Annotated in this window: 104 protein-coding genes and 4 pseudogenes (1 of these 108 running past the window's edge); 51 read left to right on the top strand and 57 right to left on the bottom strand. The window is 39.8% G+C overall.

What is annotated here, in order from left to right; all coding sequences use genetic code 11:
- Both sucC and sucD read left to right on the top strand, forming a co-directional pair.
- A protein-coding gene (gene sucC, locus PNIG_RS09240) for an ADP-forming succinate--CoA ligase subunit beta (protein WP_011328323.1) crosses the window boundary here: on the top strand, positions 1-803 show its 3' portion. 364 nt of this gene lie to the left of the window's left edge; the window shows 803 of its 1,167 coding nt (coding positions 365-1,167); the start codon falls outside the window, past its left edge; it ends in the stop codon at positions 801-803.
- Entirely contained in the window at positions 803-1,675 is an 873-nt protein-coding gene (sucD, locus tag PNIG_RS09235) for a succinate--CoA ligase subunit alpha (protein WP_011328322.1), read from the top strand. Before sucC ends, sucD begins: the two co-directional genes overlap by 1 nt.
- A gap of 68 nt (positions 1,676-1,743) precedes the next feature.
- Here the strand turns inward: sucD and PNIG_RS09230 are convergent, their stop codons facing one another.
- Positions 1,744-2,814, bottom strand: coding sequence for a DUF3083 family protein (locus PNIG_RS09230; protein ID WP_011328321.1), 1,071 nt, complete (start codon positions 2,812-2,814; stop codon positions 1,744-1,746).
- A gap of 216 nt (positions 2,815-3,030) precedes the next feature.
- Here PNIG_RS09230 and glnS point away from each other — a divergent pair, with 216 nt between their 5' ends.
- A complete protein-coding gene (glnS, locus tag PNIG_RS09225; RefSeq protein ID WP_086994249.1) occupies positions 3,031-4,689 on the top strand; it encodes a glutamine--tRNA ligase in 1,659 nt (552 codons plus the stop codon).
- Between the two features lie 113 nt (positions 4,690-4,802).
- Here the strand turns inward: glnS and fur are convergent, their stop codons facing one another.
- The 5 genes from fur to PNIG_RS09200 all read right to left on the bottom strand — a co-directional run bounded on the left by fur (position 4,803) and on the right by PNIG_RS09200 (position 7,348).
- Positions 4,803-5,246 carry a ferric iron uptake transcriptional regulator gene (gene fur, locus PNIG_RS09220; RefSeq protein ID WP_011328319.1) on the bottom strand — a complete coding sequence of 148 codons (444 nt, stop codon included), beginning with the start codon at positions 5,244-5,246 and terminating at the stop codon, positions 4,803-4,805.
- 196 nt (positions 5,247-5,442) lie between these two features.
- Complete coding sequence (gene fldA / locus PNIG_RS09215; RefSeq protein WP_011328317.1) at positions 5,443-5,970, bottom strand: flavodoxin FldA; 528 nt, start codon at positions 5,968-5,970, stop codon at positions 5,443-5,445.
- A gap of 12 nt (positions 5,971-5,982) precedes the next feature.
- Positions 5,983-6,261 carry a LexA regulated protein gene (ybfE, locus tag PNIG_RS09210; protein ID WP_011328316.1) on the bottom strand — a complete coding sequence of 93 codons (279 nt, stop codon included), beginning with the start codon at positions 6,259-6,261 and terminating at the stop codon, positions 5,983-5,985.
- Between the two features lie 2 nt (positions 6,262-6,263).
- Entirely contained in the window at positions 6,264-6,485 is a 222-nt protein-coding gene (locus tag PNIG_RS09205; protein ID WP_011328315.1) for a DUF2788 domain-containing protein, read from the bottom strand.
- A 95-nt stretch (positions 6,486-6,580) separates the two neighbouring features.
- The gene (locus PNIG_RS09200) at positions 6,581-7,348 is read right to left on the bottom strand and encodes an alpha/beta fold hydrolase (RefSeq protein WP_086994251.1); all 768 of its coding nucleotides are present in this window, start codon (positions 7,346-7,348) and stop codon (positions 6,581-6,583) included.
- 263 nt (positions 7,349-7,611) lie between these two features.
- Between PNIG_RS09200 and seqA the strand changes: the two genes are divergently transcribed.
- The 6 genes from seqA (at position 7,612) to PNIG_RS09170 (ending at position 15,044) form a co-directional block, all read left to right on the top strand.
- Positions 7,612-8,205, top strand: a complete 594-nt coding sequence (seqA, locus tag PNIG_RS09195; protein ID WP_089368346.1) for a replication initiation negative regulator SeqA — start codon at positions 7,612-7,614, stop codon at positions 8,203-8,205.
- Positions 8,206-8,214: 9 nt separating this feature from the next.
- Entirely contained in the window at positions 8,215-9,852 is a 1,638-nt protein-coding gene (gene pgm / locus PNIG_RS09190) for a phosphoglucomutase (alpha-D-glucose-1,6-bisphosphate-dependent) (protein WP_089368345.1), read from the top strand.
- Between the two features lie 97 nt (positions 9,853-9,949).
- A complete protein-coding gene (astE, locus tag PNIG_RS09185; RefSeq protein WP_089368344.1) occupies positions 9,950-11,005 on the top strand; it encodes a succinylglutamate desuccinylase in 1,056 nt (351 codons plus the stop codon).
- A 264-nt stretch (positions 11,006-11,269) separates the two neighbouring features.
- Complete coding sequence (locus tag PNIG_RS09180; RefSeq protein WP_011328310.1) at positions 11,270-12,484, top strand: thiamine pyrophosphate-dependent dehydrogenase E1 component subunit alpha; 1,215 nt, start codon at positions 11,270-11,272, stop codon at positions 12,482-12,484.
- Positions 12,484-13,461, top strand: a complete 978-nt coding sequence (locus PNIG_RS09175; protein ID WP_011328309.1) for an alpha-ketoacid dehydrogenase subunit beta — start codon at positions 12,484-12,486, stop codon at positions 13,459-13,461. The genes PNIG_RS09180 and PNIG_RS09175 overlap by 1 nt, the downstream gene beginning before the upstream one ends.
- An 8-nt stretch (positions 13,462-13,469) precedes the next feature.
- Entirely contained in the window at positions 13,470-15,044 is a 1,575-nt protein-coding gene (locus PNIG_RS09170; RefSeq protein WP_011328308.1) for a dihydrolipoyllysine-residue acetyltransferase, read from the top strand.
- 76 nt (positions 15,045-15,120) lie between these two features.
- Here PNIG_RS09170 and PNIG_RS09165 read toward each other — a convergent pair whose 3' ends face one another.
- Entirely contained in the window at positions 15,121-16,293 is a 1,173-nt protein-coding gene (locus PNIG_RS09165; RefSeq protein ID WP_089368343.1) for a putative manganese transporter, read from the bottom strand.
- Between the two features lie 121 nt (positions 16,294-16,414).
- Positions 16,415-18,040 (bottom strand): M28 family metallopeptidase, encoded by a 1,626-nt coding sequence (locus PNIG_RS09160; RefSeq protein WP_089368342.1) that lies wholly within the window; start codon positions 18,038-18,040, stop codon positions 16,415-16,417.
- A 116-nt stretch (positions 18,041-18,156) separates the two neighbouring features.
- Here PNIG_RS09160 and PNIG_RS09155 point away from each other — a divergent pair, with 116 nt between their 5' ends.
- The 4 genes from PNIG_RS09155 (at position 18,157) to PNIG_RS09140 (ending at position 24,244) form a co-directional block, all read left to right on the top strand.
- The gene (locus PNIG_RS09155; RefSeq protein ID WP_011328305.1) at positions 18,157-18,969 is read left to right on the top strand and encodes a DUF3025 domain-containing protein; all 813 of its coding nucleotides are present in this window, start codon (positions 18,157-18,159) and stop codon (positions 18,967-18,969) included.
- On the top strand, positions 18,966-19,754 hold the full coding sequence (locus PNIG_RS09150) for an ABC transporter ATP-binding protein (RefSeq protein WP_011328304.1): 789 nt from the start codon (positions 18,966-18,968) through the stop codon (positions 19,752-19,754). The genes PNIG_RS09155 and PNIG_RS09150 overlap by 4 nt, the downstream gene beginning before the upstream one ends.
- Positions 19,747-20,955: an ABC transporter permease gene (locus tag PNIG_RS09145; RefSeq protein ID WP_011328303.1), complete on the top strand. Its 1,209-nt coding sequence runs from the start codon at positions 19,747-19,749 to the stop codon at positions 20,953-20,955. The genes PNIG_RS09150 and PNIG_RS09145 overlap by 8 nt, the downstream gene beginning before the upstream one ends.
- Before the next feature lie 229 nt (positions 20,956-21,184).
- Positions 21,185-24,244: an ATP-binding protein gene (locus PNIG_RS09140; RefSeq protein ID WP_089368341.1), complete on the top strand. Its 3,060-nt coding sequence runs from the start codon at positions 21,185-21,187 to the stop codon at positions 24,242-24,244.
- Between the two features lie 122 nt (positions 24,245-24,366).
- Here PNIG_RS09140 and PNIG_RS09135 read toward each other — a convergent pair whose 3' ends face one another.
- The 5 genes from PNIG_RS09135 to PNIG_RS09115 form a co-directional block, all read right to left on the bottom strand.
- A complete protein-coding gene (locus PNIG_RS09135) occupies positions 24,367-26,091 on the bottom strand; it encodes a proline--tRNA ligase (protein WP_089368340.1) in 1,725 nt (574 codons plus the stop codon).
- A 94-nt stretch (positions 26,092-26,185) separates the two neighbouring features.
- A complete protein-coding gene (tsaA, locus tag PNIG_RS09130; protein ID WP_089368339.1) occupies positions 26,186-26,890 on the bottom strand; it encodes a tRNA (N6-threonylcarbamoyladenosine(37)-N6)-methyltransferase TrmO in 705 nt (234 codons plus the stop codon).
- A 403-nt stretch (positions 26,891-27,293) separates the two neighbouring features.
- Positions 27,294-27,863 carry an outer membrane beta-barrel protein gene (locus tag PNIG_RS09125; RefSeq protein WP_011328299.1) on the bottom strand — a complete coding sequence of 190 codons (570 nt, stop codon included), beginning with the start codon at positions 27,861-27,863 and terminating at the stop codon, positions 27,294-27,296.
- 261 nt (positions 27,864-28,124) lie between these two features.
- Positions 28,125-28,589, bottom strand: a complete 465-nt coding sequence (locus PNIG_RS09120; RefSeq protein WP_011328298.1) for an acyl-CoA thioesterase — start codon at positions 28,587-28,589, stop codon at positions 28,125-28,127.
- Between the two features lie 121 nt (positions 28,590-28,710).
- Positions 28,711-30,357, bottom strand: a complete 1,647-nt coding sequence (locus PNIG_RS09115) for an electron transfer flavoprotein-ubiquinone oxidoreductase (RefSeq protein WP_089368338.1) — start codon at positions 30,355-30,357, stop codon at positions 28,711-28,713.
- A 219-nt stretch (positions 30,358-30,576) separates the two neighbouring features.
- Here PNIG_RS09115 and PNIG_RS09110 point away from each other — a divergent pair, with 219 nt between their 5' ends.
- Complete coding sequence (locus tag PNIG_RS09110) at positions 30,577-31,326, top strand: electron transfer flavoprotein subunit beta/FixA family protein (protein ID WP_011328296.1); 750 nt, start codon at positions 30,577-30,579, stop codon at positions 31,324-31,326.
- A complete protein-coding gene (locus PNIG_RS09105) occupies positions 31,327-32,253 on the top strand; it encodes an electron transfer flavoprotein subunit alpha/FixB family protein (protein WP_086993365.1) in 927 nt (308 codons plus the stop codon).
- 278 nt (positions 32,254-32,531) lie between these two features.
- On the opposite strand, the gene asnS is transcribed toward PNIG_RS09105, so the two are convergent.
- Positions 32,532-33,929 (bottom strand): asparagine--tRNA ligase, encoded by a 1,398-nt coding sequence (gene asnS, locus PNIG_RS09100; protein WP_011328294.1) that lies wholly within the window; start codon positions 33,927-33,929, stop codon positions 32,532-32,534.
- A gap of 304 nt (positions 33,930-34,233) precedes the next feature.
- Between asnS and PNIG_RS09095 the strand changes: the two genes are divergently transcribed.
- Positions 34,234-34,668 carry an ATP-binding protein gene (locus tag PNIG_RS09095; protein ID WP_011328293.1) on the top strand — a complete coding sequence of 145 codons (435 nt, stop codon included), beginning with the start codon at positions 34,234-34,236 and terminating at the stop codon, positions 34,666-34,668.
- 56 nt (positions 34,669-34,724) lie between these two features.
- Here PNIG_RS09095 and PNIG_RS09090 read toward each other — a convergent pair whose 3' ends face one another.
- From PNIG_RS09090 to bioA, 5 genes are all read right to left on the bottom strand, one after another.
- Positions 34,725-35,744: an ABC transporter ATP-binding protein gene (locus PNIG_RS09090; protein ID WP_089368337.1), complete on the bottom strand. Its 1,020-nt coding sequence runs from the start codon at positions 35,742-35,744 to the stop codon at positions 34,725-34,727.
- A 14-nt stretch (positions 35,745-35,758) separates the two neighbouring features.
- Complete coding sequence (locus PNIG_RS09085) at positions 35,759-37,258, bottom strand: ABC transporter permease (protein ID WP_011328291.1); 1,500 nt, start codon at positions 37,256-37,258, stop codon at positions 35,759-35,761.
- Positions 37,258-38,298 carry an extracellular solute-binding protein gene (locus PNIG_RS09080; protein ID WP_011328290.1) on the bottom strand — a complete coding sequence of 347 codons (1,041 nt, stop codon included), beginning with the start codon at positions 38,296-38,298 and terminating at the stop codon, positions 37,258-37,260. The genes PNIG_RS09085 and PNIG_RS09080 overlap by 1 nt, the downstream gene beginning before the upstream one ends.
- Complete coding sequence (locus PNIG_RS09075) at positions 38,299-39,111, bottom strand: hypothetical protein (protein WP_089368336.1); 813 nt, start codon at positions 39,109-39,111, stop codon at positions 38,299-38,301. It lies immediately after the preceding gene.
- A 156-nt stretch (positions 39,112-39,267) separates the two neighbouring features.
- Positions 39,268-40,569 (bottom strand): adenosylmethionine--8-amino-7-oxononanoate transaminase, encoded by a 1,302-nt coding sequence (gene bioA / locus PNIG_RS09070; RefSeq protein ID WP_089368335.1) that lies wholly within the window; start codon positions 40,567-40,569, stop codon positions 39,268-39,270.
- A 100-nt stretch (positions 40,570-40,669) separates the two neighbouring features.
- Between bioA and bioB the strand changes: the two genes are divergently transcribed.
- From bioB to PNIG_RS09035, 7 genes are all read left to right on the top strand, one after another.
- Positions 40,670-41,710 (top strand): biotin synthase BioB, encoded by a 1,041-nt coding sequence (gene bioB / locus PNIG_RS09065; protein ID WP_011328287.1) that lies wholly within the window; start codon positions 40,670-40,672, stop codon positions 41,708-41,710.
- Between the two features lie 58 nt (positions 41,711-41,768).
- Positions 41,769-42,920 (top strand): aminotransferase class I/II-fold pyridoxal phosphate-dependent enzyme, encoded by a 1,152-nt coding sequence (locus tag PNIG_RS09060; protein ID WP_089368334.1) that lies wholly within the window; start codon positions 41,769-41,771, stop codon positions 42,918-42,920.
- The gene (locus tag PNIG_RS09055; RefSeq protein WP_089368333.1) at positions 42,917-43,813 is read left to right on the top strand and encodes a methyltransferase domain-containing protein; all 897 of its coding nucleotides are present in this window, start codon (positions 42,917-42,919) and stop codon (positions 43,811-43,813) included. The genes PNIG_RS09060 and PNIG_RS09055 overlap by 4 nt, the downstream gene beginning before the upstream one ends.
- A gap of 37 nt (positions 43,814-43,850) precedes the next feature.
- Entirely contained in the window at positions 43,851-44,534 is a 684-nt protein-coding gene (gene bioD, locus PNIG_RS09050) for a dethiobiotin synthase (RefSeq protein WP_089368332.1), read from the top strand.
- A gap of 154 nt (positions 44,535-44,688) precedes the next feature.
- Positions 44,689-45,558, top strand: coding sequence for a protease HtpX (htpX, locus tag PNIG_RS09045; protein ID WP_089368331.1), 870 nt, complete (start codon positions 44,689-44,691; stop codon positions 45,556-45,558).
- A gap of 116 nt (positions 45,559-45,674) precedes the next feature.
- Complete coding sequence (locus tag PNIG_RS09040; protein ID WP_089368330.1) at positions 45,675-46,127, top strand: DUF302 domain-containing protein; 453 nt, start codon at positions 45,675-45,677, stop codon at positions 46,125-46,127.
- A 49-nt stretch (positions 46,128-46,176) separates the two neighbouring features.
- Positions 46,177-46,839 carry an NADPH-dependent FMN reductase gene (locus tag PNIG_RS09035; RefSeq protein ID WP_089368329.1) on the top strand — a complete coding sequence of 221 codons (663 nt, stop codon included), beginning with the start codon at positions 46,177-46,179 and terminating at the stop codon, positions 46,837-46,839.
- A gap of 86 nt (positions 46,840-46,925) precedes the next feature.
- On the opposite strand, the gene gloA is transcribed toward PNIG_RS09035, so the two are convergent.
- Positions 46,926-47,453 (bottom strand): lactoylglutathione lyase, encoded by a 528-nt coding sequence (gene gloA / locus PNIG_RS09030; protein ID WP_011328279.1) that lies wholly within the window; start codon positions 47,451-47,453, stop codon positions 46,926-46,928.
- Positions 47,454-47,737: 284 nt separating this feature from the next.
- Between gloA and PNIG_RS09025 the strand changes: the two genes are divergently transcribed.
- Together PNIG_RS09025 and PNIG_RS09020 are read left to right on the top strand one after the other, a co-directional pair.
- Positions 47,738-48,175 (top strand): cold shock domain-containing protein, encoded by a 438-nt coding sequence (locus PNIG_RS09025; RefSeq protein WP_089368328.1) that lies wholly within the window; start codon positions 47,738-47,740, stop codon positions 48,173-48,175.
- A 220-nt stretch (positions 48,176-48,395) separates the two neighbouring features.
- Entirely contained in the window at positions 48,396-50,189 is a 1,794-nt protein-coding gene (locus PNIG_RS09020; protein WP_089368327.1) for a GmrSD restriction endonuclease domain-containing protein, read from the top strand.
- A 263-nt stretch (positions 50,190-50,452) separates the two neighbouring features.
- On the opposite strand, the pseudogene PNIG_RS09015 reads toward PNIG_RS09020, so the two are convergent.
- A pseudogene (locus PNIG_RS09015) lies at positions 50,453-50,920 on the bottom strand (metal-dependent hydrolase); the annotation flags it as partial.
- A gap of 75 nt (positions 50,921-50,995) precedes the next feature.
- On the opposite strand from PNIG_RS09015, the gene tnpA reads away from it, so the two are divergent.
- Genes tnpA through tnpC form a run of 3 tightly spaced genes read left to right on the top strand, consistent with a single transcriptional unit; the run spans position 50,996 to position 53,235 of the window.
- The gene (gene tnpA, locus PNIG_RS09010) at positions 50,996-51,301 is read left to right on the top strand and encodes an IS66 family insertion sequence element accessory protein TnpA (RefSeq protein ID WP_010555472.1); all 306 of its coding nucleotides are present in this window, start codon (positions 50,996-50,998) and stop codon (positions 51,299-51,301) included.
- Positions 51,298-51,651 (top strand): IS66 family insertion sequence element accessory protein TnpB, encoded by a 354-nt coding sequence (tnpB, locus tag PNIG_RS09005; RefSeq protein ID WP_254910727.1) that lies wholly within the window; start codon positions 51,298-51,300, stop codon positions 51,649-51,651. The genes tnpA and tnpB overlap by 4 nt, the downstream gene beginning before the upstream one ends.
- A gap of 39 nt (positions 51,652-51,690) precedes the next feature.
- A complete protein-coding gene (tnpC, locus tag PNIG_RS09000; protein WP_089368326.1) occupies positions 51,691-53,235 on the top strand; it encodes an IS66 family transposase in 1,545 nt (514 codons plus the stop codon).
- Between the two features lie 26 nt (positions 53,236-53,261).
- On the opposite strand, the pseudogene PNIG_RS08995 reads toward tnpC, so the two are convergent.
- Positions 53,262-53,522, bottom strand: a pseudogene (locus PNIG_RS08995) (metal-dependent hydrolase); the annotation flags it as partial.
- 210 nt (positions 53,523-53,732) lie between these two features.
- Here PNIG_RS08995 and PNIG_RS08990 point away from each other — a divergent pair.
- Positions 53,733-54,275, top strand: coding sequence for a hypothetical protein (locus tag PNIG_RS08990; protein ID WP_011328271.1), 543 nt, complete (start codon positions 53,733-53,735; stop codon positions 54,273-54,275).
- Positions 54,276-54,303: 28 nt separating this feature from the next.
- Here PNIG_RS08990 and PNIG_RS08985 read toward each other — a convergent pair whose 3' ends face one another.
- The 4 genes from PNIG_RS08985 to PNIG_RS20070 all read right to left on the bottom strand — a co-directional run bounded on the left by PNIG_RS08985 (position 54,304) and on the right by PNIG_RS20070 (position 58,581).
- Positions 54,304-55,905: an MASE1 domain-containing protein gene (locus tag PNIG_RS08985; RefSeq protein WP_089368325.1), complete on the bottom strand. Its 1,602-nt coding sequence runs from the start codon at positions 55,903-55,905 to the stop codon at positions 54,304-54,306.
- On the bottom strand, positions 55,892-56,521 hold the full coding sequence (locus tag PNIG_RS08980) for a response regulator transcription factor (protein ID WP_089368324.1): 630 nt from the start codon (positions 56,519-56,521) through the stop codon (positions 55,892-55,894). Before PNIG_RS08980 ends, PNIG_RS08985 begins: the two co-directional genes overlap by 14 nt.
- A 373-nt stretch (positions 56,522-56,894) precedes the next feature.
- Entirely contained in the window at positions 56,895-58,274 is a 1,380-nt protein-coding gene (locus tag PNIG_RS08975) for an NAD-dependent succinate-semialdehyde dehydrogenase (RefSeq protein ID WP_011328268.1), read from the bottom strand.
- A 118-nt stretch (positions 58,275-58,392) separates the two neighbouring features.
- On the bottom strand, positions 58,393-58,581 hold the full coding sequence (locus PNIG_RS20070; protein WP_011328267.1) for a hypothetical protein: 189 nt from the start codon (positions 58,579-58,581) through the stop codon (positions 58,393-58,395).
- A gap of 268 nt (positions 58,582-58,849) precedes the next feature.
- On the opposite strand from PNIG_RS20070, the gene PNIG_RS08965 reads away from it, so the two are divergent.
- The gene (locus PNIG_RS08965; RefSeq protein ID WP_041454433.1) at positions 58,850-59,707 is read left to right on the top strand and encodes an AraC family transcriptional regulator; all 858 of its coding nucleotides are present in this window, start codon (positions 58,850-58,852) and stop codon (positions 59,705-59,707) included.
- 320 nt (positions 59,708-60,027) lie between these two features.
- Here PNIG_RS08965 and PNIG_RS08960 read toward each other — a convergent pair whose 3' ends face one another.
- Positions 60,028-61,221 carry an acetyl-CoA C-acyltransferase family protein gene (locus PNIG_RS08960; protein WP_089368323.1) on the bottom strand — a complete coding sequence of 398 codons (1,194 nt, stop codon included), beginning with the start codon at positions 61,219-61,221 and terminating at the stop codon, positions 60,028-60,030.
- Positions 61,222-61,592: 371 nt separating this feature from the next.
- Between PNIG_RS08960 and PNIG_RS08955 the strand changes: the two genes are divergently transcribed.
- Both PNIG_RS08955 and PNIG_RS08950 read left to right on the top strand, forming a co-directional pair.
- Positions 61,593-62,513 (top strand): transposase, encoded by a 921-nt coding sequence (locus tag PNIG_RS08955; protein ID WP_089368322.1) that lies wholly within the window; start codon positions 61,593-61,595, stop codon positions 62,511-62,513.
- Positions 62,514-63,311: 798 nt separating this feature from the next.
- A complete protein-coding gene (locus PNIG_RS08950; RefSeq protein ID WP_089368321.1) occupies positions 63,312-65,423 on the top strand; it encodes a TonB-dependent siderophore receptor in 2,112 nt (703 codons plus the stop codon).
- A gap of 97 nt (positions 65,424-65,520) precedes the next feature.
- Here PNIG_RS08950 and PNIG_RS08945 read toward each other — a convergent pair.
- The 3 genes and pseudogenes from PNIG_RS08945 to PNIG_RS08935 form a co-directional block, all read right to left on the bottom strand.
- Positions 65,521-65,925 (bottom strand): annotated as a pseudogene (locus PNIG_RS08945) (peptide-methionine (S)-S-oxide reductase); the annotation flags it as partial.
- A 229-nt stretch (positions 65,926-66,154) separates the two neighbouring features.
- Positions 66,155-66,676 carry a TetR/AcrR family transcriptional regulator gene (locus PNIG_RS08940; protein WP_086996965.1) on the bottom strand — a complete coding sequence of 174 codons (522 nt, stop codon included), beginning with the start codon at positions 66,674-66,676 and terminating at the stop codon, positions 66,155-66,157.
- Between the two features lie 619 nt (positions 66,677-67,295).
- Positions 67,296-67,499, bottom strand: a complete 204-nt coding sequence (locus tag PNIG_RS08935; protein ID WP_011328256.1) for a hypothetical protein — start codon at positions 67,497-67,499, stop codon at positions 67,296-67,298.
- 151 nt (positions 67,500-67,650) lie between these two features.
- Here PNIG_RS08935 and PNIG_RS08930 point away from each other — a divergent pair, with 151 nt between their 5' ends.
- On the top strand, positions 67,651-68,151 hold the full coding sequence (locus PNIG_RS08930) for a GNAT family N-acetyltransferase (RefSeq protein WP_089368320.1): 501 nt from the start codon (positions 67,651-67,653) through the stop codon (positions 68,149-68,151).
- Positions 68,152-68,448: 297 nt separating this feature from the next.
- Positions 68,449-68,619 (top strand): type 2 periplasmic-binding domain-containing protein, encoded by a 171-nt coding sequence (locus tag PNIG_RS19930; RefSeq protein WP_157696005.1) that lies wholly within the window; start codon positions 68,449-68,451, stop codon positions 68,617-68,619.
- Positions 68,620-68,953: 334 nt separating this feature from the next.
- Here PNIG_RS19930 and PNIG_RS08925 read toward each other — a convergent pair whose 3' ends face one another.
- On the bottom strand, positions 68,954-70,165 hold the full coding sequence (locus tag PNIG_RS08925) for a porin (RefSeq protein WP_089368319.1): 1,212 nt from the start codon (positions 70,163-70,165) through the stop codon (positions 68,954-68,956).
- Positions 70,166-70,889: 724 nt separating this feature from the next.
- Between PNIG_RS08925 and PNIG_RS08920 the strand changes: the two genes are divergently transcribed.
- The 7 genes and pseudogenes from PNIG_RS08920 (at position 70,890) to PNIG_RS08890 (ending at position 79,258) form a co-directional block, all read left to right on the top strand.
- Entirely contained in the window at positions 70,890-72,479 is a 1,590-nt protein-coding gene (locus PNIG_RS08920; protein ID WP_089368960.1) for an ABC-F family ATPase, read from the top strand.
- A 151-nt stretch (positions 72,480-72,630) separates the two neighbouring features.
- On the top strand, positions 72,631-73,113 hold the full coding sequence (gene purE, locus PNIG_RS08915; RefSeq protein ID WP_011328251.1) for a 5-(carboxyamino)imidazole ribonucleotide mutase: 483 nt from the start codon (positions 72,631-72,633) through the stop codon (positions 73,111-73,113).
- Between the two features lie 2 nt (positions 73,114-73,115).
- A complete protein-coding gene (locus PNIG_RS08910) occupies positions 73,116-74,264 on the top strand; it encodes a 5-(carboxyamino)imidazole ribonucleotide synthase (RefSeq protein WP_086996962.1) in 1,149 nt (382 codons plus the stop codon).
- A gap of 57 nt (positions 74,265-74,321) precedes the next feature.
- Positions 74,322-74,546, top strand: a complete 225-nt coding sequence (locus tag PNIG_RS08905) for a DUF2798 domain-containing protein (protein WP_011328249.1) — start codon at positions 74,322-74,324, stop codon at positions 74,544-74,546.
- A gap of 6 nt (positions 74,547-74,552) precedes the next feature.
- Entirely contained in the window at positions 74,553-75,479 is a 927-nt protein-coding gene (locus tag PNIG_RS08900) for a YeiH family protein (protein WP_096317092.1), read from the top strand.
- A complete protein-coding gene (locus PNIG_RS08895; protein ID WP_086996959.1) occupies positions 75,479-76,651 on the top strand; it encodes an endonuclease/exonuclease/phosphatase family protein in 1,173 nt (390 codons plus the stop codon). Before PNIG_RS08900 ends, PNIG_RS08895 begins: the two co-directional genes overlap by 1 nt.
- A 102-nt stretch (positions 76,652-76,753) precedes the next feature.
- Positions 76,754-79,258 (top strand): annotated as a pseudogene (locus tag PNIG_RS08890) (S9 family peptidase).
- A gap of 55 nt (positions 79,259-79,313) precedes the next feature.
- On the opposite strand, the gene rrtA reads toward PNIG_RS08890, so the two are convergent.
- A complete protein-coding gene (gene rrtA, locus PNIG_RS08885) occupies positions 79,314-79,898 on the bottom strand; it encodes a rhombosortase (protein ID WP_086996953.1) in 585 nt (194 codons plus the stop codon).
- A 94-nt stretch (positions 79,899-79,992) separates the two neighbouring features.
- Between rrtA and ggt the strand changes: the two genes are divergently transcribed.
- From ggt to PNIG_RS08870, 3 genes are all read left to right on the top strand, one after another.
- Positions 79,993-81,771: a gamma-glutamyltransferase gene (gene ggt, locus PNIG_RS08880; protein ID WP_089368318.1), complete on the top strand. Its 1,779-nt coding sequence runs from the start codon at positions 79,993-79,995 to the stop codon at positions 81,769-81,771.
- A 151-nt stretch (positions 81,772-81,922) separates the two neighbouring features.
- On the top strand, positions 81,923-83,617 hold the full coding sequence (locus PNIG_RS08875; RefSeq protein WP_086996947.1) for an NAD-dependent malic enzyme: 1,695 nt from the start codon (positions 81,923-81,925) through the stop codon (positions 83,615-83,617).
- Positions 83,618-83,834: 217 nt separating this feature from the next.
- Positions 83,835-84,545, top strand: a complete 711-nt coding sequence (locus tag PNIG_RS08870) for an SIMPL domain-containing protein (protein WP_011328242.1) — start codon at positions 83,835-83,837, stop codon at positions 84,543-84,545.
- Between the two features lie 9 nt (positions 84,546-84,554).
- Here the strand turns inward: PNIG_RS08870 and PNIG_RS08865 are convergent, their stop codons facing one another.
- Positions 84,555-85,901, bottom strand: coding sequence for a DUF2254 domain-containing protein (locus PNIG_RS08865; RefSeq protein WP_089368317.1), 1,347 nt, complete (start codon positions 85,899-85,901; stop codon positions 84,555-84,557).
- A gap of 121 nt (positions 85,902-86,022) precedes the next feature.
- On the opposite strand from PNIG_RS08865, the gene PNIG_RS08860 reads away from it, so the two are divergent.
- The 4 genes from PNIG_RS08860 (at position 86,023) to PNIG_RS08845 (ending at position 88,225) form a co-directional block, all read left to right on the top strand.
- Positions 86,023-86,397, top strand: coding sequence for an MAPEG family protein (locus PNIG_RS08860; protein ID WP_089368316.1), 375 nt, complete (start codon positions 86,023-86,025; stop codon positions 86,395-86,397).
- A gap of 8 nt (positions 86,398-86,405) precedes the next feature.
- A complete protein-coding gene (locus PNIG_RS08855; protein WP_089368315.1) occupies positions 86,406-87,038 on the top strand; it encodes a sulfotransferase in 633 nt (210 codons plus the stop codon).
- Between the two features lie 87 nt (positions 87,039-87,125).
- A complete protein-coding gene (locus tag PNIG_RS08850) occupies positions 87,126-87,698 on the top strand; it encodes a MiaE family protein (protein WP_011328238.1) in 573 nt (190 codons plus the stop codon).
- Positions 87,699-87,805: 107 nt separating this feature from the next.
- Positions 87,806-88,225, top strand: coding sequence for a DUF1090 domain-containing protein (locus PNIG_RS08845; RefSeq protein WP_244181027.1), 420 nt, complete (start codon positions 87,806-87,808; stop codon positions 88,223-88,225).
- A gap of 1,471 nt (positions 88,226-89,696) precedes the next feature.
- Here the strand turns inward: PNIG_RS08845 and PNIG_RS08840 are convergent.
- The 19 genes from PNIG_RS08840 to PNIG_RS08750 form a co-directional block, all read right to left on the bottom strand.
- Complete coding sequence (locus PNIG_RS08840; RefSeq protein WP_089368314.1) at positions 89,697-90,335, bottom strand: hypothetical protein; 639 nt, start codon at positions 90,333-90,335, stop codon at positions 89,697-89,699.
- Positions 90,325-93,207, bottom strand: coding sequence for a hypothetical protein (locus PNIG_RS08835; RefSeq protein WP_089368313.1), 2,883 nt, complete (start codon positions 93,205-93,207; stop codon positions 90,325-90,327). The genes PNIG_RS08840 and PNIG_RS08835 overlap by 11 nt, the downstream gene beginning before the upstream one ends.
- A gap of 28 nt (positions 93,208-93,235) precedes the next feature.
- A complete protein-coding gene (locus PNIG_RS08830; protein ID WP_089368312.1) occupies positions 93,236-98,902 on the bottom strand; it encodes a phage tail protein in 5,667 nt (1,888 codons plus the stop codon).
- Positions 98,895-99,305 carry a DUF6950 family protein gene (locus PNIG_RS08825; RefSeq protein ID WP_089368311.1) on the bottom strand — a complete coding sequence of 137 codons (411 nt, stop codon included), beginning with the start codon at positions 99,303-99,305 and terminating at the stop codon, positions 98,895-98,897. Before PNIG_RS08825 ends, PNIG_RS08830 begins: the two co-directional genes overlap by 8 nt.
- On the bottom strand, positions 99,289-99,879 hold the full coding sequence (locus PNIG_RS08820; protein ID WP_011328232.1) for a hypothetical protein: 591 nt from the start codon (positions 99,877-99,879) through the stop codon (positions 99,289-99,291). The genes PNIG_RS08825 and PNIG_RS08820 overlap by 17 nt, the downstream gene beginning before the upstream one ends.
- On the bottom strand, positions 99,879-100,484 hold the full coding sequence (locus PNIG_RS08815; protein WP_089368310.1) for a hypothetical protein: 606 nt from the start codon (positions 100,482-100,484) through the stop codon (positions 99,879-99,881). Before PNIG_RS08815 ends, PNIG_RS08820 begins: the two co-directional genes overlap by 1 nt.
- Before the next feature lie 93 nt (positions 100,485-100,577).
- Positions 100,578-101,471 (bottom strand): hypothetical protein, encoded by an 894-nt coding sequence (locus PNIG_RS08810; RefSeq protein WP_147207657.1) that lies wholly within the window; start codon positions 101,469-101,471, stop codon positions 100,578-100,580.
- A gap of 54 nt (positions 101,472-101,525) precedes the next feature.
- Positions 101,526-104,402, bottom strand: coding sequence for a tape measure protein (locus tag PNIG_RS08805; RefSeq protein ID WP_089368308.1), 2,877 nt, complete (start codon positions 104,400-104,402; stop codon positions 101,526-101,528).
- On the bottom strand, positions 104,362-104,703 hold the full coding sequence (locus PNIG_RS08800) for a hypothetical protein (RefSeq protein ID WP_089368307.1): 342 nt from the start codon (positions 104,701-104,703) through the stop codon (positions 104,362-104,364). The genes PNIG_RS08805 and PNIG_RS08800 overlap by 41 nt, the downstream gene beginning before the upstream one ends.
- 20 nt (positions 104,704-104,723) lie before the next feature.
- Positions 104,724-105,050, bottom strand: coding sequence for a hypothetical protein (locus tag PNIG_RS08795; RefSeq protein WP_089368306.1), 327 nt, complete (start codon positions 105,048-105,050; stop codon positions 104,724-104,726).
- 7 nt (positions 105,051-105,057) lie between these two features.
- Positions 105,058-105,219 carry a hypothetical protein gene (locus PNIG_RS08790; protein WP_244181026.1) on the bottom strand — a complete coding sequence of 54 codons (162 nt, stop codon included), beginning with the start codon at positions 105,217-105,219 and terminating at the stop codon, positions 105,058-105,060.
- A 26-nt stretch (positions 105,220-105,245) separates the two neighbouring features.
- Positions 105,246-106,145, bottom strand: coding sequence for a hypothetical protein (locus tag PNIG_RS08785; RefSeq protein ID WP_089368305.1), 900 nt, complete (start codon positions 106,143-106,145; stop codon positions 105,246-105,248).
- A complete protein-coding gene (locus PNIG_RS08780; protein ID WP_011328224.1) occupies positions 106,142-106,345 on the bottom strand; it encodes a hypothetical protein in 204 nt (67 codons plus the stop codon). Before PNIG_RS08780 ends, PNIG_RS08785 begins: the two co-directional genes overlap by 4 nt.
- Positions 106,342-106,785, bottom strand: a complete 444-nt coding sequence (locus PNIG_RS08775) for a phage tail terminator protein (protein WP_011328223.1) — start codon at positions 106,783-106,785, stop codon at positions 106,342-106,344. Before PNIG_RS08775 ends, PNIG_RS08780 begins: the two co-directional genes overlap by 4 nt.
- Before the next feature lie 44 nt (positions 106,786-106,829).
- Entirely contained in the window at positions 106,830-107,252 is a 423-nt protein-coding gene (locus PNIG_RS08770; protein ID WP_089368304.1) for a phage virion morphogenesis protein, read from the bottom strand.
- Position 107,253: 1 nt separating this feature from the next.
- Positions 107,254-107,721 carry a hypothetical protein gene (locus tag PNIG_RS08765; protein ID WP_089368303.1) on the bottom strand — a complete coding sequence of 156 codons (468 nt, stop codon included), beginning with the start codon at positions 107,719-107,721 and terminating at the stop codon, positions 107,254-107,256.
- Positions 107,722-107,807: 86 nt separating this feature from the next.
- A complete protein-coding gene (locus tag PNIG_RS08760; RefSeq protein ID WP_089368302.1) occupies positions 107,808-108,743 on the bottom strand; it encodes a capsid protein in 936 nt (311 codons plus the stop codon).
- Positions 108,744-108,784: 41 nt separating this feature from the next.
- Positions 108,785-109,180 (bottom strand): DUF2190 family protein, encoded by a 396-nt coding sequence (locus tag PNIG_RS08755; protein ID WP_089368301.1) that lies wholly within the window; start codon positions 109,178-109,180, stop codon positions 108,785-108,787.
- Between the two features lie 4 nt (positions 109,181-109,184).
- Positions 109,185-110,351 carry a hypothetical protein gene (locus PNIG_RS08750; RefSeq protein WP_089368300.1) on the bottom strand — a complete coding sequence of 389 codons (1,167 nt, stop codon included), beginning with the start codon at positions 110,349-110,351 and terminating at the stop codon, positions 109,185-109,187.
- Between the two features lie 237 nt (positions 110,352-110,588).
- On the opposite strand from PNIG_RS08750, the gene PNIG_RS08745 reads away from it, so the two are divergent.
- The 3 genes from PNIG_RS08745 to PNIG_RS08735 all read left to right on the top strand — a co-directional run bounded on the left by PNIG_RS08745 (position 110,589) and on the right by PNIG_RS08735 (position 112,221).
- Complete coding sequence (locus PNIG_RS08745) at positions 110,589-110,951, top strand: helix-turn-helix domain-containing protein (RefSeq protein WP_089368299.1); 363 nt, start codon at positions 110,589-110,591, stop codon at positions 110,949-110,951.
- A 2-nt stretch (positions 110,952-110,953) separates the two neighbouring features.
- Positions 110,954-111,421 (top strand): ImmA/IrrE family metallo-endopeptidase, encoded by a 468-nt coding sequence (locus PNIG_RS08740; protein ID WP_089368298.1) that lies wholly within the window; start codon positions 110,954-110,956, stop codon positions 111,419-111,421.
- 434 nt (positions 111,422-111,855) lie between these two features.
- A complete protein-coding gene (locus tag PNIG_RS08735) occupies positions 111,856-112,221 on the top strand; it encodes a hypothetical protein (protein WP_089368297.1) in 366 nt (121 codons plus the stop codon).
- 211 nt (positions 112,222-112,432) lie between these two features.
- Here PNIG_RS08735 and PNIG_RS08730 read toward each other — a convergent pair whose 3' ends face one another.
- From PNIG_RS08730 to PNIG_RS08715, 5 genes are all read right to left on the bottom strand, one after another.
- The gene (locus PNIG_RS08730) at positions 112,433-113,200 is read right to left on the bottom strand and encodes a reverse transcriptase domain-containing protein (RefSeq protein ID WP_089368296.1); all 768 of its coding nucleotides are present in this window, start codon (positions 113,198-113,200) and stop codon (positions 112,433-112,435) included.
- Entirely contained in the window at positions 113,197-113,349 is a 153-nt protein-coding gene (locus PNIG_RS20040) for a hypothetical protein (RefSeq protein ID WP_167376934.1), read from the bottom strand. Before PNIG_RS20040 ends, PNIG_RS08730 begins: the two co-directional genes overlap by 4 nt.
- A gap of 229 nt (positions 113,350-113,578) precedes the next feature.
- The gene (locus PNIG_RS08725; RefSeq protein WP_089368295.1) at positions 113,579-114,058 is read right to left on the bottom strand and encodes a hypothetical protein; all 480 of its coding nucleotides are present in this window, start codon (positions 114,056-114,058) and stop codon (positions 113,579-113,581) included.
- A 52-nt stretch (positions 114,059-114,110) separates the two neighbouring features.
- The gene (locus PNIG_RS08720) at positions 114,111-114,485 is read right to left on the bottom strand and encodes a hypothetical protein (RefSeq protein WP_089368294.1); all 375 of its coding nucleotides are present in this window, start codon (positions 114,483-114,485) and stop codon (positions 114,111-114,113) included.
- An 18-nt stretch (positions 114,486-114,503) separates the two neighbouring features.
- Complete coding sequence (locus PNIG_RS08715) at positions 114,504-115,184, bottom strand: S24 family peptidase (RefSeq protein WP_089368293.1); 681 nt, start codon at positions 115,182-115,184, stop codon at positions 114,504-114,506.
- Between the last annotated feature and the right edge of the window lie 159 nt (positions 115,185-115,343).

Raw genomic sequence — 115,343 nt, 5'->3', positions numbered from 1 at the left:
TTTTCATGGCGTCTACTGAAGGCGGCGTTGAAATTGAAACTGTTGCTGAAGAAACACCTGAGCTTATCCATAAAGCTGAGATCGACCCATTAGTAGGTCCTCAAGCTTATCAAGCACGTGAACTAGGTTTCAAATTGGGTCTTAACCCAGTACAAATGAAACAGTTTGTTAAGATCTTTATGGGTCTTGGTAAAATGTTCACTGATTTTGATTTCGCATTACTTGAAATCAACCCGCTTGTGATCACAGACGAAGGTAACCTTCACTGTCTTGACGGCAAAATCGGTATCGATGGTAATGCACTTTACCGTCAACCTAAAATCCGTGAATTCCATGATCCTTCACAAGAAGATTCACGTGAAGCACATGCAGCAAGCTTTGAGCTTAACTACGTAGCGCTAGATGGCAACGTTGGTTGTATGGTTAACGGTGCAGGCCTAGCAATGGGTACTATGGACATCGTAAATCTACACGGTGGCAAACCGGCTAACTTCCTAGATGTTGGCGGCGGCGCGACTAAAGAACGTGTTTCTGAAGCATTCAAAATCATTCTTTCTGATGATAATGTTAAAGCTGTTTTAGTTAACATCTTTGGCGGTATTGTACGTTGTGACATGATTGCTGAAGGCATCATTGGCGCAGTTAAAGAAGTAGGCGTAAACGTACCAGTAGTTGTACGTTTAGAAGGTACTAACGCTGAACTAGGCCGTGAAGTTCTTAAAAACTCTGGTCTAGACATCATCGCTGCTGAATCACTAACAGACGCTGCTGAAAAAGTAGTTGCTGCTGCGGAGGGCAAATAATGTCTGTATTAATCAATAAAGATACAAAAGTTATCTGTCAAGGTTTCACCGGTGGCCAAGGTACTTTCCACTCAGAGCAAGCGCTTGAGTACGGTACACAAATGGTTGGTGGCGTAAGCCCAGGTAAAGGCGGTCAAACGCACCTTGGTCTTCCTGTATTCAATACAGTGCGTGAAGCAGTACAAGAAACTGGCGCAACTGCGTCTGTTATCTATGTACCAGCACCTTTTTGTAAAGATGCAATCTTAGAAGCAATCGATGCAGGCATCGAGCTGATTGTTTGTATCACTGAAGGTATTCCTACACTTGATATGGTTGATGTTAAAATCAAACTAGATCAAACAGGTACACGTATGATCGGTCCTAACTGCCCAGGTGTTATTACTCCTGGTGAAACTAAGATTGGTATCATGCCTGGTCATATCCACAAACCTGGTAAAGTAGGTATTGTTTCTCGCTCTGGTACATTAACGTACGAAGCAGTTAAGCAAACTACTGATGCTGGTTTTGGTCAGTCTACATGTGTTGGTATTGGTGGCGACCCAATTCCAGGTACTAACTTTATCGACGTTTTAGAAATGTTCGAAAAAGATCCACAAACTGAAGCGATCGTAATGATCGGTGAAATTGGTGGTACTGCAGAAGAAGAAGCTGCAGAGTACATCAAAGCACACGTTACTAAACCTGTAGTATCTTACATTGCTGGTGTTACTGCACCAGAAGGTAAGCGTATGGGTCACGCTGGCGCAATCATTGCCGGTGGTAAAGGTACTGCTGATGAGAAATTTGCTGCACTAGAAGCTGCGGGCGTAAAAACTGTACGTTCACTTGCTGATATCGGTAAAGCACTTAAAGAGAAAACAGGCTGGTAATCGCTTTTTTACTCTAAAAAGGCTCGCTAATGCGAGCCTTTTTGTTATCTGCACTTTTACTTTTACACTTAGTATAGGTAGCTTATATGCTGATAAAACCGCACTGATAAATCTTGGCGTTGTTTATTTATAGCTAACTCATCGCACAAAGTATGAATCGTTTTCTCTACTTGATTCATAAACCGCCCATAGCCCATTTCATTATTATTATGCTGCGCAGCCACCACTACAAAATGCAGTGTTTCTACTAATTTATCTTCATTAAATAGCGCTTTAATTTGCACTTGATCAGTCTCTATGTCAAAGCTTAACTTTTGTAATTCTTGATTACCGTCATTTTTATCAATGCTGCTATTACGAATAATAGGTATAGCGCCATTAGCAACCATAGCCCCGTGGGTTAACTTATTGGTATTACAAATTTGGGTAAATAAATCGGTAAAGTATGTATAAAATTGCTTAAAATCACGATTATTTATTTGTGTTTGAAATTGCGTTTTGATTGCTCGTGACACTGGAATAGCGAAGGTTGCATAGCTCATTTGGGCATGATCACTGGGAATATTACACTGCCTTGACTGGTAGCGAGGGTAGAGGCTACGCAGTTTATAACCGTAGGTTTGTTTATTGCCTTTATCTTTAGCAAATAAGTCATAGGTTAAATGTTGATGATCGCGCAGTTTAAACAATGGTTGTTCTAAAAATAACTGCTGTTGTAAATTATTTAATACCTTTTGTACCTTGCTATGAAACAGTGCTGAATTTGCACGCAGATCGTCACCGGTTGCTAAAAATAACAGCCTGATTTTTTTACTGGCTATATTTTCAGTGTAGTACGCTTTATGTGCTTCGTGGTAGCGAGGGTTATAAAAAAACAACATTTGTTTATTCGTTTCAAGCTGATACGACTCATCGTTAAAGCGTACTACAGGTAGTTTGTCGTTCGCTAATAAATGCACATTGTGTAAGCCAAGCTCATCACAGCAAGAAAAAAGCTCACGTGCTATACGCTCATAACAACAGTTAATATTACTAAAGCTTTTATAAAAATCAGTGGTAGGGGTTATTTCAGCTAAAAGGTAGTGATTGGTACGGGCATTGGTTGGAATATAAACACGGTGTTGATTTTGTATAGCCATGATGGTTCCTTTAAGTCAGGTTATTTGCTTACTATAATGGCCTTTGATGACGTTATTATTGCGCTAAAACAAAGTTTATTCATTAACTGACTCGTTACTGAATTAAAGTTAACCAAGATCTAAAATAAACCTTAATCTATTGCTGTATGTTAGTGTATGTTTTTGTAATAATGCATTAGTTTTGTTATCACGCACTATTTTGAGGATCATACTCCTATGGCGGAAATCGAGAATCGCCCAAGTAATTTTATTAGAACCCGCATTGACCAAGATTTAGCAAGTGGAAAGCATGCGTCTACGCATACTCGTTTTCCACCCGAACCAAATGGTTTTTTACACATTGGCCATGCAAAATCAATTTGTTTAAATTTTGGCATCGCAAAAGACTATAACGGTTTATGTAACTTACGCTTTGACGATACAAACCCAGAAAAAGAAGATATTAACTACGTTAATTCTATTAAAGAAGACGTGCAGTGGTTAGGCTTTAATTGGGATGGCGAAATTAAATACTCGTCTAATTACTTCGATATATTATACGATTATGCAGTTGAGCTAATAAATAAAGGCTTAGCGTATGTGTGCTTTTTAACGGCAGATCAAGCCCGTGAATACCGTGGCACATTAAAAGAGCCGGGTAAAAACAGCCCATACCGCGATACAGCAAGTGATGAGAACCTCGCGTTATTTGAAAAAATGCGTAATGGCGAGTTTAAAGAAGGCGAGTGTGTACTGCGCGCTAAAATTGATATGGCAAGCTCATTTATGGTGCTTCGCGATCCTATTATTTATCGTGTACGCTTTGCTCATCATCATCAAACTGCAGATAAGTGGTGCATTTACCCAATGTACGACTTTACTCACTGTATTTCTGATGCGCTAGAAGGTATTACTCATTCATTGTGTACACTGGAGTTTCAAGATAACCGTCGTTTATACGACTGGGTACTTGATAACATCAGTTTAGAGTGTCATCCACAGCAAATTGAGTTTTCACGCTTAAACCTAGAGTACACTATTATGTCTAAGCGCAAGCTCAGCGACTTAGTAGTGAATAATCATGTAGAAGGGTGGGATGATCCACGTATGCCTACGATTGCGGGCTTACGTCGTCGTGGTTATACCCCAGCCTCCATTCGTGAGTTCTGCTTACGTATTGGTGTAACCAAACAAGAAAACATGGTTGAAATGGGCATGCTTGAAGCCTGTATCCGTGAAGATCTTAACGAAAATGCACCACGTGCAATGGCGGTACTTGATCCCGTTAAAATCGTTATTGAAAACTATGATGCTGATAAAGTTGAAACCTTATCTGTGGCTAATCACCCAAATAAAGAAGAAATGGGTCGCCGTGATGTGCCATTCACACGTGAAATTTATATTGAACGTGAAGACTTTAAAGAAGAAGCTAATAACAAGTTCAAACGTTTAGTACTTGATAAAGAAGTACGCTTACGCGGCGCTTATGTAATTAAAGCACAGCGTGTTGAAAAAGACGAAAATGGTGAAATTACCACTATTTATTGTACTTTTGACCCAGAAACGCTAGGTAAAAATCCAAGTGATGGTCGTAAAGTTAAAGGGGTTATTCATTGGGTATCGGCAAGTGAAGCGATTACAGCAGAAGTACGTTTATATGACCGTTTATTTAGCGTACCAAACCCAGCAGCAGCCGATGAGTTTGAAAGCACCTTAAACCCTGACTCATTAGTTATTTTAACGAATGCTAAGTTAGAGCCATCGTTGGCTAATTCAGCAGCCGAGCAAGGTTTTCAGTTTGAACGTACTGGCTATTTTTCGCGAGATTCAAAAGCGAAAAACATAGTATTTAATCAAACAGTGGGTCTGCGTGACTCATGGTCAAAAACTCAGTAAAGGTTAACGCCTCTGTACTCATTATTACCTAGGAAGTGTTAGTAATGAGTACTGGGAATTTTACTGACAAAAAAACCTGCATTAAGCAGGTTTTTTTTGTTTATAATACAAGCTTAACTTATATTATTAGCAAAATTTTTGCACGCTTCTTTGTCTTCGCATTCACCATACAAATATAAAGAATGATTGGTTAATTTAATACCATTTCTTTCAGCAACTTCAAGTTGGCGACGTTCAATAACATCATCTTCAAACTCAACCACTTTACCACATTTTAGACATACTAAGTGGTCATGGTGAGTGCTGGTTGCAAGTTCAAATACTGATTTACCACCTTCAAAGTGATGGCGAGTAACAATACCAGCGTCATCAAATTGATTAAGTACGCGATATACAGTTGCAAGACCGATTTCTTCACCCAAATCTAGAAGAATTTTATAAACATCCTCAGCGCTAATATGCTGGTTATCAGGTGATTGTAAAATCTCTAAAATCTTAATTCGCGGTAAAGTAACCTTTAAACCGGCTTTTTTTAATTCCAAATTATGATCAGTCATTAAATCTGTCTCAATTTTGTTTGGTTATACTAGACACCTTGCAAGGATGTACACGAATAGATGTACACGACACATCAACCGGTAAGGGTAACGTGCCTAGCTACTAAGTGCAAAGGTCAAAGCTAATAAATACCGATAAAAACGCATTTACTAATATATTGCTACTAATTTAAGCAAAAACCAAGAAAAAATAAAGTTAATCAGCAAGTTCGCTTAAACACATTTCTTCATAAACTTGGGCAGACCAGGCTTTAACACGCTGCTCAGTAAGTTCTGGTTGACGGTCTTCATCGATACCTAAACCAACAAAATGTTTGTCATCAGCAATACCTTTAGATGCTTCAAAGTTATAACTTTCACTTGGCCAATGACCAACCACAATAGCACCACGTTCAGTAACTATATCGTTAATCATGCCCATTGCATCTAAAAAGTACTCTGCGTAGTCTTCTTGGTCACCACAACCAAAAATAGCAACCAGCTTACCTTCAAAGTCTACTTCTTCAAGCTCAGGAAAAAAATCATCCCAATCACATTGCGCTTCGCCATAATACCAAGTAGGAATACCAAATAAGATTAAATCAAATTCCGCAATCTCTTCTTTAGAGCTTTTTGCAATATCATGTACAGCTACGAGCTTTTTACCCAATTCTTTTTGGATCATTTTTGCTACGTGTTCTGTATTACCTGTGTCACTTCCGAAAAAAATGCCTACACTTGCCATGGATTAAACCTTTTATCTATCAATAGCCAATCTTTCTTGTAAAATTGTTTCAATCAACACACTGCGGCTAATATTTTGTGCATCTGCCATATCACTAAGTGCCTGATATAACTGTGAAGAAACTTTAAATTCAACACGCTTTAAACCACGTGCTTTATCTCTTTTTATTTGATTACGTTTATTAACCTTTAACTGCATATCCCGTGGAAGGGGATTGGTTTTAGGTCTACCTGGGCGTTTTTCGTATTCAAATAAATCGAGCGTTGTTCTATCTGTTTCTGACTTGGCCATGCTTAACCTACACCTGCGCCTTGCCAAAATACTTGAATAAGTCCTTTAGCAATAAAGCCAGAACACCCTAAAAAGAGTACAGCCCAAACAATGTAACGACCAAACTTGGGTACATTGCCGCTTTTTAGTACGTCTTTAATTGCCATACCGATAAATATAAAAATACCGGCTAAGCCAAAATACAACCCTAAGGTATCAAATTCGTTAATTAACTGACTGACCATCAACGTGTAACCTTTAAATTAAACGGCGCATACTATAGCATATAAATATACGACTTTTTAGTACGCAAAATCAAAAACAGGCGATTAAAATGAGTTTAAATCGCAGTTAAAAAGTCATTTATTGCTTTATTCACTGCTAATGGCTTTTGCGCATGCAACCAGTGGCCAGCACCGTGAATTATTTTGGCACTGGCATTACTAAAGCGCGCATTAATAGCCGCTCTATGCTCAGCTAATATATAGTCAGAATCATTACCTTTAATAAATAGAGTGTCGCACAAACAAGAATTGTTTTCATTAACATTGTCGGTAATTATCGAATAATTTTTATCAAGACTCAATAAATTAAACCGCCATGCAAAATTGCCTTCATCGTTTTTAGCTAAGCTTTTTAATAAAAACTGACGCACACCCATCTCGTCTATAAAAGGCTGCATAATTGCATCGGCATGCTTTCTATCTGTAATAGATTCGTTTGCAACCGCTTTAAGCGCTTGAATAATTTTAGTGTGACGAGCAGGGTAACTAACAGGTGCTATATCAAGCACAATTAATTTATTAACGTGCTCTGGATGGGTTAATGCCAATTCCATTGCTACTTTTCCGCCCATAGAGTGGCCTATAATGTGCGCTTTATCTATGTTCAAATGCGTTAATAATTCAATAATATCTTGGGCCATTGCCGCATAAGTCATTGTATCGCTATGGGGCGATTTGCCATGGTTACGTAAATCGACATTGGTTACGGTATAAAATTCACTAAGGGGTTTTGCGATCACGTTTAAGTTCTCTAATGATCCAAAAAGCCCATGAATTAAAATAACATGTGGGCCTTGCCCTTGTTGCTTATAATTTAACTGCATATTAGCCTCAGTGTAAAATTCGCCATAGTGTGACGAGCATTTGCTTAAAAAGCAAAAAATACAGTCACAAAATATAATATTGGGCTGTAGCCTGTTTTATCAACAATATTTAGCTATTTAATCGTGCTAAATAGTAATTTAAATAGCGCACATAAGTAATTTAAAATATATGTTTACAGCGGGGTTTGTTGTAACTCGCATTTCTAACTGGTTTGGGTATAATCACACGGAAAGAAAAATGTGGCCGTAATGACAGGAAGAACATGAAACAAATCGACATAGACGACGAGTTATATCAGTATATTGCCAGCAATACGCAAAGTATTGGTGAGAGCGCATCCACTATTTTACGTCGTTTATTAAATCTGAGCGGCGAAAAAATTCAGACCGCAAACGTAGAGCTTAATCAAAATAATCAAACAACAACTACCTTGCCTAAAATTACCCCTGTAGCAGAGCAAACACCTGCGCTTGCTGCTAAGCCAAGTGCAGTAGCTGAGAAGTCTGTGCAGCAAAAAAATGCGAATGTATTTAATGTATTAAATAAAGAAGAGTTGGCAATGCAGAAAGGCGTTGTGGGTCGGTTTTTATTTATTTTAAGTGCATTTTACCGTACCCATAAAACTGACTTTCGCGCCGTATTAGATATCAAAGGCCGTGATCGCGTTTACTTTGCTACTAGCAAAGAAGACTTAGTTAATAGTGGTAGCAGTATGAACCCTAAAAACATCACCGACAGTGAGTACTGGGTAATGACAAACTCTAACACTACACGTAAAAAAATGATGCTTCATGAAGTTGCTTTGTGTTTAGGTTATAGCACAGAACAAGCTGAAAAAATTCGCGACTACCTGTAAGGAAATACTATGGCTATTCATCCAGGTGCGGGCAAACCAGCTCCACAATCGGTATTAATAAATGTACCTAAATTAGTATCTGCGTATTATTTAAATGAGCCAGACCTTGAGCAGAATCCAGAGCATTGTGTTGCATTTGGTACATCAGGGCATCGTGGTTGCTCCTACGATGTTAAATTTAACGAATCGCACATACTCTCTATTACTCAAGCTATTTGTGACTACAGAAAACAAAACGATATTTTTGGCCCGTTATTTTTAGGAAAAGACACCCACGCTTTAAGTGAAGCGGCCTTTAATTCGGCAATAGAAGTATTAGTAGCCAACGAAGTGCAAGTGATCACCCAAGACGATGGTGACTTTACTCCAACACCTGTAATTAGCCACGCTATTGTAAGTTACAACAAGCTGCACCCAAATGAATTAGCCGACGGTATTGTAGTTACGCCTTCGCATAACCCACCAGAGGATGGCGGGTTTAAATACAACCCACCCGATGGCGGGCCTGCCGATACCGACGTGACTAAATGGATAGAAGACAGAGCTAATCAGTTATTACTAGAGGACTTAGTTGAAGTGGAATTATTTCCGTTTGCTAAAGCCTCGCGCTCAGGGTTTATTAAATACCAAGACTTAATGACCCCGTATATTAATGATCTAGAAAATATTGTTAATTTAAAAGCGATTAGCGAAGCGGGTATCAAAATTGGCGTTGATCCGCTGGGCGGCTCAGGCATTAATTTTTGGCCGGTTATCGCTAAAAAATATAATTTAGACATTAGCGTTGTAAATGATGTTGTTGATCCTCGTTTTGCATTTATGCCACTTGATAAAGATGGCAAAATTCGTATGGATTGCTCATCACCTTATTCAATGGCCAACCTTATTGCGCTTAAAGATGATTTTGATATTGCCATTGGTAACGATCCAGATTACGACCGCCATGGCATAGTAACGCCAGGTGGTTTAATGAACCCTAATCACTTTTTAGCGGTTGCGATTGATTATTTGCTTAAAAATCGAGACTGGAACGCAAATGTGCAAATTGGCAAAACGTTAGTTTCCAGCTCCATGATCGACAAAGTTACTGAGCGTAATGGCCGTAAAGTAAAAGAAGTACCGGTTGGCTTTAAATGGTTTGTTGAAGGGTTAAATAAAGGTAAGTTAGCCTTTGGCGGCGAAGAAAGTGCTGGCGCCGCATTTTTACGTTTTGATGGCAGTGTTTGGTGTACCGACAAAGATGGCTTTATTATGGGCTTATTAGCGGCCGAAATACTTGCTGTTACCGGTAAAACACCGTCTGCTCTTTATAAAGAGTTAGAGCAAGAATTTGGCTCGCCGCTTTATAAACGTATAGACGCACCGGCTACAAGCACGCAAAAATCGCGTTTAAAAGCCCTCAGTGCCGACGACGTTAAAGCCGATACACTCGCAGGTGAACCTATTTTACAAAAGCTAACCCATGCGCCAGGTAATAATGCGCCAATTGGTGGTTTAAAAGTAGTTACCGAAAGTGGTTGGTTTGCAGCGCGTCCATCGGGTACTGAAGATATATACAAAATTTACCTTGAGTCGTTTAAAGGTGAAGCGCATTTAGCACTACTTGAAAAAGAAGCTAAAAAGCTAGTAGACTCAGTTATTAGCTAATATCGCTTATATTACTTAAAAACGGCTGATTTAATCAGCCGTTTTTGCTTTTAATTGCATAATAATAATTTCAATTTTACAAAGGGCTTTTATCCATATGTCAGCCACTACTCCAGATTACATCGAAGAATTAAAACAAACTGGCGACTTTTTAACGCTAAGCCGCAATAACGAATGGCACTTAGCCGCAGGGGAGTTCACCCTCAATAATGGCACCGTAGTTACTATTCATGATACCGGTGTTATAGAGTTTCAACCGGCCACTGTTTCAAGCAAAGACGTAGTGTACTCAAGTGCAGTGCACGGAAACGAAACCGCACCAATCGAAATATGCGACGAATTAATTAAACAAATAATCGCCGGTGAGCTGCTCTTAAAGCAGCGCGCTTTATTTATTTTTGGTAATCCGCAATCAATTAATATTGGTTTGCGTTTTGTAGAAGAAAACCTTAACAGGTTGTTTAATGGCCACCATAGCGTAGACGGCGTACCAATGAATAACGAACGTACCCGTGCAGCCAAATTAGAGCAGTACGTAAGTGACTTTTTTAGCCGAGGCGAGCAAGGTAGCAGCCGCTGCCATTACGATTTACATACTGCAATTCGTGGCTCTAAAAACGAAAAATTTGCAGTGTACCCTTATTTACATGGTAAACCGTGGAAAAAGTCGCAATTACAGTTTTTATTAAGTTGCGGGGTAAATACCGTATTAATGATGAAATCCCCAGCAACCACCTTTAGTTATTATTCATCATTTGTGCATGATGCCGATTCGTTTACGGTCGAGCTTGGCCAAGTTAAGCCCTTTGGTGAGAATGACATGAGCCGCTTTGCAAAAACCAAACAAACACTCACTGCATTAATTAGCCAAGATATGGTTGAATATCCAGAATTTAATGCAGATGAATTCGAGTTGTTTACTGTGCACCGCACCATAAATAGAACGCAGAATGAATTTAGTTTTCCATTTTCAGATCAGGCCGAAAACTTCACAGGCTTTGCCAAGGGTGAGTTGTTAGCTACTGATGGCGATACACCTTACTACGCCGATGTGCAAGGAGAAGCGATTATTTTCCCCAATGCAAACGTAGCTATTGGCCAGCGAGCGCTGTTAACCGTTGTGCCAATGGCGATAGACAGTAATTTTATTTAAAATAGCTGATCAGACCACTTGTTGTAATAAGTTAACTATATGATTAATAAATAGTAAAATATCTGCATAGTTAACTTGCCATTTTTATACTCACTATTTAGTTTTGTTTCGTCACAGATTTGTTGAATAACACTTTACGTTAACGTAAAGTGTCGGCAGCTTTAATTAAAGACAGTGCAGATGTTGCAAAGTTTATTCGCAGCAATCAACCCACAATAATAATTTAATGGGCACTGTTTTATCGACAACAAAAGAAGGTAGGTTATGAGTAATCCAAATAACGTATCGCTGAATATTAACCATAAGCTTGAGTTTATCGATGGCAATGCGTTAACTATTCCAACCCTTAGTATTTTAACTGAGGACGGCGAGATTCATCCAGGTGCAACCGCACCCGACATTTCAAAACATACCGCAATTAAATTATACGAAACCATGCGCTTTATACGTTTGTTAGATGAGCGCATGCAAGGTGCACAGCGTCAAGGCCGCATTAGCTTTTATATGCAATGTTTAGGTGAAGAAGCTGCAGTAACAGCCTCTGCAGCTGCGCTTGATCAAAATGATATGATTATGGCTCAGTACCGTGAACAAGCGGCGCTTCACTATCGTGGTTTTACGCTTGATCAGTTTATGAACCAAATGTTTTCTAATGAACTGGATTTAGGCAAAGGCCGCCAAATGCCGATTCATTATGGTTCTAAAGCATTAAACTATATGACCATATCATCGCCATTAGGAACACAAATTCCACAAGCGACTGGCTACGCTTATGGTCAAAAAATTAAACATATAGATGCTAAAACAGGTGAGCTTGCCAGCACTATAGATAACATCACTATTTGTTATTTTGGTGAAGGCGCAGCGTCTGAAGGGGACTTTCATGCCGGTGTAAATATGGCTGCAGTGCATCAAGCGCCGGTAATATTTTTTGCCCGTAATAATGGTTATGCTATTTCGACCCCTGCAGATGAGCAGTTTAAAGGTGACGGCATTGCTTCTCGTGGCGTTGGTTACGGTATTAAAACAATTCGTGTTGATGGCACAGATGCCCTTGCAGTGTATGCGGCAACTAAAAAAGCCCGTGAAATTGCAGTGAGCACAGGCGAGCCAATTTTAATTGAATCAATTGCTTATCGCTTAGGTGCGCATTCGACCTCAGACGATCCAAGTGGTTATCGCTCTAAAGATGAAGAAGCTAATCATCAAGTATGCCCAATCGACAAGTTTAGAAAATGGCTAATTAAGCAAGACTGGCTAAACGAAGCCGACGATGTAAAAGCTAAAGAATCAATTCGTGAAGAAATTTTAGCTGCGCTAAAACGTGCCGAAGTAGTGGCAAAGCCAGCTTTAGAAGAATTAATATCAGATGTTTACGATACCCCAATTCCATCATTGCAACGCCAATATGAGCAACTAAAAGCGCATATAAAACTGCATCCAGATGCCTACCCAGTTACAGCAGGGAGAATTAAGTAATGGCTAAAATGAACATGCTACACGCAATTAACTCTGCACTTGACATTACTATGGCAGAGCATCCACAAGCCTGTATTTTTGGCGAAGATGTGGGTTACTTTGGTGGTGTATTTAGAGCAACTTCAGGCTTACAAGAAAAGTACGGTAAACACCGTGTATTTAATACCCCGCTTACAGAGCAAGGTATTTTAGGTTTTGCGAATGGTTTAGCGGCTTTTGGCGCTCCAGCGCTGGCAGAAATTCAGTTTGCAGATTATATATTTCCAGCATTTGACCAAATAGTTAATGAATCAGCTAAATTTCGCTACCGCAGTGGTAATGAGTTTAATGTGGGTAATTTAACTATTCGTACACCTTACGGCGGCGGAATTGCAGGGGGCTTGTATCATTCACAATCACCCGAGGCTTACTTTGCACATACACCAGGCTTAAAAGTGATTGTGCCGCGTAACCCGTACCAAGCAAAAGGCTTATTACGCGCGGCAATCAAAGATGACAACCCGGTATTGTTTTTTGAACCAAAACGCTTATATCGCGCATCAATCGGCGAAGTGCCAGAAGAAGATTACACCATTGAGCTTGGAAAAGCCGAGGTAGTACAGCAAGGTACAGACGTGACCTTACTTGCGTGGGGCGCGCAAATGGAAATAATAGAAGACGCCGCCAAACAAGCAAGTGAACAAGGCATTAGCTGCGAAGTAATTGATTTACGCAGTATTTTACCATGGGATGTAGAGGCAATTGCACAGTCGGTGACTAAAACTGGACGCTTGATTGTTAGCCACGAAGCGCCAATTACTAATGGTTTTGGTGCAGAAATAGCGGCAACCATTGGTCAAGAATGTTTCCTACATTTAGAATCGCCAATTATGCGCGTGTGTGGCTTAGATACGCCGTATCCGTTAGCGCTTGAAAAAGAATATGTACCGGATGCATTAAAAGTATTGGCCGCAATTAAACAATCAATGGATTTTTAGGGGATACCATGGCTAAAGATTTTATATTACCCGATATTGGTGAAGGCATAGTTGAATGCGAAGTTGTTGAATGGCTTGTGGCAGAAGGTGACACTGTGGCTGAAGATCAGCCTATTTGTGATGTAATGACAGACAAGGCATTAGTGCAAATACCCGCTGTACATGATGGGGTAATTACCAAGCTTTATTATCAAAAAGGTGAAATTGCCAAGGTTCATGGGCCATTATTTGCTATGAATGTAAGTGGTGAAGCAGTTAGCGAAGAAGCTGATGCAGCACCTGAAAAAGCAGCTCAAACGGTTGTCAGTAATAATAGCAGCGAGCACTTAGAAGATTTTATTTTGCCAGATATAGGCGAAGGTATTGTTGAGTGTGAAATTGTTGACTGGTTAGTTGCCGAAGGTGAAGAAATAGTTGAGGATCAAGCGGTTTGTGATGTAATGACAGACAAAGCCTTGGTACAAATACCGGCAAAATATACTGGTGTTGTAAATAAGCTGTATTATCAAAAAGGTGAAATAGCCAAAGTGCACAGCCCGTTATTTCAAATGACGGTAGCAGGGCGCACAGCTAAAGCCGATGCAGATATAAATCAAGCAGTGGTAAAAGCACAAACTAATGCAGCAGATAAACCAGCGGCTATTAAAGCTGAGCAAACAACTAAAATTGTGAATAAAAAAGCAGTTGCATCGCCAGCGGTTCGTCGTAAAGCACGCGAGCTTGATGTTGATTTAACTTGTGTACCGGGCAGTGGTAAAAATGGCCGTATTTATAAACAAGACATAGAAGAGTTTGTAAAAGGCGAAGTTCCTAACACTATCGATACCTCACCATTGCACAGTGGCAATGAGCAAAGAACATCAGCTACACACTCAGGTGGTACACGTGTAGAGCCAATTAAAGGCATAAAAGCGGCAATGGCTAAACAAATGGTGGCGTCGGTTTCGACCATTCCACACTTTACCTTTAGTGATGAAGTAGACTTAACTAAGCTAATTGCGCTTCGCTCTAGTTTAAAAGAGCAGTATAAAGCGCAAGGTATTAAACTAACCATGATGCCGTTTTTTGTTAAAGCATTATCGCTTGCAATGAAAGAGTACCCAGTACTTAACTCTAAAGTAAATGATGAGTGCAGCGAGCTTACCTATTATAACGATCATAATATTGGAATTGCAGTTGACTCAAAAATAGGTTTATTAGTGCCTAATATTAAATCGTGTCAGAGCAAAAGTATTGTAGAAGTTGCAAACGATTTAACCCGTTTAACCGACTCAGCGCGAGAAGGTCGTGTTGCGCCAGATGATTTGAAAGGCGGTACTATTAGTATTTCAAATATTGGTGCAATTGGCGGCACTATTGCGACGCCTATTATTAATAAACCAGAGGTGGCTATTGTTGCTTTGGGCAAATTACAGCACTTACCGCGTTTTGATGAAAACGGCCAAGTGGTAAGCAAAGCTATAATGCAGGTGAGCTGGTCTGGCGATCATCGCGTGATTGATGGTGGCACTATTGCCCGTTTTAATAACCTTTGGAAATCGTACTTAGAAAACCCATCGGTAATGATGATGGCGATGAGCTAAACATACGCGCTTATTGTTATTAAAAAAACCAGCTTCGGCTGGTTTTTTGTTTACTGTATTTAAAAGTATTATTTACTCACCAAAAATATAAACCATAACCCACGGCTAAAGCCGGTATTGCAGTATAAAAAGTTGCTATGAGCGCGGCTTTTGGTGCCATTGCTATGGCAGGAAACAGCGCATCGCCATCGTTAGAAATAGCATTTGCAGTTAAAGCACTAAATGGAATAATACCTTGAATGTACAAAGTGGTAACAATTATTTGTGGCCCGCAACCGGGTAAAAAACCGATTAATACCGCTATAAGTGGTGCTAAATACGCATAGTGTAAAAACCATGCTTTTAAATCAAGTCCTGCCACATTTACTAATATTTCAAATAACATAAATGACGCAACGACCCACGCAGTTACAAAGTGAGTGTCTTGTAATACCTTGGTAATATTAGAGGGAGGATTACGCTTACATGCATCGTCTTCTGAGGTGACTTCTTTATAGCTCTCTCCTTTAGACGAATACGCCCAAATACTGACAATAAACAGTGCCATTGCAGCGCCAAAAGAGCTAATAATGTTAGGTATATTAGTATCCCACTTGTTAAAATCAACATTAAACGCAATTAACAAAGCAATAATTAAGCTTGGAACAATAGCAACCATCCATACCGGCTTAGATATTTTAATAATAGCTGTTGGTAGCTGTATAACCTGTTGTTTATGCTGTTGTGGGAGTGGTCGCAAAAAGTCTTTTTTATGAATAGCATTTACTATCAACCCGCTTAAAGTTCCTACAACCAAGCCAATACCCATAATAATTACCCCTTCAGTAGGGCGAGTAGCAAGTAGTAAAAATGCCGCATCACCCATTGTTGCAGCTAAAACCGCGACAATAGCGCCAAAACTGGCTTGGCCTTTTGTAAATTGGGTAACAACAATAATTGCACCACCACAGCCTGGTAATGCACCTAGTATAGATGCAAAAGCAACTTCTAAAATAGGCGACTTAGCGCTTAAATAACTAAGCTCTAATTGTGGTAAACGTGCTATGGCGTAGTAGTAAATTAGTAAGGTAGCTGCTACAAAAACACTGACCTGAAAAAATGCGTCACTGAGTGCAGTAATAGTAATAGCGCGTAAATTAGGTAGGGCTAAACACACTAATATAAAGAGTGGTAATAATAAGCGTTTGTTTTGACCCATAAAGCGTTTTGAATTGGCTGTTATAAATCCACTATGTGAGAGTAATTGCATAAAGTGTGGCCTAGTAAGTAACTAAGCTACACTTTACATTGCACTCAAATGATAATCAATATCATTTGAGTGCAATTATATCGATTACTCTATTTGAGTTTTTCGATTAGATAAGATTAAATTACTTACGTTGGAACTCAGAGTTAGTGTTCCACGTTGGCCATTGCTCTTGCTCAGAAATATTAAAACCTACTTTATAAAATAATTGTAGGTCTTGCACCGCGCCCGATAAATCCCATTCATCACGGTAGCGATCGCATGGTTGATGATAACAACCACGCAGTACTAAGCTCATACGCTTACGGTAGTTTGCAGTTTCTTCGTCAAAGGCTTGCGTGCCACCACCTGCGTACATGGCTGGAATGCCCATGTTTGCAAAAGCAAAGTGATCAGAGCGATAGTAACCACCCGAAGAAGGATTAGGATCGCCAGATATTGTTCTGCCTTGCTCAAGCGCAACCGTTGTTAATAAATCATCCATTTGTGATTTACCAATACCTACCACGCTAATATCTTTCACTTTGCCTAATAAATTTAAGCTGTCCATATTAATGTTAGCAACGGTTTTATTGGCAGCAATAACAGGGTTAGCTGCATAATATTTTGACCCTAATAAGCCTTGCTCTTCAGCGGTTACCGCTAAAAAGGTCATTGAACGGCTAGGGTGCTTAGGTAATTTAGTAAAGGCTTCAGCCACTTCAATTAAACCAGCCGTACCGGTAGCATTATCGTGCGCGCCATTAAAAATTTGATCCCCTTTGCGGTTTTTATCAGTGCCTAAGTGATCCCAATGTGCAGAATAAATAACATGTTCATCTGGTTTTTCACTGCCCGGTAAAGTGGCAATAAAGTTATACGAGATAGACTTTTTAATGGTGTTTTTTATCTTTATAGAGGCAGTCAAATCGCCCATATCAACGTGGTAAGCGCCTTTTGCAGCATTGGCTTTTAGTGTATCAAAATCAAGCCCTGCTTTATTAAACAGCTCTTTGGCTACGTCTGTTGTTACCCAGCCTTCAACGGCTACACGGTCCATATTGTTGTTTTCTTTTTGAAAACCAAACTGCTCACCACTCCACGAGTTTTCTACTACAGACCAAGGGTATGAAGCTGGTGCTGTTTCGTGAATAATAATTGCGCCCGCTGCACCTTGACGACTCGCTTCTTCGTATTTATAAGTCCAACGGCCATAATAGGTCATGGCATCGCCAGTGAATAAATCAGGGTTTTTAGTTGCAAAGCCCGGATCGTTTACCAGCATTACTACCGTTTTGCCTTTAACATCTAAGCCTTCGTAATCGTTCCAGTTATACTCTGGTGCATTAACGCCGTAACCAACAAATACTAGCTCAGAGTTTTCAATTGCTTGGTTTTCGCTAATGCGACTACTGCCCATTACCATGTCTGTTTTGTATTGGTAGTTTTTACCACCAATTTTTAATACCATGTCTGAGTCTGCTTCAAGCGAAACCAGCGGAACTTCTTGTAAAAAGCTATTGCCATTACCGGGCTTTAAACCCAAGGCTTTAAATTGCGCTGTTAGGTAATCAAGCGTTAGCTTTTCGCCTGGCGATGAAGGGGCACGGCCACCAAATTCATCCGATGCTAACACTTTTACATGCTTAGCAATTTCATCAGCTTGAATACTATTGTAGCCCTTAGTTACATCATCGGAGGTAATACTTGTTGTAGCGCAGCCCGCTAATACGGCAGCAGTGATAAGGGTAAGAGAGAAATAACGTTTCATATTGGCTCTATTTTTGTTTTAAGATAACCCAGTATATGAAGTTCTATTAATTAGAACCAGTTTTTGCGGTAAACTGTTACAAAATTTAAGGTATAAACTAGTAAGTACAAATAATAATGAAGCGTTTTACTCCCCCAGAAGAATTTCAGCCAAGCTGCTTACAAAGCGGCGCTTTTGAGCATTTGCGCACGTTGTTTAATATACATGAGCAAAAAAATTGGCCTCTGCCTAGCTGGTTTAGCCCACACTTAAACGCAATTAATGCCAATAACTTGGCTATTAGCTTTGTCGATGATGCAAAAATAGATTTTGCTGAGCGTTATTACGAGCAAGTTATTTTTGAAACAGGGCAGGTGCCTACGCGTACTGAAAATTGGCACGACTTATTTGGTGGCTTTATTTGGTGTTTATTTCCTAAAACCAAAGCGCTTATTAATCAACGCCACGTAGCAGATATTGCAGTACATGGCACAAAGCAGCGTACCAAACATCGCAATGCCCTAACCTTATTTGACGAATGCGGTGTTGTACTGGCTATTAGCAATACCCAATGGCAACAGTGGTTGCGCGATCATCAATGGAAAACAGCGTTTGTTGAGCATAGAGCGCAGTGGGGAAAAACCATCAAACCATTTATGTTTGGCCATGCAAATTACGAAATGCTAACTAAACCCTATATTGGTTTAACGGGTAAAGCGTTGTTTGTAACTGTACCCGATGAAATATTTTGTAAAGATTTAGTTACCCAATACCAGTACCTAGATCAAAGACTTTATGAGATGATAAAAACCGATCAGTGTTTAGCCGACAATAAACTCCTTTCACCTTTACCACTACTAGGTGTTCCGGGGTGGCATGAGGACAACACCGACGACACATTTTATAATAATACGGATTACTTTAGAGAAAAACGAAGGATACGAACATGATAGAAGTTATTGGCCTTAAAAAGAAATTTAAGCTAACTAAAGATCATAAAAAAAACAAAGTAGATGAAATAGACCCGCGCGAAGATAAAGATTATTTTCATTCAGTTAGAGATGTTAGCTTTCGTTGTGCAAAAGGCGAAGTACTTGGACTGCTAGGACCAAATGGCGCAGGTAAAACCACCACGTTAAGAATGATTTCTACTGCCTTAAAACCCGATGCCGGCAGTATTACCATTGCCGGTAACGACATAATAAAAAAGCCATTGCTGGGGCGTAAATCGATTGGGTTTCTATCGGGTTCAACCGGCTTATACGGGCGTTTAACCGTAAAAGAAAACATCGAATATTTTGCAAAACTCCATGGCATGAGCAAAAAAGATATTGCAACACGCTGCGAAGAGCTATTTACCTTGCTCGATATGCATAAATTTATAGATAAGCGTGCAGAAAACCTCTCAACCGGAATGAAACAAAAAGCCAATATTGCCCGCGCAGTAGTGCATTATCCTGCTGTAGTGGTTTTAGATGAGCCAACGACCGGGTTAGATATTATGACCACACAAACGGTAATTAACTTTATAAAAGGTTTAAAAGCGCAAGGCACACCGGTTGTTTTTTCAACGCACCACCTAGATGAAGTTGCTTTACTGTGCGACCGCGTAGCAGTGATTAACGAAGGCGTAAGCTGTTTTGATGGCACTGTAGAAGAGTTTAAACAAACAGGTAACAGTGAAGAACTTAACCAAGCGTTTATGAACATATTAACGGAGAAACGTGATGTTTGAAGTATTTAAAAAGGAATTAAGAGAGTTACTACGCGATAAAAAAACGCTCATATTTGTAGTGGCTGTACCAGTTGCAGTGTTCCCACTTATTTTTGCCGTTGTTGCCTTTATTAGCGCACAAGCAGCTATGGATGCAGAGCAAAAAGTAAATACCTACGCTATTGTAAACGGCGACTATGCGCCAGAGTTTACCGACAAAGTGTTTTACCATAAAAGTTTTGAGCAGTATAAAGGCACTAAAACCTTTAATAGTGTTGCACAGCTTAAAGCCGCAGTGATTGCTGGCGATATTGATATGGGCATTTATTTACCAAGCAATGCACAGCAAACGTTAAATAATGCACAGCAAAGCAAATGGCAGGTAGTGTTTAACGACGCTAAGTCTATTAACTTTTTGTTTCAGCGGGTGAAAGAGCTAGCGCAAGAATACAGCGATGCGTTACAAGTACAAAAGCTGCTTAGTTTTGGCATTGACGAAGCAACGCAAAAAGCAATACTTGAACCAATTGAAGTTGTAAAAGTAGATACCGCCGACAAACGTGAAAACCTAGGTGAAAAAATAGGTGGGTTTTTACCGTACTTATTAGTACCTTTAGTATTAATGGGAGCAACTTATCCTGCCATTGACTTAGGAGCAGGCGAAAAAGAACGTGGCACCCTAGAGACATTATTGTTAACACCTATTACTCGTACACAACTTGTTTTAGGTAAATTTATTACCCTTTTAACTACTTCGATTGCCTCTACAACCATTACTGTGCTGAGTATGGGAGTGTGGATAGCCTTGGCGATTACTTTTGCGGATCTTGAATTTATTAAAGTTGCATTTAGTAGCTTAGCCGTTTCTGATTTATTAATGATTTTTGTATTACTGTTACCACTGGCGGCTATATTTTCTGCGCTAGCGTTAGCTATTTCAATTTACGCACGTACCTTTAAAGAAGCGCAAAACTACATGACACCGTTATCTCTGGGCGTTATTTTTCCGGTAATAATTGCCTTAATGCCAAATGTGGAACTCACTGTTAAAACAGCGTTTATTCCTGTCACTAATGTAGCGTTAGCAATAAAAGAAATAGTTAAAGGCACAGTAGATTACACGCTAATAGGGCTAATATTTTTAGCTACAGCTATTATTGCCGGTATTTTATTAGCTTTTTGCGTTAAATGGTTTAACCGCGAAGATGTGTTATTTAGATAGTTAATAGACAAAGCTTTAAGTTTTGAAGGCAGCACTCGCTGCCTTTTTCATTTATAAACAAATATAAATAGCGTTTAGTTTATTTCATTAAGAGCAATGGTAGTGGTAGAATACACTTCATAATTTGGCACTCTTTATTGCAAATAAAAGAGGTAAGTAATTAATTTTGAGGTTTATTGTTTCTCAATCTAGACTACTTATGTAAGTACTATAGTGTAGGTAATAGTAAATGTTAAAACGAAATTTTTTATCTAGAGTTGCAAAAAGTAATAAGCTAATACTTTTTGCCGTAATGATTTTTATGATCATTGCGTTGCCTTCAATGTATATATTTGAGCAAAAAGTAAGAAGTGAAATTTATCACACGGCGCAAATAGAGCTAAAACGCGAACTCGAAACTAAAACATTATCGTTAAAAAAACACTTTACCGACAGCGTTAACGCCATTCGATTTTTAGATGCAACCCCACCTATAAAAGCAATATCACGCGCTAGTGAAAATCAATTGTCAGATCCAGCATCTGCAACGCCTATGGCTATTTGGAAAAATCGCTTAGCGAGTATATTTTCTGGCTTTATGCGCACCGACGAAAGCATATTACAAGCGCGTTATATAATGCTAGCAGAAGGCGGGCAAGAAGTCGTAAGGGTTGATCGGACCGAGCAAGGCAAAATTACCATACTCGAAGGCGAGCAATTACAACAAAAAGGCCAACGAGATTACGTTATTAAAACCAGTATGCTTGATGAGCACACTGTTTATATTTCGCCAATAAATTACAACCGTGAAAATGGTAAAATTCAGCAGCCTTATATCAGTACCTTTCGGGTAGCAAAACCTGTATTTGACAAAAACAAACAGGTTTCTGCGGTTTTAGTTACGAATTATTATGCAGAGCAACTATTTAAAAGCCTCACTTTTGAGTCTCCGCAAGGCACTGCAATTTATTTAATGAATAACCAAGGTGAGTTTTTATATCATCCAAACCCAGAGCTGCGCTTTGGGTTTGAGTTTAATAAAAGCAGAACCTGGGAGCAAGAGTCTGTTGGCGCGCAAAATATGGCTGCAGACAAAACGCTGCCGTTAAATAACTACCCACAACAATACACACTGCAAAAGCGTATTTATTTTGGTAATGATATTGCCATGCTGCCACTCGAGCTTGCTGTGAGTGTAGATACGCAAACATTATTAGCAAAAGTGAGCGAGAGACGCCAAAGCTTTATTACTACATTAGCTGTATTTTTTGGTGTGTTTTTAGTTATGACCATGCTGTATCAGCGCTTTATAAACCGAAAGTTACTTATTAACTCGTTAAAAGAGCAAAATAACACAGTAATAGAAAACTCCTTAGATGCTATTTTTAGCATTTCAGAGTCGGGTAAAGTGGTGCAATTTAATAACACAGCTAAGCAAGTGTTTGGCGATATACTAGAGAGTGATAACGTAAATTTTATTTCTTTATTTACTTTAAATAAAGAAGATGAAAAATGCATAAGAGAAACCATTAAAAATGGCTCTAAAATGCCCTTTGAAGCCATGCACACCGACAGTTCGGGCAATAAATACTACTACTCAATAACCCTCAGCAGTATTTATGATGTGTTTAATGAGCGTTATCAAGTTGCGGCTATTTTAAGAGACATAAGTTCGCTTAAAAATATTCAAGCTGAACTAGAGGGAGTTAATACCACTTTAGAGCTTAAAGTTTCGCAAAGAACCCGAGAGCTTGAACGCGCAATAGATGAAGCATTAGCAGCAAGCCAAGCTAAAAGTGACTTTGTAGCTAATATTTCTCACGAAATACGCACCCCTATGAACGGGGTATTAGGCATGCTAGAAATGCTTAAAGAAGATGGCTTATCAGAGCAACAGCATCATTATTTAAAACTTGCAAATAGCAGTGCTAATTCTTTAATGAATTTAATTAATGATATTTTAGATTTTTCAAAAATAGAAGCGGGTAAGCTCGATATTGATAATCACAGCTTTGATGTTGTTACTGTGTGCAGCGATATGATTAACTCATTAGCGCTACAAGGGCAACGCAAAGGACTTGAAGTATTTTTACACACCCACAATATTGTTGATCGTATGGTTGTAGGTGACAGCCATCGCCTTAAGCAAATTTTAATTAATTTGGTTAATAATGCTTTTAAGTTTACTCACAAAGGTGAAGTTAGCTTAACCATAGGCTCTAAATACATTACCGATACTAAATTACAGATGAGTTTTGCGGTTAAAGACACTGGAATTGGCATAGCAGCTGAAAATATAGATAAACTATTTGAAGTGTTTACCCAAGAAGATTCAAGCACCACACGCCATTTTGGCGGTACCGGCTTGGGTTTATCAATTTGTAAAAAGCTAGCGCAATTAATGGGTGGTAATATATCGCTAACAAGCGAAAAAGGGGTAGGGAGTACTTTTACTGCAACCGTTGAGCTGCATGTAGCACCCCAGAAAAAGCTAAATACCGGTATTGAGCTTGCTACCAGTATTGATGTTGCTGCATTAATTGCTCGCGATAATGTGTATAACAATGTGTGCGATTTATTACTGCAAACTTGCAAAGTAGATAAAAGTAATATTGTTAGGTTAGATTACTTTAGTGAGCATGATGAGTTTGAAGCGGACTTATTAATTATTGACGACGACCATCCACAAGTTAATGCCCTGATTAGCTTTTGCAAACAGTACGATAAAAAATATGTACTAATTTTACGTGATATGGTGATGAACAAACAATCGAAAAAAGTATTTCCTGATCATCTACATATTTTAAATAAACCGCTTACCCAAGATGAGTTTAGTTACAAATTAGCGAGTTTATTTGGTGCCAGTAGCGAGTTTGTTATTACCCCACCAAAGAGCTTAATTGAAGAGCCTGTAGATGCAGACTTATCAGCTTATCATGTGCTTTTAGTTGACGATAATATGATCAACATAGAAGTGGCTAAAGCGATTTTAAAGCACACTAAAGTTAAAATCACCTGTGCATCTGACGGTCTTGAAGCTTTAGAGGCGTTAAAGAGTAATAAACAGCAACCTTTTAACGTTATTTTAATGGATTGCCAAATGCCTAATTTAAACGGCTACGATACCACCAGCGAAATTAGAAACGCCAAAGCCGGAATAGAGTATATTCATGTGCCTATCATTGCGATGACAGCAAGTGCAATGGAAGGCGACAGAGAGCGTTGTTTAACGGCCGGTATGAACGACTACATTACTAAACCAATTAAGCCGCAAACGTTAAAAGACAAGCTTATTACGTGGTTGAGTTAACACTAAAGCGAAATAGGCGGCTTTTAATAAGTCACCTTTTTTTAGCTGAAGTGATTATATTTTAGATATAAAAAAACCGCTTTAAAGCGGTTTTTTTATTTATAGTTAAGTGTATTTTATGCTTAACCTTTAACAGCTGCTTTAATTGCATCGATTGCTGTATCAATATCAATCATTAGCTTTTCACCAGTGCGGCGGTTTTTAAGTTCAACTTTGTTTTCATCAAGGTTGCGCTCGCCAATAACTAATGTAAATGGTACGCCAATTAATTCCATGTCGTTAAACATAACGCCAGGGCGCTCTTTACGGTCATCAAATAACACATCAAGGCCAGCATCTTTTAAGCCTTGGTAAAGGTTGTTAGCAATATCTGGAATACGATGCGACTTATGCATATTCATAGGCACAATAGCTAAATCAAACGGTGCAATTGGTTGTGGCCAAATAATACCGTATTGGTCGTTGTTTTGCTCGATTGCTGCAGCAACAATACGCGACACACCAATACCATAACAACCCATAGTCATTATTTGGTTTTTACCTGATTCGTTTAATACGCCAGCCTTCATTGCTTGTGAGTATTTAGTGCCAAGTTGGAAAATATGGCCAACTTCAATACCACGTTTAATTTGTAAAGTGCCTTGGCCACATGGGCTTGCATCGCCTTCTACAATATTACGTATATCAGCAACTTCATAATCAGTTACATCACGATCCCAGTTAATGCCGCTGTAATGCTCGTCGTCTTTATTAGCGCCGGCAACAAAGTCAGCTAGTATGTTAGCGCTTCTATCAACAATAATTGGCATAGACAGGCCAACCGGACCTAATGAGCCAGGTTTTGCACCAATAGCAGCAACAATGTCTGCCTCTGTTGCCATTTCAAGCGGAGAATCTACTAACGGGTGTTTTTCAGCTTTTAGTTCGTTAAGGTCGTGATCGCCGCGTAAAACTAGCGCAACTAAACCACGTACCCCGTTTTCATCAGGCGTAGCGTAAACGATTAATGTTTTAACACCGCGATGTGGTTTAACACCGTAGTGCTTTTTAAGCTCGTTAATTGTTTTAGCGTCAGGCGTTGGAAACGCTTTAAGCTCTTTTGTTGCAGCTGGGCGTGGCTCGCTTGGTGCAAGTGCTTCTGCTTTTTCAATATTTGCTGCGTAGTCGCTGCCATCACTAAATGCAATAGCGTCTTCACCAGATTCTGCAAGTACATGAAACTCATGCGATACGCTACCACCAATAGAACCCGTGTCGGCAATAACAGGGCGGTAGTCTAAGTTTAAACGCTCAAAAATATTACAATACGCTTTGTGCATTACTTGATACGTTGCATCTAAACACTCATCACTTAAGTGAAATGAATAGGCATCTTTCATTGTAAATTCGCGGGCGCGCATTACACCAAAACGCGGACGACGTTCGTCGCGCACTTTAGTTTGTATTTGGTATAAAGAAATTGGTAGCTGTTTATAGCTGCTAATTTCTTTACGAACAAAATCAGTGATCACTTCTTCGTGAGTTGGGCCAAGCGCAAAGGTACGATTATGACGATCGGTAAAACGCATAAGTTCAGGACCAAACTCATCCCAACGACCTGATTCTTCCCATAAATCTGCTGGTTGAATTACTGGCATCAGCATTTCAATCGCATTGGCTTTATTCATTTCTTCACGTACGATATTTTCTACTTTTCTAAGTACCCGTAACCCAGTGGGTAACCAAGTGTATAAACCCGAAGCGACACGACGGATCATACCGGCTCTAAGCATTAATTGATGCGATACAATTTCAGCATCCGAAGGCGTTTCTTTAAGTGTGGCGAGTATATATTGACTGGTACGCATGTTGTTTCCGAAATTAGAGTAATTATGTACATATTGTAAGGGCTTCAGTCTACCAGCGGTTGCATTTACACTAAAGCGCTAAGTGATAAATTATTTAGGTATTTTCTATACTAGTAACTAAATTATGTGACTCATTAACTTGCCAGCAAATATTATAGTTATACAAAGTCATGCCGTAGCTTTGCTGTCCGTCTTTTTGCTTTTTATAAGCAGGGCGAGGATCTTGCTTTAGCACATTACTTATAAACGCCTGTAAATCTGGATATTGCGTTTGCTGCGCAATAAAATTAAGGACTTCAGGGGTAAATTCAACGCTCATGTGGGTTTCTGGGCGGGTGTCGGCAAACCCCGCACTGGCCTCTGGCATAGAGTCAGAATAGGGTAAGTAAGGCTTTATATCGATTATTGGTGTGCCATCGAGTAAATCTATTCCGGCGAGTAATAAGCTCAGTTGGCCATTTTTATACTCTATACCTTCTAGTTTTACCGCGCTCATACCAATGGCGTTAGGCCTAAAAGTGGCTCGCGTGGCAAACACGCCTTTGCGGGCATTACCACCTAAACGAGGCGGGCGCACCATAGCCGAATAGCCTTTGTCGGCTGTTTCATGAAAACGAAATAGCAGCCAAATATGGCTAAACTCATCGAGCCCGCGTACAAATTCTTCACGATTAAAGTCAGGCGCAAAAATAAGCTTTGCTTTAGCTTCTGGCACTAAACGAGGTTGCCTAGGTATAGCAAACTTTTGTTTATAAGGAGATTGAATGTGGCCAATAGCCGAAATGGTATAATCGCTCATAGTACTCGGGTGCAAATGAAATAGAGCGCTATTCTACCCATATTTAGCGTTTATGGCATTACTTGTAAGTGAGTTTATTACTTAACCTGAGCTCCGGATAATAAACCTATCTCAAGCAGCTACTTTCAGCGCTAACTGCGTTGAATTTACTTGCAATAGGCCAGCTATTGACGCGTAAATTCGCCTTATTTTCACTGAAAATCTCTGGCTAGAGAAAATAAAATTAAATATAACTATGATTTAATACGTTAGTAAATCTCTTAACCAGAGCTCAGGTTACTTATAGAAGCCTAGTCTAAAAGGTATTGATTAGACTAAGTGGTTTATATGCATGTGCGTTTAAACCACTCAAAACAAAAAAGGTAAGCCTAAGCTTACCTTTTACACACGTTTTAGGGTTTAATTAAAACATGTACTGCACTGATACAGACGCTACATCCATATCTGGGTCAATATCGTCATCAAGTTTATAGCGTTCATACTCTAAACGAAATTGAACGTTTGTTGTAAGTGCATATTCAATACCTGCACCGTAAAACGCATCACCACCATCTGTAGAAGCTGAAACAGAACCTACTGGTAAATCTTGTGTGTATTCTGCATCCCACTCAAGCCAACCGCCTTTTGCATACACAGAAAAACTCTCTGTAATAGGGTAGCCCAAGCGTGCGGCAAGCGATACGCCATCAATTTCAGCTTTGCTGTCCACATCACTTACTTCATCAAAGTTTTGATAAGCAAGCTCTAAGCTTAAATACTCGTTAAATTGTGCGCCAACGTAACCTTTTAGCATTTGTGCATCGTCGTCAAAGTCAGTGTCTTTGTCACTGTCTTCAAATTCAAAAGAATATTGACCGTAACCAACACCCGTGTAGATACGTGGAGAATCGAAATCAGCAATATCAGCCTTAGCTGCAGTATTAAAACCCAGTGTTACTAAAGCAAGTGTAGAAAGAGAAAGTGTTTTAATCATGAATTAGCTCCTTTAATAATAAAAATCAAATGCTTGAAAAAATAAGATGTAATTAAATCAAACGTCATCAAGGTAGGTGCAGTGAGCATGCCAATTATTAAAAACATAAAAAAACGGCCATAAAAACCTACTTTAGTATTGGTTTTTATGGCCGTTTGTATGATACGTGTACAGCAGTGAACTTTTATTAGTTGTTACTTTCTAAGCTCAATTGCATGTTTTACAAAAAGTGTGAGGTTTTTACAGGCACACTTTAGTTACTTATACCTTATGCAGTAAGTTTTCCGTCTCTATTGCAATTTCTTTCATTTTTATAGCGTAGTTTTCTAATTTTAAATCTTCTTCGGTAATCGCTTTAAAAGAAGGCACTGCTACTGGGTAACCGGTTTCATCCATAGCAATAAAGCTAATAACACAGTGGTTGGTTTCAACCATATTTTGTGTTTTGGGGTCGCCACAACGCACTTGAATAAATATTTGCATACTGGTTTTACCGGTATGCGCTATTTTAGCTTCCACTTCAACAATTTGGCCTACTAAAATAGGGCGTCTAAACTTCACCCCAGCAACAGATACGGTAACACAGTAATGGCCACTCCAGCCTGCAGCACATGCATAGCCAGCTTGGTCAATCCACTTCATGACGGCTCCACCATGCACTTTACCACCAAAATTTACATCAGTAGGCTCTGCTAAAAAACGAAAAACAACTTTTGACGACGGCATAACTAATTCTCTTTTATAAAAACTAGGGTAAGCATAGCGCAAAACAGGGGCACAAGCCCCTGCAAATTAGTGTAGGTTTATAATTTATATGTAAAAACCTACTTTTTATTAACAATAATAACTACATATTAGGATAATTTGGCCCGCCAGTCCCCTCCGGAGTTACCCAAGTAATATTTTGGCTCGGATCTTTAATATCGCAGGTTTTACAATGCACGCAGTTTTGCGAGTTAATCACAAACTCTTTAGTGCCAGCAATTTCTTGAATTTCATAAACCCCAGCAGGGCAATACCGCTGCGCTGGTTCATCAAATTTAACTAAGTTTACTGCAATTGGAATACTCGGATCTTTTAATTGCAAATGACACGGCTGTGACTCTTCGTGGTTAGTATTTGATAAAAATACCGACGACAACTTATCAAAACTGAGTTTACCATCGGGTTTTGGATACACTATTTTATCGGCATCCGCCGCATCAACTAAAGTATCGTGATCTGGGGTGTTATCTTTAAAGGTAAATGGCAAGCAACCATTAAAAATATTTTGATCTAGGGTGTTATATGCGCCACCAACAAACTTACCTAACTTGTGCATAACAGGGCCAAAGTTACGTGATTGCTGCAATTCTTTATAAGCCCAAGATTGCTCAAACGCGTCTTTAAACTCGCTTAAGTCGGTATTTGCTTGCTCATTTTCTAATGCTTTAAAAATAACTTCAGCTGCCACCATACCCGACTTCATTGCAGTATGATTACCTTTAATTTTTGCAAAGTTAAGCGTACCTGCATCGCAGCCTACCAATAACCCACCAGGAAAATGCATTTTTGGTAATGAGTGCAAGCCGCCTTTAGCAATAGCACGAGCACCATAAGCAACACGTTCGCCGCCTGCTAATACATTTTTAAACACAGGATGGTGTTTCATGCGCTGAAACTCATCAAACGGGCTTAAATGCGGGTTTGAGTAGTTGAGATCAACAATCAGTCCTACCACAACTTGGTTGTTTTCACAGTGGTACATAAATGCGCCGCCGTTAGTATCGCCTTGTAATGGCCAGCCTGTACCGTGTACTACTGTGCCTAATTGATGCTTACTTTCATCAATTTGCCAAATTTCTTTTAAGCCTAAGCCATAGTGCTGCGGTGATGACTCATCATCGAGGGCAAATTCATTAATGAGTTGTTTGCCCAAATGACCACGACAACCTTCGGCAAATACGGTGTATTTAGCGCGTAGCTCCATGCCAGGCATGTAACCATCTTTTTCGTTGCCGTCTTTATCAAGGCCCATATCGCCAGTAATAATGCCTTTTACTGTGTCGTCTTCAATAATAAGCGAATGCGCACTAAACCCAGGAAAAATCTCGACTCCCAGTGCTTCTGCTTGCTCAGCTAACCAGCGACAAACATTCCCCATAGAGACAATATAATTGCCATCATTATGAAAGGTTTTTGGTGTGGCAAAGTGCGGAATAGCGGTGGCTTTTTGTTCGTTGTTAAACCAGTAAATTTCATCCTTTGCTACTTTGGTGGTTACAGGGGCGTTGAGATCTTGCCAATTTGGCAGTAATTCATCCAGCGCTTTGGTTTCAAACACGGCACCAGAGAGTATATGAGCACCCACTTCTGAACCTTTTTCAACGACACAGATCATGCATTCTTGTTGTTTATTTTGCGCTTGTTGTGCCAGTTTTATTGCACATGCAAGACCCGCTGGGCCTGCACCTACAACAACTACATCAAATTCCATGGTTTCCCGGGTGATCATAAATACCTCTTATTCGAATGGTTAACGTACCCTATATTTAACTACACGTTAATGAAATACATAACCCATTTGATAGATGCTAATAAAAAGTTATGGGTTGTGAATGTTTAAAGGTTATTTTAGGTTGATGTTTACGTCAATAGACAGTAGTCTGATTTCATAAAATAAATAGGTTGACGTGCACGTCAGCTTGTAGGTTTAAATAACGATGGAGTCCATATGAAAGTTCTCGTACCAATAAAAAGAGTTATAGATTACAACGTAAAAGCGCGAGTTAAGTCAGACAAAACAGACGTTGATTTAACCAACGTAAAAATGGCGATGAACCCATTTTGCGAAATTGCAATTGAAGAAGCGATTCGCTTAAAAGAAGCGGGTACAGCAAGCGAAGTTATTGCCGTAACAATTGGCCCAAAAGCCTCGCAAGAACAGTTACGTACGGCATTAGCCCTAGGCGCCGACAAAGCCATTCACATCGAAACCGATGAAAAGTTAGAGTCGCTGCACATTGCTAAATTACTTGCAAAAATTGTAGAACAAGAAGCACCAGAATTAGTTATTTTAGGTAAGCAATCAATTGATTCAGACAATAACCAAACCGGCCAAATGCTAGCTGCATTGACCAAACGTGGCCAAGGTACGTTTGCTTCAAAAGTTGAAGTGGTTGATGGAAAAGTTAATGTTACCCGTGAAGTTGATGGCGGCTTACAAACAGTAGCGCTTAATTTACCGGCTATTGTAACTACCGATTTACGTTTAAACGAGCCACGTTATGCGTCGCTGCCAAATATAATGAAAGCAAAACGTAAACCGCTTGAGGTTATTGCAGCCGATACTTTGGGTGTTGATTTAACGGCCCGTGTGCAATTAATTAGCGTTGAAGAGCCAGCTAAACGTACTGCCGGTATTATAGTTGAGGACGTGGCGCAACTTGTAGAAAAATTAAAAACAGAGGCGAAGGTAATCTAAATGAAAACACTTGTAATAGCAGAGCACGATAACGGTGTATTAAAACCAGAAACCTCAAAAACAATTAACGCAGCAGCAAAACTTGGTTTTCCTATTGATGTGCTTATTGCGGGCGAAAACCTAGGTGTATTAAGCGAAGAAGTTGCGCTTATTAATGGCGTAGCCAGTGTACTGGTAGCAGATAACGCAGTATATGCACATCAATTAGCTGAAAGTATGGCAGATTTAGTGCTATCGCTTGCTGATTCTTATAGCCACATAGTGGTAAGTGCTACCACTACAGGTAAAAACTTTATGCCGCGCGTTGCAGCCTTGCTTGATGTTGCACAAATTTCAGAAATTATTGACGTTGTTGACGCAGAAACATTTAAGCGTCCTATTTATGCGGGCAACGCAATTGCCACGGTTAAGTCACTCGATAGCAAAAAAGTTATCACTGTACGTGCTAGTAGCTTCGACTTACAAACAGAGCAAGCAAGCGCGCCAATAACGGCAGTTAATACGGTATCCGATTCTGCGCTAAGCAGCTTTGTAAGCGATGAGCAAACTAAATCAGAGCGCCCAGAATTAACCGCAGCTACTGTGGTTATCTCAGGTGGTCGTGGTATGCAAAATGGCGAAAACTTTAGTTTATTACACGGAATAGCCGACAAGTTAGGCGCTGCTATTGGTGCTTCGCGCGCAGCAGTTGATGCAGGCTTTGTACCAAATGACATGCAAGTAGGGCAAACAGGTAAAATTGTAGCGCCAAACTTGTACATTGCAGTGGGTATTAGTGGTGCAATTCAGCATCTAGCCGGTATGAAAGACTCAAAAGTAATTGTCGCAATTAATAAAGACCCAGACGCACCTATTTTTCAGGTTGCAGACTACGGTTTAGTTGCCGATCTGTTTGATGTTTTACCACAGCTAGAGCAAGCTCTATAAGTTAATAACTAAAAATTATATTTATAGTTATAGTGATAAATTAAAAGCCGCAGTATCATTTTATGATGCTGCGGCTTTTGATTGTGCCTAATAAACCTAATAAACCTAAGATACTTATTCACTTAACCTGACTGGCCTATTGCAAGAAAATTCAACGCAGTTAGCGCTGAAAAATAGCTGCTTGAGATAAGTTTATTATCCGGATCTCAGGTTACTTAGGCATAAAAAAACCAGCCATCGGCTGGTTTTTACTATGGTACACAGTAAGCGTTAACGTATTAGTACGTTGCGCTGCCTTTAGTACGAGGGAAGGCGATAACGTCACGTACGTTGCCCATACCAGTAACATAAGCAACTAAACGCTCAAAACCTAAGCCAAAGCCTGAGTGCGGCACAGTACCGTATTTACGTAAATCGCGGTACCAGCTGTAGTCGTCTTTGTTTAAGCCCATTTCGTCTAAACGAGCATCGAGAATATCTAGGCGCTCTTCACGTTGTGAGCCACCAATGATCTCACCAATACCTGGCGCTACTATGTCCATTGCGGCAACGGTTTTACCGTCTTCGTTTTGGCGCATGTAAAACGCTTTAATATCGCGTGGGTAGTTTTTAATAACAACCGGTGCTTTAAAGTGTTCTTCTGCTAAGTAACGCTCGTGTTCAGACTGTAAATCTACGCCCCATTCAACAGCGTACTCAAACTTTTTACCACAGGCTTTTAATATTTCTACCGCTTCGGTGTAATCAACTTGTGCAAAGTCTTTTTCTACAAATTCTTCAAGGCGAGTAATGGCTGTTTTTTCTACACGTTGTGCAAAAAATTCCATGTCATCGCGGCGCTCTTCTAGTACGGCTTTAAACACATACTTCAACATCTGCTCTGCTAGTTTTGCAATATCTTCTAAATCAGCAAATGCTAATTCAGGTTCTACCATCCAAAACTCGGCAAGGTGGCGCGAAGTATTTGAGTTTTCTGCGCGGAAGGTTGGGCCAAACGTATAAATTTTTGACATTGCCGACGCGTAAGTTTCACCATTTAACTGGCCAGATACAGTAAGAAATGCTTCTTTACCAAAAAAATCTTCGCTGTAATCTACTTCGCCTTTATCGGTAAGCGGTAAGTTTTGCATATCAAGCGTTGATACGCGGAACATTTCACCTGCGCCTTCACAGTCACTTGCTGTGATAATAGGGGTGCTTATCCATAAAAAACCTTGCTCATGGTAAAAGCGATGAATAGCTTGAGCTAAACAGTTACGTACACGGGTTACGGCACCAATCATGTTAGTACGAGGGCGAAGGTGAGCGTGCTCACGTAAGTACTCAATACTATGACGCTTTGCAGCCATAGGGTACGAATCTGGGTTTTCTACCCAACCTAATACAGTAACCGAGTTAGCTTGAATCTCATAAGACTGACCTTGGCCAGCAGATTGCACTAAAACACCGGTAACCGACACAGAACAACCGGCTGTTAGGCTAGTGACTTCATCATAATTATTAAGTGAATTAGGAACTACCGCTTGAATAGGATCAAAACACGAACCGTCATGAACGGCTAAAAATGAAATTCCTGCTTTTGAATCGCGGCGAGTACGGATCCAGCCTTTTACTGTAACTTGGCTGTCTACCGATACCTTGCCTTTTAATAGCTCTGAAATCGCTAAATGGCTCATCTTCACTCCAATGATATAAGTTGCCTAACTATATAATTTAACTACGCACCACACGCTGGCAAAATTGCTCTTAAACGGCGCTGCACTTGAACCCTGTATCTTACCTAGTAAAGTAAGATAAAAAAACTATTGTGGGCAACTCTTTAAAAAATTTTATAAATGCGCTTTATTTTTATACAGTTTTAAGGCCTAAATGTGAGTATTGTTATTTGTTGCTCTTATGTTTACCCATTTTGTGGCATTATGAACATTCAGATATTTTTATATTAATCGTTTTACCATTACATACTAAAAAATGGATGCTATGAAACAAGTTTTTATTTTACGAGGACTACCAGGAAGCGGTAAGTCTTATTATGCGCAAAATCTTGCCGATGAACTCGCCGGTGCAGACGAAAGCCAATATGTTATTTGCTCAACCGATGATTATTTTATTAATGATCAAGGTGAATACCAATTTGATAAGTTTAAATTGCCGCAATACCATAATTTAAATTTAGCGCGCTTTATTAACGCTTTAGCACAAAATATCCCGTTGGTGATTGTAGATAACACCAATATTAAAAAATGGGAATTTATTGCCTATGCGCAAGCGGCAGTTGCTTTGGGTTATCAAGTAAAAGAAGTGATTGTGGGCGAAGTAAAAGACAAATCTATGCAGCATTTATATGCCAAGCGTAACAGCCATAACATTCCACTTAAAACTATTAGTAAAATGGCCTATATGTTTGAATGGTAATTTATACAGATTAAAAAAGCCCATGTTAATGGGCTTTTTAGTGTTGCATACTTTTATTATTGCGCGAGTTGTTTATAAACTGCTAGCGGGTGTGAGGTACTTAAAGATACATGTACAGCATCGCCGGGGTTTACCACTATTTCATGGCTAACGCGGCTGGTTACTACAGTTCCGCAGGCAAGCTTTATAGCACATAAGCGGCTGCCACCTTCAAAGCGCACCCAAATAACTTCGCCATTATTACCCACACTACTTTGCACTAGTAATACATCATCGGGGCGCAGCAGCACATCTACATCGCCACTATCGCAATCAACACCGTGGGCAGGGGCATTACCAATACTTGTGGTTGCTTGGCCTTGGCTAAACTGGCCGCTTATAAAGCTGGCTTCCCCTAAAAAGCGTGCCACAAATCGATTGTTAGGCATACTAAAACAGCGCTCTGGTGTATCTATTTGCTGAATTTTACCGCCTTGCAGTACACCCACACGATCGCCTACCGACAATGCTTCTTCTTGGTCGTGCGTTACCCAAATTGCAGGTACGCCCGCCGCTTTAAGCGCGTTGCGAATATCCCAGCGCAGCATGTCTTTAAGTGCGGCGTCTAAGTTAGAAAGCGGCTCATCTAATAATACAAAGTCGGGCTGGTGGGCAAGGGTGCGCGCAAGTGCTACGCGTTGTTTTTGCCCGCCTGAAAGCGTTGCTGGTTTTTTATTTCTAAACTCATCAAGGCCAAGTAACTTTATCCAATGCTCGCCTGGGCTGGTGTCTTTTAACCTAAAAAAAATATTTTGCTGCACGGTTAAATGCGGAAATAAAGCAAAATCTTGAAACACCATACCTACACTGCGTTTTTCCGCAGGCACAGTAATTTTAGGCGTTGCCCGCCATTTACCACTGTTTATTTCGCCTTCGCTTATAGGTATAAGGCCGGCTAATGCCTGCAAAATAGTACTTTTACCGCAGCCAGTAGGGCCTACAAGCATAAGAATTTCGTTATTACCTAATGATAGGTTTAAATCGCTTACTACACGGTTACTGCCATAATCTATAGACAACTGACTTACAGATAGCATTTGTTATTAAATCCTTAATGTTCGAGCTGGTTGCGTTTTTCGCCAGTGAGCATAATAGCTAACGCGCACGCAGAAATCACCACTAATAATAACCCCGGAATAGCAGCGCGGCCAAAATAGCCGGCTTCGTATACACGCCACAAATAAGTAGAGAGGGTTTCAAACCCCGTAGGGCCAAGTAATAAGGTGGCCTCTAGTTCACGCATCGACTCTAAAAACACTAATGCTGCACCGGCAATAATACCGCGCATAGTTAAGGGCAGTGTTATACGCATAAATGCTTCGCGTGGGCTGGCACCAAGTACCCGGGCCGATTTTACCAAGCTTGGATCTAAGTGCTCGGTGCTGGTACGTACTGAGCCTACAGCAAGGGGTAAAAAGCGCAGCGTATAAGCGATAATAAGCAACCCTAATGTTTGATACAAAAAGGGCAGTTGCAAGCCGCCATAAACAAGCGCTGTGCCCATTACTATGCCCGGAATACCAAAGCCAAAGTAAGTTACGCGCTCCATTACTTTACCTGCTTTACCGCTAAGAGCGGCATGAGCAACCGGAATGGCCACAATTACAGCTACTACAGCAGCAATTGCTGAGGCATATGTTGAGTTCCAAGCAATACTAAAATCAAAGCCGCTAAAACCATCCCGTGCCAGCCACAACGAAAATATAGCTAAAGGTAAGCCAATGGCTAATAGCAAAATAGGCGCAAAAGTTATAAACATAGCGCTTAACTGCCACTTTTTAGGGAATAAAATAAGTGGTCTGCCTTGGCGTTCAGTGGCGGTTTTTATTTGTGATTCAATCATTAATAAAAAGCCAACAATAACCATTAATTGCAACGAGAGCATAGCCGCACGGCCTAAAGCAAAGGCGTTGTATTCCACATAAATAACTCGGGTAAAGGTATCTAAGCGCATCATTGCCGGTGTACCAAAGTCAGATAAAGTATAAAGTGCAACAAGCAAAGAGCCCGCGGCAATACCATTAACTACGCGAGGTAATATTACTTTAAATACACTTTGTGTCATCGACATACCCAGTGTACGTGCAGCGTTTACCATACTGGCATCAAGGCTGAGTAAGGACGAGCGGGTGGTCATCATTACAAACGGAAATGTGTATAAGGTCATTACTATGGCTGCGCCGCTAAGGCCGTCCATTGAGGGCGTTGGAATGCCAAGCAGGTTATTTATTTCCCCCCCAGGGCCAAAAGCTGCATAAAGTGTAAACGCCCCTATATAACTAGGTATAGCTAAGGGAGCTGCAAATATAACCAGCCATAATTTTTTAAATGGCAAATGTACATAAGCGCTAATAAACGCCAGTGGCACGCCAATTAAAATAGAACCCAATACAGTTAACGCCATTAACGATAAGGTATTAGCTAAAATGTCGAGGTTATGGCTGTCAAATACTGAGCTTGTGTCGCTGGCAAGGGTAATTAACACATAAATAGGGGTAAGCGTAATGAGCGCTGCAAGCAGCGCCATTGGGTAGGATGCTGGTAGTCGCATTACAGTACGCCGCTACTGCGCATTAAATCGATAGTGGGGCGTAAATCGGCGAGCTGAGTTAAATCAATTTTAGGCGGCGAAATACTCGATAAAGACGGTATGCCCTGTGGCACACTAATGCCATTAACAAGTGGGATTTCGTAAGCTTCACTGGCTAAATAGCTTTGCACTTCGGTGCTTAGTAAATAACGCATAAAATTAGTTGCTAACGGATCGTCACTTAAAGCTAACACCCCTGAGGCATTGACCAAACAGCCCGCATCGTTTTGGGTAAAAGCTAAATCTAACTTAGCATCGGGCTTACCCGACTTTAACCTAAGTGTGTAATAGTGATTGGCAAAACCAATATCAACTTCACCGCGCTCAACGCCCATAACTACACCTAATTCACCGGCATAGGTTTTAGAGCGCTTTTTAATTTTTTTAAGCCACTTAGCGGTTTTGTCATCACCTTCTAAAATTCGCATTGCAGTTACAAACGACTGGAACGATGCATAAGCAGGGGCCCAACCAATACTTAAATCGCTGTCGGCAATTTCCATAATGCTGGTGGGAATTTGCTCTTTAGTTAAACGCGACGTGTTGTATGGCAAGGTACGAATACGGCCGGTTACCGGCGTCCATTCTTTATATCTAAATTGCGGTTGTAACTGAGCCGATAAATCACTTGGTATTGGCTGTGCAAGGCCAGCATCGGTAACTAAACCAATTGCGCCTGAGTCAACCGCCCAAAATAAGTCAGCACGGCGAACGCCTGCTTTTGCTTCAGCTACTATGGTATTTGCTAATGCAGCAGTTGGGCCTCGGCGTATACCGAGTTTAAGGTTTGGATTTTTCTTCTCGATAGCTTGTAATACGTTTTCGTATAAGCCACCTTCACCACGCCCTAAATAAAGCGTAAGCTCACCCTCTAGTTTAGGTAAGCTATCTACAGACACAGGGTTTGCTATATTGGCCGCTAGTGCGCGAGCAAGAGGCAGTGGTAATGCACCCACAGCCCCAAGCGCAACTAGGCCTTGTATAAAGGTCCTACGCTTCACTTAAAATACATCCTTACGTGTTTTTTCGGCTTTTTCGATCAGCGTTTTAGCGCGATCTAATTTTGTTTGCATGTCGCTTATTACATTACGTACTTCGTCTACGCTTTTGTTGCTAGAAATAGCAAGTGGCAGTGTTACGTTAAAGTCTTTCTCTAACACTTCAACTAAGTTAGCGTCTTGCGCTATTAGTGTGCCTTCTACGCCTTCAAATAAGTGTAGGTAAGTGTCGTGTACAATTTCGGTGGCTTCGTCGTTTAAACGCTCAGCAAATTTTGCAACAACACGATCGAGTCGGTGCTTAATTTCGTCGATAGTGGCACTTTGGGTCATTTCTTTGGATGCAGTTGTTGTTACATTTGCTAATAAACCCTGTTGCTGAAATTTTGCCGCTAATTTAACAGCGCCAAGGCCTTGCCATAGGGCATTGTTCATAGCTTGTTGTTGTTTACGAACTTCAGTTGCAGGCTGTTTGTTTTCGATAGCCATTTTTACACCGTAAATACCTTGCCAAATAGAAGCGTAAACAGGTACAAAATTAGTTTCTATGGCGCTGTGAAATTTAACCGACTCCCAATATTCAATAAGGTCATCTGTTTTTACCGCTTTAGCACCTTTAGTATCGTAGTCGCTTACCATAGTATCGACTTTACCAACCATCCACTCTACTTCTTCGGCGTAACTTTTAAGATTAGCCTGAAGGTGATTAACATGCTCGCCAATAGGGCCGTTTGCAAGTACCGGTTGCGTTATAAAAGCAGAGGCTAATAATAGGCTTACGCCTAACGCTTTAGCTGGTTTAAATAATAAGTTCATAAAAGAGTCCGAAAAGGTAACTGTAAATGATAGGTATTATCATATAGGTAAAGATCACTGAGATCAATACTCTTAAAGGTGAGTTAGAAGGCTGTTTGCTTATTAGGGCAAAGTGTGTACAACTTTTAACCCTAAAACTTTAATTTAGCGGTAAGTTTAAGCGTAATGCTTGCCTTTAATGGCGTTATAAATGGCATCACAAAGGGTTTTTATGCTGCTTTGGTCTGAAATATATGGCGGCATTAAATAAATGAGCTTACCAAAGGGGCGTATCCATACACCTTGTGCTACAAAATAAGCCTGAATTTTAGCCACATCAACATTGCCTGCTCCTGCGGTTAGCTCTACCACCCCAATAGCGCCTAAAGTGCGTACATCGGCTACGTCATCAAGCTCTTTGCATTTATTGAGTTGTTGCAGTTGGCTGTTTAGATTGGCAATGCGCTGCTGCCAGTTTTGCTCAAGCAGTAAATCTATACTGGCACAGGCCACAGCGCAGGCAAGCGGGTTGCCCATAAAAGTAGGGCCGTGCATTAATACACCGGCTTCGCCTTCGCTTATACCTGTGGCTATTTTGTCACTGGTAAGAGTGGCCGATAGGGTCATAGCGCCGCCAGTAAGTGCTTTGCCTATACACATTATATCGGGCTGAATATTAGCATGCTCTACGGCAAATAATTTACCGGTACGGCCAAAGCCTGTAGCTATTTCGTCGCATATAAGTAACACCTTATATTGCGTGCATAACTTGCGTACGCAGGCTAAGTACTCAGGGTGATAAAAGTTCATGCCACCAGCATTTTGTATAATTGGCTCAATAATAAATGCCGCTACGCTCTGGTGGTGCGCTTTAAAATACGCTTCAAGCTCGGTTGCCTCAGCTTGGTTAAACTCACTATTAAATTGGCTTACCGGGGCTGGTACAAAAATATGCTCGGGTAAAAAGCCGCTGTACAAACTGTGCATTGAATTAACTGGATCGCAAACGCTCATAGCGGCAAAGGTATCGCCATGATAGCCCTTGTAGGGGGTCATTAATTTTTGTTTGTTAGTAATGCCTTGGCTAAGCCAATACTGCAGTGCCATTTTTATAGCTACTTCAACACTTACCGAGCCGCTATCGGCTAAAAATACCTTAGTTAAGCTAGCAGGGGTAATGCTTACTAGCTTTTTACACAGCTCTACAGCGGGTTTATGGGTAAATCCGCCAAACATAATGTGGCTCATAGAGTTAATTTGCTCAATCATGGCGTTATTTAAAACTGGGTGGTTATAGCCATGTATAGCGCTCCACCATGAGGCCATGCCATCAATGAGTTGCTCGCCTGTTTCAAGCTCAATAATATTATGATTTGCGTGGGTAACAGGGTAAACCATTATAGGCTTGGTCATAGAGGTATAAGGGTGCCAAATATGCTGGCGATCAAAATTCAGGTCAATCGTATTCTTTTTAATCATATGTAAACTTAAGTGAGCTTGGGTTCGTTGACAATGGTACTTCAAGAAGTAGACTAAGCCAATATCACCGTTATGAAAAAAATAAAGAGAGTAGAAAACTATGGAACTTGCACCTGTTCGTCACAACTGGACCCACAGTGAAGTTAAAGCAATATTTGAAATGCCATTTAACGATTTACTATTTAAAGCCGCATCGGTTCATCGTGCTAATTTCAACCCAAATGAAGTGCAAATTTCTACTTTATTATCGATTAAAACCGGTGCCTGCCCAGAAGATTGTAAATATTGCCCGCAGTCTGGGCATTACCGAACCGATTTAGAACGCGAACGCCTAATCGAGGTAGAAAAAGTAGTAGAACAAGCGCGTTTAGCCAAGCAAAAAGGCGCAACTCGTTTTTGTATGGGTGCCGCGTGGTCAGATCCAAAAGACAGAGACATGCCGTATATTTCGCAAATGGTTAAAGAAGTAAAAGAACTTGGCCTAGAAACCTGTATGACCCTAGGCATGCTTAATAACGAAAAAGCCCATGAACTACGCAATGCTGGGCTTGACTACTACAACCATAACCTTGACACCTCGCCTGAGTATTACGAGCAAATTATATCTACCCGAACTTTTCAAGACCGCCTAGATACCATAGGCAATGTACGCGACGCGGGTATGAAAGTATGTTCGGGCGGTATTGTAGGTATGGGCGAGCAAGCAGCCGATCGCTATGGCTTATTAATGCAACTGGCCAACTTAGATCAACAACCAGAAAGCGTACCCATTAATATGCTGGTTAAAGTTAAAGGCACACCGCTTGAAAACGTAGATGACTTAGATCATTTTGAGTTTATACGCACAATTGCAACCGCGCGCATTATGATGCCGCACAGCTATGTGCGTTTGTCGGCAGGGCGCAACGCCATGAACGAGCAAATGCAGTCAATGTGCTTTTTTGCAGGTGCTAACTCTATATTTTATGGGGACAAACTGCTTACCACCGAAAACCCAGATGCTGATGCCGATATGGCCTTAATTAAAAAATTAGGGATGAATCCAGAAACTCGTCACGACTATTCAGATGAAGCCGTAGCCGCGTCGCTTTCATCGCAAGTGGCCGACAAAGCAACGTCTAAGTTATTTTACGAAGCATAACCATAATTATAACTAAGTAATAACTAAGCTATAACTAAGCCTAGGTAAACACAGCCAAATGTCATTTGAATTTATAAATACGCATCTGCAAGCTCGCTTGCACGATGCGCTACTGCGTAAACGCCACCAAGTACAGCATGCTACGGCGCGCAAAATTACTATTAATAACAAAACCTATCTTAATTTTGCCAGTAACGACTACTTAGGCTTTGGCGATAACGCAATTGCTTTAAATGAATTACCGGCATTAGGGAGTCACAGCTCAGCGTTAGTTACCGGTTATCAAGTTCAGCAACACGCACTAGAGCAGTATTTATGCGCACAGTTAGGTTACGAAGCCGCTATGCTGTTTAGCTCGGGCTTTAGTGCTAATAGCAGTGTAATAAAAGCGCTGTTTCAAGATAAAACCGTAGCGCAGCACAGTGCTGTTTTTCAAGATAAGCTTAATCATGCCAGCCTAATAGACGGCGCACTGCATGCTAACGCCGCTTTAATCCGTTTTAATCATAACGACATGAACCATTTACGCGCCCGCTTAGAAAAATCAACAGCCAAACATAAGCTAATTATAAGCGAAGGTGTATTTTCGATGGATGGCGACAAAGCGCCACTTAGCGAGCTACTGGCGTTAGCCAAACAGCACAATGCTTGGCTAATGATAGACGACGCTCATGGTTTTGGCGTATTAGGTAAAACCGGATTAGGCAGCTGCGAGGCGCTTAATACCGAGCAACTACCTGAGTTACTGGTTATTACTTTTGGCAAAGCGGTAGCCAGTAGCGGCGCGTGTGTATTAGGCAGTAAACATTTTATTGATTACATGCTGCAATTTAATCGCGATTACACTTACTCCACGGCTATGTCGCCGCTTATTGCAGGGCTTACTCTTGCACGTATTAAAGCGATTAAAACCGCAGATGATAAACGCGCTAAATTAAAGGCAAATATTAGCTACTTTAAGCAACTTGCTAAACAACATAATATTGCCGTAATGGAGTCAAGTACCGCTATTCAGCCCATTGTTTTAGGCTGCGCCGAGCACACCTTAAACGTGGCTAGTAAACTTAAAGAATACGGTGTTTGGCTTACTGCTATTCGCCCGCCAACCGTTGCTCATAACACCGCACGTTTGCGAATTACACTCAGCGCAGCGCATACAAAGCACGACATTAACCATTTAGTTAATAGCTTAGTAGGTGCATTAGTATGATTGCTCAAACATTTTTAAATGCTGCTTCTATAACTACACAGCCATTAAATACAGAGCCAAATAGGCAGCCGTTAAATATACAATCATTATCAGCAGGGCCTATATTATTACCAAGCTGTAGCCTTAAAAAAGGGGCGCAGAGTAAATTTTCAAAAGCAGCCAGCAGTTATAACCACCATGCTAATGTGCAAAAACAAGCCGCAGATGATTTATTTAAACTTATAAAAGCGAATGCAAATAGCAGTAATAAAGCCAAACTGTGTATCGACTTAGGCGCAGGGCCATTAGTTAATACACATACTTTGCAAACATTATTTGGCAGCGTTATTGCCATGGATCTTAGTTTAAACATGCTACAAAGCAGCGCACTAAATACGCCACGGCTATGCGCCGATATGGATAATCTACCGCTGCAAGCCAATAGTATTGATATTATTTACAGTAACTTTGCAGTGCAATGGTCGGCCGATTTTGCTCAATTATTAAAATCGCTTTATACTGCGCTCAAACCAGGCGGGCAAGCCTATATTAGCTGCGTTATTGAAGGCTCGCTTAACGAGATAAAAACCGCATTTAGCGCACTTGATAACAACAGCCATATAAATACCTTTAATAGCGAACAGTATATAAACCAATCAGTCCAAAAGTCTGGGTTTACTATTAATACAATACAAAAAGCCCTGTATAGCGATGAGTTTACATCGCCATTAAATGCCATTCGCTCTATTAAGGCCATAGGTGCTACAGCGCAAAATCACAGTAATACGCGCAGAGGCTTGTTAACTAAGCACGCTTTGCAGCAGGTATGCAGCGCATATCCGCTTAAAAATAATAAAGCGCACGTGTCGTATCACGTTATGCTATTAGCACTTTGCAAAAAAACAGTTAAATAAAAACCAGTTAAATAAAACAGCAAAGGTAAATAACGCCATGAAAGAATTTTTTATTACCGGCACCGACACCGACGCCGGAAAAACCCACGTTACCAGTTTATTACTAAAGCTACTTGCCCAACATAAAAAGCAAGCAATTGGTTTTAAACCGCTCGCGTCTGGCTGCGAAATGGCGTTTGATCAGCTAGTAAATGCCGATGCACTAATATTAATGGAAAGCGCAACGGTAAGTGCCAAGTACGATATAATTAATCCGTTTGCCTTTGCACCTGCTATTGCCCCGCACATAGCCGCCGAGCAAGCAGGGGTTACTATTACTGCAGATAAGCTAAGCAGCGCGTATAAAAACGTAAAACAGCAAGGTGCCGATTATATACTTACCGAAGGTGCTGGTGGCTGGGCGCTGCCTATAAGCAACACAGATTATTTATACAATTGGGTTAAAGCAGAGCAACTGCCGGTAATATTGGTAGTAGGTATAAAGTTAGGCTGCTTAAATCATGCGCTACTTACGGCTGCACATATGCAAAGTATGGGTATAAATTGCATTGGCTGGATTGCAAATCAGGTTGAGCCAAACATGGACGAGTACCAAGCTAATCTTGATTCACTTAAATTACGTTTACCCTTCCCTATACTGGCAATAAGCCCATACAGTGAGCAAACCCCTAAATTACAAATATATAAAACATTGCTAGAAAATTTCGCACTAAACACATAAAAAACACTTGTTTTACGACATAGTTTGTCACAGAATAGCGCTGACGTTGTGACATACTGTGTCATAACGCAGTGATTGCTTTTAATCAATTTAGTGCCAAACGCACTAAACATATTAATAGTACCGCAATCGATATTATTTTTTGAGGACAAGTATGAAACGTGTTTTTTTATTTTTACTAACAAACCTCGCGGTTATGTTGGTATTAGGTGTAGTGCTTTCAATAGTGATGAGTGTATTTGGACTAAGCAACCGTAGCTTAGGCGGTATGCTAATGATTGCCACTGTGTTTGGTTTTGGTGGCTCGTTTATTTCGTTATTTATGTCGAAATGGATGGCTAAAAAATCAACCGGCGCACATGTTATTACCCAACCACGTAACGAAACCGAACATTGGCTAGTAACTACGGTTGCAGCACAAGCGCAAAAAGCCGGCATTAAAATGCCAGAAGTGGCCATTTACGACAGCCCAGAAATGAACGCATTTGCCACCGGCCCAAGTAAAAACAACTCACTAGTGGCAGTAAGCACAGGTTTATTACACAGCATGAGCCAAGATCAAGCCGAAGCCGTACTTGCCCACGAAGTATCGCATATTGCTAATGGCGACATGGTAACGCTTACACTTATACAAGGCGTGGTAAACACCTTTGTTATATTTGCCGCTAAAGTGCTAGCAGGCATAGTAGATAACTTTATAAACAGTAACAACGATGAACAAGAGGGCGGCAACAGCTGGACCTACTTCCTGTTCGATATGTTGTTTCAAGTAATTTTTGGCATTTTAGCCAGCGTTATAGTGGCTTATTACAGCCGCCAACGTGAGTTTGCTGCCGACAGCGGCGCTGCCAAACTAGTAGGCGCAGACAAAATGCGTTCAGCCCTTGAGCGATTAAAGCAAAATCATCCTTCGCAACTAGAAGGCTCAATGATGGCGTTTGGTATTGCCAGTGGTAAAGGTATGGCTGAGTTGTTTTCGTCGCACCCACCGCTTGACGCCCGTATAGACGCACTGCGTAAATAATGTTTTAGCGCAAAGTTATTGCATATATACCAAGCCAGCTTAACCGCTGGCTTTTTTGTGGCTAAATTACATGCTAAGTTGGTTGCTCATATGTTTAACCAAACCAGAGTTTATACATGAAACTATTAAGCACCACTTTTGTATTTGCGTTACTTTTTGTGTTTTTTCCGGCTAAAGCAACAAACGGCCTAATAACACTACAAAGCCAGCAAAGCGCCAAAGCCACTATGAATAAGTTTGAGCTACTGGCTAAAAATAAAGGACTGACAATTTTTGCACGTATTGATCACGCCGCAGGGGCTAAAAAAGTAGGGCAGCAGCTTGGCTATACCGAAGTTATTATATTTGGTAATCCACAAGGCGGTACTCCTTTAATGCAGTGCGCGCAAACAATGGGGATTGATTTACCGCTTAAAGCACTTGTTTGGCAAGACGCCAATGCAAAAGTATGGTTAAGCTACAACAATCCTAGCTATTTAGTTAAGCGCCATGGTGCAGGGCAATGCGCTGTTGCTACAAAGCTTGCCAATGTACTTGCAGAGCTTGCTGCACAGGCACTGCAGCCCTGAGCTTAATTAACAATCCTAAAAAAGTAATTTAAACAACGAGGGAATATAGATGAAGTTTTTAGTATTTTTAGGCACAGTACGCAATAGCACACCACCTAAACCGGCAAGGCTTGGCGAGCGCGTAGCTCAAGCATGTATGGCGTGTTTGCAAAGCCAATTTAGTACACACGAAATAGAGCTAATCGACGCGCTAGATTACCCGCTCGAACCAGTATTTAAACCACACTTTGCTTATCCCAAAAGTAAAGCTCCCGAGCAGCTAAATACCCTAGCCGATAAAATTGCCGCAGCCGATGGCTACATTATGGTCAGCCCAGAGTACAACCATTCTATGAGCCCAGCATTAGCCAACTTATTAAACCATTTTGGCAGCTCACTGTTTTCGTACAAACCCAGCGCAATTGTTACTTATTCTGCTGGGCAATGGGGTGGTATGCGCGCCGCAATGGGTATGCGTAACTTTTTAAGTGAATTAGGCTGTTTACCCGTATCAGCAATGATCCATGTACCAAAAGCGCAAGAGGTAATGGCTGAAAATGGCTCGTTCAATGAGCAAAGTGAACAAGACACTTGGTTTAATTACTTCTCACGTACATTTACCCAATTAGCCTGGTGGGCAGAGGCTGCTCAACAGCAAAAACTAACTCAAAATCCAACTGAAGTATTAAGCAGCTTTACTAAAGATCCCTCACAGCGAAACGCTCCTAAATAAACTAAGTTTAATTAACAGCGCCTGCAAACAGTAAAGCCAGCTTAGCTGCTGGCTTTATAATTTAAAACATACATACGCCCTAGTTATTACTGAGACATAATAATTTCGGTAATGCCCTCGGCCGAGAGTATTTCTATCCAATAACCATCGGGGTCTTTAATAAACGCCAAACCTTTCATCGAGCCATCGTCTGGTTTTTTTACAAACTCTACATCGTATTTTGCAAAACGTTCGCACGCGGCGTATACATCGGGTACGCTAATACCAATATGGCCAAAGCCTTTAGGCTCTTCGTTACCACTTACATAGCCTGCAAAGCTATCGTCGTTTTCTGTGCCCCAATTATGGGTAAGCTCAATTAGTGCAGGGCGGCGAAACACCCATTCAGCTTTGGTTTTATCATCGCCCTCAGGCAGTTGTTGCTCGTAACCTAAAAAGTACAGGGTAAACTTCATACCAGGAAAGTCATATTTACCCAACAACTTCATACCTAATACGTTTTCATAAAATGCTAATGACGGTTTTGGGTCTTTAATTCGCAGCATAGTTTGCTGCATTACATAACCTTCGGTCGCTTTAGTAACTTGCTCTGGAGATTCGTTATAGCTAGACATAAGATGATCCTTACTAAAAATTTAAAGCACAACAGACTTATTAAGTATTTCTAGCGCCATCATAATCAACAGCACCGCAAATTAAAACCACCCTATGTAATTCATTCGTTATTCAATCACTATTCAATAATTAGTTAATTAAAATACCGCCAAGTAATGGCTATAAAGTAGTTTAATTTTAAAATTACTTAAAATAAGTTTACCGACCACTTTTAGAAACGTATAGTTTGCATAAGTAACACATAAAAAATAACTAATAAAAAGTATAAAAATCAGGAACACCAATGAACAAAGGATTGTTAACGTCGTGGAACGACAACCGAGGCTATGGTTTTATTAAATCTAGCAGTGTTGCACACGACACCTTTATACACATATCTTCGCTTAAACACATGAGCCGCAAACCCAAAGTAGGCGACACTATCTATTTTGAGGTAGCTACTGATCCCAATGGTAAAAGCAAAGCCGTAAACTGCCGCATTGAAGGCGTAATTGAAAGCAAAGTAGAAAACAAACTAGAAAAAACAGCTGCTTTTAATACACCTTTTAAAATGAGTAAAGCAAAAAAGAAGTCGAGCACTTTAGCTAACCTTGTTGCGCTGGTAATTATATTAAGCATAGGTTTTAGCGCATACAATAGGTACTTCGCAAACACTCATGCAGGCAATAAAAACAACCCCCCCCCGTTATTACCAATGCCGACTCGTGTGAGCATCAGTTAGGGTTAAGTAATTCTTTAAAGAAAAGCACGAGTATTGAGACGCTATTGTTTAATGAATTATTTTGGTGCGGCCGATACCATTTCTCAACACGGTTCAGGAAAATGATTAGTGTAATTATTGGATAATGAAATATAAACTGTTTTGAGGTATTTCAAACTACCAAAAGGAGCTGGTTAGTTTAATCATCACCTAATTTATATCATATATGTAGGATTCAAAAATGAAAGAAAATACGGAACTGTCAATTAAAGGAGAAAGTATACAAAGCCTTTATGGATCATATTTAAAAGGAACATTCCTAGTAAATAGAAGGTATCAACGTAAGCTAGTATGGACTGTTGAAGAGAAAAGATCATTCATTGACTCAATTTTAAGTGGCTATCCAGTCCCTTTAATATTGCTAGCAGAAGTAACTACAGAAAAAGGCCGAAAACTAGAAATAATAGATGGTATGCAAAGAATGAATGCAATAATGTCATTTATTGATCAAGAGTTTGATGTTGATGGTAAGTACTTTAACTTAGACACTATGGCTGATACTAAATTTCTTATGGATGATGGAGCAATAAGCCAGAAAGATACACCATTAGAGCGTTCAGTTTGCGCAGAAATTGTTAGATATCAAATACCACTATCTGTTTTTCAGGAGTCTGGTGACAGCCATATAGATGAAGTTTTCCGTAGGTTAAACTCTGGGGGTAGGCATTTATCTAAGCAAGAGTTAAGACAAGCTGGTGCTATAAGTAAATTTGCATCAATTGTAAGAAAATTATCAAGCAATATCCGCGGTGACTCAAGTCCTACTGATATATTAGATCTTAATTCTATGAAAAATATAAGTATTACTAATAGAAGCTTAGATTATGGAATTTCAGTTGAAGATATTTTTTGGGTGAAAAATAATATTATAACTAAAGAAGCATTAAGACAGTCTCAGGATGAAGAAGTTATTGCAGATATAGTAGCTTGGGTATCAATGGATAAAGGACTCCGCTCTAGTTCTGATATCTTGAATCAACTATATGGCTTTTCTATATTAAGCTCCAGTGAGAACTCATTATCGACATCAGTTGAGCTTCAAATACAAAAATTAAACGAAGAGAATGTGATAAATAATGTGCAGTATGTATTTGATGAATTAATAAAGCTAATCGCTGAATCAGGCCAAACTTTTAACGCACTTTTATTTAAAAATCAGCAAGCTAAAATTTCCCGTTATTTTCAGATAGTATTTTATTCTTTTTATAAATTGCTTATTGAAGAAGAGATGCAGATTGCGAAGAAAAATGAATTGATTAAATTGTTAGATAAAGCGGGTGATAAAATTATATCACTTGCTGCCGGAGGAGGTAATTGGTCTGCAAAAGAAAAGCAAACACAGTCTGATGCTCTGTATGGCGTAATTAGTGGCTGTTTTATAAAGTCTCATGATAAAGATCCTGCTAGATCTCATTGGGTTACGCGTTTTGAAAATATTCTGATGCAATCCTCAACGGAACAAACCTTGTATGATTTTAAAGTAGGACTACATGCGTTAACTGATAGAAATAATAAGTTTAATCAAAAAGCTTTTTCGAAGGTTATTAAAACACTAACAGGGATGGCCAACACCTTTCCTGGTGCAACGGGTTATTGCTTAATAGGTGTTGCTGATACTAAAGCCACAGCTAATCAATTTAAAACCCTATACGATAAGGATTATATTTCTTATTCTTCTTTTTACATTACAGGTGTTAAGGAAGAAGCTGAAAAATATCATGGTGATTTGGATAAATATTTCACAAAATTAGTTAATTTAATAAAGTCTGAGCCAATAAGCGAAAGAGATAAGGATTATTTGTCTAGAAATATTTCAACTATACGGTACTTTGATAAAGATATTATTATTTTGAAAATTGAGTCAGATACTAAACCTTCGATTTATGATGGTAAATACTTCGTCCGCCATGGTAGTAATGTAGACGAGGTTGAACCTGAAAATTTTGGTCAATTATTTCTACGTTTTAATCAGTAATTTCACTATAAATTAAAAGTAATCAAACTGACTTCCCTCATTAATTCTTTAATTAAATTGTGAGGGACACATAAAATATTTGCGTGTCCTGTTTAATTTTTGCTGTTTTATAAACTATTTTTCTAGGTGAAATGAGTTTAATTGAAGCAAACACAAAGAATAAAATTATAATGACACCCACGCTAATCACTTTGAAAAACTAGGGCGGGTGTCAATGCTATTCACTTGATTTCGCTACGCGTATCATTATGCGTATTTAGGGCTTAAAATCTGATTTGTAAAGATTGAAATCTAAAATGAGACCAATCACTTAACGCTGTAATAGTTTGTTTTGTCGGAGGGGCAACATAAATTAAACCTGCAATGGCAATAACCGACGCCAACGTAATTAATTTATTATCGAAGTCAGCTATTTTTAGAGCGGTTCCGAAAGAGCGTTTAATTGTTACATTACTTAAATCTACGCTGTAAATTTCGTCCAGCAATAAATGAATTAATCCTCCGAGTAAAATAAACCCACCCGCTAACCAGGCAAAGGTGGCTGCTTGTGGGGTTGATTGATCATTCAGTTCCCATGTTACTTGTGTTGTTAATAGCGCGCATAGCAGTATAAATAGTAAAGAGTGGCAACTGCCTCTATGTACTGTGATCCATTCAAAAAGTGGTCTAATAATATATTTCATAAATCCGTACACCAATAACGGCACTACAATTAACTCGATAAAAGTAAGCGCGCAATTAAACCCACATACCAATATTAATGCTACCTATGCATAATTTACTCAGCATATTAACCTGAGGTAATTATGAATAAACAGCAAAAAATAAAACACTGGCAAGGCATTTTTGAGCAGCAAAAATCGAGTGGTTTAGCCATCATTCAATTTTGTCGTGATAACAACATTAACGCATCGACTTTCTATGTTTGGCGTAAACGCCTTTCTGACGAAACGATAAGGGTTAAAAAGCAACAGGTGATCCCGTTTGTTATTCATGAGCAAGCCTTTACACACCCTTCAATCATTAAACTCACCACACCAAACGGCTATCAAATAGACTTCGAGTCGACATTAGCGCACCAAGCACTCGCCAAATTATTGAGCGTACTGTGACACCTTGCACCCACCAAGTTTACTTGGTCACGGGATTCACCGACATGCGAAAATCAATCAATGGGTTAAGTATTATTGTCAGCGATACCCTATCTCTCGATCCTTTAAGCCAAGCGTGGTTCGTTTTTTGTAATAAACAACGCGATAAATTAAAAATTTTGTTTTGGGATACCAATGGTTTTTGGCTTTATTATCGTCGCTTAGAGCAAGGACGATTTCAATGGCCAAATCATGCTCAAGCACACGTAGCCATGGGGATTGAACAACGGCAGTTACAATGGTTATTATCTGGCTTACCGGTAAATAATAAAACCCGCCACTCAACTTTATCAGGGTTATCAGTGATATAAATTAACCAGATCGTTTTTTTTACTTGAACGATCTTTCCCATGTGTCATGCTATTAAAATGCCAGACACTATTCTCATCACCGAACTACAAAATCAGCTTGCACTTATGCAGGCTAAGCTTGATGGCTTAGAAAAAGATAAAATTTCACTGCAAGAAGATAAGGTTGAAATGCAATCGCGGATTGACCACTTGCTTGCTGAGCTTAAGTTAAGTAAATCCCAAAAATACGGTAAAAAAAGTGAAAAAGCCCCGCGAGGTACCTTCAACGAAGCGGAGCAGCATAAAACGACTGAGCCGCCTAAACACCATAAGAAAGGTAAACAAATACTGGCTGAGCACTTTGAACGAGAAGAAGTTGAGCACACCTTAACCGAGTTAACGTGTCAGTGTTGCGGTGAACAACTACATCAATGTGGTAGTGAAGACAGCGAGCAAGTGAAGATTATTCCGGCGAAAGTCAGTGTCATTAAGCACAAACAATTTAAATATGCTTGCAGACATTGCGAGCATGAACAATTGGCCAGTAAAATAATCACCGCGCCTAAACCCAAGCAGCCTATTCCTGGCAGCATTGCGAGTCCAGAAGCGTTATCGGCGGTTGTTACGGGCAAATACTGCGATGCCTTACCGCTTTATCGTTTCGTTGACATACTGGGCCGTGGCGGCCTTGAACTATCGCGCGGAACATTAGCTAATTGGTGTATTAAAGCGGGCCTGCTAATCAGCCCCTTAGTGGCAGCCATGCAACGTCACTTGCTTAGTGAGCATAGTTTATGTGCCGATGAAACCCGTACACAAGTGTTAGATGAAGGTGACAACCCTAGCAGCAATTCCTACATGTGGGTTTATCGCAGCAATGAGGTCAGCCGTGAGCCTGTCGTGATTTACGATTACCAAGCAGGTCGAAGTCGCGCTTGCGCAAAAGAATTTCTTGCCGGTTATCAAGGCTATTTACAGTGCGACGGTTACCGTGTTTATGACGGTATTGAAGGCATTACCCCTGTTGGTTGCTGGGCACACGCTAGACGCAAATATAACGATGCCTTAAAAGCAGAGTCGAAAAACAAAGGTCGAGCGCATAAAGCCATCAGCTTTATCAGCCAATTATATAAACTGGAAACCCACGCTAAAAACAAACAGTTATCTCCTCAAGCGCGGTATCAGTTACGACAAGAAAAAGCCTTACCCATATTAATGCACTTTAAAGCGTGGCTTGATGAAGCCGAAGGTAAAGTAACGGCGGGGAGTTATATTGGCAAAGCGATAAAATACACGCTTAATCAATGGCCGAAATTAATGCGGTATAGTGAAGATGGCGAACTAGGGATTGATAATAATATTACTGAGCGAGATATTCGGCCGTTTACCACTGGTAGAAAAAACTGGTTATTCTCAAAGTCAATTAATGGTGCCCAAGCAAGCGCCACACTCTATAGTATTGTGATGACCTGCCGTGCCAATGACATCAATCCTTATTACTACTTTGTGCATTTATTTAAAACGTTGCCGAATCGAGATGAGGGTGATGATGATTTTACCGAGCTAATGCCGTGGAATGTGCAGCTAGACTTCGATTATAGCTAAGCGCACTGCTTAAATGCGCGCTTACCGATAAAACTAATTTTAATAATTAGCTCAGTGGTTATGTAATGCAGTACCAGTAATACAGCGCTCAGTGCAAATAAGTTAAAAACAGTGTCGAGTGATGTGGAGTTATCTGAATCTATGTCTGGTAATAAACCGCCGATTGAGCCTAAAAACCATAACCAGAGCGCGCCCTTTAAATCAATATGTTCTGCAGATAATAAGGTGGCTGAGGCTAAGCCTGTGATAATTAAAGCAGTATTAAGATGAGTATTGAAGTTTGCCATTGTGTCTCTTGATGGGGAAATAGGAGGGCATTCTAACAATTATGTTATTTAAGACAAATAAAGGGACAGGCATAAAATAATTAACAGTGCCGTAAATTAATCCACTTGTATTTTCTAAGCCATTTTCCTAGATGGATTAGGAATATGGATGATTTTATACCAGGCTATTTGCTAATAAGCTAAATTTAACTAGGACGTTAGGGAAGTAAAATGAGTTTAATTGAAGCAAGCACAAAGGAATTTGGCAATATTACGGTGTTTTTACATAGCCTAGGCTCATTTTGCTATCGTATTGAGTGGTATAGCAAAATGACAGGTGCCTCAATTAGTTTAGCGCGTATTAAAAAGGGTAAATATATAGTCATTCGAAAATGGGCAGCTATACGGGGTTTAACTGATGTGTCTACAGAGTTTGATAGAGCTAATCAAGCATTTATCCATTTATTAAATAATGTTGACGTGGTTAAAGGTAAAGACGATTTGATAGTTGCAGCTAAGCAGCACTGCGTAAACTTATTTGCAAAGTCGGAAGGGTTAAAACCAATTAGCAAACCTAGTTTGCCAAAGCCACGATTACAAGGCGCTATAGGCAAGCAAGTGGTGGTAAAATCAAGGCTTGGCAACAGCCAAATAGCACAAGGTATGCTACTGCAGCTAATAGGTAACCAAGCTGAAATACAAGTTAATCCCGAACATATAGAAGCAGGCCAATTAAGGCAAAAGTTTTATACTAAACAAGTTTTTATTTGCTAAGCAATTTACAAATTAAGCAATGTGCTAACTAATCAAAGTAAAAAGGAAGCTTTACCTTAATGGTAAAGCCATTTTTTACACACACTTCAAAAGTTCCGCCCAATGCCATTGCGCGCTCTTCAATAAAAGCTAAACCATAATTACCCGAGTTGTTAGCAGGTGTTGCTAAACTGCCATTATCACTAATGGTTAGTGTAATAAAATTATTATCGGTTACGAGTTCTATATGCATTTTGCTGGCATTACTATGCTTAACACAGTTAGTTACAGCTTCTTGGCATATTCGATAAATAGCTATTTCATGATCTTTTGACAGGGCTTTATGAATTTTAAAGTCGGCCTGAAAATTAATTTTTGCCTTATGCAGTAAACTTTTTAGTCGCCCGGCTGTTATTGCCTTATTTAAGCCAAGTTCGTCTAATTCGCGTGGGCGAAGGTAATGCATTAATTGGTATACCGAATCGTACATGGTATTGGCATTCGTTTTTAAGCTTTTAACAAACGACTGAGTATCTTTATTACTCATGTGGGACAAAATAGATAAGTCAGTTTTTAAAGCAGTGAGATTTTGACCCAACTCGTCGTGTAACTCTTGAGAAAGATGTTTTCGCTCATTTTCTTGTACGCTAACCATTTTAGCCGCAAGGTGTGTGTTTTTAGTTAACTGCTTTCTGAGTTCTAGGTTCGTTTTATATAACTCATTATTTTTACGTTTTAGTTCAGTAATTGCAGCGCCTAAAACCATACTGGTAATTGCATTTGCTAAAATGAATAACTGGCTTATATAAGTGTTTTCAGGGGCATGAGTAAAGCTTGCCTCGAGTATAATTAAGCTATTAATTAACGTGGCACTGGTTACAGCGCCCAAAGAGCCAAACCTATACGAAAACCAAATAATGGGTAATAACGAGGCGAGCCTTAGTAGCGGGTAGGTGTCGGGGCGTAGTGCATATACAAAAATTACAATTAATAAAAGGCACAATAAAGCAGCCCCTAAATGCATCATTTTTAGTAATAGCGATTTATTTAATTTATGCCTCACGCTAAAAATTAGCATCATTAGCGGAGTGACTAATAGTGTGCCGGTAATATCCCCAAGGCACATATTTAACTGGTACTGTAATAATTCTGTAGCAACCAGTATATTGGTAAATTCAAACGCACTAGCAAATACAAACCATTTAATAGATGTACTAGCAACAGCCAGTAATATTAACGAAAGTATACCTTGGCTATCGTTAATACTGGGCGGCCAACGGCTGTTTTTTAAAATATAAATAAGCGCAATAAAGCAAAGCTCCTGCCAAAAACCATGAAATAAATTAAAATCCCATTGTGCAAGAGCTAAAACTTCATTATTAAAAGCACCCACAAAGGCAGCGAGAAGACGAGATGTTACCCATAAAGTTAGCCAATACTTTGTAGGTAAAAGTAAAAAGAAGGCAATTTTAATGCCCGCAGGAATAAAAATTGCGCTGCTTTCGGGGACTGTTTCTAGATTTTTGCTGAGCCAAAAAGCTGCAGCAAATATAACAAAATAAACAAGCCCAACAAGTAACTGCTTGGTTACTTGTTTAAAAGCTGTAGTAATAAAAAAACTAAACGAGGGGGATAGGCTAAGTAAGCTCATCTAGTTGTATTACTCCTACATCTATTGCAATTTTTAACAGCTCGAATGAAGTTGTAACGTTAAGCTTAGTGTATATATTTGCCTTATGGACATGAGCAGTTTTAGGCATTATTCCTAATGCTTGTGCTACTTGCTTGGCATTAAGCCCCTTAGAAAATAATGGTAAGGCCTCTATTTCTCGATTTGTTAGTAGCGTAAGTGCGCTACTTTCTGTGGTTAGGGCAAAGTTTACGTCTTCGCTTATATAGCGCTTACCCAAAGCTACAGACTTAACCGCATCTATTAATTCTTCAGAAGCCGAGCGTTTTGACACATAACCTAACGCGCCAAGTCGCAAAGCGTTACTCACATAGGGTTCATGGTCATGCATGGAGGCAACAATGGTTTTAATGTTAGGAAAATGCTCAAAAAGGTAAGATAAAAAAGTAAGCCCGGTTTCTTTTCCGTTAAGCGATATATCCACTATAAATATATCGGGTTGTTCTAGTTCAACCGCAAGCTTTGCTTCATTTACGCTGCAAGCTTCTATTATTACTTTCCAATCTGGCTGTAATTCGAGTAGCTTTTTAAAGCTATCTCTTACTAGTTGATGATCTTCTATGATACCAATGTGCATTTATATCTCCCTTTAAAATTATTATACATGGTAATAGGTAAGTATTGGCTAGGAAAAAATCTTAGAAAGGGTAATTAGGTAGAAAAATAAAGGGACAGGCATAAAATAATTTACAGTGCCTAAATTTTTGAATACTTCACGATCTTACTAAAAATAAGCTGTGGAATTTAATGTCAGCTAGCTTAATCTCTAGAAGATTTATAGTTTGGGCTGGTGGTTATTTGAAAGTCTATGCTTGCTCTTAGATGGATAAGTCTATTTATAAGCTCCTTGTTTGTAAAGTTATTTCAGGACGGGTCAGTGAGCAACAAAAAAGCCTAGCATGTTAACGCTAGGCTTTTTGTTATTTATTTATAAGAATTAAACTTTAAATCTATGCACTGGTTTTATTACGAATCAATTTGTAGTTTAAGAATTCAGTAATACCAAGGGTACCAAGTTCACGACCGAAGCCTGAGCGCTTAACACCGCCAAAAGGGGTGTTGGCTTCAGTACCAGAAGGTGCGTTTATGGTCACCATGCCGACTTCTAACTGATCAGCAATCTCAGCTGCCAATTCTGAGTCTTTAGTCTGGATTGACGCACCAAGACCAAATGGAACATCGTTGGCAATTTTGATCGCATCAGCGATATCACGAGCTTTATAAATAACAGCAACAGGACCAAATAGTTCTTCGCTATAAACAGCCATTGAGTTATCGACATTGGTAAGTACTGCTGGAGCAAACCAAGCGCCTGGCTTGTCTTTGACAATGCCGCCTTCAATTAGAACGGTGGCACCAGCTTTTATTGCTTCATCTAACTGCTTTTGTAAATTGACTGCAGCGCTTTTTGAGGACATCGGTCCGATAAAGGTTGTTTGATCTAATGGATCAGACAACGTCATCTCACGAACCGCATCGGCAAAGCCTTGTACAAACTTATCATAAACGGCTTCAACGACAATTAGGCGCTTAGCGGCGTTACAAGCTTGTCCTGTATTGCCAAAGCGGCCGGTGATGGCATCTGCTACTGCTTGCTCAATATCAGCATCTGCTGCAACGATAAAGGCATCTGAACCGCCAAGCTCTAAAACGACCTTTTTAAGGGCGCCGCCTGCTATTTTAGCAACTGCTTGTCCTGCACGCTCAGAACCTGTTAATGAGATGCCTTGTATTCTGCTGTCTTCGATGATAGTTGCGGCTTGATCATTGGTAGCAAATACATTGTTATATACGCCATCTGGTAAACCGGCATCTTTAAGAATTTCGACAATTACTTCTGCCGTTTTAGGGCACTGCGGGGCATGCTTTAAAATAATTGTATTGCCTGCCATAAAGTTAGGTGCTGCAAAGCGTGCTACTTGATAATGCGGATAGTTCCACGGCATAATTCCTAACAATGCGCCTACTGGCAGTTTCTCTACAAAAGCTGAGCCTTCGGCTACATTGATTTGGTTATGTGCTAATAGCTGTTCTGCGTTGTCTGCATAATAGCGATATATTTCAGCGACTAGAGCGAGCTCTCCTTTACCTTGGGCTACAGGCTTGCCCATTTCTACAGCGATCATGTTTGCCAGCTCATCTTGACGCTCAATATAGATATCTGCAATTTTGTGCAGAAGTGCGCTGCGCTCGCTAAGAGAGATGTTACGCCATTCTTTATAGGCATCATCAGCTTTTGTGATGGCTTGCTGAATATCTTGTTCATTTGCAGTAGGGTAGCTGGCTTCAACTTTGCCAGTTGCTGGATTGGTTACTTTATATTCGCTCATAAATATTCCTTGGATTAAAAGTTCATTTATAGTGACTCACTGAGTACAACTATTATTTATACAACTGCAACATGTAAGCGTACATCAATACTAAATGTTGCATTAGAGTAAGGACAGGTTAGATGAGATTTTGTGATTGCACATTGTTAATACGTGATACTTCAACAGACAGATCTATATATATTAAGTTATAGCTATTATCGGCTTTCATACCAAGACCGACTTGAGCAGATGTATTGAAGCTGTAATTGGTAATTTTAACTGTTGTGCTGCCATGTTCAGGGCGCGCTATCGAAACACGCTGCATAACCCATTACAAACAGCTGTTCTGGATTAAAACCCTTTTTATCTGGTTCTTGAAAGAACACCAAATCAAAAACTTAGTGAAACATTGTCAAGACTTGTATGCCCAAACTGATCACCGGCTGCTATTGCCTAAGCTGTGTAATACTTTCATTTTGTGATGCGATCATTATAAGGGACAGCTTAATAATTCGTTATAATAGTCCTACAAATGTGTTGCCTAATCCTATAAAAATTTGTACTGTCAATCAGGTTCTAAAAATAAGTAAAATATGATGCAGAAAACAAACATTGAGCAACTACTTAGATTAATCCCTAAGAACCAAACCATCGAATCAGATATTCCAGACTTAGTATTTCATTGTGCCGACAGGCCAGAAAAAATAATCGGTTACGTCCTAGAGCCTAGTATATGTATTGTTTTACAAGGCGAGCGCGAGGTTTACTTAGGAACAGATTGTGTAAAGTTTGACAATACTAACCTGATGTTTTGTCCAGTAGACGCTCCATTGAACATACATATTAAACAGGCTTCGTTAGACAATCCTGTTGTTGTATTATCTATGAAATTAAATTTGCTAATGATTCGCGACGTTCTGGCTAAAATACCACCTAAAAAACATATAGACGAGGGTTATTTTGGAATCAAATGGCAATTAGATGACTCTATCATGCCATCGTTTGATCGATTGATAGAGTTACTTAATTATCCAAATGATATTGAATTTCTATCTCCTTTAATACAGCAAGAAATTTATTATCGATTACTATCAGGAAAACAAGGCGATAAGCTGCGCCAACTGGTAACGAATGGCAGCCATATTCATCGTATTGCTCAAGCAGTCGATTGGCTGAAAGCACATCTAGATGAACCTTTGGTTATTGCAGACTTGGCAAGCCGCTGCGGTATGAGTGTTTCAGGGTTTCACCAACACTTTAAGAAAATTACTCAGTTGAGTCCGCTACAGTATCAAAAAAACTTACGATTAATGGAGGCGCGACGGCTGATTAAAATCAATGACGCGCAAATATCATACATTGCCTTGCAAGTAGGATATGAAAGCCCTAGCCAGTTTAGCCGAGAATATAAACGACTGTTTGGCATCAGTCCAAATAATGACTTGGATTAAAGCATCGCAACAGCAGTCTTCCAGATGGTCACAAAGCAGATATAAAGGGACAGGCATAAAATAATTAACAGTGCCGTAAATTAAACCCTGATATTTTCTAAGCCATTTTCCTAGGTGGGTTAGGAATATGAATGATTCTATACCCCAGGCTATTTGCTAATAAACTCATTTTAACTAGGAAAATAAAGGGACAGGCATAAAGCAATTAACAGGTTTATGCCTGTCCTTTAATAATCATGTCCTTTACTAATCAAAACTTTATTTTTACTAAATTAAAACGGCTTATTTTTAGCCGCTATTTCTTTTAAAATCTTTTATAACTAAAGCGCTTCAAAAATAGCAGCTATACCTTGTCCGCCACCAATACACATAGTGACCAAGCCGTATTTACCGTTAATGCGTTTCAGTTCGTACAGGCATTTGGTTGATAAAATAGCACCGGTTGCGCCAACAGGGTGGCCAAGTGCTATAGCTCCGCCATTGGGGTTTACTCTATGCTCAGGAAAGTTTAACTCATTGCCTACGCATAATGCCTGTGCGGCAAAGGCTTCGTTTGATTCTATTACGTCCATGTCATCAATAGTTAATCCAGTTTTGTCAAACACCTGTTGCACAGCAGGAATAGGCCCTGTGCCCATTAATGAAGGCTCAACACCTGCTCTGGCATAACCGACTAGGCGACCGAGTGGTTTTAAGCCTTGTTCATTGGCCTTTTGCTCCGACATAAGCACTAACATGGCTGCGCCATCATTAATACCTGATGAGGTAGCTGCGGTGACTGTACCATTTTGTTTAAAGTATGGTTTTAAGGTGGCGAGTTTTTCGACCGTTGTGTCAGCACGAACATGCTCGTCAGTATCAAAAATTTGATTACCGTTACGAGATTTAATTTCGATGGGCATTATTTGCTGTTTAAAATAGCCTGCGGTAATGGCTTTAGCCGCTTTATGATGGCTTTGTGCTGCGTAAGCGTCTTGTTGCTTGCGGCTAATGCTATATTTTTCTGCAATGTTTTCAGCGGTAACGCCCATAGGGGTGTTGTCCCATGGGTCTTGTAATGTGGTAGTTAGCTCATCAACTACTGTACTATCACCCATTTTTTGGCCCCAACGATTACTTGCTAGAGTGTAGCCTGAGCTACTCATGCTTTCTGCTCCGCCTGCTAATGCTGCGTTTACATCACCTAATTGAATTTGTTGTGCTGCTTGTATAATGGCTTCTAAACCCGAACCACACAAGCGGTTGAGTGTTACCGCGTGACTGCTAATTGGTAACCCTGCATCTAGCCCAATTACTCGCGACAAATACGCGTCTTTAGGACCGTTATGTATCACTTTACCTACCACACATGAACCAACTTGCTTTGGTGAAATATTGGCTCTGGCTAATGCTTCTTTGGCGCACATAGTGCCTAACTGAGCGGGAGTGAAGTTTTTAAGGCTGCCACCAAAGCCACCGATAGCAGTGCGTACTGAGCTTAATATTACTACGCTATTGTTATTAAATTTTGTCATTGTGTTCTCTTTATTATTATTTTTTGCTTGTATCCACTTTATTCTAAATGATATTAAAAGAGCAAAAGGATAAAGGTTGACTTTAATTCATCAAAACATAATTTTAAAATAAACTAAAGCTGCAGGCGTTGAGTTGATATATAACTTTGTTAATCATTTTATGTTTTTGCTTTAAAGAGATTTAAAAAGAGGATTTAAAAGATTTAAAAGGACAGGCACAAAGTATTTGCAAAACTCACATTAGCTACTACTGTTATTATATCCAGTGGTTATTGGTTTTGTATTTTATGACACGCGCAAGAAAAAATCTCATTGATTTGGCATCAACATCTTATTATCACTTAATAGCTAGATGCGTTAGGCGAGCTTTTTTGTGTGGTGATGATAAATACACAGGTAAAAACTTTGATCACCGCAGAGAGTGGCTAGTAGAGCGTATAAAGTTGTTAAGTAGTGTGTTTGCCATAGAGATTGCAGCTTACGCAATTATGAGTAATCACTATCACTTAGTTGTAAATGTTAATAGAAAGCAGGCACTAGATTGGGCAGATAGTGAAGTAATTGAACGCTGGTATAGGCTTTATAATGGCCACGCTTTGGTGGATAGTTACTTAAAAGGCGAGCCGTTAGATAATGCGAGTTTAGTTTGCTTTAATGAAATTATAGCTAAATGGCGAGAAAGACTTTACGACATAAGCTGGTATATGAAAAACCTAAATGAATACATTGCCCGTGAAGCAAATAAGGAAGATAGCTGCACAGGTAAGTACTGGGAAGGGCGCTATAAATCACAAGCATTATTAGATGAAACCGCATTGCTTAGTTGCATGGCCTATGTCGATTTAAATCCTATTAGAGCAAACATGGCCGGTACGTTAGAAGACAGTGATTTTACTTCTATTCAAGAACGTATAGCGCAATTGACAGCCTTTACTAAAAATACGGTTCAAACAAATAACCCCTCAAAGCAAAAAGATAGTGTTCAAGATCAAAGTCAACCAAGTCAGCTAAAGCCATTTTGCGCTAACAACATAAAACACACTATACCTTTTGCGTTACTAGATTACCTAGAATTAGTAGATTGGAGTGGTCGTCAAATTTCTCCAAACAAAAAAGGATATATAAATAAAGCAATTCCTAAAGTGCTAGTTACTCTGAATATAGAAGAAGCACAATGGCTTGAATCGATTCAACGATTTAGGCATAAATATTCAAACTTTGCAGGGAGTAAACAACGATTAAAGCAGCAAGCCGCGAATAACGATGTTAAATGGTACAAAGGTGCAGGGTGAGCGCCACACCTTCAGCGATAACTTAAACAACAACTTTAACAAACCACCTTTGAAACTAACTTTACCTGCCTGATATCCCTACTAAACATATATCTACTAATAACTTAAATTATATAAACTAATAGAGCGTAGAAGTGAGAGGGAATTAGTAAATAACGATGACGAACTTTGAGGTTAAATAAACCAGGTAATATGTGCCTGTCCCATTTTAATCCCTTTTTAATATGCCTGTCTCATTTTTAATAATAAATAACTTCATGCCAATATTGCAATAAACACCGTTTATGGTATAAGACTGCCAGCTTTAGTTTACTCAATATAGTATGGATAATAGCAAGGGTGAACAAGCCAATTTAATCTATTGAATTTTTTGAACTTTTATCGAAAAACGGCGCCCAGTATTATCTTTAATATAAAGCCGCTTTGCAGCAACAGCACTTAACCAAACACACCGAATTTATTTTAGCCTACGGCTACACCTTAAATCATACGTACCGCACGAATGCTTGTATGAGCACGTACCTGGGTATTTAGTATTAATTACACGCCGCTGGTGATGATCACGCTAGGCATGTCATTTTGTAAGTTAATTAATTCTAATCACACGGATATGGCCGTAAATTTGTGTAACCAGTTTATAAGCTACAGCACCTTATAAACGTCAATGCTTTAAACGTAATCCAACAAAAGCGGCATTACCTCACATGCCAAGCTTTGCAAACAGCCTATAAGTACTAAGCACTAGTTACTGCTTTAGGCTGCAATTCAATTTTAGTTATGTAATTAACAAGGTTAACAATGAACACCAATTTTAAAGAGCGTAAGCTTACTTATTTATCTGCTTGTTTAGTTTTCTTATTTACCAGCCAAACAAGCTCAGCCTTTGAGCAACCACCGCTATTTAATCAGGCTAATACAGCTATAGAGAGGGTTGCAGTGATAGGCTCGCGCCATGTATACAGCAGTAACTTTACGCCTTTAGAAACACCACAAGCTGAGCAAACAATCGATTTAGCAACGCTTGAAAATGCTGGCGCATGGGATTTAAACCAAGCATTGGATCTATCTGCTTCGGTTGCTAGGCAAAATAACTTTGGTGGCCTGTTAAATAATTTTGCTTTACGTGGTTTTACAGGAGATGAAAACCTCTCGAGTAACTACTTAGTTAATGGCTTTAATATAGGCTGGGGCTTGGGTGGTACGCGAGATCTGTCAAGTATTGCCTCGGTTGAGGTGCAAAAAGGGCCGCGTGCTGCGTTATTTGGCCGGGGAGAACCTGGCGGAGTGGTTAACTTAATAACTAAACGGCCAACATTTGATACCGCAGGCGAACTAAAACTTGCTGTTGCAAGTGAGGATACCTATAGGGCTGATATAGATTACACCACTGGGGTTTCTGATGATGTTGCAATTAGACTGATCGGTTTTTATGAAGATTCAAATAGCTTTAGAGGCACCATTAAAAAAACCAAACAAGGCGTTAGCCCATCAGTAGCTTGGTATATTAACGACAATAGTGAACTGATTTACGAACTTGAATTCAGTAAGCAAACAATACCTTTTGATAGAGGAGTGTTAGCAATAAATGGTGAGCTTGGGGTTATTCCTGCAAACCGATTTTTAGGTGAGCCGGGTGATGGCCCTATTACAGCACAAGTAGTTGGCCATCAGCTTGAACTTAAGCATGATATTAATGACGACTGGAGTGTATTAATTGCTGCTAATTACCGCGATACTAAGTTAACCGGTTTTGCCACTGAAACTGGTTTTGCAGGTGTAGTGAATGATGAGGTTAATCGCTTTAGGCGTTATCGAGATTACAGTGCAAACTATAAGGTTTTACGCGGCGAAGTTACTGGCGATATTAATTTTGCAGGGTTTGAGCATCGTTTAACTATAGGGGCTGATACCGATAAATTTGAAAACGATCAGTTTTTACTACAGGTAAAGGGCGATCAATATATTAATGTATATAACCCAGAGTATGGTGCTTATGCGCTACCTGCACCCACCACTCATACTGATCGTATTGAAATTCAGCAATCATTGGGCGTATTTATACAAGATCAAATAAGTTTAACCAATAAGCTAGATATACGTCTTGGCGCGCGTTTAGACGATTTTAAGCAAACACTTAATAATCGTTTAACTAATACAGGGTATAAACAAACAGAATCGCGTATTAGTCCGCAATTAGGGGCTGTGTATGCGGTGTCTGACTTTATATCGGCTTATGCGGCTTATGGTGAAAACTTTCGTCCGCTTTCGGGTACCGACGCCCAGGGAAACGGCTTTAAACCAAACCAAACAACTTCAAAGGAAGTAGGCGTTAAGGTTAGTTTAAATAACGGTGCGCTGGTGGGCACCTTAGCCTTATTTAAAGTTGAGCAACAAAATATGTTGGTTGTAGACGATCCAACAGCATTTACCAGTGCCGCTATTGGGGAGGCGCAAAGTAAAGGGTTTGAAATTGATATAAATGGTCAACTAACGAATAACTTAAACCTGTGGGCGTCTTATGCTTATGTTGATGCAACAACCAAAAATTCATTTTACGATAGCAACTTTGGCCTAAATATAGCTGCAGGCAGCTCGCTGTTAAATATTCCTCAGCATCAATTGAGTTTACAGTTGGTAAAGTCGACAGAAGTGAATGGAAAAGCACTAAAATTGGGTGGTGGTTTACTTTATGTGGGAGATCGAAATGGCTTTTTTGGTACCGACTTTACACTGCCAAGTTATATAACTGCTCGGGCATTTATGCGTTACGCCGTATCAGACTCAATAACGCTAACAGGGGAGCTAGATAACTTATTTAATGAAACTTATTATATCAGCTCATTTTCAGACGCTTGGGTGCATCCAGGCACGCCTCGTAGTGTTAGATTTTCTGCCTCGTTTAAGTTTTAATACCTTACACGTATTTTAAAAACGTATAACAGGCTGGTTAATATAAGCAGCCTGTTAGTTAATCTAGTATTGAGTAAGGTATTTAATTGTGGGTACTTTAGTGGCTTGCTTTATCGCCCCAAATTTCTTCTAGGCGGTTGTCGCGCCCACAACGCCAGCGATAGGTATTGTAGCGAATAGGATTGTTTTTATAATAATCTTGATGGTAACTTTCATCGCCTTTAATTGGGTAAAAAGTACTGGTGTTTAGTATAGGGGTAACCACGGTTTTATTTGGGAACTGTTTGCTCACTGCTTGTTTAGATTGCACTGCTAATTTGCGCTCTTGCTCGTTAGCTACAAAAATAGCGCTTAAGTAACTTGGCCCTTTATCGCAAAATTGGCCTTTAGCATCAAAGGGATCAATGTTTACCCAGTAATGCTAGAGTATAGCTTTATAGCTAACTATTGCAGGATCGTAAGTAATTTCTACAGCTTCATAATGACCACGATGATTGCCGTTAATGGCTAGTGTATTAACCTCCTTATTCAGAGCTTATTTTATTTATACTTTATATTATTAGATTTAATGGACAAAGTTATGAGTAAAAAGAACACATCATACTTTGTTGTGGGTGAGTATAGTTTAGCAATAGCGCTAATCTTTATGTTTTCTTTATCATAAGTAAAGGGCGGGGCTTACCGCATAGCGATGCTCCGTTTTAGTTACCAGTAATTATATAGTGCTCTGTTTATAGTAAGGCTATTTTTTGGGTAAGTTGCCTTAACATAGCATCGGCATTGGGAGATTGCTCGTTTAACCCGCTAATTAAAGTCATAAAGTAGCAGTCAATCATTACGCTTGCTTTTACGTCATCAATTTGAGTTTGCTGCTGAAATAATAACTGTTTAAATAGGCTTACTTGCTCACTAAAAAAGGTTGCTTGCCAAATAACATTACTGATAAGTATTTTACTAAATTCACTGTTTTCACAATAAAAATAATACAGGGGATGTGCATAATGACGCAGCTTTAATCTAGGAGAGTGTTGTTTATCGGATGCGCGAGCTTGATTAATTATAGCGGTAATTTGTTGCTGCATTCCGGCAATTAATAAGTCTATTTTATTTTCGAAATGACTAAATACAGTGCCCACAGCCACACCAGCAGCTGTTGCAATTTCTCGGGTTGAGGTATGCTCGTAACCTTGTAATAAAAATAACTCCCAAGCAGATACTAAAATTTTATTACGTGTTCTCTGTTTTTTATCCATTATATTTGTGTATTGCTCTCTACTAGTTTTATTAAGTAATGTTTGTAAGTGCAAAATAAGTGTTTATAAAACTGCATTAAAAACAATTGAGTACCCTATTTTAAGCTTGCAAATGCTTATTGACTATTCGCTACTTACTAAATTAAGTAAATAGTAATTGAGTGCGCTCACTTTTATTGTGAGCATGCTCAATTAATAATCTGCATTGTTATTATTATAGCAAACATGTATTTGTTCATTCTACAGGTTCTAGTTTGCTTATCTAACTCTCAAGTTAGAGTTTATTGTCTTATTTAAGCGCATTAAAATAAACCAGTAGCTTGGTTATAAGCGATAATACTCACTCGCGTAAATGCTATAAAAATTAGCTCAGTGTAATACTTAGGATATGTTGTTTAATAGCTGCATTTTAACTAAAATAACTTTATTTATAATGGTTGGTGTGTTGTAAGCCAATTATTTTTAAAGTTTTTGAAGATGCTGATGCTGAGCTTGGTGTTAATGTATACAGTGAAGATGATGCATTTTAACTTTTATAATCTCGCAGATTTAATTAATAACCAAAAGGCTGCTTTTTATCAAAGCAGCCTTTTGGTTATTAATGTAAGCTAAAAAGTCGTTATTTATTTTGCTGCTCTCTTGCTAATTGGTTTGGCAATAACTGCTCTATAATTTCGCGAGCGGGAAGGGTGTAGCGCGTGCCGTCAAACATCACCGAAGTGAACTCGTTAATATTAGTAATCCCCGTTAGGGTCCAACCTTCGCCGCGCTCAGGGCAATAAACCGTGGTAGTGGGCTGTATTACTTTAAAATCGTCACTCATGGCTAATTACTCTCAATATATTGCTTGTTAATGCAGTATGGTAAGTTAATAATACTGTTATATAAAGTGCTATTTATTGCTTAATAGCTATTTTTACAAATACTGAATTTAAGTAGTAGGTAGCTCAAAAATTTATAATTTTGGTAATTGCATGTTTAAAACAATAACACTACCGCGAGTTACCTTGCGTTTAATAACTCACAAACATGGCGCAGCTTTGTTTGGCATTTTAAATCATCCTTTAGTGTCTCAATATAACGATTACCAAACACCGCTTAGCCAGCAACAGGTTAAGCAATTAATACAAAACGATATTAGCGGCTATTACGAAGGGGGTGTATTGCGCTTAGCAATTGAGCATAACAGCAATGGCCAATTGTTAGGCTCTTGTGGTTTATACAAAATAAATACAGACAAGCAAACTGCTTTTATAGGTTTTGAGCTACACCCAGATTTCTGGCAACAAGGAATTATGCAAGAAGTGCTTTTAGGTTTTATGGCAGTAATGCCTGCATTACAATTAAAACATTTGTATGCTGAGGTGAGTACACACAACCAACGTTCACACGCTTTGCTAATAAAGCTAGGATTTACGCTAAAGTGTGGTGTACAAAATAGTGATAACAGTTCACTTTGGTATAAATTATTATAGAGTTAACGTGCTACAATAGCCTGTTTAAATCTAAACGTTACTTCCGTAATTACTGTAATTATTTATAATTAAACACAGTAAAGAACACATCATACTTGCTATGGGGGAGTAATACCTTAGCAAAGGTGTTAAATTTATAGAGTAGCAGGGCAGTAGTAAATGCTAAGCGCAGATATTTATTTCAAATTACAATATCTGAGATCCTGACGACTTATCCGGTTCACTTAAATTGCACATTTGAGTTCGGCGTGTTTAACCTTTATGGTGGCTTTGGTCCGCTCTTATACAACCTACTATATGCAAGTGCACGTAACGTTATTTGAAATGACAGCTACAGAGCAAATTGATATAGCGTTTTCAAGGCCATTACTAAGAAGCACAATTAGCAATGAATTTATTAGCCATACGGTCTATCCAGATAAGCTAGTTGCTCTTGTTAATCAAGGCCATAAATGTGAAAGTAAATAAGTCGGGTTTTCGCCAAATAGTGTTAGCAAACCTAGGCATATGCAAACATTAGTAACCGAGATTGTAATGTTTAGGAGTGGGGTGATAGGACTGTATTGTGCACAAGAAATTTTACAGTGAGGATGTCATTTTATAACGCTAGAGAATGTAAGTACGCAAAGTCCACTACAAATTCAATTTAAAAAATGACGTAAGTACAACATTTGTAAATATAGTTTTAAGCGCCAAAATAGACATTCAAAGCAGCATGGCTGAGTGATGCTATAAACTTAAAACCAATAAAAAAGGCCTTGTTATGCTCTATAACAAGGCCTTTATAAAACTATGTTAGGCTTTAAAGTATATACCTAAAACCAATTGTGATGCCGTCATCTTCCGATTGTTCCATAAGTGCTTGTTGTTCTTTATTAGCACTTTCAAAGTCACCAAAATCTTTACGTGCTTCTATGTAAAGCTGGGTATTGTCGTCAAGTAAGTAATGAACACCAAAAACGGCAAATTGACGCTTAAATACATCGTTAGGATCGGCGTTAAAGTTAGGTTGAATTACGTAATCGTCGCCAGCATCAAAAAGGTTGTATGCAATAAATGGTCTAAAGTCATTATCGAAACGGTAAGATACAAATGTTTCTATACCAACTGCTTCTTTAATTAAGCGACCCAAATTGTCGGTATCATGGTTTTCGTTTTTATTAATGTTAGCGGCAGCGTATAAACCTGGTGCGTTAATGTTACCCCAAATAATACCAGCGCCATAAATTATATCTTCTACTGAGCGAGTTGTGCCATCGCCAAAGTGTAAGTCAAACTCACCGCGGTTAATGCCGGCAGTTAACGTAAGCATATTGGTTACGTTATAAGTTACTGCGCCACCAAAAGTGTAATTAAACTCTACTTTTTGTGCTGTCGCATCGCCAGCTTCCCATTTTGTTTGGCACTGTGCTTCTGTAATATTGCTTACATCACAAGTGTAAAACTCACTGTTTTTTAGCTGCGTTTGTACGCTAAATTCAAAGTCGTTGTAAGTATTGCGATATTGCAGCGTTTTATCACCGCGACCGGTACCATTTACTGCGCCATCGTCTTTATTATATGTGTAAACACCTGCTGCGTTACCATCCCACACATAGCTGTAGTTGGTGGCGTAAACAACATCGAACCACGAACCCCATTGTTTACCAATGGTAATTTGACCATATTTATCATGCGATAAGCCGGCATAACCTAAGCGGTTATATAAAAACTCATCTTGAATAGATTCAAAACGGTTATTATAAACAATATCACTGTTACCAACAGGGTTTACACCCCATTCAATTAAGGCCAGTGCTTCCCAATCATTTTTTAATTGGCGTTTAAAAGCAAAGTTAATACGCGAGGCACCATTTACTATTTCAGTTTGGTTTTGGGTATTGATCGCACGAACGTCAATATAACCACCAATAGAGACAGCATTTTTATCGTCTTTATAAACTTCTACTGCTGATACAGCTGGAGCCGCTAAAATACTTACGCTTAGTAGAGTTGCTAACTTGTTATTTATCATTTGTTGCCTTGTGTAAATTTGATGCTTTTTTATTGGGGTATATCTGTGGGATTGAAGACTAACAAAGCAATAATATGCTCAAAAGTGAAAAATAATCACCCGCAATAAACAAAATAAATGGCAAATATTCACCAAGCGTTAATTTTGTTTTTGTGGTGTTGCTTTTTTTAATGCTTTGAGTTGCTGGGTAGTTGTTTGGTATTAGAAATTAAAAAAATAAAGGTGAGTTTTTTTCAAGTTGGCTAAAAGCTAAAAAGTGAAGGGTAGTGCAAAAGCTCTAAGTGGCTTTTATATCATCAATATATACAAAAATATTTTTAATAAAAACTAAATGCGACAAACAAGCTAACAAACAGGTTAAACAGTTGTATTAAATAATTTTGCAGGTGTTAACAACGGCGAATGAAATTCAGTCAGCAAAAATTTATTAATTAAATACGCACCAGCAGCAATATCAATTGCTGACTGATGTTGTTTTTGGATACAAATATAAGGAGGTGCTAACTTTTCAAAATTGAAATTTGTTTAATTATGCGGCAATTTAATCGCTTTGTAAGGTGCGTTACCTAGTGTGCGTTAAGTAATATTTTACAACTTAATTATAGTTATTAAAGCAGGCTCTTATTTGCGTATTTAGCCTTTAAACTTTCATAGAAAAAACGATGAATTTGGTTTAAACTGCGCGCAATTAAAATACATCATGTCTCCCTTGGAGGGTAGCGCTATTATTAGTACAGCTAACATCACCATGCAATTTGGTGCTAAACCATTATTTGAAAACATCTCAGCAAAATTTGGCGACGGCAACCGTTACGGTTTGATCGGTGCTAATGGTTGCGGTAAATCAACATTTATGAAAATTCTAAGTGGTGAGCTTGAGCCGTCTTCGGGTAACGTTAGCACTGATCCAAATGAACGAGTTGCTAAACTAAACCAAGACCAGTTTGCGTACGAAGAGTATTCTGTAATTGATACTGTGATCATGGGTCACAAGCAGTTATGGGAAATTAAACAAGAACGCGACCGCATTTACTCTTTAGCTGAAATGAGCGAAGCGGATGGCATGAAAGTAGCAGATTTGGAAACTGAATTTGCCGAAATGGACGGTTACTCTGCAGAATCTAAAGCGGGTGAGTTGTTATTAGGTGTAGGTATTGCTACTGAGCAACACTATGGCCCTATGTCAGAAATTGCGCCAGGTTTTAAATTGCGTGTACTTTTAGCACAGGTACTGTTTTCAGATCCTGAAATAATGCTACTCGATGAACCTACTAATAACTTGGATATTTATACAATCAAGTGGTTAGAAGATGTATTGAACCAACGCGATTGCACCATGATAATAATATCGCATGACCGCCACTTTTTAAACTCGGTTTGTACCCACATGGCCGATATTGATTACGGTGAGCTGCGTATTTATTCAGGTAACTACGACGAATACATGTTTGCTGCAACGCAAGCACGTGAGCGTCTGTTAAGTGAAAACGCCAAAAAGAAAAACCAAATTGCTGAACTTCAACAATTTGTATCACGTTTTTCTGCTAATGCGTCAAAAGCTAAGCAAGCAACGTCGCGTGCTAAACGTATCGACAAAATTCAGTTAGATGAAGTTAAAGCGTCATCACGTCAAACGCCATTTATTCGTTTCGATCAAGAAAAACAATTATTCCGTAATGCGTTAGAAATGACTAACCTTAGCCAAGGTTTTGGCGACAACACTTTGTTCTCTGGCCTTGAAGGTTTAGTAGAAGTAGGTGAACGCATTGCTATTATTGGCGAAAACGGTGTAGGTAAAACAACACTGTTAAATACCTTTGCTGGGCGTTTAGCGCCTAAGTCGGGTGAGTTTAAGTGGTCTGAAAATGCCAATATTGGTTATTACGCGCAAGATCATGCAGATGAATTTGCCACCGGTATGAACTTATTTGAGTGGATGGAGCAATGGCAGCAAGAAGGCGACGACGAGCAAGTGGTGCGCAGCTTTTTAGGCCGTATGTTGTTCTCTCAAAACGATATTAAAAAGTCGGTTAAAGTAATATCGGGTGGTGAGCAAGGCCGTATGTTATTTGGTAAAATTATGATGCATAAACCAAATATATTACTAATGGATGAGCCAACCAACCACATGGATATGGAATCTATTGAAGCACTTAACTTAGCACTTGAAGCCTACGAAGGTACTTTATTGTTTGTGTCTCACGATCGCCAATTTGTATCATCGGTTGCTACGCGTATCTGGGAAGTTAAAGACGGTAAGGTTATTGACTTTAGAGGTACCTACGCTGAGTACCTAGCAAGTAAAGAGGCGTAAATAGCGCTTTACTGCTAACTTTAAAAAGCCATGTTTAACATGGCTTTTTTTGTTTTTGTTAGTCGCAATTTAATGACTTTTGGGTATAATACCCGCCATAAAAGCGGACATAAGTCCGCTAGTTAAAATAGTATATTACTGAGGAGTATTTATGAAAGTTGGCATTATTATGGGTTCTAAATCAGATTGGCCAACCATGGAACATGCGGCGCTCATGCTAGAAAAATTTGGCATTGAGTACGAAACAAAAGTAGTTTCTGCCCACCGAACTCCTCAACTCCTTGCTGATTACGCAAGCTCAGCAAGTGACCGTGGTATTAAAGTTATAATTGCAGGCGCAGGCGGCGCGGCCCATTTGCCGGGTATGGCAGCTGCATTTACCTCATTACCAGTACTTGGTGTGCCAGTTAAATCAAAAGCGCTTAATGGTATTGATTCGCTACTTTCTATTTGCCAAATGCCTAAAGGTGTTGCGGTAGGGACATTAGCTATTGGTGAGCCTGGCGCTGCAAATGCAGGTTTACTTGCAGCGCAAATTTTAGGGTGTCAAAACCCTGAAATATTCGCAAAAATTGAAGCGTTTCGTAAAGAACAAACCGACACTATTTTAGCTAACCCTAATCCTGCAGAGTAATAATGACTATTTTAATTTTAGGTGCAGGGCAATTAGCACGCATGATGAGCCTTGCTGGCGCGCCACTTAATTTGAACGTGGTTGCGTACGATGTAGGCAGCCAAAAAATTGTGCACCCACTCACAGGCGAAGTTTACTCAACCACATTAGAGCAAGCCATAGCAAACGCAGATGCAATTACTGCTGAGTTTGAGCATATACCTGACGATGTATTAACACTTTGTTGTAATAGCAATAAGTTTTATCCGGGTAAAGCGGCCATTAAAACTGGTGGCGATCGCCAAATCGAAAAAGCACTACTAGATAAAACAGCTGTAGCGTGCGCACCGTATCAACTTATTACTGAAAAAGCGCACCTTGAGCTTGCGGTTAAAAACCTAGGTAAACCTTTAGTTATTAAAACCTGTCAAGCAGGCTACGATGGTAAAGGCCAATGGCGATTAAAGTCTGACGATCAAATTGATGAAATTTGGGCTCAAATGTCTGATTTTATTGCCTCAGGCACAGCACATGCACCTCATACTATTATTGCTGAAAAAATGATTCCGTTCGATCGTGAAGTATCTATTATTGGTGCACGCGATAAACACGGTAATGTTGCAATTTATCCGTTAACCGAAAACCAGCACACCAATGGTGTGTTAACCTTATCGGTAGCAGGTTTAAATAATAGCCATGTAGAGCAGCAAGCTATTGATGCCTTTACTAAATTAGCGAATGAGCTTAATTATGTGGGTGTATTGGCAATTGAGTTTTTTGACGTTAAAGGCACTTTACTGGTAAACGAAATTGCCCCGCGTGTACACAACTCAGGCCACTGGACACAGCAAGGTTGCCATTGCTCGCAGTTTGAAAACCATATGCGTGCGGTTGCAGGGCTGCCTCTGGGTAATACTGAGCTTAAACACGCCACTGCGATGATAAATGTGCTTGGCCAAGCCAGTATTCCTACTGCAGTTTTAGAAGTGACTGATGTAACTAGTCATTGGTACGGTAAAACAGTAAAACCAGGGCGTAAAATGGGTCATATTAATGTCTCAGCTCAAAGTCTACATCAACTAGGTGAACGCTTAGCTGAACTTAGCGAGTGTTTACCAGAAAAAGCCTACCCAGGTATTTTAGCCACGAGTACATCTTTGATACTCAACTAAAAATAAGCAATAAATTGGGACATCTCAATTTATTGCTTAACGCCAAAGGCTACACCTATGTTTAACCCTAAATACCGCAATGTTGTGTTTGCATTTTTAATGGCACTATTAATGTCGGGCTTTATGTCTTTTGTGATCTCATTATTTAACGTGGGAATGGTCGATAATATTATAACTATATGGCTCAAAGCATGGGTATTTGCATTTTCTATCGCATTTCCTACAGTTATTCTAGTTGCACCTTTAGTACACAAGTTAACTGATAAAATAATTCGAGCGTAATACAGCATGCCATTAACACTCAAAAAGCCATTGTTTTTAATTCTTTTAGCATTATGTATCACTCCTTTTATTGGCGCTGGTAGTGCACTGGTAATAGGCGCTGCTTTTGCTATGACATTAGGTAATCCGTTTGCCGAGCTTTCGCAAAAAGCCAGTAAGTGGATGTTAAAAGCAGCGGTGGTCGGGCTTGGTTTTGCCGTTGACTTTAATCAGGTAATTGAAGTGGGTAGCAGCTCTTTAGTGCTCACTATTGTGAGTATTACCGCAATAATTGGCTTAGGTGAAATACTTACCCAAGTATTTAAACTTAACCGCAATACCGGCGTATTAATTTCATTTGGCACTGCTATTTGTGGTGGCAGTGCTATTGCAGCTATGGCACCGGTAATTAAAGCAAAAGATCATGAAGTGGCTGTGGCACTTGGCGTAGTATTTATGCTCAATGGCGTGGGCTTACTGTTGTTTCCGGCCATTGGCCATTATTTTAATTTAACCGAGCAGCAATTTGGCATGTGGGCTGCTTTAGCTATTCACGATACCAGCAGTGTTGTAGGTGCATCCGCTACTTATGGCGCTGTGGCACTAAGCATTGCCACCACAGTAAAATTAACCCGCGCTATGTGGATCATTCCTTATACTGCGCTTGCTGGGGTGTTTTTACGCTCAGATGAAAAAGCCAGTATTCCACTATTTATTGTTGGCTTTGTACTCGCCGCACTTATTAATACTTATTTGCCACAGTTTTCACCTGTATGGAGTGTTATTAATATAGTTGCTAAACAATTGCTTATAGTTACATTATTTTTAATTGGTAGTGGCCTATCATTAGCAATACTAAAACAAGCCGGACTTAAGCCCTTTATAATGGCAATTTTATTATGGATAGTGGTAAGTAGTGTTATTTTATTTTTAATTTTAGATGGGTTGATATAATGAAAGGTAATTTAAGTAGTATTACTTTGGGTAGTACGTTGTTTTGTTTACTGCTAAGCAACTACGTTGCAGCGGCGCAACTGCGTGTTGCCACCTTTAATGTAAGTATGGATGCAACTAACTATACACCAAGAAAAACCCCTGTAAAAAGCGATTCTTTGGTTAGCGCGCTTAAAGCAGAGCATTCACAAATTAAAAATATTGCCGAAATAATTCAACGTGTTCGCCCCGATATAATACTATTAAACGAGTTTGATTATGTGCCAAAAGAGCAGGGTATAGCGTACTTTAAAAGCCATTATTTAAACGTGAGTCAAAATAATCAAGCGGCAATAGACTATCCTTATTTTTATATTGCGCCGGTTAATACCGGTTTAGCCACTGAGTTTGATTTAGATAACGACGGTAAAAAAATAGGAATAATGGGCGACGCTCACGGTTTTGGTTTTTTTGAAGGCCATTACGGTATGGCCGTTTTATCTCGTTATCCAATCGATTTAGATAAAGTACGAACGCTGCAAACTTTTAAATATAAAGATATGCCTAATGCGCAAATGCCTATTGATCCAACCACAGGCAAAAACTGGTATAACGAGCAAGAATGGCAAAACATTCGTTTGAGCTCAAAATCTTTTTGGGATTTACCCATATCAGTTAATAATAAAACGGTACATATACTTGCATCGCACCCAACCCCACCGGTTTTTGATGGCTTAGAGGACAGAAACGGCAAGCGTAACCATGATGAAGTAAGGTTAGTTGCAGACTACATTAATAATGCCGATTATATTTATGACGATAAAGGTAAAAAAGGCGGTTTAAATGCTCAGTCTCGCTTTGTTATTTTAGGTGACTTAAATGCCGCCCCTGAGGGTGATAAACAGCGAACTATAACTACAGATCAGCTACTTAAGCATCCGCTTGTAAACGCCAGTTTTATACCGAAAAGTGCTGGCGCAAAAGAGCAATATCCACAGCACAGCCATGCTAAAAATTACAGTGCAAGTTGGCAAGCACGGGTTGACTATGTTTTGCCATCGCATTATGGGTTAAAAATTATTGATGGTGGGGTATTTTGGCCAACTAAAAATAGCCAGCTATACCGCTTAATTAAAGACAGAAATGCGTCGAGTGATCATCGACTAGTTTGGCTAGATTTACGCTTAGAATAAGCAACCTAACTCAGTTACACCGGCGTTTGTCTTAAAAAATTGCAATCACCAAAGTGCTTCTGCTTAAATACGGCTTAATTATAATTACCGTTAAGAAGCACTATGATTTTTAATATCTCATCGTCCAAAACATTAATAGCACTGGCTGTTGCCTCAAGTGTTTTTTTAGCAGGGTGTCAAGCAACTGCATCATCTTCAACAGCTACGCAAAATAATGTAACAACGTCTCCTGTTGCTGCCGTTGTTAATACCCCCGCCGATATGGGCTCTACTAAAATAACGTTAGAGCAAGCTATGGCCCATCCCGATTGGCTTGGACGTCAACCAGAGCGCGCATTTTGGGGCAGTGATTCTGCTACCATTATTTATGCACGTAAAGAGCAAGGTAATGAGTTACGTAACTTATTTAGCCAATCAATTACAAGCCAAAGCGCAGAGCAAGTAGCACTTAATAAACTGCACACTGTAGGTGCAAATAAAGCTGTTTATTCAAAAAATAAAGCCCTGCAAGCCTATGTATTTGAGGGAAATATATTTGTAAAAAGCGTTACAACAGGTGCAATTCAACAAGTAACGCATACCTCTAGCACTGAATCTAAGCCACAATTTTTAAATGATGGCAGCTTAGCTTATCGTCAAGGTAATACATTTTTTAAAGTTGACTTAAGCTCAGGCTTAACCACTGAAATTGCTAATTTAAAACTGGCAGATAAGCCCCAGGGCATTACAGAGCCAAGCAGTTATATTGCTAAAGAGCAGCATAAACTTATTGATTACATAGCGCTAACGCATAAAAACAATAAAGATAAACAAGCACGCAAAGCACAGCTTAAGCAGCAAAATAGCTCAATTGCTAATACTGAGTTTTATTTAGGCAAAGGTAATAGTGTAAAAGACGTGCAGTTATCGCCAAATGGTGATGCTTTATTAGTGGTAGTGCAAGAGCAAAGAGATTGGCGCGATGATAGCGATATAATGCCAAATTATATTACCGATGATGCCCGCATTGAACCTAAAAAAGCGCGCCGCCGAGTAGCTGACGAAAAGTCGCAAACCTCAGAGCTGGTATACATTAATTTAAACGATAAAAGTCAAAATACCTTAAGCTTTGATACCCTACCGGGCTTTGATGAAGACGTATTGGCAGCGGTTAAAAAAGAAAACTATGCCCGTGATGGTAAAACGTATAAGTCTAAAAAAGCGCCGCGTGGTATAAATTAAATTAGCGATTGGGGCTGGGATCAAAGCCCTATAATTTGGAACGACGACGGCTCAAACGTAGCAATAATGCTAGAAGCGTGGGATAACAAAGATCGCTGGTTAGCAACCGTCGATTTTAAAAATAATAAGTTAGTGTCGCAACATCGTTTACATGACGACGCTTGGATAGCCTATGCTTTTAACGATTTTGGCTGGCTACACAACTCTAACACCTTATATTATTTATCAGAGCAGTCGGGTTACAGTCAGCTTTATAAAAAGCCGTTAAATGGTAAAGCAACAGCGCTAACAACAGGTAAGTTTGAAGTATCTAACCTTACGCTTACCGACGATAACAGTGCTATTTATTATAAAGCTAACGTTGAACACCCAGGCCTATACGAAATTTACCGTGTAAATCCACTAACCGGTAAAAACGAGCAAGTAACCGACCTTAACGGTATGACCGACTATACACTTAGCCCTGATCAAACCAAGCTGCTGTTAAAGCACTCAACAATTATGTTACCAACTGAGTTGTATGTGGCTGATGCAAAAGCAAACACACAGGTTACCCGGTTAACACATACGGTTTCGGATGAGTTTTTAGCTAAAAAGCTAACAACCCCTAAAATAATTGCAGTGCCATCTAGCCATACTGATCAACCTATTTACGCAAAAGTGTACTATCCGGCTGATTATGTAGAGGGCGAAGTGGGTAAAAAGCGTAAAGCGGTTATTTTTAACCACGGTGCAGGTTACTTACAAAACTCGCACTTGGGCTGGTCTGGGTATTTTCGTGAGTTTATGTTTCATTCGTTATTAGCTGACGAAGGTTATGTAGTAATGGATATGGATTACCGCGCATCTAAAGGCTATGGACGTGATTGGCGTACGGCAATTTATCGTCAAATGGGTACACCCGAAACCCAAGATTTAGCTGATGGGGTTAAATGGATGGCAGAAAATGCCAACGTAAATACGCAAGCTGTAGGCACGTATGGTGGCTCTTATGGCGGCTTTATGACCTTTATGGCGTTATTTACCGCGCCCGAATTGTTTCAAGCGGGTGCTGCACTTCGCCCCGTTACAGATTGGGCTCATTATAATGCGCCGTACACAGCAAATATATTAAACCATCCGGATGTTGATCCAATTGCGTATGAGCGCAGTTCGCCTATTTACTATGCTGAGGGTTTAAACAAACGCTTATTAATTAATGCGCCTATGGTTGACGACAACGTGTTTTTTCAAGATACGGTTAGATTAGTACAGCGTTTAATTGAGCTTGAAAAAGAAAACTTTGAAACGGCTATTTTTCCGGTAGAGCCGCACGGTTTTGTGCAGCCATCGAGCTGGTTAGATGAATATCGCCGTATTTATAAACTGTTTAAAGAAACCCTGTAACGATTAATAACAAGTTACACCTAAAACGCCACTTTTAAGTGGCGTTTTTTTATATTTAGTTTTTGTTTTTAATATAGTTAACTAATAAAGGTGCGGCTAACAAAGTACCACCAATAGCACCAATTAAGTGCGCGTCAATTGCAACGGTTGAGTTTATAAGCTTACCAATATCGGCATTAGGGCCATTTAGCTGCTCAAATATTATTTTAAGCCACACCCCAATAAACAATAAATAGCCCGACTTAAGCTCAAGTGTTGTATCTTTAACTGCGCCCCAAATAATAACGCCATGTAACAGTGCGCTTAGCCCAGTGTAAATATAAATACTGGGGCAAAACCAGTAAACACCTAAGCCGCACCACAGAGCCAATAAGCTAATATTAATAGCGTAGCGTTTAGGCGACGTATGTTCGCCATGTAGTAACCAAATTAAAATAATACCGCCGCAGTTTAGCGCCAAATGTGCCCAGTTAGCATGAACAAATTGGCTGCTAAAAACTCGCCACAATTCGCCCTGATTAACTAAATCGCGATTAAATTCGAGTAAGTCATTTAAATCAAAAGTAGCAAAAGTAACGCTTAGCAGCATTAAAAATAAAGGAGGGAGTAAATAACGAGGTTGCACTGGTAAATTAAGCATTTAATTGTAATTTTTAGTATTAATTTTTGCATATTGTGCCTGTTTAACTTTAAGATGCCAATTAACTCCTGATAATTTAGGTTATTTACTCTTTATGAACTTTAAACATCACACATTACTTGCTATTACATTATGTGCAACGTCTTTTCCTTTATTTGCACAACCCCTTACTCAAATTGAAACGCGCGAGCCAGAAGCCGCAACCGGCTTAGTACATAAACAAGCCGTGAGCGGCAATAATTATATGGTGGTTGCAGCTAACCCGTATGCATCTCGTGCTGGGCAGCAAATATTAGCGCAAGGCGGCAGCGCTGTTGATGCTGCAATAGCAACGCAACTGGTACTGACTTTAGTAGAACCACAATCTTCAGGTATTGGTGGCGGCACCTTTATGCTGTACTACAACAAAGTAAACAACAAATTAACCAGTTTTGATGGCCGTGAAACTGCACCAGAAAACGCCGACGAAACATTGTTTTTAGATAAGCATGGCAAAGCCGTGAAGTGGATTGAAGCCATAGTAGGTGGACGCTCAGTAGGTGTGCCAGGGGTTTTACATGCCTTTGCTAACGCACATAAACAATACGGTAAACTACCTTGGGCTGATTTATTTAAACCAGCCATTGAGCTTGCAGAGCAAGGCTTTGAGGTTTCGCCGCGATTACACGGTTTACTGCAGCGCCAATTAAACCCTGGCGTAATGAGCATGCCAGTAATTAACGACTACTTTTTCCCAAACGGTAAATTAATTGCGATAGGTAGCATCAAAAAAAACCAGCCATTAGCTAATTTATACAAAGAGATTGCTAGTAATGGTATTGATGCATTTTATAAGGGCGCTAATGCCAAACAAATGGTTAATGCGGTACAGCACTCTAAAATAGCGCCTGGCAAATTAAATGAGCAAGATCTGGCTAATTACACTAGCAAAGAGCGCGAGGCGGTATGTATTGAGTATCGTGTTTATAATGTATGTTCTATGGCACCACCCAGTAGCGGCGGGGTAGCTGTGCTGCAAATGCTTGGCTTATTAGAGCATAAAAACATGGGCGCACTGCCAGTAAATGGTGAGCAAGCACTGCATTACTTTAGCCAAGCATCAAGAATTGCGTTTGCCGATAGGGATGTTTACATGGGCGATCCCGATTTTACCCAAGTACCTACCAAGGAATTATTAAATAAAGACTATATAGCCACACGTGCAAAACTAATTACCGAGCAAGATATAACAGCCGTTGCTGGTAACCCAGTTGATTACTTAAGTTATGCCAAAGACGACTCGTTCGAATTGCCATCAACCAGCCATGTGTCGATTGTAGATAGCCAAGGCAATGCAGTGTCTATGACCAGTTCAATCGAAATGGCTTTTGGCTCAACGGTAATGGTAAATGGTTTTATTTTAAATAATCAGCTGACTGACTTTTCATTATCGCCGCGTAAAAACGGCCAGCTTGTAGCAAACCGAGTTGAAGCTGGCAAGCGCCCGCGCAGCTCTATGTCGCCAGTAATGGTATTTAATAAAGATGGAAGTTTACGTTTGGTTGTCGGATCTCCTGGCGGAAGCCGTATTATTAGTTACGTTGCACAAGTGGTAATTGGCGTGCTTGATTGGGATTTATCTGTTCAAGAAGCAATTAATCTACCACGTACTACTAATCGTAACGACTACACTAGCCTTGAAAAAGGCACTGCGCTTGAAGCATTAGCGCCAGCACTTAGCAAGCGTGGTCATAATGTTAGAATTTTAGATTTAAACTCTGGTTTACATGCAGTTGAAGTAAAAAACAACACATTAATAGGCGGCGCCGATCCTCGCCGTGAAGGGGTGGCTTTGTCTGATTTAACTGATAAAAGTGCCACTTTAAAATTCTAAATTATGTATAATACAAATGCGCTAAGCTAGTGTTTAAAATTAGCGCATTTATATATTCTCAATGGTCTGACAAGGTTAAATAGCATTGCAATTTAGCCTTTAACACCGATAATGACAGATCATAACTTAAGACTAAGTAAAGCTTGGAAATATGACTACAAATACCGATCCAAATTATCTTTATATTCATCATTCTGGCCCCGGCCTTCTTGAAACTCCATTACTCAATAAAGGCAGTGCATTTAGCCAAAAAGAACGCGAAAACTTTAATATTGCGGGTTTACTGCCTCCTCGTTATGAAACAATCGAAGAGCAGGTAGAGCGTTGTTACCAGCAGTATTCTAGTTTTACCGACAATCTTAATAAGCATATTTATTTACGTGCAATTCAAGATAATAACGAAACACTTTATTATCGTTTAGTGCGTGATCATATTGAAGAAATGATGCCAATAATTTACACCCCAACAGTGGGTGATGCCTGTGAAAAATTCTCAGATATATATCGCAGCGCACGTGGATTATTTATTTCATATGAAAATCGTTTTCAAATAGACGACATTTTACGCAATGCCACCAAAGGTAAAGTAAAAGTAATTGTGGTAACCGATGGTGAACGCATTTTAGGCTTAGGTGACCAAGGTATTGGTGGCATGGGTATTCCTATTGGTAAGCTATCTTTGTATACCGCATGTGGTGGCATTAGCCCTGCGTATACATTACCGGTAATGCTAGATGTGGGTACAAATAACGAGAAGCTATTAAACGATCCTATGTATATGGGTGCGCGTCATAAGCGTATTACTCAAGATGAGTACGATGAGTTTTTAGACTTATTTATTAAAGCAATCAAGCGTCGCTGGCCAAATGTATTATTACAGTTTGAAGACTTTGCTCAGCCAAATGCGATGCCACTGCTGAAACGTTACCGTAATGAAATTTGTAGTTTTAATGACGACATTCAAGGCACAGCTGCAGTAACTGTTGGCTCATTGCTTGCTGCGTGTAGAGTTAAAAACGAACGCCTAGCAGATCAAAAAGTAGTGTTTGTTGGTGCTGGCTCTGCGGGTTGTGGTATTGCTGAACAAATTGTAAGCCAAATGGTTTTTGAAGGTATTAGCGAAGCGCAAGCACGCAGCCAGGTATTTATGGTTGACCGCTTTGGTTTGTTATCGGAGGGTATGGAAGGTCTACGCGACTTTCAGCAAGTTTTAGCGCAACCACAAGCTCGTTTGAGTGAATGGACGTACAGCGGCGAATTTGCGTCATTACTTGATGTAATGCATTGCTCTAAACCCGATATTTTAATTGGTGTTTCGGGCCAACCTGGTTTATTTACCGAACAAGTAATACGCGCTATGTATTCAGGTTGTGAACAACCTATTATTTTCCCATTAAGTAACCCGTCAAAACAGGTAGAAGCACAGCCAATAGATATTATTAACTGGACCGAAGGTAAAGCACTTGTTGCTACAGGTAGCCCATTTGCCCCAGTTGAATATAATGGTGAGCTTTTCCCAATTCCGCAGTGTAACAACAGTTATATTTTCCCGGGAATTGGTTTAGGGGTTATAGCTGCAAAAGCAACGCGTATTACAGATGCTATGTTAAGTGTTTCTAGCGAAATGCTGGCTGAATCATCGCCGCGTGCAAATACTGGCAAAGGTAGTTTATTACCGGCACTTACAGAAATTGAAACCCTAAGTAAACGTATTGCATTTGCTGTAGGCAAAAAAGCGATTGAAGAGGGCGTTGCTCTTGATATTTCTGATGACGCACTATGGGCTGCTATCGATAAAAACTACTGGTTACCTAAGTACCGTAACTATAAGCGCAGTAGCATTTAAAGCTGCAACTTAGTATTTAGTAATAATTAAAAAACAGGCTACGGCCTGTTTTTTGTACTTGTTCATCTGTAATTAACCACTTAAAGTGTTTAATAAGCTTAATATATAGCAAGCTGTAAATACTTTTTGTATTAAATTAGTGACCAATAAAGGATTGCGAATTTAATAAAGTTAGTAATATAACCAGTTGTTACGGTTAATATAAAAGGATTCACTTATGAAAACGTTTACTTTATTTTTAGGTGCAGCACTGAGCTTTAATGCATTTGCTGCGGCCACACCCGATACACCGCATATTTATGTTAAAGGTGAGGCAACAATTACCACCATGCCAGACCATGTATTATTAAATGTTGGCATTACCGAAATAGATAAAGATTTAATTGCTGCAAAAAATAAAACCGATATAACCATGGCTAAGGCAATAAAATTAGTAACAGCATTAGGTGTAAGTGATGCAGATATTAATGCCGGGCAAATATCAATAAACCGAGAAAGCCAATATAATCGTGAAAGCGGTGAGCAACAATTTAAAGGTTTTAGGGTTAGCAGATCTTTAACGGTTAAGCTTAATGCCATTAATAAATATCCCGAGTTACTACAAAACTTAGTAAACAATGGTATTAACGAAATTAACCATACGCGTTTTTTAGCAAGCAATTACGATGAACTCTACAAAAAAGCGCAAAAACTGGCTATAAAAGATACTCGCGATGCAGCTAAAGAATTTAGCAGTGAGTTTGGCGTAGAGTTAAAAGGCTTATATAGCGCATCTATGCAGCCATTAAATGTGCAATCGGCCCCTTATATGCGCGCCGAAAAAGTGATGCTCTCAGATAGTACACCGAGTAATTATGTACCCGATGCCTATCATGCAGGTGAAATCATTATAACTGCATCTAGTTATGCAGTTTATTATATAGATTAAGTTTATAACTTACTGGCGCTTAAAACGTGCCAGTAATGTATCACCTTGTTGCTTACTAATACGGGCAATTGATTTAAGCATATTATTAATTTCCTGCCTGTCGTACTCATTCGTTACGTGCTCGTTAATGTCATCAACAATAGCATTTAAATAATTAAATAAACTTTCCCTCGCCGCTGAATTTTCGTGAGCAACAAATAAAATATTTTTAAATGCTTCTAACACATTAGTCATTACGTACGCATCGCCTTTAGCGTAATTACGTAGCGGGGTAAAATTATCATGCAGTAATTCATCAAAGCGGGTTTCGTGTATATATAATAATGGCGTATCTTTGCTGTGTTTAAAGCTGTAATTAATATCACTTATTGAAAGTCGTTTAATTAATAAAATACTTAACATATCAATGGCTTTAACTGCTGTACCCGGATCGTTTATGCCTGGGCTCATCGCTTTAACGGCTATTTCTGATATTTGCGTTAAACCATAACGGTAATGGTCGCTAATATACTCTTCTATATAAAAAATAAAACAGCTTAAAATTTTATCAATTAACTCATCATTACTTGAAATATCTTTATTACACTTTAAAAATGGATAACCTTTAACTGTAAAATAACCTTGTTTAACAGTGATATAAAGCTCAATTTCTTCTGCAGATAATAAGGCGCAAAGCTTATCGGTGTGCACTCCTTTGTAGTAGCCTTCAGTTTGACTATTTATAGAATGCCAATCAGTAAAGTCGGGAAGATTTTTAAGCGGCGCTTCTTGCTGACTTTTAATAATGGTTTTAATTTCATTTTTTGTTTGGCTAAATAAACCATTTAAAACATTATCTACTTGAATAGCGCGAGATATAGAGTGAATAAAAAATACGAATAGCCCTAACGAAATCAAACCAAAAATAAGCGCAAATAATACCCCAAGTGCCGGTATAGCCATGGCGCCATTCTCGAGTTTATTAATATTTATGAGCATAATTACTGAGTAAATAATACTGCCTAAATAAAAACCTAATACCAGTTGGTGAGATTTCCGGGTTATTAATCCAGGTACTACACGCGGCGATAAACTGGCACTGGCTGAGTTTAATACCACCATTACCATTGAAAAACTAAACACAGTTAACGAAATAATACTGCCGGCTAAGGTACTTAAAACAGTTCGCGCATTTTCGGCGCTATCTACTAATACTACAGATATAAACGACTTTAGCTTTTCAATAATGGGCATATATTCAACCGACATCGTAATAACCGCAAAGGTTAAAAATGCAATTGAAAGTAAAGAAGGGTAAAAGCCAATACTATTTATCATTTCTCGATAACTGTCGGCTACTTTGCGAGGTACAAACATAAAATCCTTATGCTTTATTGTATAAGAGTATTATTAATACTTTAGCATAGTTGTAAACTAAACTTCTGATAATGAAGGTTAACTTGTGTGTTATTATTGCCAAAAATATTAGGATAATACTGTGATCATTTCAACATACGCTGCATTACTTGCATTTTACTATATTTACTTAAGCTTTAACGTAATAAACGTGCGCAGGGCAGCGCAAATATCACTTGGTGAAGGCGAAAATCCACAGTTGCAACGGACAATTCGTGCCCATGGTAATTTTATGGAATATGTACCGTTTGCTATTATTTTGCTTTTTTTAGCAGAATATCAGGGGTTAGCGAGTCATTATTGCCATGCACTTGGTGCAATGCTACTTATAGGCCGCGTTTTTCATAATTTTGGCATAGTAGAAAAAAACCTAAAGTACCGCCAAATTGGTGTTATAGCTACATTTTTAACTATGCTTATAAGTGCTTTAGTTATTTTATTAACCCGCTTTAGTTAAATTTAATTATGAATAACAAAATATTTATTATTGGTTTACCGCGTACAGGCACTACAAGTGTTTGCCATGCTTTTTTAGAGTTTGGTATACCAACAGCGCATACTGCTTACACAAACAATTGTTTTGATAACGCCCATGCAATTGCCGATACGCCAATTTTTAATGATTATAAAGCCCTCGATAAGTATTATCCGGATGCAAAATTTATTTATTTAGAGCGTGAGCTTAACGTATGGCTACCATCAATAAAGCAATTATTATTACGTATGCATACTAATTTAACACGCACTGATGGGGGCTTTAATATTCATCTAAAGCATTGTTATTTAAATATATTTAGTAATTTAACAATTGATAATATAAACGATGATAGTTACTTAACGCATTGTTATAACACGCATATCAATGACGCTAAAAATTATTTTAAACACCAAGAGCAACGCTTTTTATCAATAAATATAGCAAAACCGCAAAGCTACAAAATGCTCTGTGATTTTTTAGCGATTAAAAGTAATAAAACAGATTTTGAAAAAATGAATATGGGCGGCAAAGTTACTGCCTGGAACGATATAAAACATCCGCTAAAAGTTGAATCAACAGCAAAAGGGCGCATAGATAAACTGTTACGCTACAAGGTTTAACTTTACAGGCTTAGGAGCATGATTTTTTACCTAATATACGCTAAAATCTGCGCATTATTTTACACCTTGTTATAAGTAGTACAGAGCATGTTTGAATTAAAATACCACACTCCATTTGAATGGACCGAAGTTGTACTTGATGACTTCGATACTTTTTTACAAGACCACGCCGCAGCCGAAAAAAAAGCATCGGGCATGGCCATGTCTATGCTGTCGCATTACCCCGATAAACGTAAACTGGTTACAGCTATGGCAGACTTAGCACTTGAAGAAATGATTCATTTTAAAGAAGTGCTGAAAATTTTAATTTCACGTGATGTAAATTTAGGTGACGACAAAAAAGACCCTTATATAAAACAAATACGTGCTTTATTTAGACACGGCCGCGACGGTTTTTTAATGGATCGATTATTAGTCGGTGGGGTTATTGAGGCGAGAGGGCACGAACGTTTTTCACTAGTGGCGCAAGCGTTACCAGAGGGCAAAGAAAAAGAGTTTTACATTGCGATTGCCGAATCAGAAGAAAAACATAAAAACTTATTTGTAGAACTAGCGTATGAGTATTTTGATAAAGAAGAAGTAGACATACGCCTAGAAGAGCTACTAATAGCGGAAGCTAAAATTTGTGAAAGCATTCCGTTTACTGCGGCACTGCATTAATTTAAGCTGTTAATGCCATACTCTAAAAGCGCTAAATTTATATTAGGCGCTTTTTTGTTTGTAACAATTACGCATAATTTAATAATTATTATGTTTGGACAAAGCTGATGATTAATATATTTTCAAAATATAAAGTAATACCAACAACAGCAGGTATTCTATTTATGCTATCATCCACACCGGTTGCTGCATCATTAGCGTGTAGTGATTTGTCTGGCTGTGAAAAAAAATTTTGCGAGATAGAAAGCCAGCTTGCCATAGCTAAGGAACATGGTAATAAGTACAAGATTGAAGGGTTGAAAAAAGCATTACATGCAGAAAAAGCTAATTGCAGCGAAAAAGTATTGAAAGAAGATTTAATAGAAAAAATAAACGATGCTAACAATGATATTGCTGAATATGAAGAAGATCTGCTAGATGCTAAACAAGCAGGTAAAAGTGATAAAGTTAGTAAGTATCAAAAAAAGATTACAGCAGAAAAGCTTAAACTAAAACATCTGAAAGATGAGCTTGGCAAAATTAATTAAATCACCAGTGGCTACTTGTTGTTAACGCTTTAGGTTATCGTTAACAGCGAGTGTACTGCGAATATTATCGGATTAACCATCATATTTAATTACATTATTACGCAACAATAACTATATACAGTGCAGGGCACTTCAATCTTTAAACTAGCCTAATTAAAATACACTTAAAAAGTCATACTACAAATAGCAATCAAACATTATGGGGAAGCGCGTTTCCATTACTCTGTTTTATACCAGCTGTCTTTCAACAACTTAGAAGTTCATAGTTAAAACCACTATCAGCAGGGAGTTTTAGTTAAATAACCAAGCGCATTACTGTGATAAACATAATCACACCACAATTTAACATAATTTAAATGACTAATAATTAAACCAAATATAACTAAAACTGAAAATTAAAACCCTACATAATAGGCTATTTAAAGCACCTGCTTATAAAACGAACTAAACCAACTGATTTATTACTGTTAATAGCGTTATTTTGCAAAACTAGCTATGTAAATACAGGTAAAACCCATGTGTGTAACAGTGATAAACCAGATCTTTTTGAGGTTTATTTATAAAAAACTATTACAACTGATGGCAAAGTATAAGCATATGGTATATCAATTCAAATATTATGGCCGGATTGTTACTCATAAAGAGTAATAAAACAGCATGGGATTGAAATAGAAATGTTAGTTAGCTATTGGAATAGAAGATAAAATAAAGCGATTAACTAGGTTAAAGACTTAAGCTTATTTATAGGCGTTAATTATGTAGTAAGTTATGGCGCAAATTTAATTGAATTATCACTTAGTTAAAATCACAGTAAGGCTGCTAGTAAATTTATAGAATAAGTTAAGCAAGGATATGCATATAGAGATTTATAAGTAACGTGTAGGTATGAAATAGTAGCTGAATATTACCTAAGTTAAATTGGTAATTTATGCATAGCTAAAAGAAAGAAATGCTTTAAGGGGCCTGATTCATTAAGCTAGATAAGATAATAATTCAACATAAGTGTTTATATACAAAGAGTATAAGAAGCCACATAAGTAGTAAGCAGCAAAATTCCGTTATTTGAATTGAAAATATAGCAAAGGCATAACAATATACTTGCAGACTGGTTAGTTATAGATAGGTGCGCTTTATAAACAAGGAGAACTTTAACCGCTAAATTATCAGCGGGCTTGTTTTATACAAATACATGTTTAAATAACAAACTTGCTTTATAGGGCTCATGTAAGTAAAGCATCCATATTTAAAGTTATGTATTCGTAGTAGTAGGAAAGCAGCTGTATTGAATTTACTTAAAAACGTAAAATACACTTAATGTAAGCCGCCGCAGAATTTTAGAAAAATAAACGCTAGATTTTAGAATAAATAAATTATGTTAAATAGGGTGGTTTTTAGTTTAGTTTTAGTTATGTGTGGTGGAATTTAAACAATGTTCAAAGAGGGTTTAAACGTTGTTTAAACCCTTTTTGCATTATTCGAAGTATGATTTACGAGCGAGAATAAACTGCAAGCCAAACTGTTTAAACTCTGCTTCATCTGCCAGCTCTACAACTTGCTCACCAGTCGCTGTTTCAGCATTGAACTTAATAGGGAAGAATTGTCCTTGCGCGTCAAATTCGGTAGCTAAATCAAATGCGGACTTCAGAGCAGATAGCCCGTTTTGGTTAGTTTCATTTAGCGATACGTTAACGCCTTTTATTTCTATACCCACCATTTTAGATAGCTTTCTTTGATACGGCGCAAGCACATGCTCAACCGTTCTAACTTCGGGGCGTAATGACTCAATAGGTAGTGGCTTTGGCTCAGCCTCAATTACGGTACCCTCGTCATTCGCTATTGGCTCAGGTAAGTTAGCGTTGTGCTCGTTTACTTCGTTAAGCTCAACCAAGTAATCAAAGTATTCTTGAGCCCAATTCCACTGCTCGCCTAAGCTTACTAGTACAGCAAATTTAGTTATGACCTCAGTGGGCTTGCCGAGCGAAATTAACCGTTCAATATCTTGCTCAGTTTTTGTGTCTGGACGTTGTAGTAATTGCGGTAAACCTTGCTCGTCTAAAACGGGGGTCTGTTCCTCATCTAAAACGATGAAATCGACTATCTTATTTATCATTTTTTATCCACCCTATTGGTTCAACTATACGTGCTGTGCCATAAACAACGGTGTTGCCGTTATCATCGGTACGTGTTGATTGGTTATCTACGATGTTAATCTTCCCATCATCACCCCAATCAGTACCATCATGCTTAAGCTCTGTGTAGGCGTAGTTAATAAACCCTTGTTGGTTTTCAACTACGTTATAGTTAAGTGCTTTAAACGCGGAGCTATTGTTACTTGGGGCTATCAAGGGTGCTGGTGCATGCTCCATAAGGCTATTAATATCAATAAAACCATTAATAGGGAAGATTGCACACCGCAACCACGGAACCTCTACAGCCTTATTTTTAGTCACTGTCGAGGTACCTATTTCCCCTATAAGGGAGTACATTAGTCCATTCCCTGCCCGTGTGTCATGTGTGTCTCCGAACATAATACTTCCCACTCCCGACATCCCCCCCTCAACCATACTATTAAGACTACCCTCAGTCATCCTTGAGGGTGTTGTGTAGTTGAGTACCAGAATAGAACTAGCGGGTAGGCTTGGGAACGACGCCGAATTATTTGTGGTATCAAAAACAGCTAGACTCGAAATCGTGTGTATAGACCAGTCATTGCCCTTATTCTCAGTTCTACGTACTGGTAACCAGGCAATAACCTTTCTTAGCATACCACGGGGTATACTGTACCCATTAGGAAGTATAGGGTTCCAAGACCCAAGCCAGCCGTGTTTTAAACCCTCACAAAGAATAATCTCCGAGGGTGAACCTATAACTTCTGTGGCTGTATAGTCCCCGGACAAGGAAAAACCTCTCTCACTAGCCACTATTAAATAGTAACCTCCAGAAATAACAGGGGGATTTTCCCAACTCGTTCCTTCTGGGGAGTTAAGATAGGTATCTGAACCGTTATAGATTGAACGACCAAGAGGGAATGTTGTACCTGCAGAGTCTACAATATAACTATTTTTATGTGTATTAACATAAATATTAAGTTTATGTACCTCTGGGAATGCTTGGCCACTTATTATGATATTCTTGTTCGTAGATACCTTAGCATTAAGAGTAGTTTTATGAATTTTTATAAACTTCGCGGCCTCTCTACCTCTATAGACTCCGGCTTTAATTTTTAAATCCCCCTCGGAAAAATCCTGTTTAGTTAATCCCCAAGCAGAGTAGCGCATATCACGGCACACACCACCTTGACCGCTGGCATAGATAGCATCGTAGAAACGGCCATCGGGTCGTCCAGAAAAAGCCGATATTATCCGGCCATCGGCCGTATCTAATCCTAAAGCCCCTAGTACCCCCGAGAAGCAGGTGCTTTTACTTCTAATATTCGAGGCAATATCTCGATGATACCAGGGCCGATGTCCAAGGTTTGTTGCGCTTCTAAAAGTCCCCGCCCCCATAGGGTTAAAGCTTGGATGATACGCACCTTGATTAAGCCTACTCACAGTGCCACAGACTAGGAAATAGCACACCCCATTAGCGGAAGATGAGAAAGGAGCGTTGTTGGAATTTACGCCCGTCTCCGCAGAGGGACTGGCGTTACTAGCGAGTGGCCCCCAGTACCTATAGGATGATGTAGGTGGACTATAAGTATATGCCGTATCCAGTGCCCCATGGCTTCCTATGTATGTTGGGACAGGATTTGCAAACTGCAAGCCACCAGTAGGAGACTCTAAGTTCAACCAATCACCATTTCCCGCACCAGCAAAGCTTCGTCCGCGAATACACCACTGATAAAACTTACCTGTTACATCATCAAAATAAATATTATTTAATGGATCACGGGCTATTTTAATGCGTGTAGTTTCACTAGCTGCTTGCCAGTTAACTCCTTTTCCTCGGCTTTCTATGTCTCCTTCGTACCAAGAAAAATACATAGCTGGGCGTTTTGTGTCATTGGAAGTTGAGACACCATTAATAGTTGTGGCCAGGGATTGTATTAACCCATACTGGTATACAAAAGGATCTTCATCAGTTAATTCACGTAGAAAAGCTTCAAACCCCCACATATCCACACGTTCTGTAACTACTTTATTAGTCTCAGTTTCACTTGAAAAAGCTATACCCGAGGTAGCATGAGTAACGGATAATCCCGTGGCGCTATCATAAGTACGATCTCCTTTCTCCGCCGGGGGGAATTTCACAATGTTGCCAATGTTAACTTGTAAACTACTTAGGCGGTCTATTTTTGTAATTACCCCAGCAATATTAATGCTGGGGGTGTTACTTTTACTGAGTCCCGAACCTAAACTCGTCCCTTCGGTAACGCCCAGGTTTAACCCATCAAGGTAACTGCCGCTTGAGACACTACCAGAGTACATTCCTTCATTTATAGTCTCATATGAACTACTATCAAGACGCTTACCAAAATGCACAAAGCCACTGGCAGCAAACATTTCATTATTCTGTTTACGTTTAGCTTCAAACTCAACTTTACGCATCGCCCAAGGGTAGGGGTGTAGGGCATCGTTTTCAATTTGCATTTGCTTAAGTGTTTTTATTGATTGACTAACACCCGCAGCATCTACAAAAGCAACAGTGCCTGTTTTTGTTTGCCAATCTTGCATCGCTTGGGTGTTGTCATTTAAGAGGCGGTTAGCTGTTTGTAGAGCTTTTACCGTGTCTTTAAACTGAACTGTGGTAGGAATAACAATCGCAGGTTGGTTGCTTTGATTACTGTTCCCCCATGCTTTTAGTAATTCAATAACATGCTTGCCCGAACTATCAACATAGGTGCGGTTTATTTCCATGGGGGTAAATGTGCCGACATGTATAAAGTCGCCCTTACTAACACCCTCGGGGCTTTCATTACTATTAACAACGACATTTTTCTGTCCGTTATTAATGCTTACTTGGTTGGCTGTGTATGCGGCCATATTTTAATCCTCTTGTAATAGTTGTTTGTTATTCGCTCACAGCGAGTGATAAAAATTGGCCAACACCAGGTGCTGCATAAAAATCATTTACTTGGGCACGAACGCGATACTTTTGATATCCAGAGCCTGGCGTATGGGAAAACGTGAACGCTTTAGCGCTTATCGATGATGCGTAATAAGGCACGTTTGGTGTGTGGTTTGGCGTACCATAACCCTCACTTTCAAAAGCCCCATTTCGACAGCTATAAGTTCCAGAAAAAGAATGTGAACTAACTACATACCAGGAGTTACCATTCCAGCGCTCAAGATATACAGTACCGTTGGTAGGTTTAAACTGTTGTGCTGCAGGGCATTGCACGGATGTAGGATCGCCGTGCAAAGGGCCTTCTTTATAGCGTCTATGCTGATAACTCACTGCAAAATAAATAAGATTACCGTTCGATGTAAACTCTATTTCTCTCGATGGGGTGTTAACTAAATGTCCGGTGCTAACACTACTTTCCAGCGCGCCTGCTATAAACGAGCCCTTTTGAAAAGAGTTGCCATAAACATCTTTCCACTCTGTAGCATTAGCGCGCGTTAGATTATTTAAATCGGGGAGACCATTTCTCATGATCTTTGGGCCAAACCAATAAAACAAGTTTTCAGGTCCAAAGCCGCTGGCTAGCTCTATTTTCATAAAGTTTTGACCAATCAGGTCAATGCGAGGCGATTCTATACGGGTGCCCGCACGTAACACTTTACCGTCTAATGTATCTTCTATAATTGCGCTACCATGAACGTATAGCGTGTAGTTTTGCCATGCTGATCCTGTATATCGTTTGGTTGTTTGAACACTTGGATTGCTAGACTTATAAATAGTTACACGGTCATGAAGAACGGGGGCGCTTGGAAGTGAGGCATTTGCTGTTGAGTCTGACCATGCGCCTGTTGAGGTCCCAACCTGAACTTCAACCGATCCGCGTGCGCCTGAGTCGCCTTTAATACTATCACCCTTGTCGCCTTTTACTATATATTCACTGGGTTCTGACCAACCCGTTTTAGGCCAGCTATTAGTACCGTTATCTTTATATCGAGTTGTTGACACATAGGTTTTTTTACCGGCCTCAAAGTAGGGGGCATCCTGCCATCCACTGGGCAAGGCTTCGCTAGAGCCATTGAATGTCCCTCCTGCAGGTTTAGCGGGTTTGCTGGTTGCTGATTTATAAATCAGGCTAACAAAATCACCATTTTTCCCATCGAAATAATCTGTGCCTTTAATCGGGGTGTATCCGTCTACTCCATCAGCAATAACAACGCTGTTACCCGCGCCATCCGTGACTGTATGCGTTCCGTTGCCATTGTCCGTAACCGTAGGTATTGGGGCATCATCGCCATTCAAACCATCTTTAATAGTTACCGCTTTACTACCATTGCTAATGGTGTAGGAACCATCTGGGTTAGTAGTAATTGTGGGTGTATCTCCTTTATCACCTTTTGCACCATCTTGTGCTTTTATATCATCTAAGCTTTCTACAGTATGGCCATCACCTAGCACCATACGGCCCTTAAATGTATGCACCGGATTAGCCGGATCGGTATTATCCACGTAAGACGTTGCTACAAAGGTATTACCCACCATGAAGCCCTGGCGAATAACATCACCCACCAAATCTAAGTTTCCGGTTTCACCATCGTTATAGCCAACAACACCCACCGCACGACCATTGTTATCTAATTGCCAGCCTCCACGGGCAACAAGCTCACCATCCACAGTCTTAAATACTTGGCGCAGCTCTTTAATACTTGCGCTATTTTCACCGTCGGTAATTTGCATATTGGCAATAAACTCAGCAAGTGGCCCATTTACCCATGAACCACCGCTAGCAACACATTGCACCGCATCATTCTCAGCGCTTATATTGCCATTCATATCAACACAATAACCCACAGCAGTGCGGGTGTATTCTTGTGCTGTTGCTATTGCAGTATTTTTTGCATTCTCGGTATCTGTATTTATTTTTGAGGTAAGCGTTTGCGAAAGCGTTGTAAATGCTTGATTCTGGCTAGCAAAAGTTTCGGCTACTTCGTCAAAGCTGCTAACTGTATCAGCAACAAACGATTCAAACTCTTGGTCACGCACCGTATTTGCTTCATCAATGGTGGCAATCGCTGTGGTAACGTCACTAAATCTCGCTACCGTATCTTCAAACTGTGCCTTATAACGCTCATCACGTATTACGCTGGCTTGCTTTTCATTTGCAAAAGCTTCGCTTACTAGTTGAACACTCGACTGGTTCTTGTTGTATATTGCCGCCAGTTCAAGGGTACTTTTAGAAACAGACTCCAGCTCATTGGTATTTGCTTTTAGTTCATTTTGAGCTAAAGCTAACTGCACCCCGTTCTTTGCAAACTCATTATTTTTTATGATCTGGTTCGCAGCCATAATAATATCGCTGAGGTTTTTTGACTCCGAGTCTATTTCTAAACCCTTCATCTGTATAATATTCTGGTCTACCGTACCTTTTAAGGCATCTAATTTTTGGTTAACACTTACAAACTTTGCGGTTACGCTATCGTCACCACCATCCCCAGCAATAAAGGATGTTATCTGGTTCTGTATGTATGCTTCAGCACCATTAATAAACTGTTGAGCATTATTGGCTTTTTCAAGCGTTCCCGCGTCATTGAAGGCTTGTAGCGTGGCGCTAACTCTATACGTAGTGTTAAAGGTATCTAGTATTTCATTAACGCTAGATTGTGTTTGATAACCTAAAGCATTCACCCACGTTGTCGTTGCGTACTGGGCCATAATACCCGTACCCGCATTAATATCATTCTCTAAACTAGATGTGCGAACTGTAATATCATTAAGCGCTAAATCATTAGCGCCACGTTTACCCACTTCAATAAAATCAATATCACACTCACCTAAATTAAAGGCGAGGGCGGTTATTAACCCTGTGTAACCTTCGGTGCCAGTCGCATCAACTTGCAGCGTTTGCCACTCGTTATTTGCAGGAGCCGGTATATTAATTATAGCGTCAGCACTATTAAAACTAATTTGTCCTAACCATTGTTTATCTAAGTGTAAGCGTACACGTAACCTAAACATTGGGTTTTCATCGGCTAAGTAACTTACTACAGGGGCTGTAATTTGTCCTAGAGCCGTAATGTAGCCTTGTATATTGTGGCTTTGAACTCCTGTAAACCCTTCATTGTTACTATTAAATTGCCAGCTATAAGCAGGGCTTAACGCTTCAATAGCCCCAGCTATTTCACTCTGCATTTCACTAAACGTAGCGCGTTGTGTAATTTGCCCAGCTTGCACAATAAGCTCAGCTTCGGCTTGGCTTATACGTTTATCGCTTTGAGTTATACGGTTTGCTTGTATAGCAACGCTGGCATTCACCCCATTAATTTTTAAAGTAGCCTCGTTAAACGCATTCTCAGTATGAGCAAAAGCACGATTAACAATTGTTCCACTATCACGATCAAAATAGACAGCCGCATCTATTAAACGCTCATTACCTAATTGGCGCTGCTCATACTCCTGCCGCCAATTAGTGTAATTTGCAGATAAGTCAAACACACCTTTTTCAATATCAACACGGGCTTGTTTTTCAAGGTTTAACTCACTTACTGTTTGGGCTATTACATCGGGTAAATTGTTCTCGGTTTCAGGGCGCAAGCGATCAACTTGCGTGTTCATGTCGTCAATAAGTGTTTGTGCGTCCTCACTTAATTGAGTTAATTCAACACCATTTATAAACTCGGTTAAATCTACAAGTGTGGTACTTGCAATAACATCTACCCAGGCGCTAGCACCCAAATGGTTAACGCTGCGCACTCTAAATTTATACTCAGTTTCACTTTTTAGGCCAATACGGTTGTATATTTGCGCCAACACACGCTCACCGCTTTGTGGACTTTCTGTGGTACCTAAGAATTCCCACTCAAACGCAGTGCCAATACCTGCTGTAGCTATGTCAGCAGTTAGCGTTATTTGGTTGTAATCTGCAGTTACATAAACGGTAGGTAAAGTCGGGGTAAGTACACTAAATTGCACAGCTACAAGTAAGGAGCGTTGTCCAAATATGTTTTTTGCACTAATACGTGCGGTGTATTCACCTAGTTGTAAATTTGGAATCGTTACTTGGGTGTAGGTAACAGAGGTTTTAAACACCTGCTCATCAGCCACAGTATTAATAAACTCAATATCATATTCATTAACAGCAAGCGGCGCAGGGTGGTTCCATTTAATAATGCCATTGCCGTCACCATCAATCGTAACCCGTACATCAAAAATAGGTTGTGGCTTACCCACTAAATAGTCACTATTTGGTGTTAAATCTTGCGCACCAGGTACTAAATTATCAGCCCATAAATCAGGGCCGTCTTCAACGCACATCAATGTCACGCCGCCATCTAATCTAAAGCGGCGCTCAACTACACGGTATACTTTATTGTTTATCGACTCACTCGGTAGGTTTAAATACACCGTACGGCCAACAGCTGCAGCCAACCCCTTATGCTTAAGCGGCAGTTCAATTTCACCTAACCGGGTTTGTTCTAAATGTATTGTTGCCAGGCGCTGGGCCGTCGTGCCACTGCGCACAAACGGTAACGTAATTGACTTTTCTAATATCTGATTATCAATAGCTTGATACCCAGCAGACACAACAGGCGGGGCATCTGTGCGGTCGTAATTTTGCATTGGATCGGTAAACGTCGCTCTCACAACATTCGCACGATCGCGTAAATCAGCATGCCACTTTATTTTAATGTTGCCATGCACATCATCAGCATTAATAGTGTATGTAGGATTGCCATACCAAGCCCCAACACGTACATACCACTGGCCCATTTGCCTAAAAATCTTGCCCGCAAAACATCCCTCTAATTGGTTTAATACATCAAGCGGTTTCGAGCTAAAGGTAAAGCTACCATTCGTGGTATAGCGTTTTTCGGTTGTTAGTTTACCTGCAGCATCTTTAAACTCAGCATCTTCGTCACATACGTTTATTGCAGCTATCCACCAGCCCAGCGGTAAACGGTCAAACGGCACTTCATGCGCACCGTAAAATCGAACGTAGTGCAGGGCGCATAGCACAGCATTTTGGCTCCAAGCCCACGTAGTTTCATCATCAGGGTTTTGAGTCGTATCGCGCGGATCCCACACCCGTGCACCACGAATTAAAAACTCGGTTTCACTAATACCATCTTCAAATACTTCGCGGTTGTTTTCCAGCTCTATAAAAATATGTGCTTGGTCAATGCCTATATGCTCATTTGTCCAACCGGCCATCTTAGCCACAGCTTTAGTATTAGCCGTTGTATGGCGGCCATCACTTAACTCATAATCCCAGCTTTCGCCTGGATAATCAGTAATGGGTTTATCAGCTATATAAATTTCTTCAAGCGCGTCAATAGGGGCACCATTTATAAGCACCACCATTTGCACAAACTTTTTTTCACCACGTTCAACTTCCGCCTGGTGCGCAATAACACCACCAACACGGTCGCGGCCAAACGTAATGCGTCGGGGCTGATCAATACCTTTTTGTAAGCCTTTAGCCAGTGTCGCTAAATCTTCTTCTGGTAAATCAGGCGTAAGCGAATCCCAGAGCGCTCCCACTGTTTTATTAAAAACACTGCGCCCTAGGCCAAAAATATCACCCCCAGTATCAACTACAACATCAACAACCTTAGACATCGCGAGGCTCCAACGGGTACACCGCCTTTACGGCATCCATAGGTAGAGTAACTAACCCTTTATCACCTACACATACCACAGCGTTAACAGTCACAATGCCGCCCACATATTCATTATTAAATTCAACTAATGCAATGTCGCCACGGCGTGCGTAAGCAATCGGTACTTCAGGGTTTAAACGGTCTTTAAATACACTTTGAACATCGTTTAAATCGCGTTTAAACAATTGTTTAAATGCCCCCGTTTTTGAGCGATAAGCGCCTCTAAAGTCAGCTGCAACATCATTGCCCGTTGCAAACAACACCCAATCTGCAATCAATAAGCAACAATCATTTTTACCCCATTTAAAAGGTTCACAGTTACGCTGAGTAACAAAAGCAGCAAGTTTAGCGTTGGCGTTCATGTCGATTATCCCCTATGTATTTACCCGGTTGTGTGTCACGTAGCTTTTGTTTGTTTGCCGTTGTTTGCTCACTAAAAAACTTATCGCCCGGGTGCAGCGCTTTTTGGGTTGCATCGTTCCAGCGTTGGTGTAATCGTGCATCTTTCCAACGCTCGCTTTCACCCGCTATGCTCAATTGAATTTGCGACACGTCACCACGTTCAACATCGCACGCAACAATGTAGCCGCTTTCAAGTATTTGGCTTTGGCTAACGCGGTAATGCTCATCAACAGTTACAAGGTAAATTTCGCAGCCCAGGCTAATAGGGTCATTTTCGGCAACCTCAGCTAAAACAGCTTGGTCTTGAGTGTGTAAAGTTAAACGAATACGGGCACTGTCATTTTTATCGCTGGCCGGTATTTCGCTTACCGTGCCTAACATACCTACGCCATGCCAAGTACGGTTTTTAAAGCGGCGCTCACCAACACCTGTATGCAGTAAAACATCACCACTTTTAAAGGCTAAGCGCACAAAGTAGCGGGCACGGCCGCTATTAGCTAAATCAGCAAGTAAAGCAGCATTTAAGCTTTCCATTAAAACGCCTCCCGGCCTTTAATTTTCCAGCTGGTAACAATGCCTTTTTTATATTGAGCACTCGCAAGCCCTTGCTTATTATCTGCAAGTCTAAATAAGCCAGCGGGTTGCTTAAACGTAATTAGGGTATTGTCTGCAGGTATTCTGCGAACAGGAGATTCAAAATTAACCGTTGCTTGGCCAATCGAATTACTTACCAAGTCAGCCGTTAATATTTTAAGCTCAGTGCTTTGCCCAACGCCAACTTGCATGCGTTCGCCAGCAACCAGCAAGATTTTGTTAGCGGGTAAGCCATCGATATTTAATATGTTGCCATCTTGGTTTGCACCACGTACAAAGCCAGTAAAGTCTTTATCTAGCTGCTCACGGCGATAATCAATTAAGGTAAATGTACCCACTTGGCCGCGAAGGCTGGCAATAAAACCATCAAGCGCCAACGCATCGCGCTCAGGCACATTGGCAAGTTCAATTTCAAACTCCCAATAAGCACCTTCTAAGTCGTAAATTTCAGTGGCATTGTTAGCTTTATTTAAATGAGTTTGGCTATTAGGCACTAACGTAAAGTTAGATAACTTAGGCCGTTTTGGGAGTGGAAGAGGTTGCATCGTTACCAGGTTTCAAGATTAAACACTGGTAACGAGTATAAAACTTAAGGGGTAACTCTTTGGCTGGAAAGGGGTTTACATGGGTATCAGAGGTTAAAGCTCTCGAAGAACAGTATCTAATCCTTCTGGAATATTAAGGTACCCAGCATCACTTAATAAAAAAATAATTTCTATATCAAAGTGTAATTCTAGCTCTTCGATATAGATATGCGAAAAGGCTATTGATACCCTATCTATCCTACCAAGTAAACGTTCAAGGGTGTTAACTCTTCTCTTAAATATATTCGAATTAATTAATATTTGCCCGATCATAACAGTAAAAATATGGCTTCTGTGTTCATCAATTTCAAATAAATGTGCTAATAAGCATTGTTTATTATGAGTAATAGAGAGCTTTAAGTAGTCTTTAATAGCATCATCTGTGTTGAACGTTTCATTATATATATACTTTGATATATTCATCGTCATTTGCTTAACGTCAGGCTCTACTACACGTACTTGATCCATTACTTTTATATAACAATCTTCTAAAAGGTTGTTATTATGCAAAGCAGCCAGAAACCTAGGTAAGATATACATTAAATCTCTTTCGCTTAAAACGGATACAAAGTTCTTATCAAGTTCATTTATTCTTCTAGAAAAAATATCTAGATCATCTTTTCGTTTTTGAGTTTGAAGTTGTTTTTCATGAATTGAGCGATTACTTTTTAATTCTCTACGTTGTAATGAAAGCTCATTACTCTGGATTTCAAGAGCTTCTTTAGTATCTCGCCAAGTCCAATACAGCAGTAAAATTGTAATAAATAAAAATATAGGCGAAAGAAGGTTATTAAAGTAAGTTGCCGTATTAATCCAGTCAGTTATTGTTGCACTAAAGTCAAAACCAAAGCGGTAAAAAAACAAACCTAACGATATTACTGAACTGATAGTTGCAATTACGATAGCGATAATTGCCCCATAGTTTTTTTTGCTTTTTCTATATCTCACAAACATTCCCTCGTTTAAAAACTCCTTTTTACACTAATGTCAGTATCTTAACAACTAAGCAGCACCGCGTACTGCTCTAATAATCGAGCCGTTTTCTTGTATATTAGCTACCACAACACCCACTACTTGGCGTGCTATGTCTTGGCCAACTGCTTGCGAGTTTTGCTCATTAGTTGAGCCTTGCACCGTAATTTGGTTGGTAATACTAATACTAACCCCGCCAGAACCAGCATCATTAGCAGCGCCGCCACCATTATAACGTCGTGCCATTTGGCTAATTTCGGTATTTTGTTTCGGGCTTAATACACGCTCACCACGCTGCAGTACATAAGTGGATTCGTTAGGTACATAGTCTAAACCACCGTGCGCAATACCCGCTGGTTGCTGTGCTTTTATTTGTCGTACTTGCTGTAAGCCGCTCATAACAGCACCCGCAGCTGCTACACCACCCAGCACAGGGCCAATAATAGGAATAGACGCAAGTGAGGTAAATGCAGCAGTGGCACCTTGGTATGTATTAATTACCGCTTGCGCTATAGCAAATGCTTTATACGCTTTAAAGGCTGTTTTACTTTGTCCTGCCATAGTTTTAAATGTGGCAGCACCTAAACCAACAATAGCACTCGCTTTTTCTGTTTCGGTTTGTTTTTCAAAGTTAGCAAATGCTAAAACATTGCTTTGCAGTGCTCCTGTATGGCGGGTTTTAATTTGCATTAACCGCTCTTGATGAGCTGCCTCGTCAGCCTCGCGCTGGCTGTAATAACCGTTAGCTGCATTAAGTTCTGTCTGTCGTTCCAAATCCTTAATTTGGCTATCAGCATTGTATTCAAGTTCGCCCGCATCATCATTAGCCGCCAAGCCAATTTGTGCTCGGCGTTTTGCATCAACTCTGGCTTGTTGCCTAGCTTGCTCAACACTCAGTTCGTTGTTGTAAGCAGCCAGCGCTTCACGCCCAGCAAAACCTTTAACTACGGCAATACGGTTTTCTAAATCACGTTGTAAGTCATTTTTACGCTTTTCTTCTGCTTGGTTTTGTATCCGCGTTTTATCAGCTTCGCGCTTAACAGCTATACTTTTTAAGTCATCACTGTACTTAATATCAAGCTGCTTTAAAATTTCATCGTATTTAGCTTTATTACCAGCATCGTTGCTACGAGCGGTGATCACCATTTGCTTACGTTTATCGTAGCTGTCTTTTAAACGAGCTTCCTCAGCCATTAAGCTCACTTCTAAGCGCTTAATGTTGTCTGGTAGCACAGAGCTTGTTACTACTGGTTTAGGCTTTTCACTCTCTTTAATAGCAAGTACTTGTTGCAGTGCCACCACTTCATTTTTTAAGTCAGTAACACGCTTTTCAGCAGCTTCCACATCCGAAAATTTACCTTTTAAAAAAGGGTTATTAAATCGGTCTCTTGCTTCATCGGCTAGCTGTATTGCGCCTTTAATCCGCCCCTGAGCCATTAGCAATAAGCCTTGTGCTTGGCTACCAGTTAAGTTGGCATATGGGTTTAAATCTTTACTTGCTTCTTTAAGTTTATTAACTGAGTCGGTAGCGTCATCGCCTTGGCTTGCAAAGTAAGCAAGACCAATTCCAGCTGTGACAAGTAGGCCAACAGGCCCGCCTAGTAGCCCCATAACAGCACTAAGCCCACGAGCTGCAAGGGTCGCTCTACGAGCAATAGGTCCATACGCGCTGGTTGTAGCGTTCACTGCCCCTTGTGTTGCGGCTACTTGCATATTAGCTGCAGCTAACTTATTAACTCCAGCTGCTCTAGTGCCATCAGTATGCGCCATTGCTAGCTGCCTTTTTGCAGCGGCCTGATCAGCTAATGCTCTTTGGTGCTCTGCAATAGCAGTCGCTTTTGCTTGTTTTGCCAAGGCTGCATCAGCAATTAACGCCTTACTTTTTGCGGCAACATTGGCAATATAGCCTTTAGAGCTTGCGGCTAACCCAGCAACTAAATGCCCTGTTAAAACGGCAGCCAATCCACTTGTTGCCATCATTAAACTATCTACGGCGCCTTCGTTCTCACGTAAATAAGCCATAGTGTCGGTAATACTATCTACCACACTGGTCACAGCAAAATTTACTGGCTCTTCGTATTTGCGTATTAAGCGCTGGTATTCGTTACCCATTTCAGCAAAGCTGGCGTTTATTTTACCTTCGGTGGCCTCAGCTGCACCGGCGTAATCATCCAGGGCTTTAATTAAGTAGGTTTTAAACATTTGGCTAGTAACTTGACCGGCATTAACCATTTGCCTAAAACTACCGGCAGCGCCACCCGTGGCTTTATCTAGTTTTTGCATTAAGCCTGGCAATGGCTCAGTTACTTGGTTTAACTCTTCTGCGCGTAACGTGCCGGCAGTCATGCCCTGAGTCATACCAAATAAACTCTGGCTTAACTGTACGTTACTCGCACCTGTTTTTGCCGCCGCATTAGCCATGCCCTCTAAAATGGCTTTACCTTGGGTTTGGCTTACAACGCCGGCATCTTGTAGAGTTAAAATTTTACTGTAGGAGTCGGCAAGGGTGGTGTAACCGGTGTTTAATCTATCCGAGGCAGCAAACAAGTACGCTTGTACTTGCGCATATTCTTGCGCCGAGCTGGTTAAGCCTCTTATACGCTGATCTAACATTTGGGCAGCGCCCGTATCGCGCACAAACATAGTGGCGGTGCCAATGCCCACAAGCGTAGTAAGGGTTGCACCAATTTGCCCGTAGGCGCTATTCATTAATCCCAGCTGGCGGGTCATAGCGCCTTGCTGTTGCATAGTGCGGGCTTGGCTTGCGCCTAATTGCTGGTTAGCAGCAACTTGTCGCTGTACCGCTTGCTGAATGCGGTTTAGTTCGTTTACGTTTTGGCGCGCACCGGTGGTAACTGCTTTACCGTCATAACTTAAGCGTAACGCCAAATTCAGTTTGTTGCTCATCGGGTCGCCTTATTATGTTTATTATGGTGCGCTCTAATGTTTGTAGTTTTTCAAAATCATTAGGGGTTAACGTTATATTTGCATAGCGCCAAGCTATATCTGCCCGGGCATAATCTAGGGCTATTTCTACCCCTTCGTTATCACGCTGCCACTGGCTGCTCGCAGTTGTAAGTGCAATTACAGCACAGTGGTTTTGCGGCAATACAAATAATGTATCTTCTTTTGTAAGCGGTGCTTTAGGTGCACCAAAATGGGCTTCGTCGTCATCTAGTATTTTACTTGATGCTGCTAGGTCGCCCAAAAACCACCTAGCAACATCGGCTAGTTTTTTTCGTGTATACGGTACTGCGCATTAATACACTCAACACTTAAGCGGGCGGTTATGCCGCTGTACGCCAGCAGTTCTTCAAGCGTGTCGTTTGCAAAAGGTACGTCTTTGCCGTCATCAACAAAGCCATCCCAGCTAATAAGCAGTTCACGTACAATTTCACCATCATTAGCGCCTTGCTTTTCAGTCAGCAGTTTTAGCTCGCTTTCAGTCACTAGCTTTATGTGTGCGGTAAACTTAAATAGCACACCACCAAACTCAAAATTAAGGGGGGCTTTTACCACCGCAGTTTTTAAGTCATTTAGTAATTTTAATTTCATTGCAAACTCACTTATATTCTTTAGTTAGTCTTAAAGCTTCGTCTTTAGCAGCGTTAAGAGTATTAAATTTCAACATGCCATTGCTGTCTTTACAGTAACTTGGCGCTTTCCCTTTTCTTTTTACTACGACGGTATAAAATTCAACTTCACCAGTATTTATATTGGTCATGTTCATTGCTTGAAATCGCATAAGCATTACTCAAAAACAATCGTTAGTTCGTCATAGCCTGTGCCACTGGGTACTAGTTTGCCGTCAAATTCGTAACCGGTTAATTCCGAGTCCAAGCTAGTGTATTTGGGCCACGGCATTTGGTAACGCCCAATAATGGTTACTTTTTTACCTACGGCTGTGCCATGGGTAAACTCAAACGTTTGCACTTTGCCCACGTCTTTCCATGGATCAAAGTTTGTTAGCTCATCGGCGCTTAGTGTAAAGTTAGCGCTGCTTTCATGCCCGGTAATCATAATTTCTTCGTGGTTAATGGCACGGTCAAACACCACGTTATTACCCAAATCAACTGTTAACTTATGCAGCGTGCGTTGGGTGTCACTTAGTTTAAAGTCAGAGCTGTTACTTACGCCTAGCACTTCGGGGCGTACCCAACGATCCCAATCAACACTTGGCGGGGCACTGCTTGCAACCGGCGGACTAAACAAACCTTTAAACTGCCAGTTAAGCATGGGCTTGCCTTTTTCAAGTGCAAAGCTCACATTGCCTTTCATTTGTGTAATGTTATGGGTGTTTTTACCAAAGCGTAACGTGCACTTAGCAGCCACTGCCGCACCTTTAGTAAAGGTAACGCTACTAACATCAGACACTTGCACCATGCCACAGGCAAGCAGAAGTGGCGCATATGCTGGTGCTGTACCCGCTGTACCACTCATTGCCAGCGGTGTTTTAAAGTTTAGGCTTACATGCTCGCCATAAAAGGTTTCCATGCTTGCACCGCTGTAGCTCGTTTCTAACTCGTCTTTTTCGCTTTCGCTCTCTGGCGTAAACTCCACGTCACTGGCATATATTGCATGTAGGCCAGTTAGCGTCGTACCAGCTGCATCTGCTAAAATGAGTTTGTCTTTAAATCGCCACGTGCTCATGCCGTAACCTCCACTTTAATTAGCTCACCGCTCTTTAAATCAAAAGCGCCGGCTAGCTCATCTCTGTTACCTTTAGCATTTGCCAAAGTTTGGTTAACGTTTTGTGCAATTGTCATCGCTCGCGACATTTTAGGCTTTATGTTAACGTCAGCCTTTTGTTCAGCGGGTTTTGTTAATTGCGGCTCTGTTTTTTTGCTCATGGCATTGCCCTCACAGCTACGGTATGTATGCCAGTTACACTAAACTGACACTGATAAATTAAATTATTTGTTTTCTTGCTAAGCTCAATCGTGCGGCCTTTATCAAGTTTTATTGCATCCCACCCCGCATACTGGCACCCAGCCACGGCGGTTTTAATATCACTTCGCAATTGTTTAATTTGCTCATCAGTGGTGGCATTCCCTGCAGAGCAGGGGATCACAATCATCACCGCAAACACATCTTTAACCTGGTACTCATCAAGCCCAGGCACTTCATTGGTATTGATATTGTCATCGGCCAGTGGCAATACAAACAGCTGGGCACTGTGTACTGCATGTTCACGCACGTAGTTAAAGTCGCTTGCAAAGCCAACGGTTGCATTAAGCACAGTGTTGCTTAGCAAGGTTTCTATGTTGTTTAAATCAAAGTTAAATGCCATTTAAATGCTCTTTAAATACTGTTTAAACTTAACCAAGGGGCTGTTTAAATTAACCAATCAGTAATGATGTCGTTAATTTCAGTCTCTTGCACAGCAGCAATACCCAGTATTGTCCGTGCGGGTAAGGTCACGCTTTTATTACGGCCGGTCTTACCGCCAAAATGGTGTATGGCTGCGTACTTTTCACCTAAGCCATGCTCAAGCGTATTACCATTTACGTTATGCGTAACAGAGCCTGCCAGGTTACGCTCATCAGTAAGCGTTAAACCACCACGGTCTTTGGCCGCTTGCGACTGCTCCCACTTACGGCCTTCGGGTGTTACTTCACGTAAAAATCGAGTGGTGACGTCCATGTCTAAAAATGCACCAATGTCGTCCAGTACATCAGCTGGTTCACCGCTTGTGTTTGCAATTTGGGTTAAGCGGGGCAGTGCATTACCCGTTATATTTATAAATACACCCGCCAATTTAATAGCCTGGCCAGTTAAATTGAGTGCCCGCAACTCTCGTGCGCATCCCTGTTCTTGTGGCTGCGGGCCCGTCTTCCTTAATTTGGATCACGCCTTTACTAACCTTGTCTAGCATCGCCATAGCACTGCTTTTAAGGTTTTTAAGGTGTTCGTCTGCAATGTTAGGGGCAAGTTCACAATGCATTAAATCATTAGCTATGCCCGGTAATAACGATCCATCAATGTCGCGTTGGTTTAGCTCAAACCGCGCTACATACCCTGCAATAACTGAATTTACATTTTTTTGCGCTTGGTTATACCAAGCATTAATCTGCGCTTGTAACTCACTATACGTTTCACTTAAAAGTGCGGCTTCTACATCGTCACGAGTAGGGCGACTGCCCGCCACCGCAAACTTAGCCGTAGCAAATTGCAACAGCACATTAATGCCAACTTTGTCGATAACTGCTTGAACTGTCGTAAACATACACACCTCAGTTAGTAAAAAAAGGCCCCAAAAAAACAAAAAAAGAGGCCTTTTAACTAGGGAACAATGAAAAATTAAATCTAGCGTTAGCCAGGCGTTAATACGTTGGTAAGTAAAATACCGCAATCTTTTGCAATAACTTGCTCTTGTACAGCTTCGCCTACCATAATTTCAACACCACCGTTTAAACCAGCAGCAACATCACGATTGCCCGATGTACGCGAGCCATAACGGGCGGTTAGCGCAAAGGTCATACGGTTATTGTTAAACGACGCAAGCGGATCGTGGTAAGTAAACGACAAGCTATCTTTCCACACACGTTGCAGATCAAGTGCCTGGCCTTTTTTAGCTGTGTTCAGTCGCGCTTGGCCTACGGTTATATAATCAAGCTCAAGTACTTCTTTAATATAACTCCATGGCACTAGGCCTTGATCACCACTAGTACCGTTAAACGCTTTTAGTAACTTAGGGTGGGTACGCAGCTTAGTGGCCACACTTTGCGATAGCGTCATGGCATTCGGGCGCATAAGTGGTGCATCAAGCATGTCTAAAAAGAACGGCAAAATATCCAGTGTTGCATCATCTAAACGCTTTTGTCCGCCCGCCGCTAATGATTGAGTGCTACCAAAGTTAGCAGCTTTGTTGTACATATTAGCAACGCGTATTTCACGATTAAGCAATACCAAATCAGTTAAACTTTCAGCAGCATGTAAACGCGGGTTATAGTTTGCTGGCGCATTCGTAACATCGTCATTTGGCACAACATCTGCTAAGCCAAAATCAACAACTGAGCCTGTTCTATCTTCAACACTAAACTCAACTTGATTAGGAGACGATTTACGGCCAATTTTATCGTCTACAACGGTAAATTTTTCGCCTTTTTTATACTCGGTCCATTTGTAGTTACGTAACCCAACCGGTGAATAAGGTGCAAGTGTATCTGCAACCAAGGCTTTATTTTTGTAAGCAATGGCAATCGCCGTTTGCTCAACATCAGGGGTAAATGGCATACCATTACTCATGACAAATCCTTATTATATATATTTAAGTTAACCCAGCTGCGCTATGCAGTTGGAATAGTCGCTATTACTTGTGGCGCTAAAAATATGTCACCAATTACACCCACGTCACCGTCTTCCATGGCCCAGCCTGCAATATGTATTTGTGTCGCACCCACACTAGTCGCTAAGTCAAATGCCACTGCCTTACCGTCTGCGTCTGCAATAATTAAATCACCCGCTTCAATTACACCACCAAATTCAACCGGCGCACTTTGAGTCATAACCACATCTATTCGTAAATGATCGTCTGTACCTTGCTCAGTTACGCCGGCATACGCTGCGCTTGCATCTACCGCACTTGCTACAGCAAAGTCAGCCACTGGCGATACAACAACCAAGCGGTTAGCAGCAATAGTAGCTGTTGCCGCAAAGTTTTTAATAAATCCTGGATTTGCCATAGTCTTATGCCTTTTTAATTTGGTCCAGCGCAGCGGTAATGCTAATAGTCACGCCTTTACTAGATTGTGATTGTTGATAATCAAGCGCCTTAGCTGCCAGTGTTTCTGCACTATCGTCAGTTACTTCGCCGTTTTTATCGTCTTTATTAAACTCGCTTGTTAAGCCAGTTTGCTCTGGTAAACCTTTTAAAAACCCTTCAAACCAGGTCGCAGGTTTAAGCTCTTGGTTTTTACCGTCGCTGGCTGCAAATTCAAACGTGGCATCGCCATCATTTAACTTGGCCATAAACTCAGCCACACCATCGGTATTCGTTAAACGCGGCGCTTTACCACCGTTTACTTCGGTATTAATAAAGGTGCTGGCCGCGGCAACACGCTGCGCGTATTCCAACTTAGCGTTTTTAGCGTTCGCTGCATCAATTTGGTCTTGCAGCGCCTTTCTCTCTTTTTCATCCATTGCATTGTCCTCATGGGTGGGTGGGGTGGCGTTGCTATTTATATCGGTATTAATAGCATCATCGCCTTTATTAAATTCTGTATTGTCGCTATTGGCTTTAGCACGCTCATGCTCAGCAATAATGGTTTCTTCTTTTAACCATTCACCTTCGTAATTAGGCACAACTTTATCTGCTGCTTCACTACCAAAGCGGTCAGTTATAAAGCCACGTAAATTACTCATAAGGCGGGTAAGGGTGTTTGATGTGTGCAGCGATATGTTGTCAATATCGCCTGCAGCAAATTCTAGGGTAAGGGTGTCGGCATCATCGGCTTGGTTAAACTGCCAGGCAAGGCCTTCAACAGCAGGGGGCTTGCCACCTAAATAACCAATGTGCGCAAGTTGGTAGCCATTAGCTACTTTTTCTAATCGTACCGAGCGGTTAGGGTAGCGCTTATCGGCTACAGCTTGGGCAAATTCAGCGCAAACATCGTCTGCTTTAGCAAACAAAGAGCCGCCTTCAGCTTTTAAATCACTGGCCCAGCCCCATGCAGCATCGTGCATTTTAGGGTGGCCAATAACCAGCGGAGCGGTTTTAGGTTTAAAGTTGGTTACAACGCTGTTTAAATCTGCATCGCTAAATGTGTGTGTTACGCCTTTAGAATCGGTTTGTGTACCGGCTCTAAATACTTCAAACCAATTGAATTTGGTGTTTGTGCTTGTTTTGTTTGCCATGTTCCCAGTGCCAATAAACTAACTAAGTGGCACCAGTGTATGTGAGGAGGAGAGCCCCAACCGCTGGAATAGACTTTACAGCGGGTGTATTGGGGTTGCTTATATAGGCTAAGCGGGTATCTAAAAAGTATCAACCATTATTAATGGTAAAATAAATTAACCTTTTTAGTTGAATTATTATTCTTTTATGGTAAATTATAAATAGCTTCAAATCGGGTCATGAAGCGAGGAGGAACAATGGCACTTTCTGAATTTGGTAAAACAATTCGTAAAGCTCGAATTGACGTAGGTTACACATTGAAAACTATGTCTCAAGAGCTAGAAACTTCGACTGCCTATCTAAGTGGATTAGAAACTGGTAGTAAAAAAATATCAAAAAATTGGGTTAGTAAAATATATACTTTTTTTAAATCAAAAGGTCACCCAATAAGTAATTTAGGGCAGCTAGCAGACGTAGCCAATGAGAACGTATCGTTAAGTGGTTTATCTCAGCAACAGCAAATGCTTATAGCTGGATTCGCGCATTCACCTTTTACTCCGGATGAGTTAAAAAAGTTTGCAGAGTTCTTAGAGGATATTAACAAATGTAGTAAGGAATAATTATGCCTGAAAATTACCGATTGAGAGGGAACAGAGTTTCGCCGTTACCTCTCAGTCAAATTAAAGTCGTTGCAGAGAATTTTGCCAAAGCTTTCGACTTTAAACGTCGAAACAGACGAAACTTAGACAAAAACTTTGAGCTTTTGTATCAACTCAGAGTTACGTTAGAAGTTGTAGATGATAAAGATTGGATATTTTTAACTAAAGGTCACTGCGACCCAAGTAAAGCAATAATCTGTGTACCACAGTCTATATACAATAATGCATGCATTGGGGAGCAGGAAGCTTTAGCAGTAATGTTGCATGAGTTGGGTCATTTATTTCTAGGACATCGGTCGTTAATGCATTATTCCGATAAACCAGCTGAAGAAATAGAAGATGCTGAATGGCAAGCGGATATGTTTGCAGAAATTATACTTTCTATAATGGGTTATGAAACAAAACAATTGTCTTTTGACTTTTATGGGTAGTAAAGCCCTGACCAAAGGTCAAGGCTAAACTGGGTCTTTTACCTTAACAGTAAAAGTTAATTTTAACCTGAGAATACAAACAAACTAGGTCATAATTATATTTGGCGATATAGATTATAAACCCCTAGTAAAGCATGTGCAAGTTGCATTTGTATGGTTGTATTCTCTCAGCAACGGAGAAACGACTATGAAAAATGGTTATTGTCCTAAGTGCAAAGAACCTTGTGAGGTAAGCTTTGTTAGTCATGTGACTAAAAACGGCAAAGTAATCTACCCCAAAAAAGGTAAACGATGCTTAGTTATCCCTCACTGCACTAGCTGCAAGTAATCTATAAAAGCCACCACTAACTTTAGGTGGTGGCTTTTATATCATATTAGCATTCCTATGAATTTGTTTTAAACTAAAGTAACTATCAAACAACCAAGGATTGGCCATGCTCCCTAAAATACTTCAAACCAAAAAAGCGTTATTCGTGACATTATTAATAGCTGCAGCATTATTTGCTTCGCAGCAGTTATTGCTACAACCCAACATAAAAAATGTTGAATATGGAAAGCCCAATGAAATATCGCCCAACATGTACGACACACTCACGCAGCGTATTATCCAAAACACAAACCCACTACTAACAGCAAAAATTAAAAGCAGCTTTAGTGATGGTTATATTTCAACGGATGAATACATAGCAATAGCCCAGCAACAAATAGTATTAAAAGACCCACTGCGCTCAAGTAAGCAAATAAACTATTCAACTCGCAAAGCTAAAGCCGATTTAACCAGTGCCTTAAATGCGCTATAACAAGTGAATCTAACAAACACACCCCGCAAATGAGTTTAAACCATGTTTAAACTGCGTTTAAATTCGACTGGGTGTGTTTAAACGGTTTCAACTAAAGCCAATGTAGCCACAAAACAAAGCAGGGCGCTTAAAATAGCTTACAGGCGTTAATGTATTTTGGGTATAATAAATGAAAAAGTGTTAGAAGTTTGTATACTTAAATAATCTAGGGTCAAATTAAAAGCTTAGATTGCTTTTTGTTAACACTACCAACATATGATCCGATTCCTTTCTTTTGATGATCTGAATTACTCAAAGAATATGCTCGTTGAAATTTAACAAACCTTTCGTACTCAATTTTCATCTCATTATGGTAAATTTCTATATTAAATGCGGTTGTCTTTTCAGAAACTTTATTTGATTTTTTATCATTAATTAGGAACTTTGACTTCTCTAATTTATCAATCAACTTATCATAAATATTATTAAGACCACTTTCGTCATTTGAAGATATTACAATGTCATCCATATAAACTGACACAGTTGCTAAATTATTTTTGTATATTTCCTCTAAAAAAATACCTAGCGCACTATCAGCTAAACATATAGAAGCAAGTAATGGAGATTGTATAAAGCCGTAGGGTAAGTGATGAGAGTGGGGGTAATTTCCCATTACTTTAACGGTAGACAGTTTTGCTATTTCTCTAGCTTTTTCGTAACTGATAACTTTCTTTAACGCTCTTGTAATTCTACTACGACTTATATAGCCAAAAAAATCAGCTATATCGATTGTTGAAAAGAAATTATTTTGTAAATGAACAGATAATGCTTCTACATGTCCACCAGATCTTAAGTGATAATAATACGAAGGGGATCGCCATGATTTATTAAGTGTTTTTAGTACATTTTCACCAGACTTACGACTTGAAGAGCTTGGGTTGTAAACCCACCTACCAGGTTTAATTTCGAATCTATTGGACCAACTGGAATTGTAAATCATTTTTTTAGCAAATATGAGTAATTAAAAGCCATGTTAAAGAGATCGATAACAATCAGCATAAAGTCATAAAATTCATTTAAGAATCCAATAACGGCTGTTGCTAATTCGATACGCTCTTTAACTAGACTATGTTTAGATTTATCTTCCATACATAACCCTCCATATCTCCCTGACATGTCTAGCGCAAGCGCATGACTAAAAACTAACTGAGTAGGCAACAATGAGACAATTAGATACAATTAGAATCATCATAGGAGCCTATAAGAATCACAATAGTGACATACATGAAGGGAGCGGCAAGTGCCACCTAATGTCAGGAATCTAAATTGTACATAGCCTACTAAAAATATCAACCTATTATAAAGTCTAAACTATTAATTAATGTCCATAATATTTATTACTAAACCTAACCACAATCGGCGTTCCGTCTTGCTCACAGGTAACACTAATCTTTAATTTTTCTTGATGATCATAGTAAGTGACTAAATGGGTCATTCTGTCTTGTTCTTCTAACTTTTTTGGATTCACAGCAACAGCATTTAACACCGCAATAGGATCAAAAGTTTCTGTTTGGCTACATGGTGCAGTATCTAGCAAGTAAATCTCAGAATATGTAATAACACCATCAGTACTGTCATAGCGGGTTTTGTATTGCGAGGTAGTTGTAGTAATTGAACCATCGGCAGTTGCGGCAGTCTTTAAAATATCACTTGCTGCTTCAAGTCTAAATTTGAGGAACCGATCCGGGCTAATAAAATCTTTCGGTGGTGGAGTAAGTTGTGTAGCTTGCACTTCTTCTTTATTACCGCAGCCGACAAGTACCGCACATATAGCAGCCGTTATAAAAACACTCTTCATAAATAATCCCTCATTAAATAAACGTTAAAACTAAAAACCTACTTTATATGCTCTACTTACCAAAAATAAACAGCCCAACAAAAAATATGATTGCAAAGGCCACAACATAACCAATAATTTTAATTTCGCCTTGCTCTTGCGCTTGATTCAACTCTACCTCAGCGGTTTTAGCTTCAAGTTCAGCGATTTTTAATTTGTCCTTTGCAACTTCTACTTCCTTCATTACTGTTAAAGCATCCATCTCTTGACAGTAAATCATATCAAACTTTTTAACTTCTTCTTCGCTAAGCTCTTTAGTTAACTCACTTAGTTCATCGTCTAAATCAAGCTGTAGTTGCGGGGAGGTCTTATTTAGGGCAGCAGCAAGCAGCCTTATGTCATGTTGACTAGCCAACTCTCGTACATATTTGCGGTCTAACAACTCCATCTGCATTCCTTTTTATTATCAATCCACTTTACGCGCACGTTGTAGCACACGTTCTACACGGCCAAGCACGCTAAAGCGCCCAGCGTTAATATCATCCGCATCAACAAAAAAGCCAGAGTAGGCGCTGTTGTCGCTAGTGATGTTATAGCCCTTACTTTTAAAGTCGTACTGAATACGCTTTACAAAAATTTCATCATCAAAGCGTAGTACGCACACACCTTCACGTGCATCAGTTTGGTCATCAATCAACGAGACCAAAGTTAAGTCGCCGTCAAACAAGGTTCTTTCCATACTATCGCCGCGTACAGGTACTACCGTTAATTTTTTATTATGTAAGTTATTTTGCTGCAACCAACGGCTCGATAATTCAAACCGCGCAATTGGGTGTTCAGCCACCACCAAAGCACCACCGCCCGCACTGGCCGCTAAATCGTATTGTGGCACAGCCGTTAGATCAGCATGACTGGTTTGTAGCGCTGTACTTTTTGTTTTCACTAAAGGTAGGGGAGCGCTTTTAGAGCCTTTTAGTATGTAGTTAATATCAAAACCTATATCAGATAGGGCGATTAACTTATCGGAAGGAATTGGATGTCCCGCCTCCCACCTAAGAAAAGTTGTCTTACCAACACCAATAGCTTTTGAAGCTTCAGCTTGCGTTAACCCTAACCGGTTACGTTCATCGCGCAAAAAAGTTGTCATTTATTGAAACTTTTAACCATTTTAATCGCATTAAACATCAGTAACTTACAAAAAAATGAAGTTTAAGTGCAATATATTGAAACCAAAGGCGTTGACAGTTTCAATATATTGAAACTATACTTGCCACACATTAACAAAAACATACGCTTTATATCTCGC

The organism is Pseudoalteromonas nigrifaciens (assembly GCF_002221505.1).
In the GTDB taxonomy this organism is placed as follows: domain Bacteria; phylum Pseudomonadota; class Gammaproteobacteria; order Enterobacterales; family Alteromonadaceae; genus Pseudoalteromonas; species Pseudoalteromonas nigrifaciens.
The sequence above is the reverse complement of the archived record's forward strand: the minus strand, read 5'-3'. Positions and strand labels throughout refer to the sequence as shown.

Excerpts from the sequence above, each read along its gene's own strand:
- PNIG_RS08755 (WP_089368301.1), bottom strand. The coding sequence starts at position 109,180 with ATGGCAAATCCAGGATTTATTAAAAACTTTGCGGCAACAGCTACTATT.
- PNIG_RS09145 (WP_011328303.1), top strand. The coding sequence starts at position 19,747 with ATGTTTGAAGTATTTAAAAAGGAATTAAGAGAGTTACTACGCGATAAA.
- PNIG_RS09110 (WP_011328296.1), top strand. The coding sequence starts at position 30,577 with ATGAAAGTTCTCGTACCAATAAAAAGAGTTATAGATTACAACGTAAAA.
- PNIG_RS09135 (WP_089368340.1), bottom strand. The coding sequence starts at position 26,091 with ATGCGTACCAGTCAATATATACTCGCCACACTTAAAGAAACGCCTTCG.
- PNIG_RS09095 (WP_011328293.1), top strand. The coding sequence starts at position 34,234 with ATGAAACAAGTTTTTATTTTACGAGGACTACCAGGAAGCGGTAAGTCT.
- PNIG_RS08980 (WP_089368324.1), bottom strand. The coding sequence starts at position 56,521 with ATGCACATTGGTATCATAGAAGATCATCAACTAGTAAGAGATAGCTTT.
- PNIG_RS09120 (WP_011328298.1), bottom strand. The coding sequence starts at position 28,589 with ATGCCGTCGTCAAAAGTTGTTTTTCGTTTTTTAGCAGAGCCTACTGAT.
- tnpC (WP_089368326.1), top strand. The coding sequence starts at position 51,691 with ATGTGTCATGCTATTAAAATGCCAGACACTATTCTCATCACCGAACTA.
- PNIG_RS08840 (WP_089368314.1), bottom strand. The coding sequence starts at position 90,335 with ATGATAAATAAGATAGTCGATTTCATCGTTTTAGATGAGGAACAGACC.
- PNIG_RS08975 (WP_011328268.1), bottom strand. The coding sequence starts at position 58,274 with ATGAGCGAATATAAAGTAACCAATCCAGCAACTGGCAAAGTTGAAGCC.
- PNIG_RS20070 (WP_011328267.1), bottom strand. The coding sequence starts at position 58,581 with ATGCAGCGTGTTTCGATAGCGCGCCCTGAACATGGCAGCACAACAGTT.
- PNIG_RS09170 (WP_011328308.1), top strand. The coding sequence starts at position 13,470 with ATGGCTAAAGATTTTATATTACCCGATATTGGTGAAGGCATAGTTGAA.
- tnpA (WP_010555472.1), top strand. The coding sequence starts at position 50,996 with ATGAATAAACAGCAAAAAATAAAACACTGGCAAGGCATTTTTGAGCAG.
- PNIG_RS09055 (WP_089368333.1), top strand. The coding sequence starts at position 42,917 with ATGATTGCTCAAACATTTTTAAATGCTGCTTCTATAACTACACAGCCA.
- bioA (WP_089368335.1), bottom strand. The coding sequence starts at position 40,569 with ATGATTAAAAAGAATACGATTGACCTGAATTTTGATCGCCAGCATATT.
- PNIG_RS08990 (WP_011328271.1), top strand. The coding sequence starts at position 53,733 with ATGAGTTTAATTGAAGCAAGCACAAAGGAATTTGGCAATATTACGGTG.
- PNIG_RS09115 (WP_089368338.1), bottom strand. The coding sequence starts at position 30,357 with ATGATCACCCGGGAAACCATGGAATTTGATGTAGTTGTTGTAGGTGCA.
- PNIG_RS08910 (WP_086996962.1), top strand. The coding sequence starts at position 73,116 with ATGACTATTTTAATTTTAGGTGCAGGGCAATTAGCACGCATGATGAGC.
- PNIG_RS09140 (WP_089368341.1), top strand. The coding sequence starts at position 21,185 with ATGTTAAAACGAAATTTTTTATCTAGAGTTGCAAAAAGTAATAAGCTA.
- fldA (WP_011328317.1), bottom strand. The coding sequence starts at position 5,970 with ATGGCAAGTGTAGGCATTTTTTTCGGAAGTGACACAGGTAATACAGAA.
- PNIG_RS08730 (WP_089368296.1), bottom strand. The coding sequence starts at position 113,200 with ATGATTTACAATTCCAGTTGGTCCAATAGATTCGAAATTAAACCTGGT.
- tsaA (WP_089368339.1), bottom strand. The coding sequence starts at position 26,890 with ATGAGCGATTATACCATTTCGGCTATTGGCCACATTCAATCTCCTTAT.
- PNIG_RS08805 (WP_089368308.1), bottom strand. The coding sequence starts at position 104,402 with ATGAGCAACAAACTGAATTTGGCGTTACGCTTAAGTTATGACGGTAAA.
- PNIG_RS09105 (WP_086993365.1), top strand. The coding sequence starts at position 31,327 with ATGAAAACACTTGTAATAGCAGAGCACGATAACGGTGTATTAAAACCA.
- fur (WP_011328319.1), bottom strand. The coding sequence starts at position 5,246 with ATGACTGATCATAATTTGGAATTAAAAAAAGCCGGTTTAAAGGTTACT.
- PNIG_RS08825 (WP_089368311.1), bottom strand. The coding sequence starts at position 99,305 with ATGAACGCCAACGCTAAACTTGCTGCTTTTGTTACTCAGCGTAACTGT.
- PNIG_RS09060 (WP_089368334.1), top strand. The coding sequence starts at position 41,769 with ATGTCATTTGAATTTATAAATACGCATCTGCAAGCTCGCTTGCACGAT.
- PNIG_RS08900 (WP_096317092.1), top strand. The coding sequence starts at position 74,553 with ATGCCATTAACACTCAAAAAGCCATTGTTTTTAATTCTTTTAGCATTA.
- PNIG_RS08745 (WP_089368299.1), top strand. The coding sequence starts at position 110,589 with ATGGCACTTTCTGAATTTGGTAAAACAATTCGTAAAGCTCGAATTGAC.
- PNIG_RS08850 (WP_011328238.1), top strand. The coding sequence starts at position 87,126 with ATGTTTGAATTAAAATACCACACTCCATTTGAATGGACCGAAGTTGTA.
- ggt (WP_089368318.1), top strand. The coding sequence starts at position 79,993 with ATGAACTTTAAACATCACACATTACTTGCTATTACATTATGTGCAACG.
- gloA (WP_011328279.1), bottom strand. The coding sequence starts at position 47,453 with ATGTCTAGCTATAACGAATCTCCAGAGCAAGTTACTAAAGCGACCGAA.
- sucD (WP_011328322.1), top strand. The coding sequence starts at position 803 with ATGTCTGTATTAATCAATAAAGATACAAAAGTTATCTGTCAAGGTTTC.
- PNIG_RS08935 (WP_011328256.1), bottom strand. The coding sequence starts at position 67,499 with ATGAGTGACGATTTTAAAGTAATACAGCCCACTACCACGGTTTATTGC.
- PNIG_RS08870 (WP_011328242.1), top strand. The coding sequence starts at position 83,835 with ATGAAAACGTTTACTTTATTTTTAGGTGCAGCACTGAGCTTTAATGCA.
- PNIG_RS09020 (WP_089368327.1), top strand. The coding sequence starts at position 48,396 with ATGAAAGAAAATACGGAACTGTCAATTAAAGGAGAAAGTATACAAAGC.
- PNIG_RS08820 (WP_011328232.1), bottom strand. The coding sequence starts at position 99,879 with ATGGAAAGCTTAAATGCTGCTTTACTTGCTGATTTAGCTAATAGCGGC.
- PNIG_RS09040 (WP_089368330.1), top strand. The coding sequence starts at position 45,675 with ATGAAACTATTAAGCACCACTTTTGTATTTGCGTTACTTTTTGTGTTT.
- astE (WP_089368344.1), top strand. The coding sequence starts at position 9,950 with ATGTCAGCCACTACTCCAGATTACATCGAAGAATTAAAACAAACTGGC.
- PNIG_RS08715 (WP_089368293.1), bottom strand. The coding sequence starts at position 115,184 with ATGACAACTTTTTTGCGCGATGAACGTAACCGGTTAGGGTTAACGCAA.
- PNIG_RS09165 (WP_089368343.1), bottom strand. The coding sequence starts at position 16,293 with ATGCAATTACTCTCACATAGTGGATTTATAACAGCCAATTCAAAACGC.
- PNIG_RS08780 (WP_011328224.1), bottom strand. The coding sequence starts at position 106,345 with ATGAGCAAAAAAACAGAGCCGCAATTAACAAAACCCGCTGAACAAAAG.
- PNIG_RS09150 (WP_011328304.1), top strand. The coding sequence starts at position 18,966 with ATGATAGAAGTTATTGGCCTTAAAAAGAAATTTAAGCTAACTAAAGAT.
- PNIG_RS08790 (WP_244181026.1), bottom strand. The coding sequence starts at position 105,219 with ATGACCAATATAAATACTGGTGAAGTTGAATTTTATACCGTCGTAGTA.
- PNIG_RS09205 (WP_011328315.1), bottom strand. The coding sequence starts at position 6,485 with ATGGTCAGTCAGTTAATTAACGAATTTGATACCTTAGGGTTGTATTTT.
- bioB (WP_011328287.1), top strand. The coding sequence starts at position 40,670 with ATGGAACTTGCACCTGTTCGTCACAACTGGACCCACAGTGAAGTTAAA.
- PNIG_RS08965 (WP_041454433.1), top strand. The coding sequence starts at position 58,850 with ATGATGCAGAAAACAAACATTGAGCAACTACTTAGATTAATCCCTAAG.
- PNIG_RS08720 (WP_089368294.1), bottom strand. The coding sequence starts at position 114,485 with ATGGAGTTGTTAGACCGCAAATATGTACGAGAGTTGGCTAGTCAACAT.
- glnS (WP_086994249.1), top strand. The coding sequence starts at position 3,031 with ATGGCGGAAATCGAGAATCGCCCAAGTAATTTTATTAGAACCCGCATT.
- PNIG_RS08925 (WP_089368319.1), bottom strand. The coding sequence starts at position 70,165 with ATGATAAATAACAAGTTAGCAACTCTACTAAGCGTAAGTATTTTAGCG.
- asnS (WP_011328294.1), bottom strand. The coding sequence starts at position 33,929 with ATGAGCCATTTAGCGATTTCAGAGCTATTAAAAGGCAAGGTATCGGTA.
- PNIG_RS08930 (WP_089368320.1), top strand. The coding sequence starts at position 67,651 with ATGTTTAAAACAATAACACTACCGCGAGTTACCTTGCGTTTAATAACT.
- pgm (WP_089368345.1), top strand. The coding sequence starts at position 8,215 with ATGGCTATTCATCCAGGTGCGGGCAAACCAGCTCCACAATCGGTATTA.
- PNIG_RS09090 (WP_089368337.1), bottom strand. The coding sequence starts at position 35,744 with ATGCTATCTGTAAGTCAGTTGTCTATAGATTATGGCAGTAACCGTGTA.
- PNIG_RS09160 (WP_089368342.1), bottom strand. The coding sequence starts at position 18,040 with ATGAAACGTTATTTCTCTCTTACCCTTATCACTGCTGCCGTATTAGCG.
- PNIG_RS09075 (WP_089368336.1), bottom strand. The coding sequence starts at position 39,111 with ATGAACTTATTATTTAAACCAGCTAAAGCGTTAGGCGTAAGCCTATTA.
- PNIG_RS08750 (WP_089368300.1), bottom strand. The coding sequence starts at position 110,351 with ATGGCAAACAAAACAAGCACAAACACCAAATTCAATTGGTTTGAAGTA.
- PNIG_RS08905 (WP_011328249.1), top strand. The coding sequence starts at position 74,322 with ATGTTTAACCCTAAATACCGCAATGTTGTGTTTGCATTTTTAATGGCA.
- PNIG_RS08875 (WP_086996947.1), top strand. The coding sequence starts at position 81,923 with ATGACTACAAATACCGATCCAAATTATCTTTATATTCATCATTCTGGC.
- PNIG_RS09125 (WP_011328299.1), bottom strand. The coding sequence starts at position 27,863 with ATGATTAAAACACTTTCTCTTTCTACACTTGCTTTAGTAACACTGGGT.
- PNIG_RS08765 (WP_089368303.1), bottom strand. The coding sequence starts at position 107,721 with ATGTTTACGACAGTTCAAGCAGTTATCGACAAAGTTGGCATTAATGTG.
- rrtA (WP_086996953.1), bottom strand. The coding sequence starts at position 79,898 with ATGCTTAATTTACCAGTGCAACCTCGTTATTTACTCCCTCCTTTATTT.
- PNIG_RS09180 (WP_011328310.1), top strand. The coding sequence starts at position 11,270 with ATGAGTAATCCAAATAACGTATCGCTGAATATTAACCATAAGCTTGAG.
- PNIG_RS08740 (WP_089368298.1), top strand. The coding sequence starts at position 110,954 with ATGCCTGAAAATTACCGATTGAGAGGGAACAGAGTTTCGCCGTTACCT.
- PNIG_RS08985 (WP_089368325.1), bottom strand. The coding sequence starts at position 55,905 with ATGAGCTTACTTAGCCTATCCCCCTCGTTTAGTTTTTTTATTACTACA.
- PNIG_RS09085 (WP_011328291.1), bottom strand. The coding sequence starts at position 37,258 with ATGCGACTACCAGCATCCTACCCAATGGCGCTGCTTGCAGCGCTCATT.
- PNIG_RS08725 (WP_089368295.1), bottom strand. The coding sequence starts at position 114,058 with ATGAAGAGTGTTTTTATAACGGCTGCTATATGTGCGGTACTTGTCGGC.
- PNIG_RS08865 (WP_089368317.1), bottom strand. The coding sequence starts at position 85,901 with ATGTTTGTACCTCGCAAAGTAGCCGACAGTTATCGAGAAATGATAAAT.
- PNIG_RS09025 (WP_089368328.1), top strand. The coding sequence starts at position 47,738 with ATGAACAAAGGATTGTTAACGTCGTGGAACGACAACCGAGGCTATGGT.
- bioD (WP_089368332.1), top strand. The coding sequence starts at position 43,851 with ATGAAAGAATTTTTTATTACCGGCACCGACACCGACGCCGGAAAAACC.
- PNIG_RS08960 (WP_089368323.1), bottom strand. The coding sequence starts at position 61,221 with ATGACAAAATTTAATAACAATAGCGTAGTAATATTAAGCTCAGTACGC.
- PNIG_RS08795 (WP_089368306.1), bottom strand. The coding sequence starts at position 105,050 with ATGAAATTAAAATTACTAAATGACTTAAAAACTGCGGTGGTAAAAGCC.
- PNIG_RS08855 (WP_089368315.1), top strand. The coding sequence starts at position 86,406 with ATGAATAACAAAATATTTATTATTGGTTTACCGCGTACAGGCACTACA.
- seqA (WP_089368346.1), top strand. The coding sequence starts at position 7,612 with ATGAAACAAATCGACATAGACGACGAGTTATATCAGTATATTGCCAGC.
- PNIG_RS09155 (WP_011328305.1), top strand. The coding sequence starts at position 18,157 with ATGAAGCGTTTTACTCCCCCAGAAGAATTTCAGCCAAGCTGCTTACAA.
- PNIG_RS19930 (WP_157696005.1), top strand. The coding sequence starts at position 68,449 with ATGCAAGTGCACGTAACGTTATTTGAAATGACAGCTACAGAGCAAATT.
- PNIG_RS08845 (WP_244181027.1), top strand. The coding sequence starts at position 87,806 with ATGATTAATATATTTTCAAAATATAAAGTAATACCAACAACAGCAGGT.
- htpX (WP_089368331.1), top strand. The coding sequence starts at position 44,689 with ATGAAACGTGTTTTTTTATTTTTACTAACAAACCTCGCGGTTATGTTG.
- ybfE (WP_011328316.1), bottom strand. The coding sequence starts at position 6,261 with ATGGCCAAGTCAGAAACAGATAGAACAACGCTCGATTTATTTGAATAC.
- purE (WP_011328251.1), top strand. The coding sequence starts at position 72,631 with ATGAAAGTTGGCATTATTATGGGTTCTAAATCAGATTGGCCAACCATG.
- PNIG_RS09230 (WP_011328321.1), bottom strand. The coding sequence starts at position 2,814 with ATGGCTATACAAAATCAACACCGTGTTTATATTCCAACCAATGCCCGT.
- PNIG_RS08895 (WP_086996959.1), top strand. The coding sequence starts at position 75,479 with ATGAAAGGTAATTTAAGTAGTATTACTTTGGGTAGTACGTTGTTTTGT.
- PNIG_RS08815 (WP_089368310.1), bottom strand. The coding sequence starts at position 100,484 with ATGCAACCTCTTCCACTCCCAAAACGGCCTAAGTTATCTAACTTTACG.
- PNIG_RS20040 (WP_167376934.1), bottom strand. The coding sequence starts at position 113,349 with ATGGAAGATAAATCTAAACATAGTCTAGTTAAAGAGCGTATCGAATTA.
- PNIG_RS08830 (WP_089368312.1), bottom strand. The coding sequence starts at position 98,902 with ATGTCTAAGGTTGTTGATGTTGTAGTTGATACTGGGGGTGATATTTTT.
- PNIG_RS08785 (WP_089368305.1), bottom strand. The coding sequence starts at position 106,145 with ATGAGCACGTGGCGATTTAAAGACAAACTCATTTTAGCAGATGCAGCT.
- PNIG_RS08950 (WP_089368321.1), top strand. The coding sequence starts at position 63,312 with ATGAACACCAATTTTAAAGAGCGTAAGCTTACTTATTTATCTGCTTGT.
- PNIG_RS08760 (WP_089368302.1), bottom strand. The coding sequence starts at position 108,743 with ATGAGTAATGGTATGCCATTTACCCCTGATGTTGAGCAAACGGCGATT.
- PNIG_RS09175 (WP_011328309.1), top strand. The coding sequence starts at position 12,484 with ATGGCTAAAATGAACATGCTACACGCAATTAACTCTGCACTTGACATT.
- PNIG_RS08940 (WP_086996965.1), bottom strand. The coding sequence starts at position 66,676 with ATGGATAAAAAACAGAGAACACGTAATAAAATTTTAGTATCTGCTTGG.
- PNIG_RS09035 (WP_089368329.1), top strand. The coding sequence starts at position 46,177 with ATGAAGTTTTTAGTATTTTTAGGCACAGTACGCAATAGCACACCACCT.
- PNIG_RS08835 (WP_089368313.1), bottom strand. The coding sequence starts at position 93,207 with ATGGCCGCATACACAGCCAACCAAGTAAGCATTAATAACGGACAGAAA.
- PNIG_RS09200 (WP_086994251.1), bottom strand. The coding sequence starts at position 7,348 with ATGCAGTTAAATTATAAGCAACAAGGGCAAGGCCCACATGTTATTTTA.
- PNIG_RS08735 (WP_089368297.1), top strand. The coding sequence starts at position 111,856 with ATGCTCCCTAAAATACTTCAAACCAAAAAAGCGTTATTCGTGACATTA.
- PNIG_RS08775 (WP_011328223.1), bottom strand. The coding sequence starts at position 106,785 with ATGGCATTTAACTTTGATTTAAACAACATAGAAACCTTGCTAAGCAAC.